Source organism: Pseudomonas sp. AC532, assembly GCF_979258965.1.
In genome coordinates this window covers 3,377,800-3,493,142 of the sequence record NZ_OZ409888.1, presented here as the reverse complement: position 1 = coordinate 3,493,142, position 115,343 = coordinate 3,377,800, and the positions used below count along the sequence as shown (strand labels likewise).

Annotated in this window: 94 protein-coding genes, 2 tRNA genes, 3 pseudogenes and 1 riboswitch (2 of these 100 only partly in view); of the genes and pseudogenes, 31 read left to right on the top strand and 68 right to left on the bottom strand. The window is 63.4% G+C overall.

Annotation, left to right across the window (positions count from 1 at the left end):
* A protein-coding gene (locus ACZ0AV_RS16345) for a YgiQ family radical SAM protein (protein ID WP_499151995.1) crosses the window boundary here: on the bottom strand, positions 1-724 show its 5' portion. The gene continues 1,604 nt to the left of window position 1, outside the view; only the first 724 of its 2,328 coding nucleotides appear in the window; the start codon lies at positions 722-724; its stop codon lies beyond the left edge, outside the window.
* Positions 725-974: 250 nt separating this feature from the next.
* Between ACZ0AV_RS16345 and ACZ0AV_RS16340 the strand changes: the two genes are divergently transcribed.
* Positions 975-2,786, top strand: a complete 1,812-nt coding sequence (locus ACZ0AV_RS16340) for a sensor domain-containing diguanylate cyclase (RefSeq protein ID WP_499153380.1) — start codon at positions 975-977, stop codon at positions 2,784-2,786.
* Between the two features lie 6 nt (positions 2,787-2,792).
* Here the strand turns inward: ACZ0AV_RS16340 and dnaB are convergent, their stop codons facing one another.
* From dnaB to rnr, 7 genes are all read right to left on the bottom strand, one after another.
* Positions 2,793-4,187, bottom strand: a complete 1,395-nt coding sequence (dnaB, locus tag ACZ0AV_RS16335; RefSeq protein WP_042553839.1) for a replicative DNA helicase — start codon at positions 4,185-4,187, stop codon at positions 2,793-2,795.
* Between the two features lie 115 nt (positions 4,188-4,302).
* Complete coding sequence (gene rplI / locus ACZ0AV_RS16330; protein WP_499151994.1) at positions 4,303-4,749, bottom strand: 50S ribosomal protein L9; 447 nt, start codon at positions 4,747-4,749, stop codon at positions 4,303-4,305.
* A gap of 22 nt (positions 4,750-4,771) precedes the next feature.
* Positions 4,772-5,659 (bottom strand): YybS family protein, encoded by an 888-nt coding sequence (locus ACZ0AV_RS16325; RefSeq protein ID WP_499151993.1) that lies wholly within the window; start codon positions 5,657-5,659, stop codon positions 4,772-4,774.
* 33 nt (positions 5,660-5,692) lie between these two features.
* On the bottom strand, positions 5,693-5,923 hold the full coding sequence (gene rpsR / locus ACZ0AV_RS16320) for a 30S ribosomal protein S18 (protein ID WP_003246847.1): 231 nt from the start codon (positions 5,921-5,923) through the stop codon (positions 5,693-5,695).
* A gap of 28 nt (positions 5,924-5,951) precedes the next feature.
* A complete protein-coding gene (gene rpsF, locus ACZ0AV_RS16315) occupies positions 5,952-6,374 on the bottom strand; it encodes a 30S ribosomal protein S6 (RefSeq protein ID WP_042553836.1) in 423 nt (140 codons plus the stop codon).
* Between the two features lie 203 nt (positions 6,375-6,577).
* Positions 6,578-7,327: a 23S rRNA (guanosine(2251)-2'-O)-methyltransferase RlmB gene (gene rlmB, locus ACZ0AV_RS16310; RefSeq protein WP_499151992.1), complete on the bottom strand. Its 750-nt coding sequence runs from the start codon at positions 7,325-7,327 to the stop codon at positions 6,578-6,580.
* Positions 7,324-9,819, bottom strand: coding sequence for a ribonuclease R (gene rnr / locus ACZ0AV_RS16305; protein WP_499151991.1), 2,496 nt, complete (start codon positions 9,817-9,819; stop codon positions 7,324-7,326). Before rnr ends, rlmB begins: the two co-directional genes overlap by 4 nt.
* 202 nt (positions 9,820-10,021) lie before the next feature.
* On the opposite strand from rnr, the gene ACZ0AV_RS16300 reads away from it, so the two are divergent.
* A tRNA-Leu gene (locus tag ACZ0AV_RS16300) sits at positions 10,022-10,108 on the top strand.
* A gap of 83 nt (positions 10,109-10,191) precedes the next feature.
* A tRNA-Leu gene (locus ACZ0AV_RS16295) sits at positions 10,192-10,278 on the top strand.
* An 85-nt stretch (positions 10,279-10,363) separates the two neighbouring features.
* Here the strand turns inward: ACZ0AV_RS16295 and ACZ0AV_RS16290 are convergent.
* The 13 genes and pseudogenes from ACZ0AV_RS16290 to ACZ0AV_RS16230 all read right to left on the bottom strand — a co-directional run bounded on the left by ACZ0AV_RS16290 (position 10,364) and on the right by ACZ0AV_RS16230 (position 25,522).
* Positions 10,364-11,248: a methyl-accepting chemotaxis protein gene (locus tag ACZ0AV_RS16290; RefSeq protein ID WP_499153379.1), complete on the bottom strand. Its 885-nt coding sequence runs from the start codon at positions 11,246-11,248 to the stop codon at positions 10,364-10,366.
* Positions 11,222-11,482 (bottom strand): annotated as a pseudogene (locus tag ACZ0AV_RS16285) (HAMP domain-containing protein); the annotation flags it as partial. The pseudogene ACZ0AV_RS16285 and the gene ACZ0AV_RS16290, both read right to left, overlap by 27 nt.
* Before the next feature lie 999 nt (positions 11,483-12,481).
* Positions 12,482-13,774, bottom strand: coding sequence for an adenylosuccinate synthase (locus ACZ0AV_RS16280; protein ID WP_499151990.1), 1,293 nt, complete (start codon positions 13,772-13,774; stop codon positions 12,482-12,484).
* 78 nt (positions 13,775-13,852) lie between these two features.
* Positions 13,853-15,037: an ATP phosphoribosyltransferase regulatory subunit gene (locus tag ACZ0AV_RS16275; protein ID WP_499151989.1), complete on the bottom strand. Its 1,185-nt coding sequence runs from the start codon at positions 15,035-15,037 to the stop codon at positions 13,853-13,855.
* Between the two features lie 345 nt (positions 15,038-15,382).
* Positions 15,383-16,252: a protease modulator HflC gene (gene hflC, locus ACZ0AV_RS16270; protein ID WP_499151988.1), complete on the bottom strand. Its 870-nt coding sequence runs from the start codon at positions 16,250-16,252 to the stop codon at positions 15,383-15,385.
* Entirely contained in the window at positions 16,252-17,445 is a 1,194-nt protein-coding gene (gene hflK / locus ACZ0AV_RS16265) for an FtsH protease activity modulator HflK (RefSeq protein WP_499151987.1), read from the bottom strand. Before hflK ends, hflC begins: the two co-directional genes overlap by 1 nt.
* Before the next feature lie 98 nt (positions 17,446-17,543).
* Positions 17,544-18,845, bottom strand: a complete 1,302-nt coding sequence (gene hflX, locus ACZ0AV_RS16260) for a ribosome rescue GTPase HflX (protein WP_499151986.1) — start codon at positions 18,843-18,845, stop codon at positions 17,544-17,546.
* A 14-nt stretch (positions 18,846-18,859) separates the two neighbouring features.
* Positions 18,860-19,120 (bottom strand): RNA chaperone Hfq, encoded by a 261-nt coding sequence (gene hfq / locus ACZ0AV_RS16255; protein WP_070885212.1) that lies wholly within the window; start codon positions 19,118-19,120, stop codon positions 18,860-18,862.
* A gap of 111 nt (positions 19,121-19,231) precedes the next feature.
* Positions 19,232-20,188: a tRNA (adenosine(37)-N6)-dimethylallyltransferase MiaA gene (gene miaA, locus ACZ0AV_RS16250; protein ID WP_499151985.1), complete on the bottom strand. Its 957-nt coding sequence runs from the start codon at positions 20,186-20,188 to the stop codon at positions 19,232-19,234.
* A 69-nt stretch (positions 20,189-20,257) separates the two neighbouring features.
* On the bottom strand, positions 20,258-22,132 hold the full coding sequence (gene mutL, locus ACZ0AV_RS16245) for a DNA mismatch repair endonuclease MutL (protein ID WP_499151984.1): 1,875 nt from the start codon (positions 22,130-22,132) through the stop codon (positions 20,258-20,260).
* Positions 22,129-23,559: an N-acetylmuramoyl-L-alanine amidase gene (locus ACZ0AV_RS16240; RefSeq protein ID WP_499153378.1), complete on the bottom strand. Its 1,431-nt coding sequence runs from the start codon at positions 23,557-23,559 to the stop codon at positions 22,129-22,131. The genes mutL and ACZ0AV_RS16240 overlap by 4 nt, the downstream gene beginning before the upstream one ends.
* A gap of 8 nt (positions 23,560-23,567) precedes the next feature.
* Positions 23,568-24,035 carry a tRNA (adenosine(37)-N6)-threonylcarbamoyltransferase complex ATPase subunit type 1 TsaE gene (gene tsaE / locus ACZ0AV_RS16235; RefSeq protein WP_499151983.1) on the bottom strand — a complete coding sequence of 156 codons (468 nt, stop codon included), beginning with the start codon at positions 24,033-24,035 and terminating at the stop codon, positions 23,568-23,570.
* Positions 24,023-25,522, bottom strand: coding sequence for an NAD(P)H-hydrate dehydratase (locus ACZ0AV_RS16230; protein WP_499151982.1), 1,500 nt, complete (start codon positions 25,520-25,522; stop codon positions 24,023-24,025). Before ACZ0AV_RS16230 ends, tsaE begins: the two co-directional genes overlap by 13 nt.
* 58 nt (positions 25,523-25,580) lie before the next feature.
* Between ACZ0AV_RS16230 and queG the strand changes: the two genes are divergently transcribed.
* Positions 25,581-26,678 carry a tRNA epoxyqueuosine(34) reductase QueG gene (gene queG, locus ACZ0AV_RS16225; RefSeq protein WP_499151981.1) on the top strand — a complete coding sequence of 366 codons (1,098 nt, stop codon included), beginning with the start codon at positions 25,581-25,583 and terminating at the stop codon, positions 26,676-26,678.
* 95 nt (positions 26,679-26,773) lie between these two features.
* Here queG and orn read toward each other — a convergent pair whose 3' ends face one another.
* The gene (gene orn, locus ACZ0AV_RS16220; protein ID WP_499151980.1) at positions 26,774-27,316 is read right to left on the bottom strand and encodes an oligoribonuclease; all 543 of its coding nucleotides are present in this window, start codon (positions 27,314-27,316) and stop codon (positions 26,774-26,776) included.
* Positions 27,317-27,441: 125 nt separating this feature from the next.
* The gene (locus ACZ0AV_RS16215) at positions 27,442-28,275 is read right to left on the bottom strand and encodes a class I SAM-dependent methyltransferase (protein WP_499151979.1); all 834 of its coding nucleotides are present in this window, start codon (positions 28,273-28,275) and stop codon (positions 27,442-27,444) included.
* 167 nt (positions 28,276-28,442) lie between these two features.
* Between ACZ0AV_RS16215 and rsgA the strand changes: the two genes are divergently transcribed.
* Complete coding sequence (gene rsgA, locus ACZ0AV_RS16210; RefSeq protein WP_499151978.1) at positions 28,443-29,474, top strand: small ribosomal subunit biogenesis GTPase RsgA; 1,032 nt, start codon at positions 28,443-28,445, stop codon at positions 29,472-29,474.
* Positions 29,475-29,550: 76 nt separating this feature from the next.
* On the opposite strand, the gene motB is transcribed toward rsgA, so the two are convergent.
* Both motB and motA read right to left on the bottom strand, forming a co-directional pair.
* Positions 29,551-30,564, bottom strand: a complete 1,014-nt coding sequence (gene motB / locus ACZ0AV_RS16205; RefSeq protein ID WP_499151977.1) for a flagellar motor protein MotB — start codon at positions 30,562-30,564, stop codon at positions 29,551-29,553.
* A gap of 5 nt (positions 30,565-30,569) precedes the next feature.
* On the bottom strand, positions 30,570-31,421 hold the full coding sequence (motA, locus tag ACZ0AV_RS16200) for a flagellar motor stator protein MotA (RefSeq protein WP_499151976.1): 852 nt from the start codon (positions 31,419-31,421) through the stop codon (positions 30,570-30,572).
* Between the two features lie 122 nt (positions 31,422-31,543).
* Between motA and ACZ0AV_RS16195 the strand changes: the two genes are divergently transcribed.
* From ACZ0AV_RS16195 to ACZ0AV_RS16175, 5 genes and pseudogenes are all read left to right on the top strand, one after another.
* The gene (locus ACZ0AV_RS16195) at positions 31,544-33,064 is read left to right on the top strand and encodes an HDOD domain-containing protein (protein ID WP_499151975.1); all 1,521 of its coding nucleotides are present in this window, start codon (positions 31,544-31,546) and stop codon (positions 33,062-33,064) included.
* 68 nt (positions 33,065-33,132) lie between these two features.
* Positions 33,133-33,947 (top strand): annotated as a pseudogene (locus tag ACZ0AV_RS16190) (rhodanese-like domain-containing protein).
* Positions 33,948-34,010: 63 nt separating this feature from the next.
* A complete protein-coding gene (gene asd / locus ACZ0AV_RS16185; protein ID WP_499151974.1) occupies positions 34,011-34,862 on the top strand; it encodes an archaetidylserine decarboxylase in 852 nt (283 codons plus the stop codon).
* A gap of 129 nt (positions 34,863-34,991) precedes the next feature.
* Positions 34,992-36,794: a cyclic-di-GMP receptor FimW-related protein gene (locus ACZ0AV_RS16180; RefSeq protein ID WP_499151973.1), complete on the top strand. Its 1,803-nt coding sequence runs from the start codon at positions 34,992-34,994 to the stop codon at positions 36,792-36,794.
* Positions 36,795-36,857: 63 nt separating this feature from the next.
* Positions 36,858-38,921, top strand: coding sequence for an EAL domain-containing response regulator (locus ACZ0AV_RS16175; RefSeq protein ID WP_499151972.1), 2,064 nt, complete (start codon positions 36,858-36,860; stop codon positions 38,919-38,921).
* Between the two features lie 36 nt (positions 38,922-38,957).
* On the opposite strand, the gene serB is transcribed toward ACZ0AV_RS16175, so the two are convergent.
* Positions 38,958-40,166 carry a phosphoserine phosphatase SerB gene (gene serB / locus ACZ0AV_RS16170; protein WP_499151971.1) on the bottom strand — a complete coding sequence of 403 codons (1,209 nt, stop codon included), beginning with the start codon at positions 40,164-40,166 and terminating at the stop codon, positions 38,958-38,960.
* Between the two features lie 180 nt (positions 40,167-40,346).
* On the opposite strand from serB, the gene ACZ0AV_RS16165 reads away from it, so the two are divergent.
* The gene (locus tag ACZ0AV_RS16165) at positions 40,347-41,867 is read left to right on the top strand and encodes a histidine kinase (RefSeq protein WP_499151970.1); all 1,521 of its coding nucleotides are present in this window, start codon (positions 40,347-40,349) and stop codon (positions 41,865-41,867) included.
* A 152-nt stretch (positions 41,868-42,019) separates the two neighbouring features.
* Here the strand turns inward: ACZ0AV_RS16165 and ACZ0AV_RS16160 are convergent, their stop codons facing one another.
* From ACZ0AV_RS16160 to ACZ0AV_RS16110, 11 genes and pseudogenes are all read right to left on the bottom strand, one after another.
* On the bottom strand, positions 42,020-42,235 hold the full coding sequence (locus ACZ0AV_RS16160) for a TOBE domain-containing protein (protein ID WP_013793202.1): 216 nt from the start codon (positions 42,233-42,235) through the stop codon (positions 42,020-42,022).
* Positions 42,236-42,287: 52 nt separating this feature from the next.
* Entirely contained in the window at positions 42,288-43,088 is an 801-nt protein-coding gene (gene ssuB, locus ACZ0AV_RS16155; RefSeq protein WP_499151969.1) for an aliphatic sulfonates ABC transporter ATP-binding protein, read from the bottom strand.
* On the bottom strand, positions 43,085-43,876 hold the full coding sequence (ssuC, locus tag ACZ0AV_RS16150) for an aliphatic sulfonate ABC transporter permease SsuC (RefSeq protein WP_499151968.1): 792 nt from the start codon (positions 43,874-43,876) through the stop codon (positions 43,085-43,087). The genes ssuB and ssuC overlap by 4 nt, the downstream gene beginning before the upstream one ends.
* 52 nt (positions 43,877-43,928) lie before the next feature.
* Positions 43,929-45,076 (bottom strand): annotated as a pseudogene (gene ssuD / locus ACZ0AV_RS16145) (FMNH2-dependent alkanesulfonate monooxygenase).
* A gap of 56 nt (positions 45,077-45,132) precedes the next feature.
* A complete protein-coding gene (locus ACZ0AV_RS16140) occupies positions 45,133-46,098 on the bottom strand; it encodes a sulfonate ABC transporter substrate-binding protein (protein ID WP_499151967.1) in 966 nt (321 codons plus the stop codon).
* Between the two features lie 102 nt (positions 46,099-46,200).
* Positions 46,201-46,788, bottom strand: a complete 588-nt coding sequence (gene ssuE / locus ACZ0AV_RS16135; protein WP_499151966.1) for an NADPH-dependent FMN reductase — start codon at positions 46,786-46,788, stop codon at positions 46,201-46,203.
* 9 nt (positions 46,789-46,797) lie between these two features.
* A complete protein-coding gene (locus ACZ0AV_RS16130; RefSeq protein ID WP_499151965.1) occupies positions 46,798-47,436 on the bottom strand; it encodes a peroxiredoxin in 639 nt (212 codons plus the stop codon).
* A 146-nt stretch (positions 47,437-47,582) separates the two neighbouring features.
* Complete coding sequence (locus ACZ0AV_RS16125) at positions 47,583-48,134, bottom strand: sugar O-acetyltransferase (RefSeq protein WP_499151964.1); 552 nt, start codon at positions 48,132-48,134, stop codon at positions 47,583-47,585.
* A gap of 63 nt (positions 48,135-48,197) precedes the next feature.
* A complete protein-coding gene (locus ACZ0AV_RS16120) occupies positions 48,198-48,878 on the bottom strand; it encodes a DMP19 family protein (protein ID WP_499151963.1) in 681 nt (226 codons plus the stop codon).
* Between the two features lie 252 nt (positions 48,879-49,130).
* Positions 49,131-50,489, bottom strand: a complete 1,359-nt coding sequence (locus tag ACZ0AV_RS16115; protein WP_499151962.1) for an OprD family porin — start codon at positions 50,487-50,489, stop codon at positions 49,131-49,133.
* A gap of 218 nt (positions 50,490-50,707) precedes the next feature.
* Positions 50,708-53,065 carry a DNA polymerase II gene (locus ACZ0AV_RS16110; protein WP_499151961.1) on the bottom strand — a complete coding sequence of 786 codons (2,358 nt, stop codon included), beginning with the start codon at positions 53,063-53,065 and terminating at the stop codon, positions 50,708-50,710.
* Positions 53,066-53,180: 115 nt separating this feature from the next.
* Between ACZ0AV_RS16110 and ACZ0AV_RS16105 the strand changes: the two genes are divergently transcribed.
* On the top strand, positions 53,181-53,813 hold the full coding sequence (locus tag ACZ0AV_RS16105) for a class I SAM-dependent methyltransferase (RefSeq protein WP_499151960.1): 633 nt from the start codon (positions 53,181-53,183) through the stop codon (positions 53,811-53,813).
* A 205-nt stretch (positions 53,814-54,018) separates the two neighbouring features.
* On the opposite strand, the gene ACZ0AV_RS16100 is transcribed toward ACZ0AV_RS16105, so the two are convergent.
* Positions 54,019-55,893: a potassium transporter Kup gene (locus ACZ0AV_RS16100; RefSeq protein WP_499151959.1), complete on the bottom strand. Its 1,875-nt coding sequence runs from the start codon at positions 55,891-55,893 to the stop codon at positions 54,019-54,021.
* Between the two features lie 166 nt (positions 55,894-56,059).
* Between ACZ0AV_RS16100 and ACZ0AV_RS16095 the strand changes: the two genes are divergently transcribed.
* The 8 genes from ACZ0AV_RS16095 to ACZ0AV_RS16060 all read left to right on the top strand — a co-directional run bounded on the left by ACZ0AV_RS16095 (position 56,060) and on the right by ACZ0AV_RS16060 (position 66,969).
* Entirely contained in the window at positions 56,060-57,592 is a 1,533-nt protein-coding gene (locus ACZ0AV_RS16095) for a sensor histidine kinase (RefSeq protein ID WP_499151958.1), read from the top strand.
* The gene (locus ACZ0AV_RS16090; protein ID WP_499151957.1) at positions 57,585-58,268 is read left to right on the top strand and encodes a response regulator; all 684 of its coding nucleotides are present in this window, start codon (positions 57,585-57,587) and stop codon (positions 58,266-58,268) included. The genes ACZ0AV_RS16095 and ACZ0AV_RS16090 overlap by 8 nt, the downstream gene beginning before the upstream one ends.
* A 192-nt stretch (positions 58,269-58,460) precedes the next feature.
* Positions 58,461-59,063, top strand: a complete 603-nt coding sequence (betI, locus tag ACZ0AV_RS16085) for a transcriptional regulator BetI (protein ID WP_499151956.1) — start codon at positions 58,461-58,463, stop codon at positions 59,061-59,063.
* A 346-nt stretch (positions 59,064-59,409) separates the two neighbouring features.
* The gene (betB, locus tag ACZ0AV_RS16080; protein WP_499151955.1) at positions 59,410-60,882 is read left to right on the top strand and encodes a betaine-aldehyde dehydrogenase; all 1,473 of its coding nucleotides are present in this window, start codon (positions 59,410-59,412) and stop codon (positions 60,880-60,882) included.
* Between the two features lie 120 nt (positions 60,883-61,002).
* The gene (betA, locus tag ACZ0AV_RS16075) at positions 61,003-62,712 is read left to right on the top strand and encodes a choline dehydrogenase (RefSeq protein ID WP_499151954.1); all 1,710 of its coding nucleotides are present in this window, start codon (positions 61,003-61,005) and stop codon (positions 62,710-62,712) included.
* Between the two features lie 109 nt (positions 62,713-62,821).
* Positions 62,822-64,240, top strand: coding sequence for a multidrug transporter subunit MdtD (gene mdtD, locus ACZ0AV_RS16070; protein ID WP_499151953.1), 1,419 nt, complete (start codon positions 62,822-62,824; stop codon positions 64,238-64,240).
* A 78-nt stretch (positions 64,241-64,318) separates the two neighbouring features.
* Entirely contained in the window at positions 64,319-65,698 is a 1,380-nt protein-coding gene (gene dbpA / locus ACZ0AV_RS16065) for an ATP-dependent RNA helicase DbpA (protein WP_499151952.1), read from the top strand.
* A gap of 35 nt (positions 65,699-65,733) precedes the next feature.
* A complete protein-coding gene (locus tag ACZ0AV_RS16060) occupies positions 65,734-66,969 on the top strand; it encodes a diguanylate cyclase domain-containing protein (protein WP_499151951.1) in 1,236 nt (411 codons plus the stop codon).
* Between the two features lie 6 nt (positions 66,970-66,975).
* Here the strand turns inward: ACZ0AV_RS16060 and ACZ0AV_RS16055 are convergent, their stop codons facing one another.
* A complete protein-coding gene (locus ACZ0AV_RS16055) occupies positions 66,976-67,707 on the bottom strand; it encodes a substrate-binding periplasmic protein (protein WP_499151950.1) in 732 nt (243 codons plus the stop codon).
* A gap of 297 nt (positions 67,708-68,004) precedes the next feature.
* Here ACZ0AV_RS16055 and ACZ0AV_RS16050 point away from each other — a divergent pair, with 297 nt between their 5' ends.
* Positions 68,005-69,189 (top strand): BaiN/RdsA family NAD(P)/FAD-dependent oxidoreductase, encoded by a 1,185-nt coding sequence (locus tag ACZ0AV_RS16050; protein WP_499151949.1) that lies wholly within the window; start codon positions 68,005-68,007, stop codon positions 69,187-69,189.
* Positions 69,190-69,252: 63 nt separating this feature from the next.
* On the opposite strand, the gene sstT is transcribed toward ACZ0AV_RS16050, so the two are convergent.
* Complete coding sequence (gene sstT / locus ACZ0AV_RS16045; protein ID WP_499151948.1) at positions 69,253-70,494, bottom strand: serine/threonine transporter SstT; 1,242 nt, start codon at positions 70,492-70,494, stop codon at positions 69,253-69,255.
* Between the two features lie 250 nt (positions 70,495-70,744).
* Positions 70,745-72,133, bottom strand: coding sequence for an L-serine ammonia-lyase (locus ACZ0AV_RS16040; protein ID WP_499151947.1), 1,389 nt, complete (start codon positions 72,131-72,133; stop codon positions 70,745-70,747).
* Between the two features lie 142 nt (positions 72,134-72,275).
* On the opposite strand from ACZ0AV_RS16040, the gene ACZ0AV_RS16035 reads away from it, so the two are divergent.
* Complete coding sequence (locus tag ACZ0AV_RS16035; protein WP_499151946.1) at positions 72,276-73,217, top strand: LysR family transcriptional regulator; 942 nt, start codon at positions 72,276-72,278, stop codon at positions 73,215-73,217.
* A 23-nt stretch (positions 73,218-73,240) separates the two neighbouring features.
* Here ACZ0AV_RS16035 and ACZ0AV_RS16030 read toward each other — a convergent pair whose 3' ends face one another.
* From ACZ0AV_RS16030 to ACZ0AV_RS15990, 9 genes are all read right to left on the bottom strand, one after another.
* A complete protein-coding gene (locus ACZ0AV_RS16030; protein ID WP_499151945.1) occupies positions 73,241-73,945 on the bottom strand; it encodes a PqiC family protein in 705 nt (234 codons plus the stop codon).
* 258 nt (positions 73,946-74,203) lie between these two features.
* Positions 74,204-76,459: a DNA topoisomerase IV subunit A gene (gene parC, locus ACZ0AV_RS16025; RefSeq protein ID WP_499151944.1), complete on the bottom strand. Its 2,256-nt coding sequence runs from the start codon at positions 76,457-76,459 to the stop codon at positions 74,204-74,206.
* A 7-nt stretch (positions 76,460-76,466) separates the two neighbouring features.
* On the bottom strand, positions 76,467-76,991 hold the full coding sequence (locus tag ACZ0AV_RS16020) for a retropepsin-like aspartic protease family protein (RefSeq protein WP_499151943.1): 525 nt from the start codon (positions 76,989-76,991) through the stop codon (positions 76,467-76,469).
* Entirely contained in the window at positions 76,988-77,974 is a 987-nt protein-coding gene (locus ACZ0AV_RS16015; protein WP_499151942.1) for an esterase-like activity of phytase family protein, read from the bottom strand. Before ACZ0AV_RS16015 ends, ACZ0AV_RS16020 begins: the two co-directional genes overlap by 4 nt.
* Positions 77,974-79,872 (bottom strand): DNA topoisomerase IV subunit B, encoded by a 1,899-nt coding sequence (gene parE, locus ACZ0AV_RS16010; RefSeq protein ID WP_499151941.1) that lies wholly within the window; start codon positions 79,870-79,872, stop codon positions 77,974-77,976. The genes ACZ0AV_RS16015 and parE overlap by 1 nt, the downstream gene beginning before the upstream one ends.
* A gap of 45 nt (positions 79,873-79,917) precedes the next feature.
* The gene (locus ACZ0AV_RS16005; protein ID WP_499151940.1) at positions 79,918-80,499 is read right to left on the bottom strand and encodes a YqiA/YcfP family alpha/beta fold hydrolase; all 582 of its coding nucleotides are present in this window, start codon (positions 80,497-80,499) and stop codon (positions 79,918-79,920) included.
* A 42-nt stretch (positions 80,500-80,541) separates the two neighbouring features.
* Positions 80,542-81,360 (bottom strand): 3',5'-cyclic-AMP phosphodiesterase, encoded by an 819-nt coding sequence (gene cpdA, locus ACZ0AV_RS16000; RefSeq protein WP_499151939.1) that lies wholly within the window; start codon positions 81,358-81,360, stop codon positions 80,542-80,544.
* Positions 81,361-81,477: 117 nt separating this feature from the next.
* On the bottom strand, positions 81,478-81,930 hold the full coding sequence (locus tag ACZ0AV_RS15995; protein WP_499151938.1) for a DUF1249 domain-containing protein: 453 nt from the start codon (positions 81,928-81,930) through the stop codon (positions 81,478-81,480).
* Complete coding sequence (locus ACZ0AV_RS15990) at positions 81,921-82,538, bottom strand: NUDIX domain-containing protein (RefSeq protein ID WP_499151937.1); 618 nt, start codon at positions 82,536-82,538, stop codon at positions 81,921-81,923. The genes ACZ0AV_RS15995 and ACZ0AV_RS15990 overlap by 10 nt, the downstream gene beginning before the upstream one ends.
* A gap of 170 nt (positions 82,539-82,708) precedes the next feature.
* Here ACZ0AV_RS15990 and ACZ0AV_RS15985 point away from each other — a divergent pair, with 170 nt between their 5' ends.
* Positions 82,709-83,467: an RsiV family protein gene (locus tag ACZ0AV_RS15985; protein ID WP_499151936.1), complete on the top strand. Its 759-nt coding sequence runs from the start codon at positions 82,709-82,711 to the stop codon at positions 83,465-83,467.
* Positions 83,468-83,511: 44 nt separating this feature from the next.
* On the opposite strand, the gene thiC is transcribed toward ACZ0AV_RS15985, so the two are convergent.
* On the bottom strand, positions 83,512-85,398 hold the full coding sequence (thiC, locus tag ACZ0AV_RS15980; protein ID WP_499151935.1) for a phosphomethylpyrimidine synthase ThiC: 1,887 nt from the start codon (positions 85,396-85,398) through the stop codon (positions 83,512-83,514).
* A gap of 305 nt (positions 85,399-85,703) precedes the next feature.
* Positions 85,704-85,810: riboswitch (TPP riboswitch) on the bottom strand.
* Between the two features lie 149 nt (positions 85,811-85,959).
* On the opposite strand from thiC, the gene ACZ0AV_RS15975 reads away from it, so the two are divergent.
* Positions 85,960-87,396, top strand: a complete 1,437-nt coding sequence (locus ACZ0AV_RS15975; RefSeq protein WP_499151934.1) for a TolC family outer membrane protein — start codon at positions 85,960-85,962, stop codon at positions 87,394-87,396.
* Between the two features lie 120 nt (positions 87,397-87,516).
* On the opposite strand, the gene waaA is transcribed toward ACZ0AV_RS15975, so the two are convergent.
* The gene (gene waaA, locus ACZ0AV_RS15970; RefSeq protein ID WP_499151933.1) at positions 87,517-88,800 is read right to left on the bottom strand and encodes a lipid IV(A) 3-deoxy-D-manno-octulosonic acid transferase; all 1,284 of its coding nucleotides are present in this window, start codon (positions 88,798-88,800) and stop codon (positions 87,517-87,519) included.
* 52 nt (positions 88,801-88,852) lie between these two features.
* Complete coding sequence (locus ACZ0AV_RS15965; protein ID WP_499151932.1) at positions 88,853-89,740, bottom strand: LysR family transcriptional regulator; 888 nt, start codon at positions 89,738-89,740, stop codon at positions 88,853-88,855.
* Between the two features lie 87 nt (positions 89,741-89,827).
* Here ACZ0AV_RS15965 and ACZ0AV_RS15960 point away from each other — a divergent pair, with 87 nt between their 5' ends.
* The 4 genes from ACZ0AV_RS15960 (at position 89,828) to ACZ0AV_RS15945 (ending at position 93,245) form a co-directional block, all read left to right on the top strand.
* Positions 89,828-90,160, top strand: a complete 333-nt coding sequence (locus ACZ0AV_RS15960; protein ID WP_131178148.1) for a DMT family transporter — start codon at positions 89,828-89,830, stop codon at positions 90,158-90,160.
* A 47-nt stretch (positions 90,161-90,207) separates the two neighbouring features.
* Positions 90,208-91,380 (top strand): NAD(P)/FAD-dependent oxidoreductase, encoded by a 1,173-nt coding sequence (locus ACZ0AV_RS15955; protein ID WP_499151931.1) that lies wholly within the window; start codon positions 90,208-90,210, stop codon positions 91,378-91,380.
* Positions 91,380-92,213, top strand: coding sequence for an aldo/keto reductase (locus ACZ0AV_RS15950; RefSeq protein ID WP_499151930.1), 834 nt, complete (start codon positions 91,380-91,382; stop codon positions 92,211-92,213). The genes ACZ0AV_RS15955 and ACZ0AV_RS15950 overlap by 1 nt, the downstream gene beginning before the upstream one ends.
* 69 nt (positions 92,214-92,282) lie before the next feature.
* Positions 92,283-93,245 carry a metal ABC transporter ATPase gene (locus ACZ0AV_RS15945; RefSeq protein ID WP_499151929.1) on the top strand — a complete coding sequence of 321 codons (963 nt, stop codon included), beginning with the start codon at positions 92,283-92,285 and terminating at the stop codon, positions 93,243-93,245.
* 225 nt (positions 93,246-93,470) lie between these two features.
* Here ACZ0AV_RS15945 and hldE read toward each other — a convergent pair whose 3' ends face one another.
* Entirely contained in the window at positions 93,471-94,892 is a 1,422-nt protein-coding gene (gene hldE, locus ACZ0AV_RS15940) for a bifunctional D-glycero-beta-D-manno-heptose-7-phosphate kinase/D-glycero-beta-D-manno-heptose 1-phosphate adenylyltransferase HldE (protein WP_499151928.1), read from the bottom strand.
* Between the two features lie 628 nt (positions 94,893-95,520).
* Between hldE and ACZ0AV_RS15935 the strand changes: the two genes are divergently transcribed.
* Entirely contained in the window at positions 95,521-96,705 is a 1,185-nt protein-coding gene (locus ACZ0AV_RS15935; RefSeq protein WP_499151927.1) for an O-antigen ligase family protein, read from the top strand.
* Entirely contained in the window at positions 96,702-97,367 is a 666-nt protein-coding gene (locus ACZ0AV_RS15930) for a lipopolysaccharide kinase InaA family protein (protein ID WP_499151926.1), read from the top strand. Before ACZ0AV_RS15935 ends, ACZ0AV_RS15930 begins: the two co-directional genes overlap by 4 nt.
* 120 nt (positions 97,368-97,487) lie before the next feature.
* On the opposite strand, the gene ACZ0AV_RS15925 is transcribed toward ACZ0AV_RS15930, so the two are convergent.
* From ACZ0AV_RS15925 to ACZ0AV_RS15900, 6 genes are all read right to left on the bottom strand, one after another.
* The gene (locus tag ACZ0AV_RS15925) at positions 97,488-98,372 is read right to left on the bottom strand and encodes a glycosyltransferase (RefSeq protein WP_499151925.1); all 885 of its coding nucleotides are present in this window, start codon (positions 98,370-98,372) and stop codon (positions 97,488-97,490) included.
* A complete protein-coding gene (locus ACZ0AV_RS15920) occupies positions 98,369-99,514 on the bottom strand; it encodes a glycosyltransferase (protein WP_499151924.1) in 1,146 nt (381 codons plus the stop codon). Before ACZ0AV_RS15920 ends, ACZ0AV_RS15925 begins: the two co-directional genes overlap by 4 nt.
* Positions 99,507-100,418: a glycosyltransferase family 2 protein gene (locus ACZ0AV_RS15915; RefSeq protein WP_499151923.1), complete on the bottom strand. Its 912-nt coding sequence runs from the start codon at positions 100,416-100,418 to the stop codon at positions 99,507-99,509. Before ACZ0AV_RS15915 ends, ACZ0AV_RS15920 begins: the two co-directional genes overlap by 8 nt.
* The gene (locus tag ACZ0AV_RS15910) at positions 100,411-101,469 is read right to left on the bottom strand and encodes a glycosyltransferase family 9 protein (protein ID WP_499151922.1); all 1,059 of its coding nucleotides are present in this window, start codon (positions 101,467-101,469) and stop codon (positions 100,411-100,413) included. The genes ACZ0AV_RS15915 and ACZ0AV_RS15910 overlap by 8 nt, the downstream gene beginning before the upstream one ends.
* Positions 101,470-101,907: 438 nt before the next feature.
* Positions 101,908-103,725 carry a lipid A export permease/ATP-binding protein MsbA gene (gene msbA, locus ACZ0AV_RS15905; RefSeq protein ID WP_499153377.1) on the bottom strand — a complete coding sequence of 606 codons (1,818 nt, stop codon included), beginning with the start codon at positions 103,723-103,725 and terminating at the stop codon, positions 101,908-101,910.
* A gap of 134 nt (positions 103,726-103,859) precedes the next feature.
* Positions 103,860-104,603, bottom strand: a complete 744-nt coding sequence (locus ACZ0AV_RS15900) for a lipopolysaccharide kinase InaA family protein (protein WP_499151921.1) — start codon at positions 104,601-104,603, stop codon at positions 103,860-103,862.
* A 105-nt stretch (positions 104,604-104,708) separates the two neighbouring features.
* Between ACZ0AV_RS15900 and ACZ0AV_RS15895 the strand changes: the two genes are divergently transcribed.
* Positions 104,709-105,947 carry a hypothetical protein gene (locus ACZ0AV_RS15895; RefSeq protein ID WP_499151920.1) on the top strand — a complete coding sequence of 413 codons (1,239 nt, stop codon included), beginning with the start codon at positions 104,709-104,711 and terminating at the stop codon, positions 105,945-105,947.
* On the opposite strand, the gene ACZ0AV_RS15890 is transcribed toward ACZ0AV_RS15895, so the two are convergent.
* The 8 genes from ACZ0AV_RS15890 to ACZ0AV_RS15855 form a co-directional block, all read right to left on the bottom strand.
* Positions 105,944-106,804, bottom strand: coding sequence for a glycosyltransferase (locus ACZ0AV_RS15890; protein ID WP_499151919.1), 861 nt, complete (start codon positions 106,802-106,804; stop codon positions 105,944-105,946). The two genes, ACZ0AV_RS15895 and ACZ0AV_RS15890, sit on opposite strands and share 4 nt — an antisense overlap.
* A 28-nt stretch (positions 106,805-106,832) precedes the next feature.
* The gene (locus tag ACZ0AV_RS15885; protein WP_499151918.1) at positions 106,833-107,633 is read right to left on the bottom strand and encodes a glycosyltransferase family 2 protein; all 801 of its coding nucleotides are present in this window, start codon (positions 107,631-107,633) and stop codon (positions 106,833-106,835) included.
* Positions 107,634-107,683: 50 nt separating this feature from the next.
* Positions 107,684-108,757 carry a CgeB family protein gene (locus ACZ0AV_RS15880; RefSeq protein ID WP_499151917.1) on the bottom strand — a complete coding sequence of 358 codons (1,074 nt, stop codon included), beginning with the start codon at positions 108,755-108,757 and terminating at the stop codon, positions 107,684-107,686.
* Positions 108,758-108,835: 78 nt separating this feature from the next.
* Complete coding sequence (locus ACZ0AV_RS15875; protein WP_499151916.1) at positions 108,836-109,753, bottom strand: glycosyltransferase family 2 protein; 918 nt, start codon at positions 109,751-109,753, stop codon at positions 108,836-108,838.
* A complete protein-coding gene (locus ACZ0AV_RS15870) occupies positions 109,741-110,874 on the bottom strand; it encodes a glycosyltransferase (RefSeq protein WP_499151915.1) in 1,134 nt (377 codons plus the stop codon). Before ACZ0AV_RS15870 ends, ACZ0AV_RS15875 begins: the two co-directional genes overlap by 13 nt.
* Before the next feature lie 306 nt (positions 110,875-111,180).
* The gene (locus ACZ0AV_RS15865; RefSeq protein WP_499151914.1) at positions 111,181-112,251 is read right to left on the bottom strand and encodes a polysaccharide pyruvyl transferase family protein; all 1,071 of its coding nucleotides are present in this window, start codon (positions 112,249-112,251) and stop codon (positions 111,181-111,183) included.
* A gap of 3 nt (positions 112,252-112,254) precedes the next feature.
* Positions 112,255-114,024 (bottom strand): carbamoyltransferase family protein, encoded by a 1,770-nt coding sequence (locus tag ACZ0AV_RS15860; RefSeq protein WP_499151913.1) that lies wholly within the window; start codon positions 114,022-114,024, stop codon positions 112,255-112,257.
* 78 nt (positions 114,025-114,102) lie between these two features.
* Positions 114,103-115,343, bottom strand: the 3' portion of a protein-coding gene (locus ACZ0AV_RS15855; protein WP_499151912.1) for a lipopolysaccharide kinase InaA family protein. 190 nt of this gene lie beyond the right edge of the window; only the last 1,241 of its 1,431 coding nucleotides appear in the window; its start codon lies off the right edge, out of view; the stop codon is at positions 114,103-114,105.

Sequence of the window (115,343 nt, the reverse complement as noted above, 5' to 3'; positions counted from 1 at the left end):
TCTTGCCCGGCCGGTCGATACGCGTGGAGTCGACCTCGTACCAGTCTTTCGGCGTGTCGCGGCGAATGAATGCGGTGCCGCGCACGTCGGTGATGTCTTCGATCTTCTGGCCGTAGGACAGGCGCTGGGCAACCTCGACGATGGCCCGCTCGGCGTTGCCGTAGAGCAGGATGTCGGCGCTGGCATCGATCAGGATCGAGTTGCGCACGCGGTCCTGCCAGTAGTCGTAGTGGGCGATGCGCCGCAACGACGCCTCGATGCCGCCAAGCACGATCGGCACGTGCTTGTACGCCTCCTTGCAGCGCTGGCTGTACACCAGGCTGGCACGATCCGGGCGCTTGCCGGCCAGGCCGCCTGGCGTGTAGGCGTCGTCGGAGCGGACCTTCTTGTCGGCGGTGTAGCGGTTGATCATCGAATCCATGTTGCCGGCCGCCACGCCAAAGAACAGGTTCGGCTCGCCGAGCTTCATGAAGTCGTCTTTGGACTGCCAGTTGGGCTGGGCGATGATGCCGACGCGAAAGCCCTGGGACTCCAGCAGCCGGCCAATGATCGCCATGCCGAACGAGGGGTGATCGACATAGGCATCACCGGTGACGATGATGATGTCGCAGGAATCCCAGCCGAGCTGATCCATCTCCTCCCTGCTCATCGGCAGGAACGGCGCCGGACCGAAACACTCGGCCCAGTATTTGGGATAGTCGAACAGCGGCTTGGCGGCTTGCATGGCGGTAACCGTTTTTGATCAGGAATTTCACGGGGCGCGGAATATAGCACAAATTTTAACCAAACCCGACTGTACCACTGGGGTAAAGCTGTAGCGCAGCGGACTATCCGACGGCATGCAAATGATTGCAGCGCAGTCATCAAATTCTCGCCGCCTCGGTATACTCTCACCGCACAACAACCTGGTCGTGCAACGTCCGCCAAGGAGTCCGCGCTTGCAGCGGCTAACCATCATCCTGATCTCGCTGTGGATGCTTTTCGGGCTGAGCCTCACCGCTCGGGCCGAGGCCATTACCCTGCACGCCGACAGCAGCGGCCTGGCGCTCAATCCGCAGGTGGAGCTGCTCGAGGACCCAGGTGCCCGCCTGAGCATCGACGACATGGCAGACCCTGCCGTGCAGCAGCGCTTCGTGGCGGCTCAGGGCAAGGCCAGCGTCGGCCAGAGCCCCAGCCCCTGGTGGATAAAGGTCACGTTGCAGGCCGGCGCAGCCGCACCAGCCCAGTGGTGGCTGGAAGTCGCGGCCGTCAGCCTGCTCGACCTGCAGCTGTTCCTGCCTGACGGCGAACAGGGCTGGAGCCAGCGCCGGTCGGGCGAAGCGGTGGCCTTCGACGAAGGCCGCGACCACGCCCACCGCCGGCTGCTGTTCCAGCTGCCGGCGCTTGGCGAGCAACCGCTGACCTTCTACCTGCGTAGCTATGACCCTGCGGGTAACTCCTTCCCGCTGAAGGTCTGGCAACTCAACGACCTGAACGAGCTGGCGGCCAACGAGAACCTCTGGCTGGGGGTGATCTACGGGGTAATCACCGCCCTGCTGCTGTACAACCTGTTCATCTTTCTCGCCCTGCGCGACTCGGCGTATTTCTGGTACGTGGTCACCACTACCGGCGCGCTGCTGATGATCCTCGGTATGACCGGTCACGGCTTCCAGTATCTGTGGCCGAATGGGGCGGTGCCGTTCTGGCTTGATCGCATCAGTCTGCCGGCGCTGTGGGGCTTCGGTGCCTGCCGCTTTACCCAGACCCTGCTGCATACGCGTCGCCACGTCCCCTGGGCTCATCATCTGCTGAGCGTCAGTTGCGCGCTGTATGGGGTCGCCGTGATCGCCGATGCGCTCGGTCACCGCGCGGTGGGCGCGTGGATCTTCGTGCTGCTGTCATTCACCGCCATTCCGTCTGCCATCTGGGCGTCGCTGGTGCGCTGGCGCCAGGGTTACTTTCCCGCCTGTCTGTACTTCTGCGGGTACGGCATGATCCTGGCCAGCATCAACCTGCTGCTGTTGCGCGCCACCGGCGTGATCCAGCCGGCCGCCTGGAGCACTTACGTGTTTCCGATTGCGGTGGCGGCCGAGTCGATCCTGTTCTCCTTCGCCCTGGCGTACCGCATCCAGCTACTGAAGAACCAGCGCGCAGAGGCGCTGCTACAGGCCGACCAGGAAAAAACCGCGCGCCTGGCACATGTGCAGGCCAGCGCCGACGAGCTGCAACTGGCCGTGGAAAAGCGCACCGCGGAACTGAAAGCGACCAATCTGCAGCTTTCCCAGCGCGAACTGGAGTTGCGCCACGCCGCCTTCCATGACTCGCTGACCGAGTTGCCCAATCGCCGTCACCTGATCGAGCAATGTGAGCGCGCGGTGCATGAGGCTCGTCAAACGGAGCAAAACCTGGCGCTGCTGCTGATCGATCTGGACCACTTCAAACCAATCAACGACCGCTACGGCCATGACGCCGGCGACCTGATGCTGCAGCACATCGGACGGCGCACGCGCGAGCACGTCAGGGCCAGCGACACGGTGGCGCGGCTCGGCGGTGACGAATTTGCCGTGCTGATCAGCGGGGCGGATGCACACGACTACGCGCATGACGTTGCCGAGCGCCTGCTTACCGAACTGGCCAGGCCGGTGGACTACACGGGCCAGGCGCTGACGGTGAGTATCAGCATCGGCGTGGCGTTCTATCCGCAGCATGCCGAACAGTTCGCCAGCCTGTACAAGGCGGCCGATCAGGCGCTCTACCAGGCCAAAGCGGCCGGGCGCTCGGGCACCGCGGTGTATGGCAGCGCGTAGCTCGGCTTATTCGTCTTCGAACTGGTAGCTGCCCGGCGCGAGGTTCTCGAAGCGCGAGTACTTACCGAGAAATGCCAGACGCGCCGTGCCCAGCGGGCCGTTACGCTGCTTGCCGATGATGATTTCGGCGACGCCCTTGTACTCGGTCTCGGGGTGATAGACCTCGTCGCGGTAGACGAACATGATGATATCGGCGTCCTGCTCGATCGCCCCGGATTCACGCAAGTCGGAGTTGATCGGGCGCTTGTTGGGCCGCTGCTCGAGGCCGCGATTGAGCTGCGAGAGCGCGATCACCGGGCAGTTGAATTCCTTGGCCAGCGCCTTGAGCGAGCGCGATATCTCGGAAATCTCGTTGACCCGGCTGTCGCCGCTCGAGCCGGGGATCTGCATCAATTGCAGGTAGTCGACCATGATCAGGCCGATCTCGCCGTGCTCGCGAGCCAGACGCCGGGAGCGTGCGCGCATCTCCGACGGCGAGATACCGGCCGTGTCGTCGATGAACAGCTTGCGGTCGTTGAGCAGGTTGACCGCCGAGGTCAGCCGCGGCCAGTCGTCATCATCCAGGCGGCCGGCACGCACCTTGGTCTGATCGATACGCCCGAGGGACGCGAGCATACGAATCACGATGGATTCCGAGGGCATTTCCAGGGAATACACGAGGATCGACTTGTCGCTGCGCATCAGCGCGTTTTCCACCAGGTTCATGGCGAACGTGGTCTTACCCATCGAAGGACGGCCGGCGACGATGATCAGGTCAGCCGGCTGCAGGCCGCTGGTCAGGTCATCCAGGTCGGAGAAACCGGTCGACAGGCCGGTGATCGCATCGCCGTTATTGAACAGCTCGTCGATACGGTCGATGGCCTTGACCAGAATGTCATTGATACCCACCGGCCCGCCGGTCTTCGGCCGCGCTTCGGCGATCTGGAAGATCAGCCGCTCGGCTTCATCAAGGATCTCTTCGCCGGTACGGCCTTCAGGCGCGTAGGCACTGTCGGCGATCTCGTTGCTGATACCGATCAGCTTGCGCAGCGTGGCGCGCTCACGAATGATCTGCGCGTAGGCCTTGATGTTGGCTACCGACGGCGTATTTTTCGCCAGCTCGCCCAGGTAGGCCATGCCCCCGACCTGAGACAATTGGCCTTCCTTGTCCAACTGCTCGGACAGGGTGACCACGTCGAACGGCTGGTTGCGCTCCGCCAGCTTGTGGATGGAGCGAAACACCAGGCGATGATCGTGACGGTAGAAATCGCCATCGGACACCTGGTCCAGCACCCGCTCCCACGCGTTATTGTCGAGCATCAACCCTCCAAGCACTGCCTGCTCGGCCTCGATCGAGTGCGGCGGCACCTTCAGGGCGGAGGTTTGCAGGTCGTACTGTTCGGTGATGCTGATGTCGTTCATGGGAGCCTGGAAAGAATACATGCGTTGAAAAACAAAAGGCACGGCATCGCTTTCGCAATGCCGTGCCCGATGTTAGCGGGAATGCACCTGAGTGCAAGCCCGCGCAGTAGCCCGATTAGGCAGCTACTACGATCACTTTGACGGTCGCTTCGACATCGCTGTGCAGGTGCACGGCTACGTCGTATTCGCCAACCTGGCGAATGGTACCGTTCGGCAGACGAACTTCAGCTTTGGCCACTTCAACGCCAGAGGCGGTCAGGGCGTCAGCGATGTCGTGGGTACCGATGGAACCGAACAGCTTGCCTTCATCGCCCGCAGTAGCGGTGATGGTGACTTCCAGCTCGGCCAGCTGAGCAGCACGGGATTCAGCCGAAGCTTTCTTCTCGGCAGCAGCTTTTTCCAGCTCGGCGCGACGTGCTTCGAAAGCAGCAACGTTGGCTTCGGTGGCAGCAGTGGCCTTGCCTTGCGGCAGCAGGAAGTTACGGCCGTAACCGGCTTTAACGTTCACTTTATCGCCCAGGTTGCCCAGGTTGGCGATTTTTTCCAGCAGGATGACTTCCATTTGGGTCTTACCTCTTAAACTTTTAACCTTCACCGTCCGTGGGGCCCGTACCGCTCTTGCGAGCCAGGCGCCCACGGAAATCAAACAGACTGTCAACAACGGCTAACAAACAGATCAGGTTCATCGCCACCAGCAACGCCACATACAACCCTATCGACCAGAAGCTAGACAGCTGCTTCATGGCAATCAGGCCGTGCCCAAGCGCCAGACCAGCCAGCATCAGGGGCAACATGCAGACCAGCGTAACCGCCCATCCTGCATCGCCGAGCAACGCCGGCGCCAGGAACACGCCGGCAATCAATGCCAACGCCAGCGGTACCGGCAAGCGGATCTGGCGAAACTCCTCTCCAAACCCGCCCGGGTTGTAAAGCGATGCCTGCCAGTAACGCGCCAGAGCTAGACACAGGACGCTGACCAGCACCATCCAAAACGTCATCAATCCGCTCAGGAACGGTACCAGCGAAGCCTGCTGCATGCTCTGGACCTGCTCGGCGCCGGGACCTCCAGCGGACTGAGCGGGCAATTCGGCCAATGCCTGTCGGAACACCTCGGCATAAGCCTCGAGAGTGCCGACAAGCGCCACATTCACCACCAGCGCAAACACCACGCCGAGGGGCACGCAGGCGATCAACACCCGGACCCAGGAACCGCTGCTGCGCAATACCTGCGCCAGCGCCAGCGTTCCCAGCAGCACCATCAGTACACTCGGCTCACCGAGGTACCAGATGACCATTGCTGGCAACACCGCCCAGACCAAAATGCCGAGCGCATCGCTCAACCCCCTGCGCAGCAGCACCAGGGCACCTGCAGCAGCACTCAACCAGAACAGCAGCGGCACGATGGCCGAACCCACCACCACCAGGGTGGCCTGCATACGGCCTCGCATCACGAATTCAGCTAGGGCACGCATGCGATCTATCTCTTATCCAGTCTGAGTCTGATCTCAGCGGCCGTGGCTGTCGGTGTAGGGCAGCAGGGCCAGGAAGCGGGCGCGCTTGATAGCGGTAGCCAGCTGACGCTGATAACGAGCCTTGGTACCGGTGATACGGCTAGGAACGATTTTGCCGGTTTCCGAGATGTAGGCTTTCAGGGTGTTGAGATCTTTGAAATCGATCTCTTTCACGTCTTCAGCGGTGAAACGGCAGAATTTACGACGACGGAAGAAACGTGCCATGGGATTGGCTCCTCAATAGATCCGGTGATTACTCGTCAGCGTTGTCGCTGTCGTTGTTGTCGCTGTCATCGCCGTCGTTGGACTCGGCGTTTTCAGGACGTTCACGACGCTCACGGCGCTCACTGCGGTTTTCTTCGGCCTTGAGCATCTCGGATTGGCCGGTAACGGCTTCTTCGCGACGGATGACCAGGTTACGGATCACGGCATCGTTGTAGCGGAAGTTGTCTTCCAGCTCGGCCAGGGCCTTGCCGCTGCACTCAACGTTCAGCATCACGTAGTGAGCCTTGTGAACGTTGTTGATGGCGTAGGCCAGTTGACGACGGCCCCAATCTTCCAGACGGTGGATTTTGCCGCCGTCTTCTTCGATCAGCTTGGTGTAACGCTCGACCATGCCGCCGACTTGCTCGCTCTGGTCCGGGTGAACCAGAAAGATGATTTCGTAATGACGCATGAATGCTCCTTACGGGTTGTAGCCTGCCGCGAAATGCGGTCAGGCAAGGAGTGAATGACACTGTTGACTTGCTGAAACGAAGGGGCGCGAACGCGCCTGCCGTGACGGCAAGGGGCGACATTCTAGAGAAGCCCCCTGGCGCACGCAAGGCGATTTGGCGATTTTTTGAACAGCTGATCGCCGGCATAATGCCGCCGATTGTTTCAGCCTTTGAGCGCACGCCGCTGGCGCAGCGCTTCGAACAGGCAGATGCCGGTGGCGACCGACACGTTGAGGCTGCTGACGCTGCCCGCCATCGGCAGCTTCACCAGGTAATCGCAATGCTCGCGCGTCAGGCGTCGCATGCCCTTGCCCTCGGCACCCATGATCAACACGGTCGGGCCGGTCATGTCCTGCTGGAACAGTTCCTGCTCGGCCTCGCCCGCCGTACCGACTACCCACAAGCCGCGCTGCTGGAGTTTTTCCAGGCTGCGCGCCAGGTTGGTCACGGCCACCAGCGGTATCACTTCGGCAGCACCGCAGGCCACCTTGCGCACCACCGGGGTCAACGTCGCGGATTTGTCCTTGGGCACGATCACCGCCAGCGCACCGGCCGCATCGGCAGTGCGCAGGCAGGCACCAAGGTTGTGCGGATCGGTCACGCCATCGAGCACCAGCAGCAGCGGCGGACCTTCGCAACGGTCGAGCAATTCCTCGAGCATCGCCTCACCCCACACCTGGCTGGGACTGACATCGGCCACCACACCCTGGTGCACGCCCTCGACCCAGGCGTCCATCTCGCGACGCTCGCACTGGCCAACGGCGACGCGCGCCTGCCCGGCGAGCTCCAGCAGCGGCTGAACGCGAGGGTCACTGCGGCCATCGGCCAGCCAGATCTGCTTCACCCGCTTGGGATGATGGCGCAACAGCGCTTCCACGGCATGCATGCCGTAGATCTTTTCCAGCTGGCTCATGACTTGGCCTTGCTCTTCGACGGCCCCTTGCGGTGGCGGCTCGGCGGCTTGCCACCCTTGTCACCCGCCTTGCCCGCGCCCTTGCCAGGCGACTTGGACTCGGCGAGCAGGGCCTTCTTCACGTCACGGCTTTTCTGCACGTCGGTATTACTGCCTGACGCACCACGTGAACCCTTGCCGCCACGGCTGTCTCTGCCGGCGTCACCGCGTTTGCGTGTCTGCGGCGTATCGTCGGCGCCCTGGGCCATTTCGAAATCGATCTTGCGCTCGTCCAGATCGACGCGCATGACCTTCACCGACACGCTGTCGCCAAGGCGGAAGTTACGTCCACTGCGCTCACCGGCGAGGCGATGATGCACCGGGTCGAAGTGGTAGTAATCGCCCGGCAGGGCGGTGACGTGCACCAGGCCTTCGACGTAGATGTCCTTGAGCTCGACGAACAGGCCGAAACCGGTCACGGCGGTGATCACGCCTGGGAAGGTTTCGCCAACGCGGTCCTTCATGAACTCGCACTTGAGCCAGTTGACCACGTCACGGGTGGCTTCATCGGCACGGCGCTCGGACATCGAGCACTGCTCGCCCAACTGCTCGAGAGCCGGCTCGTCGTACGGGTAGATGCGCGCCTTGGGCATGCTGACTGCGCCGGCACGCTGGACGTGCGGCGTGTCCTGCTTGGAGCGGATCACACTGCGAATGGCGCGGTGGATCAGCAAATCCGGGTAGCGACGAATCGGCGAGGTGAAGTGGGCATAGGCCTCGTAATTCAGGCCGAAGTGGCCCTGATTGTCGGCGCTGTACACCGCCTGGCTCAGCGAGCGCAGCATCACGGTCTGGATCAGGTGATAGTCCGGGCGGTCGCGGATGCTTTCCAGCAATGCCTGGTAATCCTTGGGCGACGGGCCATCCTTGGACTTGCCACGGTGCAGCGACAGCCCCAATTCGGTGAGGAATGCCTTGAGTTTTTCCAGGCGCTCCGGCGGCGGACCGTCGTGCACGCGATACAGCGCCGGAATGCCGTGCTTCTGCATGAACGCAGCGGTGGCCACGTTGGCCGCCAGCATGCATTCCTCGATCAGCTTGTGGGCGTCATTGCGCTGGGTTGGGCGGATCTCTGCGATCTTGCGGCCGGAACCGAAGATGATGCGGGTTTCCTGGGTTTCGAAATCGATCGCGCCACGCTCGTGGCGCGCCGCCAACAGCACCTGATAGAGCGAGTACAGCTGGTTGAGGTGCGGCAGCACCTCCTTGTATTCGCTGCGCAGTGCCTTGCCTTCGCTGCTCTTGGGCTGCTCGAGCATGGCGCTGACCTTGTTGTAGGTCAGCCGGGCGTGGGAGTGGATCACCGCTTCGTAGAACTTGTAGTCAGCCATCTTGCCGGTTTTGGAGATGGTGATCTCGCAGACCATGGCCAGGCGGTCGACTTGGGGGTTCAGCGAACACAGGCCGTTGGACAACTCTTCCGGCAGCATCGGAATGACGCGCTCCGGGAAGTACACCGAGTTGCCGCGCACCTGCGCCTCGGCATCCAGCGCCGAGCCGACCTTCACGTAATGCGATACGTCGGCAATAGCGACATACAGCTTCCAGCCGCCGGAGAACAGGCGCCAGTTGCTGCCATTCTTCTCGCAATAGACCGCATCGTCGAAGTCCCGCGCATCCTCACCGTCGATGGTGACGAAGGGGATGTGCCGCATGTCGACACGGTTTTCCTTGTCCTTTTCCTCGACTTCCGGCTTGAGCTTGCGCGCTTCCTTGACCACGGCGTCGGGCCACACGTGCGGGATGTCGTAGCTGCGCAGCGCCACGTCGATTTCCATGCCCGGCGCCATGTAGTTGCCGACCACTTCGGTCACGTCGCCCTGGGGCTGGAAGCGCGGCGTGGGCCAGTGGGTGATCGCCACTTCGACGAACTGCCCCTGCTTGGCGCCACCATTGCGGCCAGCGGTGACCAGCACTTCCTGCTGGATCTTCGGGTTGTCGGGAATCACGAAGCCGATACCGCTCTCTTCGTAATAACGCCCGACGATGGTCTCGTGACCCCGGGAGATCACCTCGACGATGGCGCCCTCGCGGCGGCCACGGCGGTCGAGGCCGGAGACCCGCGCCAGGGCACGGTCGCCATCGAACACCAGGCGCATCTGCGCCGGGCTGAGAAACAGATCATCGCTGCCATCATCCGGCACCAGGAAGCCGAAGCCGTCGCGGTGGCCGCTGACGCGACCGAGGATCAGGTCCAGCTTGTCGACCGGTGCATAAGTGCCACGACGGGTATAGATGAGTTGACCGTCACGCTCCATGGCGCGCAGTCGGCGACGCAGCGCCTCGGCCTGCTCTTCGGTGCTGAGCCCGAACTCGTCGAGCAGCTCCTCACGGTTGGCGGGCGAGCCGCGCTCAGCCAGATGCTGAAGAATCAGCTCGCGGCTGGGAATGGGGTTGTCATACTTTTCCGCTTCACGAGCGGCCTCGGGATCGAGGGATTGCCAATCGGCCATTAGAACCTGTTCACCTTATCTATTAGAGTCGGTTTTGCCATGTGTCTATTGAAGCGCGAAAGCGCCCTCCGGGTCAGCTTTCCACGCGAATAATTTTTCGCCGCCGGGGGTTTACAAGGTAAAAGCACGACCGTATAGTTCGCGCCCACAGCGTCGAGCAGACGTTGTAACACGGAATAGATGAGCAATCATCCGTTTCAGTGCCCAGGTGGCGGAATTGGTAGACGCGCTGGTTTCAGGTATCAGTGACCGCAAGGTCGTGGAAGTTCGAGTCTTCTCCTGGGCACCAAATTTCGTGAAGTAGCGTGATAACCTACTTTGCAAATAACGGACGTAATGATCCGTACCGGCAACGGTGAACATTACTGCAGTGCCCAGGTGGCGGAATTGGTAGACGCGCTGGTTTCAGGTATCAGTGACCGCAAGGTCGTGGAAGTTCGAGTCTTCTCCTGGGCACCATATTCAAAAAACCGAGCCAATGGCTCGGTTTTTTATTGCCTGCAGGAAACCGCACTCACCCGCCGGACAGGCAGGTGAGCACGCCTCAGACCTTGAACTGCCCGAGACTGGCCTTCAACTGTCCCGCCAGGCCGTCAAGCACCCGACCGCTGTTGGCCGTGGCCGCCACCGCCCCAGCCGCCAACTGGGCCTCGGCGAGGATGACCTCCACCCGCCCGCGCACCGCATCGGCACCCGCAGCCTGATGAGCTGCAGCCTGGGTCGCCGCATTGATCGCACCGTGCACGTCCTCGACCGATCGCTGTACAGCCTGCTGAATTCGCTCGCTTTCGCGTAACGCCGCCAGGCCTTGATCGGCCTGCTGGCCCGCCTGGCCGATCGCGCCGACCGCCTCGCGAGCCCCCTGCTGCAGGGCCACGATATGCGCCTGAATATCACCGGTCGATTGCTGGGTCTTGCTGGCCAGCGCACGCACTTCATCGGCCACCACCGCGAAGCCGCGTCCACTCTCACCGGCGCGCGCCGCCTCGATGGCCGCGTTCAGCGCCAGCAGGTTGGTCTGTTCGGCGATGGAGCGGATGACGGTCAGCACCACCTCGATCTGCTCGCTCTGCTGCGCCAGACGCTCGATCACCGCCGAGCCGGCCTCGACGCGCTGTACCAGCTCCTCGATGGAGCTGCCGACGCGGTTGGCGATGGTGGCGTTTTCCTGGGTCGCCTGGCGAATCGCCCCGACTCGCTGCAATGCCTCCTGCATGGCGCGACTCTCGGCCTGCGCTTCATTGGCCATCGCCGCCAAGGCCTGCAGGCTGGCCGCCACCTCGTCGCGCTGCCGCTTGGCCGCCGATTCGGCAGCGGCACTGCGCGCGGTCAGCGCACCGATTTCCTGGCCGGTACGCACGGCAACCTCGCCCGCCTCGCGGACGATGGGCTGCAACTTGGCGACGAAACGATTCACCGCCGACGCCATCTCCCCCACCTCGTCACGGCTGTCGATGTCGATACGCCGGGTCAGGTCCCCCTCGCCCGCCGCCAGGTCGTCCAGCGCACTGATCAGCGTTCGCAGACGCACCACCACGCGGCGGCCCAGCAGAATCGCCAGGGCCAGCAGCACACCCAAACCGACTACAGCCAGCCCCAGGCCGATGCGCCAGCGCAGGTTAGCGGCCGCTGCATCGACCGCGGCGCTGGTGTTGGCGGACATGCCCTGAGCCGCCTGCTGGGCTACTGCCAGGCGCGCCGACAAGGCACCGGCACTGGCGGTGGACGCGCCAGCCAGGCTATCGGCAACCAGTTGTCCGCCACTGGCCAGCAAGGCCTCGAAGCGCGAGTCGATGGCCGCCAGCTCGGCGTCGATGGCCGCCGTTGAAACGCCCATCAGCACCCTGCCGATCTCCACCCCGCTGGGGCTGATACCGGCCTCCACGAAATACACCGCCGAATCGCGCCTGGCGGCGTCGATCACCTTGTCCAGCGCCCGCTCGCCCGCGCCCTTCTCGAGCAGGCTCTTGACCTGCTCGTTCTGCCGATTGAGATAACGGGTCAGATGGTTGCCTTCGGCGTCGTCGTAGATGACGAACAGCACATTGGGGTTACGCTGTGCTCGCCGGGCGAACTCCGACAACGCAGGAATATCGGAATCCCACATGGCCCGCGGCGCGACAGCCGCCAACAACTGCGCCAGATCATTGGCGGAATCCCTCAGGCTCTTCTCCAGGCTGGCGCGCATCTGCACGCGCTCCTCGCCCAGGCGGCTGGACAACCCTGAAGAGAGGCTTTCGCGAGTGCGCACCGAAAGCGTTCCCAGGCTCGCGGAAACCTCGCGATTGGCCTGCTCCAACTCACTGGAAAGACGCCCGGCATCGCTGCTCAGCTGCCGCTCCAGATCGACCACCAGGCCGTCGACCGTGCTGCGGGTCAACGCCAGCACCACCAACACCTGGGCGAACAGCGCGACGCCCAGGGCAATGAAAACCGGCAGCAATAGACGACTGCGAAACAGCGACAGGACAGCGACCACGGGACATCCTCCGACCGCCAAAGGAGCGGCAACTTCAAGGCAGGATCAAAACGAAAGCAAAGCACGTGCCGAGTAGCGGCACATGGCCAGATTGCGCCCGCGTGCGAGGCCCGTCAAACGAAAACGGGCCGCCCAAGGGCGGCCCGCTTCATGACGCATGCACGGCTCGGGAGCCGTGGCCATTCAGGCGAAGGGGTGGCGCAGCACGATGGTCTCGTTGCGATCCGGCCCGGTGGAGATGATGTCGATCGGCGCACCGACCAGCTCTTCCACACGCTTGATGTAGGCGCGCGCATTGGCCGGCAGCTCTTCCAGGGTCTTGGCACCCAGGGTCGATTCGCTCCAGCCCGGCATTTCTTCGTACACCGGCTCCAGGCCGATGTAACTGTCGGCGTCGGTCGGCGCGTCGATGACAGCACCATTCTCGTTCTTGTAACCCACGCAGATGCGGATGGTTTCAAGGCCGTCGAGCACGTCCAGTTTGGTCAGGCACAGGCCCGAGATACTGTTGACGTCGATGGCGCGACGCAGGATCACGGCATCGAACCAGCCACAGCGACGTGCACGACCGGTGGTCGCGCCGAACTCGTGGCCACGCTTGGCCAGGAACGCACCAATGTCGTCGAACAGTTCCGTGGGGAACGGCCCGGAACCGACGCGGGTGGTGTAGGCCTTGGTGATGCCCAGGATGTAATCCAGGTACATCGGGCCGACGCCAGAACCGGTGGCGATGCCGCCCGCCGTGGTGTTAGAGCTGGTAACGTACGGGTAGGTGCCGTGGTCGATGTCGAGCAGCGAACCCTGGGCACCTTCGAACATGATGTCCTTGCCGGCGCGACGCAGGTTATGCAGTTCGGCGGTAACGTCGAGCATCATCGGCTTGAGCAGCTCAGCGTATTCCATGCACTCGTCGAGAGTGGTCTGGAAGTCGATGGCCGGCTCCTTGTAGTAATTCACCAGCTGGAAGTTGTGGTAGTCCAGCAGCTCGCCGAGCTTGGCCGCGAAGCGTTCACGGTGGAACAGGTCACCGATGCGCAGGCCGCGGCGCGCAACCTTGTCTTCGTAGGCCGGGCCGATGCCGCGACCGGTCGTCCCGATCTTCAGCTCGCCACGGGCTTTCTCGCGGGCCTGATCCAGAGCGACATGGTAGGACAGGATCAGCGGGCAGGACGGGCTGATACGCAGGCGCTCGCGCACCGGCACACCCTTCTCTTCCAGCTTGGTGATCTCGCGTAGCAGCGCGTCAGGCGCAACCACCACACCGTTGCCGATCAGGCATTGCACGCCTTCGCGCAGCACGCCCGAGGGAATCAGGTGCAGCACGGTTTTCTCACCGTCGATCACCAGGGTGTGGCCGGCATTGTGGCCACCCTGATAACGCACGACGGCGGCCGCGTGCTCGGTCAGCAGATCGACGATCTTGCCTTTGCCCTCATCACCCCACTGGGTGCCCAGGACTACGACATTCTTACCCATAACACTTGTCCTCTTCGCGCAAGCTTGAGCCGGTCGCGGCCGGCGAAAGTAATTCAGAATAGACGACCCGGTGGTCACTTAGCCGAGCGCCAGCACCTGCCAGCGACCGTCACGCAATAACAGCTGGCGATCACAGCCAACTTCGGCAGCGGCAGCCAGCTCCTGCCCGGGCAGCGCCTGCACCACGCGCTCGCCCTCGCCACGCAGACGACGCACCGCCTGCCACAGGTAAACGTCGTGGCTGTCGGGCGCCCAGATACCGGCCGGCTCTTCGCCAAGCGGCATATTACCCAGGCTCACCAGTGTCTTGAGGTCGGTGGAAAAGCCGGTAGCCGGGCGCGCCCGGCCGAAGTCGGCACCGATGTCGTCATAGCGGCCACCCTGGGCGATCGCCTGACCAACAGCCGGCACGAACGCGGCAAACACCACACCGGTGTGGTAGTGGTAACCGCGCAGTTCGCCGAGATCGAAATACAGCGGCAATTCCGGATAACGCAGCTCCAGCGCATCGGCGATGGCCACCAGGTCGTCCAGCGCCGCATGCACGTCCTCCGGCGCCTCGACCAGGCAGGCCTGCGCCAGGTCCAGCACGTCGCGACTACCACACAGCTCACCGAGCGCGCGCAGCATGCGCCGCAGAGCATCGGGCAAGGGCTCGGTCAGCGCATCGATTTCATCCATGGCCTTGCGCTGCAGGGCATCGAACAACTGCTGCTCGACCTCGCCCGACAACTCGGCGGCACGCGCCAGGCCGCGGTAGATACCGACATGCCCCAGATCCATGTGCACGTCCGGCACCTCGGCGAGCTCGAGGGTGTCGACCAGCAGGCTGATCACCTCGACGTCACTGGCCGGACTGGCGTCGCCGTACAGCTCGGCGCCCAGCTGGATCGGGCTGCGCGAGGTAGTCAGCGCACGCGGCTGCGCATGCAGCACGCTGCCGGCGTAGCACAGCCGGCTCGGCCCCTCACGACGCAGCGTGTGTGCATCGATGCGCGCCACTTGTGGCGTGATGTCGGCACGAAAGCCCATCTGCCGGCCGGACAGCGGATCGGTCACCTTGAAGGTGCGCAGATCCAGGTCCTGACCGGCACCGGTCAGGAGCGACTCCAGGTACTCGATATGAGGGGTTACCACGAATTCATAGCCCCAGCGCTGGAACAGATCCAGCACCTGACGGCGCGCGACTTCGATGCGCGCGGCTTCCGGGGGCAATACTTCTTCGATCCCATCTGGCAGCAGCCAGCGGTCTACGGTCGCCATTTCGCCATTTCCCTCTTGATTCGGGGGGCACAAGCCTTCAGTGAAGCGGATGGAAAGCCGAACGCGGCAACAGGCCGGTCAGCTCCAGAAACGGGCATCGAGACGATCATTGAATTGATTGCACGAAGCCCCCACGCCAGGGGCGCGGAAAGGGGCAAGGCCAAAAGCCTTGAAAGACAGAACGTAACGCTCAGTTCGTGCCGCATGATTCCCACAGGCGTAAAAAAGCCGGGATTTTCCCGGCTGCCGCATCATACCACGTGAAAAGCCTGACGCCACAAGCTTCAAGCGACAGGCGCGCACGGAGCGCCCCCTATCACTTGCAGCCTGCGGCTCAGAACGCCATCAGGGCTTGGACTTTTCCAGATAACGGAAGAAGTCGCTGCTCGGGTCCAGCACCAGCACATCGCGCTTGTCCGAGAAGCTTTCGCGGTAGGCGTTCAGGCTACGGTAGAAGGAATAGAACTCCTGATCCTGACCGTACGCCTCGGAGTAGATGGCAGCAGCCTGGGCATCACCCTGACCACGCAACTCCTCCGCCTGACGATAGGCCTCGGCAAGCAGCACGCGCTGCTGACGATCAGCGTCGGCACGAATACCTTCTGCCAGCTCCTTACCCTTGGCGCGATGCTCGCGGGCCTCACGCTCACGCTCCGAACTCATGCGATCGAAAACGCTGCGGTTGACTTCCTTGGGCAGGTCGATGGCCTTGACCCGCACATCCACCACCTCGATGCCCAGCTCACGCTGCGCAGCGCGGTTGAGCGACGCGGTCACGTCAGCCATCAGCGCATCACGCTCGCCAGAGACCGACTCGTGCAGGGTGCGCTTACCGAACTGGTCACGCAGCGACGCTTCGAGGCGACGGGAAAGACGCTCGTCGGCAATCTGCTTCATGCCCGAGGTCGCAGTGTAGTAACGCTCCGCATCCAGAACGCGCCACTTGGCATAGGCGTCGACCATCAGCGCCTTCTTTTCCAGGGTCAGAAAGCGCGAGTTGACGGTATCGAGTGTGAGCAGACGCGCATCGAACTTGCGCACCTGGTTCACGTACGGAATCTTCACGTGCAGGCCAGGCTGTACATCCGGCTCGACGATCCGACCGAACTGCAACAGCACCGCACGCTCGGTTTGCGACACGATATAGAAACTGCTCCAGGCGATCAGTGCCAGCACCACCCCTACGATCAGGGTCACCAGTGATTTATTGCTCATCAACGGCTCTCCCTTGTACGCAGGTCGCTCTGCCCGACATTGTTGCCTACGCGTGCGCCAAGATCCGCCGCACCAGCACCGGCACCGGCTGCGTTACCCGGAGCGCTGCTGCCACCACGACTGTCGATCATCTTGTCCAGCGGCAGATAAAGCAGGTTGTTCTGCCCCTTGTCGCCGGTTACCAGCACCTTGCTGGTGTTGCTCATCATCTGCTGCATGGTATCGAGATACAGACGCTCACGCGTGACCTCGGGGGCCTTGCGGTACTCGGCGACCAGGGCCGTGAAGCGGTTCGCCTCACCCTGGGCACGGGAGATCACCTCATCACGATAACCGCTGGCATCCTCGATCAGGCGCTGGGCCTGACCACGCGCTTCCGGCACCACGCCGTTGGCGTAGGTCTCGGCCTGGTTCTTCTCGCGCTGCTCGTCTTCACGGGCACGGATCACGTCATCGAACGCTTCCTGGACCTCGCGCGGCGCCGCGGCGCTCTGCAGGTTCACCTGGGTCACGGTGATACCGGTACGGTAGGTATCGAGGAATCGCTGCAGGCGCTCACGCACGTCACCAGCCATCTGCTCACGGCCTTCGGTCAGCACCTGGTCCATCTCGGTGGAGCCCACCACGTGGCGCACGGCACTGTCGGTCGCATGCTGCAGACTGGTTTCCGGCATGTCGACGTTCAGCACGAAGTCCTGCAGGTTGCTGATCCTGTACTGCACCGTCAGCGGCACTTCGATGATGTTTTCGTCTTCGGTCAACATCTGCCCCTGCTTGCTGTAAGCACGCTCGCGGGTAACGTTTTCCTGAAACTTGCGATCGATCGGCGGGAAATAGATGTTCAGCCCCGGGCCGACCGTCTCGTGGTATTTACCGAAACGCAGCACGACAGCCTGTTCCTGCTCATCGACCACATAGATAGCGTTGTACAGCCAAAAGGCGCCCACCACGGCCAGCGCAACGAACAGCAGGCCGAAACCGCCACCCTTGCCCCTGGAACCATTGTTGTCACTGCCGCGTTTATTGCCGCCACCGAACAAGCCATTGAGGCGGTCCTGCAGCTTGCGGAAGGCTTCGTCGAGATCCGGTGGTCCCTTGCGGTCACCGCCGCCACCGCCGCCGTTACCACGACGACCGCCGCCACCCCAGGGATCCTGATTGTTCGAATTGCCACCCGGCTCATTCCAAGCCATAGCGCTCTCCATACTGATAAAGCAAAGACGCGCCAAAGGGCGCGCCCACCAATGCTACAGAATGCCCGCATCCAGCGGCAAAATCACCGCCGCGGGCTTTATTGCAAAGTGTGTTGCTCGATGAATTCTAGCGGCTGGAGGCCTTCACGGCTGACCAATCGATTCAATTCGACGCGAGGAATGCGCACCTGCAGAAGGCTGCTGCCATCTTCGGCATAGGACTCCTGCTGCACGGCACCCAGTTCAAAGAATTGCGCTCGCAGGCGCGCCAACCGCTGCGGCAAGTGCAGGGTGGCGACGAACAGATCATCGCCCAGCAGCTCGGCAACCGCCTGCTTGAGCAGCTCCAGCCCGCGCCCATCACGGGCCGACAGCCACACCCGCTCTGGCCGCCCGTCAGCACTGCGCTGAATCTGCGGCTCGACACCTTCCAGCAGATCGAGCTTGTTGTAAACCTCGAGCACGGGCAGATCCTGTGCGCCGATCTCGCCCAGCACTGCCAGCACCTGCTCGATCTGCGCCGTACGCTCGGGCTCGTGAGCGTCGATAACGTGCAGCAGCAGATCCGAATTGCTCGATTCCTCGAGCGTGGCGCGGAACGCTTCGACCAGCTTGTGCGGCAGGTGGCGAATGAACCCCACGGTGTCGGCCAGCACCACCGGCCCGAGATCATCGAGCTGCAGGCGGCGCAGTGTTGGATCGAGGGTGGCGAACAGTTGATCGGCGGCGTAGACGTCGGACTCGGTCAGCGCATTGAACAGCGTCGACTTGCCAGCGTTGGTATAGCCGACCAGTGAAACCGAGGGGATGTCGGCACGCCGACGACCCCGGCGTGCCTGCTCACGCTGGCTGCGCACCTTCTCGAGTTTCTGCTTGATCTGGCGAATGCGCACCCGCAGCAGACGGCGGTCGGTTTCCAGCTGGGTTTCACCCGGACCGCGCAGACCGATACCCCCTTTCTGCCGCTCAAGGTGCGTCCAGCCGCGAACCAGGCGCGTGCTCATGTGATCGAGCTGAGCCAGCTCGACCTGCAACTTGCCTTCATGGGTACGCGCGCGCTGGGCGAAGATATCGAGAATCAGGCCCGTACGGTCCAACACGCGACACTCGAAAACTCGCTCGAGGTTGCGCTCCTGGCTGGGCGTAAGGACATGATTGAAGATGACCAGGTCGGCTTCGTGAGCCTTCACCTGATCGCGCAGCTCTTCCACCTTGCCGCTGCCGATAAGGAATTTCGCAGTGGGCCGGCTGTTCGGCACACTGTAAAACGCCACGGCATCGGCACCCGCGGAAAGCGCCAGCTCCTGAAACTCCTGGGGATCCTCGCTCGCCTCGGTGTTCTGGCTATCCAGATGAACCAGGATGGCCCGTTCACCCCCTTCATGGCGCTCGAAGAACAATGCAGCCCCCTGGGTTAGGCGTTGCCAGGCTCGGACTCGGCCTGATCGGATTCGGATGCACTGGGCAGACGAACCGGACGGCTCGGTACCACAGTGGAAATCGCATGCTTGTAGACCATCTGGCTGACGGTGTTCTTCAGCAGGATGACGAACTGGTCGAACGATTCGATCTGGCCCTGCAGCTTGATGCCGTTGACCAGGTAGATGGAAACCGGAACGCGTTCCTTACGCAGGGTATTGAGGTAAGGGTCTTGTAGCGAATGCCCTTTTGACATGTGCCGCACTCCTATGGATCGATAATTGGATAGTTTTTTGAAAGGGTTGCTTAACCAACAAAACGGCTCTGGCACGTCTTCCCCCAAGGATAGACGGCCTGCGGCAAGGTCTCAGCTCAATATGGAGACCGTCGCCAGGTATTTCAAGGCACGTGGCAGATTGTCGCAATCGTGGCTGTCCAGCCAATGCACATTTTCCCAACCACGCAACCAGGTGAACTGCCGCTTCGCCAGTTGACGAGTGGCAATGATACCGCGCTCACGCATCAGCGGCGCGCTCAGGCGCCCTTCCAGATGCTCCCAGACCTGCCGGTAGCCAACCGCCCTTATAGACGGCAACTCGGCATGCAGGTCACCTCGCCGATGCAGGCGTTCGACCTCGGCGACGAAGCCCTGTTCCAGCATGAGATCAAATCGCTGGGCGATTCGTTCGTGCAGAAGCTGGCGCTGGGCCGGCGCCACCGCCAGTTGCGCGACAGTATAGGGGAAACCTCCGGCCGCCGAGCTGGCTTGATTCTGCTGCAAACGCAATTCGCTCATGGTCATGCCGCTGACCCGAAAGACCTCCAGCGCGCGCACCAGCCGCTGTGGGTCGTTGCGGTGGATGCGTGCGGCCGACTGCGGGTCCACCCTGTGCAACTCCTCGTGCAACGCGCCCCAACCCTCGCTCATCCCCTGCGCCTCGAGTGCTGCCCGCACCTCGGCGTCGGCACCGGGCATGTCCGCCAGGCCGTCGAGCAGGGCCTTGAAATACAGCATCGTGCCGCCTACCAGCAGCGGAATGCGCCCACGCGCGGTGATGTCCGCCATGGCCGCCAGCGCATCGCGGCGAAACTCGGCCGCCGAATAGGCTTCGGCCGGGTCACGAATATCCACCAGGTGATGGGGAAACGCCTGCAACGTAGCCTTGTCCGGCTTGGCCGTACCGATATCCATGCCGCGATAGACCAGCGCGGAATCGACACTGACCAGCTCGCACGGCAACACGCGCGCCAGCGCCAGTGCCAGGTCGGTCTTGCCGGCGGCGGTCGGGCCCATCAGGAAGATGGCAGGAGCGAGGGAGGACATCGGCGGGACTCGAAAAACGGCGGCCCATTTTCGGGGCAAGGACCGCCGGCCGCAAGCCTGATGCGCCGGTTACTGGCCGCGCATGAACAATTTGTCCAGTTGGTCCATGCTCATCTGTGTCCAGGTCGGGCGGCCATGGTTGCATTGGCCGCTGCGCTCGGTTTGCTCCATGTCACGCAACAAGCCGTTCATCTCTGGCAGCGTGAGCCGGCGATTGGCGCGCACCGCACCGTGGCAGGCCATGGTGCCGAGCAACTCGTTGAGGTGCGCCTGGATGCGGTCGCTGGTGCCATATTCGAGCAGGTCTGCAAGCACGTCACTCACCAGGCGCGTTGCTTCTGCCTGTTTGAGCAGCGCGGGAATCTGCCGAATCGCCAGGGTTTCCGGCCCCAGCCTTTGCAGTTCAAAGCCGAGTTTCTGGAACCACTGGCCATGCTCCTCGGCACAATCCGCCTCGCGCTGGCTCACGGCGATGGACTCGGGCACCAGCAGCGGCTGGCCGCGCAGGCCCTCGCTGGCCATGGCGACCTTGAGGCGCTCGTACATGATGCGCTCGTGGGCTGCGTGCATGTCCACGACGATCAGCCCGTGGGCACTCTCGGCAAGGATGTAGATGCCTTTGAGCTGGGCGATGGCGTACCCGAGCGGCGGAATGTCGCCCTCGGCGGGCGGCATGGGGGCCTGCGCACCACCGGTCGGCATGGGCGCGAAGAACTCGCGATAGACCCCCTGGGCCTCGGCCGCCGGCAACGACGACTCGCTTCGCTGTCCCTGATAGCCCGCGCCGGGCGAACGCCAGACCGACTCGGCCGGCCGCTCCAGCACACTGGCCGCCAGGCCCATTTCACCCTGCGGCCCGAACTCCCCGGCAGCCTGCCCGGTGGGGCGCAACAGGGTTTCGACGGTAGCGGGCGTGGCCAGTTGGTCTTCCGGCCTCACCTCGCCCAGGGCGCGGTGCAAGGTGCCGTAGAGGAAATCGTGGACCATGCGCCCTTCGCGAAAGCGCACCTCATGCTTGGTCGGATGCACGTTGACGTCCACTGCCGTCGGGTCGATTTCCAGAAACAGCACGAATGTCGGGTGACGGCCGTTGAACAACACGTCGCGATAGGCCTGGCGCACTGCGTGGGCGACCAGCTTGTCGCGCACCATGCGGCCGTTGACGTAGAAATACTGCAGGTCCGCCTGGCTACGCGAGAAGGTCGGCAAACCGACCCAGCCCCACAGGTGAAGGCCGTTGCGCTCTATATCGATGGGCAGCGCCTGCTCGAGAAAACCTGCGCTGCACACCGAGGCGACCCGCCGCGCGCGACTGACGTCGTCATTGGCCTCGTGCAGCGTGAGGACGCTCTTGCCGTTGTGGCGCAGGTGGAAGGCCACGTCGAAACGGGCCAGCGCCAGGCGTTTGATCACTTCCTGCAGGTGATCGAATTCGGTCTTTTCGGCCTTGAGGAACTTGCGCCGCGCCGGCGTGTTGAAGAACAGGTCGCGCACCTCCACCGAGGTGCCGACAGGGTGAGCGGCGGGCTGCACGCGCGGCTGCATGTCACGGCCTTCGGTTTCCACCTGCCAGGCCTGGTCGGCATCGGCGGTTCGCGAGGTCAGGGTCAGGCGCGCCACCGAACTGATGGAGGCCAGCGCCTCGCCGCGAAAGCCCATGCTCATGACCTGCTCGAGATCCTCGAGCTCACGAATCTTGCTGGTAGCGTGGCGCGCCAGGGCCAGCGGCAGATCGTCGGCTGCGATGCCGCGACCGTCATCACGCACTCGCAACAGTTTGACGCCACCCTGCTCCACATCCACATCAACGCGCCTGGCACCGGAGTCCAGGCTGTTTTCGAGCAATTCCTTGATCACCGACGCGGGACGCTCTACCACTTCACCGGCGGCGATCTGGTTCGCCAACCGCGGGCTCAGCAGTTGGATACGGCCTGCTTCACTCATGGTTGCGCAGCCAGCGAGGTCGCGGGGATGTGCAGCGTCTGGCCGACCTTGATGACGTCGGATTTCAGCGAATTGGCCGACCGCAGTGTCGCCAGGCCGATCTGGTAACGCTGGGCAATCAGCGCCAGGCTCTCCCCGGACCTGACCACATGCTCACGCGCGCTCTGGGCGATCTTGCCGTTGTCACGCAGCCAGGCGATGTAGGTACCAGGCGGCGGGTTCTGCTCGAAGAACTGCTTGACGCCGGTGACGATAGAACGCGACAGGGTCTTCTGGTGCGCGGCGGTGAACAGCTTGCGCGCCTCGCTGGGATTGGAGATGAAGCCGGTTTCCACCAGGATCGAGGGGATGTCCGGCGACTTCAGCACCATGAAACCGGCCTGCTCGACACGGCGCTTGTGCAGCGGGGTGATCTGGCCCATCTGGCCAAGTACCTTCTGGCCGACGTTGAGGCTCGACGAAAGCGAGGCGGTCATCGACAAGTCCAGCAGCACGCCGGCGAGCATTCGGTCCTTGTCTTCGAGGCTGACATTGCCGGCCCCACCGATCAGGTCGGACTGGTTTTCCGCATCGGCCAGCCAGCGCGCGGTTTCCGAGGTGGCGCCTCGATCCGACAGCGCATACACCGATGCACCGAAGGCGGCGGCGCGAGGCGCGGCATCGGCGTGGATGGACACGAACAGATCGGCGCCCTTCTTGCGCGCGATCTCGGTGCGCTTGCGCAATGGGATGAAATAATCGCCCGTGCGTACCAACTCGCCGCGAAAGCCCTTCTCGGCGTTGATCTGGCGCTGCAACTCCTTGGCAATGGACAGCGTCACGTGCTTCTCGAACTGGCCCTTGACCGGCCCCAGGGCGCCCGGATCCTCACCGCCGTGACCGGCGTCGATAGCGATCACGATATCGCGCTTGCCACCGGGAACGGGCGCCAGCTTGGGTGGCGCCTGGGTTGGCGTGACCGGCACCGGCGGCGCGCTGGCCGTGGTGGTCGATGGCAAGCTTGGCGCAGCTCCGGACGGCTGATCGAACAGATCGACGACCAGACGGTGGCCGTACTGCTGATTGGGCGCCAGGGTAAAGCTCTTCGGCGTGACCTGGGACGACAGGTCGATGACCACGCGCAGGTCGTCAGGCGTACGCTGCGCCGAGCGCACTGACGTGATCGGTGTATTGCTCAGGGCCAGCTTGTCGAGCTCGGTGACCAGCTTGGCGCCGCTGATATCGATGACGATACGATCGGGCGCCGCCAGGGTGAAGACGCTGTGCTGCACCGGCCCGGACAGATCGAAGACCAGTCGAGTGTTGTCCGGCGCGCGCCACAGGCGAACGCTGCGCACATCTGACGCGGCCCATACGTCGGCTGCCATGACCGCCAACATCAGCCCGACCGCGATCAATCGCGCGCCTATGCGCATACCCGCCCCCAAATTCGTGTTCATGCTCCGGCAGCCAACACGGCACACCAGCTGTCACCCTTCGCGCCATGACTGCGAAGTAGCAGCGACCGGCCACCCGATCGCGGGGTAATGGTAATGGCCATGTCAGCCTTTGGCAAAACGCCTGCGCCGCGCTGCGGCCACTCGATGAGGCACAGCGCATCGCCTTCGAAGTAATCGCGAATACCGAGAAATTCCAATTCCTCTGGATCGACCAGTCGATAGAGGTCGAAATGGTAGGCGCGCACCGCGCCGATTTCGTAGGGCTCGACCAGGGTGAAGGTCGGGCTTTTGACCGCGCCCTGGTGCCCCAGGCCCCGCAGCATGCCGCGTGACAGCGTGGTCTTGCCTGCGCCCAGGTCGCCTTCGAGGAAAATCACCCCACGCCCAGCAGTGACCGAGGCAATGCGCGCGCCGAGCGCCAGCATGGCCTCTTCATCGGCGGCGAACAGTTCTATTTCGGACAAGCGGCTCGCTCCTGTAACAAATGGCGGATAGCGTCGCACAGATCGCTGGCCGCCAGACCATTTCCTTTCTCTGCCAGGTACTCGCCGGCGCCTGCATGCACCCACACGCCGAGGCAGGCGGCGTCCCAGGGCGGGCAGCCCTGGGCAATCAGCGCGCCGATCAGCCCGGCCAACACGTCGCCCAGACCGGCACCGGCCATGACCGGGTCGCCACGATCACAGACCCGCAAGCGGCCGCCCGGGTCGGCGACCAACGTGCCAGCACCTTTAAGCACCCAGATCACCTGGTAGCGCCGCGCCAGCGCCCTGGCGGCTGCCGGCCGGTCAGCCTGCAGCGCTCCGGTTGAAATGCCCAGCAGACGCGCCGCCTCGCCCGGATGCGGCGTGATCACGCTACCTGGCGCAATGCCAACCGCGCCTGCGGCGAGCAGGTTGAGGGCGTCGGCATCCCACACCTGGGCAGCAGACGACGCCGCAGCGGCCGACAGCAGGCTGCGCGCCCAGGCGCCTTGACCGAGACCCGGCCCCACGACCCAGACCGATACCTTGCCCGCCAGGTCGTGTAACTGGTTGGCTGAGGCAACGGCCAGGCTCATCACCTCCGGCAGTCGGGCCTGCGCGGCACCGATATGCTCGGCGCGAGTTGCCAGCGACACCATGCCGGCACCGCTACGCAACGCGCTTTGCGCTGAAAGCAGCGCGGCGCCGCCCGTGCCGTGGTCACCGCCCACTACCAGCAGGTGACCGAGCCGTCCCTTGTGGGTGGCCGGCTGGCGCTCAGGCACCCGCGGCAGCAGGGGGCCAGCCAGCCGCTCGGCGACCGCCTGCTGCTCGGCGACGATGGCCGGCTCGGCCTGCAGGTCGTCGAACACCAGGGCGCCAACATGATCGAGGGCCTGCCCGACCAGCAAACCGATCTTCAGGCCGATCAGGGTCACGGTGAGCTGCGCCTTCACTGCCACGCCCAATTCATGGCCGGTGTCGGCACAAATACCCGAAGGGATATCCACCGCCAGCACGGCGCAGCCACTGCGATTGATCCACTCGATCGCCGCAGCGTAAGGCTCGCGCACGGCGCCGGACAGCCCCGTACCCAGCAGCGCATCGACCAACACGCCTTGCGGCGTATGTTCCCGTTGCCAGGAACGCACATCGACCCCGGCGACCAGGGCTTCATCGCGTGCCCGGGCTGCGTCACCCTGCAGGCGCTGCGCCTCGCTCACGGCCAATACCCGAACCTGCCACCCCGCACGCAGCGCCAGTGCGGCCACCAGGTAACCGTCGCCCGCGTTGTTGCCGTGCCCGGCCAGCACGGTGAGCGCGCCGGCGTCCGGCCACTGACGCCGCAGGGCGCGCCAGATGGCGTGTGCAGCACGTTGCATGAGCGCGAAACCCGGCGTGCCGGCCGCGATCAGCCGGGCATCCAGCGCGCGCACCTGGGCACCGCAATAGAGGGCGGTGGGTAGATCGTCTGATGAATGCCACATGCCTGAGCTCCGATGTCTGGCAGAATTATACGCCGCTCACTGCAGATTCCCGCCCAGCATGACCAACGCCACCCCCGACCTCGCCCGCCTCGCCCAGTCCATCAAGGAGTGGGGCCGTGAGCTGGGCTTCCAGCAGGTGGGCATCAGCGGCCTGGAGCTGGGCGAACACGAGGCGCACCTGCAACGCTGGCTGGAAGCCGGTTACCAGGGCGAGATGGACTATATGGCCGCGCATGGCCGTAAACGTTCACATCCAGACGAGCTGGTGCCCGGCACGCTGCGGGTGGTGTCGCTGCGCATGGATTACCTGCCCGGCGACACGCAGATGGCCCAGCGCCTGCAAGAGCCGGAAAAAGCCTACGTGTCGCGTTATGCGCTGGGCCGTGATTACCACAAGCTGATCCGCAAACGCCTGCAACAACTGGCCGAACGTATCCAGCAGGCCATCGGGCCATTCGGCTACCGCGCCTTCGTCGACAGCGCGCCGGTGCTGGAAAAGGCCATCGCCGAACAGTCCGGCCTCGGCTGGATCGGCAAGAACACCCTGGTGCTCAACCGCAAGGCCGGCAGCTATTTCTTTCTCGGTGAACTGTTCGTCGACATCCCGCTGCCCGAAGACGCGCCCCATGCCAGCGAGCACTGCGGCCGCTGCAGCGCCTGCCTGGACGTATGCCCCACCGCTGCGTTCGTCGGCCCCTACCTGCTCGATGCGCGGCGCTGCATCTCCTACCTGACCATCGAGCTGAAGGGACCGATTCCTAAAGACTTGCGTGCACCGATCGGCAATCGCGTGTTCGGCTGCGACGACTGCCAGATGGTCTGCCCCTGGAACCGTTTCGCCAAGGCCACCGAGCAGAACGACTTCCAGCCGCGCCACAGCCTCGACAACGCGGAGCTGGCCGAGCTGTTTCGCTGGAGCGAGGAGGAGTTTCTCAGCCGCACCGAAGGCTCACCGCTGCGCCGCGCCGGCTACGAACGCTGGCTGCGCAACCTGGCGGTGGGCCTGGGCAATGCACCGTCGAGCATTCCGGTGCTGGAGGCGCTGGAGGCTCGCCGCGGCTATCCGTCGGAGCTGGTGCGCGAGCATGTGGAGTGGGCGCTGGAACAACATGCGAGGCGCGCTGGCAGCTTTAATCAGGAGCCCGGGTTAGCGTAGCGATACCCGGGACGGCGCAACTCCGGGCGTCCCGGTTACCTCTGTGGCCAATCGAGCGATACGCAGGACCGGCCTGGCAGTCGAGCGTTGTGGGCTCAGACCTTGAGCAGGTGCTGACGGTAATACTTGAGTTCGGCGATCGACTCGCGAATGTCGTCCAGCGCCTGGTGGCTGCCGGTTTTCAGGAAACCGTCCTTGACGCCCGGCGCCCAGCGTTCGGCGAGGATCTTCAGGGTCGAGACGTCCAGGTAGCGGTAGTGGAAGTAGGCTTCCAGCGTCGGCATGTATCGGTAGAGGAAGCGGCGGTCCTGGCCGATGCTGTTGCCGCAGATAGGCGACTTGCCCTTCGGCACCCACTTCTCCAGAAACGCGATGGTTTGCGCCTCGGCCTCTGCCTGGCCGATGCGGCTCTCGCGCACGCGCTGGGTCAACCCACTGGCACCATGGGTGCGGGTGTTCCACTCGTCCATGGCAGCCAGGCGCTCATCGCTCTGGTGCACGGCGATCACCGGCCCCTCGGCCAGCACGTTGAGCTCGGTATCGGTAACGATGGTGGCCATTTCGATGATCACGTCCGTCTCGGGATCGAGGCCGGTCATTTCCAGGTCGATCCAGATCAGGTTCTGTGGATTCTGCATGCTGCGCTCCTTTGTAGGGCCGCCATTCTAGCAGGCCATGGAAAAACATCGACGAGGCCGCCGGCGCAACACCGATGGGGCCGCCGGTGATACCGCAGGCCCCGGGCGCGCAGGCCAACCCGCCCTCAGCGCCGCGATGGCCGCACCGAGGGCTGTTCGACCGGCTGCGCGTCGATTTCCCAGAGCAGCAGGCGAGAGTCGCGCCAATCCTTCAGCGCCACCACGCGCTGCGGCGCTACGCCGGGGATTTCGAAGCTGTTGCTGATCAGCCAGGCACCGGCCGGCAATTCGGCGCGCGCCTTGGCCCACAGCGAGGGCATGGGCGCAGGAGACAGGAAGCAGTAGGCCACATCAATCACAGCCAGGTCGCTGCGCCAGAGGTTCTGGTAGCGAATCCGGCAATTGCGCCGGGCCAGGCTGCGCAGCCGTGCGATGACATAGGAAAGCGGAGCGGTTTCCACCCCGGTGAACTGCGCATCGGGAAACCGCCGCGCCAGCCATAACAATGTGCCCGCCGGCCCGCAGCCGAGGTCGACGAAGGTGAAGCGCCCGCCGCGCTCCTCCAGCAGTCGGGCCAATGCACGGCGGCTGCCGGCCCCGGTGAGGTACAAGGGCACGCGCTCACCGATGCTGTTCCAGTTGAGCAGCAGCAACAGCAGGAAACCGAGCAGGAACAACCAGGATGGCAACGGCGCGCCGCTGGCCAGCAGTAACCCCGGCACGAACACCAGGTTGAGCCAGAACCACCAGCGTGACAGACCCAGCCAGCGAGCCAGGCTGGCCGCCAGCAAGCCGTGCAGCAGACCGGCTGCCAGCAGGCTCGGCCGCCAGCCCGACAGCGTCGCGGCCGCCACGATCGTCAAGCCCATGCACAGGGTGACGGCCAACTGGATCAGCAAGGCCAGCAGGGCGGGGTAGCGTTCCCCCAGGCGGTGCAGGGTGCGATGAGGGGCAGCCATGTCCGTGAGGCTCGATGAAAGATGGACCGCCAGTCTAGGGGCTGTTGGCGTTTCACGCACGGCCCCATTGGCGGGCCGACGCCCCCCCGGCCGGCATCGGCAAATTGCCGCCCCTGGACATGCTAGACTCGCGTTCATTTTCAGCGCATCACACACTCGGAAGACCCATGGCCAAACGCCAACTCAACCGCCGGCAAAACTGGCGCATCGAAAAAATCCAGGGTGAGCGCGCCGCGCGTGCCGCCAAGCGCGAATCACGCGTGGTGGAAACCCTGGAGGGCGGCGACCTCGGCCCGGAACAGACCGGCCTGGTGATCGCTCACTTCGGCGTGCAGGTGGAGGTCGAGGCAACGGATGGCGAACTGGCGGGACAGGTATTCCGCTGCCACCTACGCGCCAACCTGCCCACCCTGGTGACCGGCGACCGGGTGGTGTGGCGCCCCGGCAACCAGGGTATCGGCGTGATCGTCGCGCAGTTGCCGCGCGACACCGAACTGTGCCGCCCGGACACTCGCGGCCAGCTGAAACCGGTGGCGGCCAACGTCGACCTGATCGTCATCGTCTTCGCGCCGCTGCCCGAGCCCCATGCCAACCTGATCGACCGCTATCTGGTTGCAGCCGAACACGCCGGCATTCGCCCCCTGCTGCTGCTCAATAAGGCAGACCTGATCGACGCGCAGAACGAAACGGCCCTTAACGCGCTGCTTGGCGTGTACCGCCAACTGGGTTACCCGCTGCTGGAAGTGTCTGCGCTGGAGGGTGACGGCATGGAGCAGCTCAAGCAGCAGCTGGACGGCAACATCAGCGTATTCGTCGGCCAGTCCGGCGTGGGCAAGTCGTCGCTGGTCAACAGCCTGCTGCCAGGTGTCGATACCCGGGTGGGACCGCTGTCCGAGCTGACCGGCAAAGGCACGCACACCACCACCACGGCGCGGCTGTTCCACTTTCCCGGTGGCGGCCAGTTGATCGATTCACCGGGTATTCGCGAGTTCGGCCTGGTGCACGTGAGCCGTGACGATGTGGAGGCCGGCTTCATCGAGTTCGCCGACCTGCTCGGCCATTGTCGCTTTCGCGACTGCAAGCATGACCGCGAGCCCGGCTGCGCGCTGCTCAAGGCGCTGGAGGATGGCCGCATTCAACCGCAACGGATGAACAGCTACCGGCATATTCTGGCCAGCCTGCCGGAATCGGAATACTGAGGAGCGGCGAGCGGCTGCCGCTTGCAGGAAGGGCGCCACTCAGGCGCCCGGATGTGCCGCGCAGCCGCCGGGCTGACTACTCCGTTGGCTGATCCATCTGCAGCGTGCCGTCCTCGAAGATGTTCAGCCGTTCGCGTACCTGCTCGCTGGACAGCGGCTCGCCAGCAGGCGCCGCACCGGCAGGTGCACCCGGCGCCGGATCGGGCAGCAGTTCGCCGCCGCTCTGCTCGCCTTCGATATCGCGCTGGGCCTTCTTGTTCAGCACCACGATGTCGATACGCCGGTTGACCGGGTTGAACGGGTCGTCGCGGTCGAACAGTGCCGACGACGCATAGCCGACCACCCGCGCTACCTGCGCATCCTCGTAGCCGGCAGCAATCAACACGCGCCGCGCCGCGTTGGCGCGGTTGGCCGACAGCTCCCAGTTGCCGAAGCCGCCCGCCCCGGCGAACGGCTTGGCATCGGTGTGGCCGCTGATGCTGATCTTGTTCGGCACAGCCTTGATGGTGTCGGTCAGGGCAAACAGGATGTCTTCGAAATAGGGCTGCAACTGCGCGCTGCCGAGGGCGAACATGGGCCGGTTTTCGGCATCGACGATCTGGATGCGCAGGCCGTCCTGAGTGATCTCGAAGAGGATCTGGTCCTTGAAGCGCTGCAGTTGCGGGTCCAGTTCGACCTTGTTCTGCAATTCCTGAAGCAGCAGCTCCAGGCGTTCGCGCTCCACCTCTGCGGCCTTGGCCTCGGCCTGTTCGGCGTCCAGCTCGGCGGGGTCTTTGGGATCGGTGTCGGCTTCGTCGCCCGGTGCTTCCTGGGGCTGCTCGTTGAGGGTGCGGTCCGGCGACGGCGTCGGTGAACCGCCAAGGTCGATCACATAGGGACTGGCACTCTCGGAAAAGCCGATGGGGTCCTTGAAGTAACCGGAGATCAACTTCTTCTGCTCGGGGGTGGCTGAGGACATCAGCCACATCACCATGAAAAAGGCCATCATCGCCGTAGCGAAGTCGGCAAAGGCGATTTTCCAGGCGCCACCGTGGTGGCCCCCGGCAACCTTCTTGACCCGCTTGACGATAATCGGCTGATTGTTTTCCATGGTGCTTAGCTCCCGCGCATCGCCTGTTCAAGCTCGCTGAAGCTTGGGCGGTGCGCCGGATAAAGCGTCTTGCGCGAAAACTCTACCGCCAGCGAAGGCGGCATGCCCGATGCCGAGGCAACCAGGCCGGCCTTGATGGCCTCATATACGTTCAATTCTTCCTTGGCGTCGTGTTCCAGGGCGGTGGACAACGGCCCGAAGAAGCCGTAAGAGGCGAGAATCCCGAGGAAGGTGCCGACCAGCGCAGTGCCGACCTTTTCACCGATCTGCGCGTTGTCCGCCTCGGCCAGGATCGACATGGTGATCACGATACCCAGTACCGCAGCCACGATACCCATGGCCGGCATGCCGTCGGCAACCTTGGCAACCGCATGGGCCGGGTGTTCGAGCTCCTCCTTGAGGCCCACCAGTTCCATGTCGAACAAGCCTTCCAGCTCGTGCGGCGCCATGTTGCCCGAAGACATGATGCGCAGGTAATCGCAGATGAACGCGACCATCCGCTCATCGCCCAGCACCGCCGGGTACTTGCTGAAGATAGGGCTGGCCGCCGGATCCTCGAGGTCGGCCTCGATGGCCATCATGCCTTCGCGGCGCGCCTTGTTGAGAATCTCGTAGAGCAGGCGCAGCACTTCCAGGTAATAGTCGTGGGTGAAGCGCGACTTGAACATCTTCAACGACTTCTTGAAAACGGTCATGAACATGCTGCCCGGGTTGGCCTGCAGGAACGCGCCCAGCGCAGCCCCGCCGATGATCAGCACCTCGAAGGGGTGCACCAGAGCCATGATCTTGCCGCCGGACGCGACAAAACCGCCGAGTACGCAGGCGAAGACAACGATGATGCCGATGATTTTGGCCATAAAAGAACTACGAAAGTGAGCAGAAAGAGAAAGGGCGCGCGAAACATCCCTTCTACTTATCGGAAGAGATGCGCGAGACTATAGTCAGTTAAGTCTAAAAAAAGCCATTTTGGCATATCCCCATGGTCGCAAGCACGCCGTTACCGCGCACCCTCGATGCCTGGCTCAAGCAGCTGGAGGGCCAGGCACTGCCCATCCCGACACTTCATCATCAGCAGGTGCGCCGCGCCCTGGGTGACAGCCGCCGTTCGTTACGCGAGATCGCCGACCTCATGCAGGGCAGCCCGGCACTGGCGCTGTGCGTGCTGCGCGAGGTCAATCGCAAGAGCAACGGCAGCCTGGGCGAAGCGGCGGAGAGCCTGGAAATCGCCCTCAATCGCCTGGGGCTCAAGCGCGCGGAAGAATTGCTGGCACGCATTCCGGCCAGGGCGCTCGAGGACATTCCCCGCCCGCTGCGGCAGATTCAGCTGATCAGCCAGCACGCCGCGCAGCAGGCCAACGGCCTGTTCGCTGCTCGCCTGGCACGCCTGTGGCAGGAGATCCACTGGGGCAGCCTGCTGTTTCTCTCACCGATATGGACGCTGGTGGCCGCCCACCCGCAGTTGTTCGACGCCTGGGAGCACCGCGTGCTGGTCAAGGGCGAGCCGCCCGCCCGGGTGGAGCGCGACCTGCTCGGCATCCCGCTGTTCGCGTTGTGCCTGGCACTGGCCGAACAGTGGCGGCTGCCGGCCTGGATCATTCAGGGCTATCAACTGCTGCTCAACGATCGGCGCCTGCTGGCCAAGGCCTTGCGCCTGGCGCGCCAGCACGATGATCCGCTGCGCCAGCAGCAGGAACTGGACGCCGACCCGACGCTGCAGCGCTGGCTCACCCAGCCGGCCAACAGCATCCTGCTGGCCAACGTACTGGCGGTTTCGGCACACAACGCCTGGGCCGGCAGCCACACGCGCCGCTGGCAGCGACTCAACAGCCTGTACCTGCAGATGCCGTTGCCGGAACTGCACCAGCACATCCACCAGAATGCCGCACAAAGCGCACGGCAACTGGACACCACGGGCCTCTGGCACCCTGCCGAAGCCTTGCTGTGGCCGTGGAATGCGCGGCACATCCAGCCTCCCGAGCCGGCATCGGCTCCGCCGCCTCCGGCTGCAGACTGGCGCGAGCTGTGCACCCGCCTGCTTGCCCAACCGAGCGTGTTCACCAACGTGCAGCAACTGACCCTGTGCGCGAGCCAGGCGCTCCAGGCGACCGGCCTGACCCGCCTGTTGCTGTTGCTTGCCGACCGCACCCACAGCCGCCTGCAGGTGCAGCAGCATGCCGGCGTCGAGGCCGCAGCCAGCGGCCTGAGCCTCGACCCGGCACAAAGTCAGGTGCTGCGCCGCCTGCTGGAAAAGCCGGCACAATTGCGCCTGAGCCCGGCCAACATCGCGCAATTCTCGGCCTTGTTGCCAGGCAACCTGAAAGCTCTGCTGCCCAGCGAACACCTGCTGATCCGCTCGCTGGCCAGCAACGAGCGCGTGGTGATGATCCTCTTTGCCGACATGCACGGCAGGCCGATCAGCGACACCGCGCTGCAGGCCTTTACCAAGACGGCACAATGCATCGAGCGCGCGCTGGACACGTTCAGCAAACGTAACCGCTGAGCGACGGCCCTTTTCCCGCGCCTTGCCTGCGCTACAATCCGGATCCCATTTCTGCCAACGAGGCCCGCATGACTGCCTTCGACGAATTGCCGCTGGTCATCGAGCCGGCGGATCTCGCTGCGCGACTGGAAGAGCCGCACCTGATTCTGGTCGACCTGAGCAGCAGCGCCCGCTATCAGGCCGGGCACATTCCTGGTGCTCGTTTCGTAGACAGCAAACGCACTCAACTGGGCCGCCCCCCGCCCCGGGCCTGCTGCCTGCACAGGCGGCGCTGGAGCAACTGTTCAGCGAACTGGGTCATCATGACGAGGCCGTCTACGTGGTCTATGACGACGAAGGTGGCGGCTGGGCCGGGCGTTTCATCTGGCTGCTGGATGTGATCGGCCACCGGCATTACCACTTCCTCAATGGCGGCCTGACCGCCTGGGAAGGGGAGCAGCGCCCGCTCAGCCAGGACCAGCCCGCCCCCCGGCACACCACGGTATCGCTGGTACTGAGCGATGAGCCGACCGCCAGCGTGGATTACCTGAAGTCGCGCCTGGGCGCCGATGACCTGGCCATCTGGGACGCTCGCTCGCTCGAGGAATACCGCGGCGAGAAGGTGCAGGCAGCCCGCGGCGGCCATATTCCCGGCGCCATCCATTTCGAGTGGACAACCGGCATGGACCCGCAGCGCGGGCTGCGCATCCGCGAGGATATCCAGCAGCAACTCGATGCGCTGGGCCTCACCGCCGACAAGGAAATCATCACCCATTGCCAGAGCCACCGCCGCTCCGGCTTCACCTACCTGGTCGCCAAGGCGCTGGGCTACCCGCGGGTCAAGGCCTATGCCGGCTCCTGGGGCGAATGGGGCAATCTTGCCGACACCCCCATCGAACATTGAGTGCGATCCGACTGTCCACTCTTACCCGCCCGGCATCGAACACCGGGCAGCCAAGGAAAAAAGATGAAAGAACGCCTGTTTATCCTCAGCCAGTACCTGACCCCGCATCACCTGCTGTCGCGCCTGATCGGCTGCGCGGCGGAGTGCCGGGCGCCCTGGTTCAAGAACCGCCTGATCACCTGGTTCGCCAAGCAGTACCAGGTCGACATGAGCGAGGCGCAGGTCGAAGACCCGACCGCGTATGAGCATTTCAACGCGTTCTTCACCCGCGCCCTGAAAGACGGTGCCCGACCGCTGGACAACCTGCCTGGCGCGGTGCTCTGCCCGGCCGACGGTGCCGTCAGCCAGCTCGGTCGCATCGAGCACGGCCGCATCTTCCAGGCCAAGGGCCACAGCTATAGCGTCACCGAGCTGCTGGGCGGCGACAGCGCGCGCGCCGCGCCCTTCATGGGCGGCGATTTCGCCACTGTCTACCTGTCGCCCAAGGACTACCACCGCGTGCACATGCCACTGGCAGGAACGTTGCGGGAAATGATCTACGTGCCTGGCCGCTTGTTCTCCGTCAACCAGACCACCGCGCAAAACGTGCCCGAGCTGTTCGCGCGCAACGAGCGCGTGGTCTGCCTGTTCGACACGGAACGGGGTCCGATGGCCGTGGTGCTGGTAGGTGCGATGATCGTCGCGTCCATCGAAACCGTCTGGGCCGGCCTGATTACGCCGCCCAAGCGCGAGCTGAAAACCGTTCGCTATGACGAAGCCGCGCGAGCGCCGATCAGCCTTGAAAAAGGCGCGGAGCTGGGCCGCTTCAAGCTCGGCTCCACCGCCATCGTGCTGTTCGGCCCCGAGCAGGTGCAATGGGCCGAAGAGCTGGGCGCCAACAGCCCGGTGCGCATGGGTCAGCTGCTGGGCAGTTGACCCCAGCCTGCGGCGCGCAGCCCTTGCCGTCAGCCTGCAAAGGCTGCGGCGATGGCAGGATGCTGCTAGAGTCGCCTGACCATTACCGAATGATTCGCTCGTACGCTGGCGCCGGAGTAACGAAGTTAGATGGATAAACAGAGTCCCCACCTATTGCTCCGCGTCCCGACGCCGACCAAGCAGGGCCTGACTTTCTGCGACGCCACGCCACGTGACCTGAAGCGCTGGATTGCCGGGCTACCAAAGGCCAATATCGGTGAAACGGCACGCCAGCTGTACCAGGCGCTGATCGAGCTCAACCAGTTGCTGACGCCTTCGGAAAACCGCCTGCAGTTACTCGAACTGCTGCGCCCCGAAGTCTATTTCGTTTGCCAGCACCTGGAGCGCCACTTCCTCAACCAGGCCATCGTGCTCGACGAGCGACCACGAAAGGTGGCCAACCTCTGCCAGGCCCTGCAGAACCACCTGGCCATTGGCTACAAACTGATCATTTCGCGCCTCGCCTCACAGCCCAACCGGGAGCGTAACCAGCTCCTCGGCACTTCGCTGCAACGCGCCGTGCACAGCCTCAACGGTCCCCTTATCCGCACCAGTCAGCTCTACTGCCCCGTGCCAGAAGGGTTGTGGCTGGAACTGCACCAGCTGTACCTGATCGCCCGCGGTCAGGATTTGCACAAGGTGGTCATACGCGATCCCCTTGCGCGTCACACCCAGGGCTTGAGCGTCGAGCAAAGCTACATCGTGGCACTGCTGCTCGGCTGCTCGCGCTGCAATCAGATGCGCCAGAGTGCCATCGCACGCCTGGCAGAAGCACTGGAACCGTGGAGCACGCTGGTCAACCTGCAGGCAGGCGGTCATCCGTCGAGCATTTTCGCCGTCGCGCCGCAACTCGATGGCCCGCCGCGCTACACCTCGCTGTTCCAGCCCAGCGAACTGCAGGGCGCCCTGGGTATCGACACCACGCCACTGGTCGAGGCCATCAAGGATCATCTGCAACGGCTTCCCGATGACCGCACGCCTGCGCGCCTGCAGGTGCCGGATGGCGCCAGCCTGGACATGCTGCAACACGCCGCGGCGAGCTGGGGCGACATTTCCGAGCGCACCTTCCAGCGCACCCAGGGTACTGGCAGCATGACGCTGTGCATCGGCATGAGCGCGCTCAACTACTACCTGGCCAATGGCCGCGCATTCAGCGAAATCCTCAAGCAGCCAGTAAACACCGCCGCCTCGTTCAAGCCGGTCAGCAGCGAGCCGGATATCTGGTCCAGCGCCCCGGATGCACGGCGCGGCAACGACTGGGAGCACGGCCTGCCGTTCGAGGAAATCGAATACCCCAAACCGGCCGCCGAACGCGAGCAGGCAGAATCGGGAGCGGGTGAAACCTACCCGACCCATGCCCTGCTGATCGTCAATCACAGTCCCGGCGGCTACTGCCTGTCGTGGCCCAAGGAAGTGCCCAGCCAGCTGCAGGCCGGCGAGCTTCTGGGTATCCGCGACAATCCGCAGCAGGGTTGGAGCGTTGCCGTGGTGCGCTGGATCCGGCAGGTGCGCGGTGGCGGCACGCAGATGGGCATCGAACTGATCGCCCCTCATGCCCAGCCCTGCGGCCTGCAATTGGTGCGCAAGGCCGAACAGAACAGCCATTACCTGCGCGCCCTGCTGCTGCCCGAGATCGCGGCCATTTCTCGCCCGGCCACGTTGATCACCCCGCGCCTGCCGTTCCAGGAAGGCAGCAAGGTGATGATCAACGTAAACGGCAAAGAACGTCGTGCGGTGCTGAGCCAGAAGCAGGCCAGCACCGGCAGTTTCAGCCAGTTCGAGTACCACGACCTGGAACAGAAAACCGCCGATCTCGCGACCTCCGTCACAGCCTCCGGAAGCCAGCGGCCGCCCGGAGAGGAAGACTTTGACTCACTCTGGAAGTCGCTGTAGATTGCCGGAAACCCTTAAGTTCCCGCCTCTTTCTGCTGTCTTATCGCAGATTCGACCTCGCTAATGGCCATCGAAAAGAAAACCATCCGCCTGCTGATTCTCGAAGACTCGCAGAACGAGGCCGAGCGTCTCGTCAGCCTGTTCCGCAATGCCGGCAATGCCACTCGCGTACACCGCCTGACTTCCAGCGAAGACCTGCTCGACGCCCTCAAGCACACCTGGGACCTGCTGATCTGCGCGCCCGCCAGCGACAGCCTGGAACCGCATGAAGCACTTGCCGCGATTCGTCGCCAGGGCAAGGACATCCCGGTGCTCCTGCTGCTCGCCGACAATGAGCCCGACAGCGTCACCGAAGCGCTTGCCCTTGGCGCCCATGATGCCATGCCCCAGGGCGAGGACGAGCGCCTGGTACTGGTCGCTCGCCGCGAGCTGGTCAACCTCGAGGAGCGGCGTGCCCGTCGCGCTGCCGAGGTGGCTCTGCGCGAGGCGGAGAAACGCTGCCAGCTGTTGCTGGACAGTTCGGTCGACGCCATCGCCTACGTGCACGACGGCATGCACATCTATGCCAACCGCGCCTACCTCGAGCTGTTCGGTTTCGACGACGCCGAAGAGCTCGAAGGCCTGCCGATGATCGACCTGATCGGCTGCGCCGACCACGCAGCCTTCAAGGACTTCCTGAAGAACCACCAGCACCTGGACAACAACGAACTGGCCTGCTCCGGCGTGCGTGCCGATGAGAGTACCTTTGCCGCGCGCATGACCCTGTCGCCGGCAGCATACGACGGCGAGCCGTGCATCCAGGTGGTGATCCGTGCGGAAAGCGCCAACGCCGAGCTGGAAGAGAAGCTGCGGGAAATCAGCAGCCTGGACCTGGTCACCGGCCTCTACAACCGCGCCCATTTCATCGAGCTGATGGACCATGCGGCGCACCGCGCGGTCAGCGACGAACAGCCAGCAAGCCTCGCCTACATCCGCGTCGACCGCTACGCCGCGCTGCTCGCCGAGATGGGCCTCGGGGCCATCGACCTGCTGCTCACCGACCTGGCCGCCCTGCTGCGCACCCACTTCCCGCCCGAGGCCCAGTTGGCGCGTTTCGGCGACGACGTGTTCGCCGTGCTGCAAACCGGCCTGTCGCCCCAGCAACAGCGTCCGCTACTCGAAGCCCTGCTGAAGAAGGCCGAAGGGCACCTGTTCGACATCAACGGGCGTACGGCGCAGACCACCCTGTCAATCGGCGTGGCGGGCCTCAACGAAACCACGCCAAAAGCCGGCGAGGTGATCGATCGGGCCCAGCGCTGCGCCGACCAGCTCGACGAGCCCGGCACCCTGAAACTGTTCGACCCTGCCGAGGAGCTGGCTGCCGCCGCCAGCCGCGGCAGCGTGGTAGCGATGGTTCAGCAGGCGCTGGAGCAGAACAGCTTCCGCCTGTTGTTCCAGCCGGTCATCAGCCTGCGCGGCGATGAACATGAGCACTACGAGGTGTTGCTGCGCCTGCTCAGCCCTACGGACCAGGAAGTACCCCCGGATGAATTCCTGGCCGTGGCCAGGGAAGCGGGCATGGGCGAGAAGATCGATCGCTGGGTGATCCTCAGCTCGATCAAACTGCTCGCCGACCATCGCTCCAAAGGGCACGCGACACGCCTGTTCGTGCACCTCTCCAGCGCCAGCCTGCAGGACCAGACCCTGCTGCCGTGGCTCAGCGTCGCCCTCAAGGCCGCGCGGCTGCCGTCCGATGCGCTGGTGTTCCAGTTCAGCGAGCCGGACGCCATCGCCTACCTGAAACAGGCCAGGGCGCTGGCCCAGGGGCTCAAGGACCTGCACTGCCATATCGGCCTGAGCCAGTTCGGCTGCGCGTTGAACCCGTTCAATACGCTGAGGCACCTGCCGGTAGATTTCGTCAAGGTCGACGGCTCCTTCACCAAGGACCTGAGCGATCCGGGCAATCAGGAAGCCTTGAAAACCATGCTCGCCAGCCTGCACAGCCAGGCCAAGCTGACCATCGTGCCGTTCGTGGAATCCGCCAGCGTGCTTGCCACGCTGTGGCAGGCAGGCACCAACTACATCCAGGGCTACTACCTGCAGGGCCCGAGCCAGTCGATGAACTACAACTTCTCGGCCGACGAGTAAGGCTCACGGGGCGCCAGCAGCGCCCCGTGCCGCGCCTTATTGACGACCGTCGCGGTCGCGAACACTCAGCAGATACAGCAGGCCATCGAGCCCCAGGGTAGAGATCGCCTGCCTGGCCGACTGCTTGACCAGCGGCTTGGCGCGAAAGGCCACGCCCAAGCCGGCGATGGCCAGCATCGGCAGGTCATTGGCACCATCACCCACAGCGATGGTCTGCTCGAGTTGCAAGCCTTCCTTGTGCGCCAGCTCGCGCAACAGATCCGCCTTGCGCTGGGCGTCGACGATCGGCTCCACGGCAACGCCGGTAACCTTGCCGTCGACTACCGCCAGCTCGTTGGCGAATACGTAATCGATGCCGAGCCTGGCCTGCACCTGCTTGGCGAAGTAGGTGAAGCCGCCAGACAGGATGGCCGTCTTGTAGCCCAGTCGCTTGAGCTCGGCGAACAGCCTCTCGGCGCCTTCGGTCAGGCGTAGCGATGCGCCGATCTCGTCCAGCACGCCAACGTCCAGGCCCTTGAGCAGCGCCAGGCGCTCCTTGAAGCTGGCGCGAAAATCCAGCTCGCCGCGCATGGCCCGCTCGGTGATCGCCGAGACCTGTTCACCGATACCAGCGGCCTTGGCCAGCTCATCGATCACCTCGGCTTCGATCAGCGTCGAGTCCATGTCGAACACTGCCAGGCGGCGATGGCGACGAAACAGCGAATCGCCTTGCAGGGCGATATCCACGTCCAGCTCGTCGGCCACGCGCAGGAACTCGCCACGCAGCGCCGCTACATCGCCGGGCTCGCCCGTTACCGAAAACTCGATGCACCCGTTGCCTGCCTGCCCGCTCAGGGCCACCGGCGCAGACAGCCGCTCGATACGCTCGATGTTCAGCCCCTGCCCGGCGGCGAGTGCGCTGACACGCTGCAACTGCTCGGCGGTGACCTTGCGGCTCAACAGCGTGACGACATGGCGCTCGCTGCCCTGCCCTGCGACCCAGCGCTGATAATCGGCTTCGGCTACCTGGGTGAACTGCACCTGCTGCTCCAGCTCCCGGGCAGCCAGCAGCACGCCCTCCGAGAGCGCAGCGCGGCGTGCACCGCCTGCAACCGCGACCAGTACGCCGAGCGTCGATACGCCATGAATGCTTGCCTGGCTGATATCGAGGATGTCCGCGCCAGCCTGGGCCAGGACGCCGGTAATGGCAGCCGTGAGGCCGGGCCGATCTTCACCGGTAATGTTGATCAGGACGATTTCGCGCAAGGCGTACTCCGGAGCTCGCAGGACAATGAACGGTCTGCCGAACGGTGATGTGCAGCAGGGCCGGTGAAAAAGCGCACATTCTAACCACTTTCAACGCCTCCCGGACACGCGCGGCGCTTTGCCCTGTGCGGGTCGGTCGTTATACTGCGGGCCACCTACAGTCAACGAGAGCCGAGCTCTGTGAACCGGCCCGCCCCCGTAAAACCCGATAACTTCTTCCTTCTGCTGTTCCGTGCACTGCGCCAACGTCGCGTGCCGCTGGCATTGCGCATCGTCAGTCACAGCCTGTTGCTGGTGGCCATGGCGCTGGTGATCTATGCGTGGGTGATCGGCATGCAGTTCAAGCAGGCCATGCAGCAGCAAGCCGAAGCGCTGGGCAGCAGCCTGATCATCCAGACGGCCGCCTCGGCCACCGAGCTGTTGGTGTCCAATGACATCCTCAGCCTCAACGTGCTGCTCAATAATCTGGTGAAGAATCCCCTGGTGGCCCACGCGGCCATCTACAGCGTGGACAACCGTATCCTCGCCGAAGCCGGCACGCGGCCAAGCAAGAGCATGCTCGGCGAGACCGAAGGCCTGTATTCGACGCCCATCACCTTTCAGGAAGTGATGGCCGGGCAATTGCGCATCAGCCTGGACATGCAGCAGTTCGAGCAACCGATGACCATCAGCCTGCAGAGCATGGGCATTCTGAGCCTGATCCTGCTGGCCCTGACCCTGTCGCTGAGCCTGCGCCTGGGCCGGCAGATATCCACGCCACTGATGCAGATGCGCGTGTGGCTGCGCGACCCGGACGATTACGCGCCAGGCGGCAACCGGCAGGACGAGATCGGCGATCTGGCGCGCCAGCTGCAGGCGCGTCTGGCTCCTGAAAAGCCCGAACCAGAGCCGGAGTTCGAGGACCTCGATGACCTGCGCGAAGCATTCCGCGACGACAGCGAACTCGAGCAGGACGACGAACGTGACGAAACGAACTTCGCGGTGCGTGACCTGCGCGACACGCGCTTCGACAGCGAGGACGACTACGACCCGCCGAGCCGCCGCCGTGACGAACTCGACGACGATGCCTTCGCCGACCTTTATGACGACGAGGACAGCCCGGCCAAGCCCGCCCCTGCCGCTCCGCCCGCCCCCCGCAAAAGCGCCGTGCTGGCCGTTCAGCTGGGCGCCCAGGAGCAACTGCGGCGTTTGCCGCGCACGCGTCTGATGGAGCTGCTGGAAAGCTATCGCAATTGCCTGGACAAGGCCGCGACGCTCTACAAGGCCGAGCTGCACACCCTCAACGATGGCAGCAGCCTGATGCTGTTCCACCACGACGGCAGCCAGGACGATTACCTGACCCATGCCATCTGCTGCGGTGAGCTGTTGCGTGCCCTTGGCCACGCCCTGCAGATCGAGGTGGCCGACAGCGGCATCACCCTGCACCTGCAATTGGGCCTGACCCTGGGTGAAGGCCTGCAAGGGCTGAGTCAGGGCGACCTGCTGCTCAGTGAAACCGCCCAGGATGCCCTGGCCCTCTCGCAGCACAGCCGCAACCTGCTGCTGGTCGAACGCCGCGTCGGTGAAGATGCCACCCTGCGCCAGCGGGCGCGCATCCGCGCCATCGCCAGCCCCGAAGGCGCCAGTTGCGTCGAGCGCTTGCTCGATCCGTACCCGGCGCTGCTCGAACGGCAGATGGCACGCCTGCGCGAAGAGCGCTAGCGATTCAGCAGAGATGAAAAGGCCGGCGCACATGCCGGCCTTTTTCGTGGGTCTGGCTCGAAGATATCCCGGTGAGCGCGCGCCATGCGCGCGTGGACTAGGCGTCCCCGCCCGCTCCCCCAAGGCTGATGGGGTCGATGGGGCAGCAGCGATCAGAGCTTGGCGATCGACACCTCGGTGGATTTGACGAAGGCAATCACTTCGCTGCCCACGCCCAGTTCCAGCTCACGCACGGAACGGGTGGTGATCACCGAGGTGACGATGCCGGCGGCGGTCTGCACGTCGATTTCCGACAGCACGTCGCCCTCGACGATTTCCTTGATGGTGCCCTTGAACTGGTTACGGACGTTGATGGCTTTGATGGTCATGGGTAAATCTCCAGGAGTGGTCAGGTGCCTCATGCGGGGCATGAGGTCGGGGTTAGAGCGCCCAGCGCAGCTGGGTCGGCAGGGGTGAAACCGGGTCGGGTTGCGCCGGCAGCGCGGGGATCTGCAACACACGATTGAGCACATCGGCCTCCAGGGCCGCCAGGTAGGCGGAGCCACGAGCCCGAGGGCGTGGCAGGTCCACCAGCAGGTCGAGGCCGATTTCGCCGTCCTCGATGAGGATTACCCGATCCGCCGTGGCCACCGCCTCGCTGACATCGTGGGTTACCAGCAGCACGGTAAAGCCGTGCGTCTGCCAGAGGCTTTCGATCAGTTGCTGCATCTCGATGCGAGTCAGCGCGTCGAGGGCGCCCAGGGGCTCGTCGAGCAGCAGCAGGCGCGGCTCGTGGATCAGCGCACGGGCCAGGGCGACGCGTTGTTTCTGGCCACCGGACAGGGCTGCGGGCCACTCGTTGGCGCGATCCGCCAGGCCCACCGCTTCCAGCACCTGCCGCGCCTTGGGCCGCCAGTCACCGGTGAGGCCGAGGCCGACGTTGTCGATCACCCGCTTCCAGGGCAGCAGGCGCGCCTCCTGGAACATCAGCCGGGTATCCTCGCGGCTCGCCACCAGCGGCCCGTTGCCCGCCAGCAGTTCACCGCCGGTGGGCTCATCGAGCCCGGCCAGCAGGCGTAGCAGCGTGCTCTTGCCGCAACCGCTGCGCCCGACCACGGCGACGAACTGCCCCGGCGGGATACGCAAGTCGATGTCCTTGAGTACCTGGCGCTCGCCAAAGGCTTTCTGAATACCGCGCAGGGTCAGCGGGGTGCCCCGCTTGAAGCTCTGTAATGCGCTCATTTGGCGGTTGCTCCCTGATAGGCCGGATGCCAGCGCAGCCAGGCTCGCTCCAGGCTGCGGGCCGCGACATCGGCCAGCTTGCCGAGCACGGCGTACAGCAGGATCGCCAGCACCACCACGTCGGTCTGCAGAAATTCCCGGGCGTTCATTGCCAGGTACCCGATGCCGGCGCTGGCGGAAATGGTCTCGGCGACGATCAGCGTCAACCACATCAGGCCGAGGGCAAAACGCACGCCGACCAGGATCGATGGCAGCGCGCCGGGCAGGATCACCTGACGGAACAACGCGAAACCGGACAAGCCATAGCTGCGCGCCATCTCCACCAGCGCCGGGTCGACGTTGCGGATGCCGTGGTAGGTGTTCAGGTAAATGGGAAACAGCGTGCCGAGGGCGACCAGGAAGATCTTCGCGCTCTCGTCGATGCCAAACCACAGGATCACCAGGGGAATCAGCGCCAGGTGCGGCACGTTACGGATCATCTGCACCGAGCTGTCGATCAGCCGCTCGCCCCAGGTCGACAAACCGGTGATGAAACCCAGCGCCAGGCCGATGCCGCCGCCAATGGCGAAACCAACCCCTGCGCGCCAGCCGCTGATCGCCAGGTGGGTCCAGATCTCGCCACTGGACAGCAGTTGCCAGCCGGCCTCGAATACCGCACTGGGCGCCGGCAGGATGCGTGTGGACAACAGCCCGAGGGTCACCGAACCCTGCCAGGCCACCAGCAACGCCACGGGCAGCACCCAGGGCGCCAGACGCAGGGCCAGGCTATTGAAAGATGTGTTGCTCATCGCCTACCTCGAATCTTCACGGAGTGGCCGGGCGTCCGCGCCCGGCCGTGTATCAACTGGCCGAAGCCGCTTTGGGCAGAATGTCGTTGGCGACCATTTCACCGAACGGGCTCACGTAATTCGCGCCTTCGGGCAGCGCGGGGCGATTCACCTCCAGGTGCGGGAACAGCAGTTCGGCAACCCGGTAGGACTCTTCGAGGTGTGGATAACCGGAAAAGATGAAGGTATCGATGCCCAGGGCAGCGTATTCCTTGACCCGCTCGGCGACCGTCGGGCCGTCGCCGACCAGCGCCGTACCGGCCCCCCCCGTACCAGGCCGACGCCAGCCCAGAGGTTGGGCGACACTTCCAGGTTGTCCTTGCTGCCGCCGTGCAGGGCAGCCATGCGTTGCTGGCCGACCGAGTCGAAGCGCGCCAGAGAGGCCTGGGCGCGAGCGATGGTGTCATCGTCGACATGAGCGATCAGCTTGTCGGCGGCTTTCCAGGCTTCTTCGTTGCTTTCGCGCACGATCACGTGCAGGCGAATGCCGAAGCGCACTTCGCGCCCCTGAGCGGCGGCCTTTTTGCGCACCGCAGCGATTTTCTCGGCCACCGCGGCCGGCGGCTCGCCCCAGGTCAGGTACAGTTCGACCTGCTCGGCAGCGAGATCCTGCGCGGCCTCGGACGAGCCACCGAAATACAACGGCGGGCGCGGCTGCTGAACCGGTGGGTAGAGGAGTTTGGCGCCTTTCACCTGAATGTGCTTGCCGTCGTAGTCGACCACCTCGCCTTCCAGCACTCGGCGCCAGATTCGGGTGAATTCGACGGAGGCCTCGTAGCGCTCGGCGTGCGACAGGTTCAAGCCGTCGCCGGCCAATTCGTCCGGGTCACCGCCGGTGACCAGGTTGAACAGCGCACGGCCACCGGACAGGCGATCCAGGGTCGCTGCCTGGCGCGCGGCCACGGTTGGCGAGATGATCCCCGGACGCAGCGCGACGAGAAATTTCAAACGCTGGGTCACCGGGATCAGCGAGGCGGCGACCAGCCAGGAGTCCTCGCAGGAACGGCCGGTGGGAATCAATACACCGCCGAAGCCAAGCCGGTCAGCCGCCTGGGCGATCTGTTGCAGGTAGCCATGGTCGACGGCGCGGGCTCCCTGCGAGGTGCCGAGGTAATGGCCGTCACCGTGGGTCGGCAGGAACCAGAAGATATTGAGGCTCATGGAGTGGTCTCCTAGGAAATCGCGATGGCCCCCGCCCAGAGCGCGGGGGCGGAAGTTTATTGCTGGGCGACCTTGGTTGCCGGCGCGTGCCAGATCACGTCGCTGATGTTCAGCTTCCTGGGGATCAGCTTGAGGTCGGTGAAGGTGTCGGCGATCTTCTGCTGGGCCTCGACCACCTGCGGGGTGATCAACTGTGCGCCATAGCTCTGCCGCTGTACCGCCAGGCGGGTGATCTCCGCCGACAGGCCGAGCAGCGGTGCGACCTGAGCGGTGGCCTCATCGTTATTCGCCTTGACCCACTCGCCGATGGCGCGGATTTCCTCGACCAGCGCCTCGATCACTTCCGGGTGCTGCTCGGCGTATGGCCGGGTTGCCAGGTAGAACTGGTGGTTGCTCACCAGACCCTTGCCGTCGACCAGCGTGCGGGCCTGCAATTGCTGCTCTGCAGCTGCCTGGAAGGGGTCCCAGATGACCCAGGCGTCGACGCTGCCGCGCTCGAACGCGGCGCGGGCATCGGCAGGCGGCAGGTACACCGGCTGGATGTCGCTGTACTTCAGGCCAGCCTCCTCCAGCGCACGTACCAACAGGTAGTGCACGTTGGAGCCCTTGTTCAAGGCAACTTTCTTGCCTTTGAGCTCGGCCACCGACTTGATCGGCGAATCCTTGGGCACCAGGATGGCTTCGCTGGTCGGCGCGGGCGGCTCATAGGCTACGTACAAGAGGTCCGCGCCAGCGGCCTGGGCGAACACGGGCGGGGTCTCGCCGGTGGTGCCGAAATCTATCGAGCCGACGTTCAGGCCTTCGAGCAACTGCGGCCCACCGGGAAACTCGGTCCATCTGACGTCGATGCCCTTGGCGGCCAGGCGTTTTTCCAGCGAACCGTTGGCCTTGAGCAGCACCAGGGTGCCGTACTTCTGGTAGCCGATACGCAGTGTCTCGGCTTGGGCTTGGGTAATGGCGCCGAAGGAAATGGCCGCGGCAAACAAGGCGACCAGACTCCGACGCAGGGTAATAGTGAGCATGGTGCTCTCCTCTGCATTGAGTGTGTGGCCACCTGCTGCCTCGTTGACGGGCTAGTAAGGTGGGGCGGCAGCGAACTGCCTGGAATGTAGGTGTGCGTTACTTCAAGCGCTCCAGCGCCCGCTGATCAGGCGGTCGTTCAACAGCCCTGGCTCGATCGGTTGTGGCCGGCGGTTGAGCGCCTGAAGCAGGTGGTGCAAAGCGTCATCCAGACGCTGCTCCAATACCGGCAACAGATCGGCGCCGCTGTCGGTATAAGCAATCTGGCCGTCATCGGCGAACACGCCTTGCAGCACTTCCTGCGCCTTGAGCGCGGACAGCACCGGCTTCAGGGCGTAGTCCACCGCCAGCATGTGGGCACTACTGCCGCCCGTGGCGATGGGCAGCACCACCTTGTGGTGCAGCGCACGCTCGGGCAGCACGTCGAGCAGGGTTTTCAGCGCCCCGGAAAAGGAGGCCTTGTACACCGGCGTCGCCACGATCAACCCATCGGCAGCCGCTACATGGGCCTGCAGCCCCTGAATGCGCGGGCTGTCGAAACGGGCGAAGAGCAGATCCTCGGCCTCGAAATCGCGGGCTTGATAGCTCACCACTTCGACACCCTGGGCCTGCAGCCACTGCCGCGCCCGGTCGAGCAACACAGTGGAACGCGATTTCAGACTCGGGCTACCGCCCAACAAAACCACCAACATGGGACGCCCTTACTTGTTCGGTTGCGGCGTGAGGCGCAAGTACGGTTTCACCGCGCGGTAGCCTTTGGGGAAGCGCTGCTTGATCTCGTCCTCGTCCTTGAGGGACGGCACGATCACCACCTCGTCGCCGTCCTGCCAGTTGGCTGGGGTGGCTACCTTGTGGCTGTCGGTGAGTTGCAGGGAGTCGACCACGCGCAAGATTTCGTTGAAGTTGCGCCCGGTGCTCGCCGGGTAGGTGATGCTCAGGCGCACCTTCTTGTTCGGGTCGATAACGAACAGCGAACGCACGGTCAGGGTGTCGTTGGCGTTCGGGTGAATGAGGTCGTAGAGCTCGGACACCTTGCGGTCGGCGTCGGCGAGGATCGGGAAGTTGACGGCGGTGTTCTGGGTTTCGTTGATATCGTCGATCCACTTGATGTGCGAATCGACCGGGTCGACGGACAGGGCAATGGCCTTGACGTTGCGCTTGGCGAATTCGTCCTTCAGCTTGGCAGTGAAACCCAGTTCGGTGGTGCACACCGGCGTGAAGTCCGCGGGGTGGGAAAACAGAATGCCCCACTGGCTGCCCAGCCACTCGTGGAAACGAATACGGCCTTCGCTGGAGTCCTGTTCGAAGTCGGGGGCGATGTCGCCCAGGCGAATGCTCATGCTGTGCTCCTCAGGTGAGTGGTTGCGTGGCAGCCACTATGCTCAGGAAGACAGAATATTAAAAAGAATAAATAATGATTTATTTATAACCAATCAATATTAAGGTCACTTCTTTTCAGCGCCTCGCCTCATCCGCCAGGTGGTTCTCAGCCCATCAAGCGTGCCGGGTTGCCCGCCACCCTGGCCGCTGCCGGCACGTCCCGCGTGACCACGCTGCCAGCGCCGATCAGCGCATCATCGCCTACCGTTACGCCCGGCAGGATCAGCGCCCCGGCGCCAATCCATACATTGCGGCCGATGCTCACCGGCCGGCCGAACTCGAGGCCGGAGGCGCGCTCGGCCGGGTCGCGGGGGTGATCGGCGGTAAGTATCTGCACGCCCGGGCCGATCTGCGTCTTGTCACCGATGCTCACCGCCACCACGTCGAGAATCACGCAGTTGAAGTTGATGAATACGCCGTCGCCCAGGCTGATGTTGAAGCCGTAATCGCAATGAAACGGCGAGCGCACCACCACGCCCTTGCCGACGGCCGCCAAGCGCTCGCCCAGCACCTGATTGCGCTCGGCCTGCGACAGCCCAAGGTTGCCGTTGTAGCGCGCCAGCCAGGCCATGGTGGCCGCGCTTTCGGCCTGCAGTTCGGGGTCACTGGCCAGGTACAGTTCGCCCGCCAGCATTTTGTATTTTTCACTGAGTGCCATGGCGCTGCTTCCTTCAGGTATGTGCAGTAAGGGAACCTGAAGTCACCCCGCGGGTTCCACCAATCAGGCCGAAAGGAAATGGCGCAGCGCCACCCACTGCAACTCCTCGATGCTGGCGGCCAACTGCTCGTCCACCTCGCAGAGCCGCGCGTTCTGCGCCTCGCTCAACCATTGCGGTATGTCCCACAGGGCAATTTCGGCCGGCTCGTCCTGCAGATGGGCGAACACCGCATAGAAGTCCTGCAGCAACTGCCGGGCTGGCTGCAGGCCGAGCAAGGCGAGCGCCGCCTGTGCGTAGGTGAAGGTTGGCATGCCCCAGTTGGCAAAGAACTGCAGCAGGCCACCGTTGTAATAGTCGGCCTGCAAACGCCACAACGCCACCAGATGGCGATCACCCAGGTCGATCGCCTCAAGCTCCCAGCCGGCCTCTTCCAGACGGCGCAAAGCCTGGTTCTGCAGATCGTCCCAGACCAGTTCGGGCGCATCCCAGCAACTGCCGCCCAGGTGCCGCCAACTGGCGGTGAACCCGAGGTTCTCCAGCCGATAATCCTGTCGCTGCTCGGCGGTCAGCCGGTCGAGCCGCAGGTAACCGCTCAGGATCAGGGGAAACACCTGGCCATTTCGCAGATGGAAGAACACCTGTTTTTCGTCGAAGCTCAGGTGGTCGATTGCCAGGCAAGCAAGTTCGGGGTAGCGATGACAGGGCATGGGATGGGTCACGAAAGAAAGGTCGAGGCCGACCATGCCAGACCCTGATCAGGCTGAACAGCGGGCGCACCCTGGAGATGGATCATGGAAATGCCTGGCTGCCCTGGCGGATCGATCGCAAGCAATAGCCAAACCGGCTTGGCCCGGAAAAGGATTTCACCACGCGCAAGGGGTGCGCGACCCGAGCGGTGAACCGCCGTCGCGCTGAGCGCCTGCGGTCGGCTGGCGGCGCAGGCGCGCTGGAACAAAAGGGGCAAGGGAAGCAGCGCTTCGCCCTGCCCATCAGCATTAAAGCAACGGCAGGCTGTAGCTGACGATCAGGCGGTTCTCATCGACGTCGGTGGCGTTGTTGCCACGCAGCGACGCGTTACGCCAGGAGAAGCCCAGACCTTTGAGCGAGCCCTGCTGAACGCTGTAATCGAGGCGCAAGTCGCGCTCCCACTCCTTGCGCTCACCATCGGCGGCATCGATGTTGTCGCCCTTCAGGTAGCTGACGACGGCCTTGAGGCCCGGCACGCCAACGGCGCCGAAGTCGTAACCGTACTCGGCCAGCCAGGTGCGCTCGCCGGCGCTGGCGAATTTGCCGATCTGCCTGTCGGTGATCAGGTAGGAGCTGGAGCCGTCGCCCTGGTTGAGGAACGGGAAGGCGCTGTCACCGGACACCTGCTGGTAACCCGCGCTCAACGCATGACCGCTCAGGCTGTAGGTGAACAGGGCGCTCCAGGTCTGGTTGTCGACTTCACCGGTGGTGATGCCAGCGCCTGCCGCGTTGCGACCGTAGTAACCCGTGCTGGTGTAGCCTTCGGCACGGCCGGCAGCGCTGCCGTTCTTGCCATCGGAGTTGCTGTCGAAGTAGCGCAGGTCGGTCTTCAGGTTACCGGCCGGCAGGGCCACGTTATGCACCAGGCCCAGGAAGTGCTGCTTGTAGAAGTCTTCCAGGTTGCCGTAGTAGTACTGGGCGGTCAGATCCTTGGTGATCTTGTAGTCGCCACCGGCGAAGTAGAACGTGTTGCTGTCGGCGATCGAGGTGCCGACGGGGGTGCCTGTCGGGCGTGCCGCACCGCCAATACGCAGGCCGATGTCATCGGTGGAGGAGCGGGTCTTGGTGTGTTCCAGCTGACCAGCCGTCAGGGTCAGGCCGTCGATCTCGTTGGAGATGATCTGGCCACCGCTGAACAGTTGTGGCAACAACCGACCATCGTTGAATGTCACGACGGGCAGCTTCGGCTGCAGGGTGCCGATGCGCAGCTCGGTTTTCGAGAGGCGAAATTTGGCGGTCGCACCGGCCTTGCTGTAATCGTTGACGGCGCTGCCGTCGCTTTCCAGCGGGAACAGCTGGCCTGGGGTGCGATCACGGCCCGCTTTGCTGCTCCTGCCGCCCGAATCCAGACGCAGGCCGTACAGGCCGATCACGTCCAGGCCAACGCCAACGGTGCCTTGGGTGAAACCGGACTGGTAGTTGAAGATGAAGCCCTGCCCCCATTCGTTGGCCTCGCCGTTGTTGTCGGCGGTGTTCTTGCTGTTCAGGTCGTAATAGAAATTGCGCAGATCGAGCTTGGCGCTGCTGTCTTCGATGAAGCCGGCAGCGCCGGCCTGTTGCGCGAGTGTGGCAACGGTGACGGCCAGGGCCAGGGTGGATTTGTTCATGGGTGATGCTCCAGGGCATAGGGTCGTAAGCTGGCTCGGCCAGACGGGTAAGCGCTTGTGTTGGCAAGTGCAACGCTATGCGATGGCGAATAAAACAAAAAAGAATAATTAATTACAAATAAATTACCTTTTGGAATATAGAATCTGATCGACAGAGGTGCCTGTTCGCCGTTTCGGCACCCGGCTGGGGCCGGGTCACGCCACAGCCGAAACGTGCATCAGAAAAGGTCCAACTGCCCACCGATCAGGGCACTGAAGTCGTCGTCCACGAACGGCAGGATGGCATCGGCCACCGGCTGCAGCTGCTTGGTCAGGTAATGGCCGTAGTCGATGGGCGCGCGGCGTAGCTCAAGGGGTTCCGGCCCCGCCACGCTCATCACGTAGCTGATCCAGCCGCCATTCTGGTATTGCCGCGGTCGCCCTTGCTCATCGTTGTGGGCGTCGGCCAGGCGCGCGGCCCGTACGTGAGGCGGCACGTTACGCAGGTAATCGTCGAGGCGCCGACGCAGGCGCTTGCGGTACACCAGCCGTTCGTCGAACTCGCCAGCCAGGGTGCGCTGCACATAGTCGCGCACGTAGTCCTGGTACGGCTGCCGCTGGAAGATGCGCAGGTACAACTCCTGCTGGAACTGCCGGGCCAGCGGCGACCAGTCACTGCGCACCGTCTCCAGGCCTTTGTAGACCATCTCCTCGCGGCCATCGGCCTGGCGGATCAGCCCGGCGTAGCGTTTCTTGCTGCCCTCCTCCATGCCGCGGATGGTAGGCATCAGAAAGCGGCTGAAATGGGTTTCGAACTGCAGCTCGAGCGCGCTCTGCAGACCGAACTCGGCCTGCAGATGCTCGCGCCACCAGGCATTGACGCGCTGCACCAGGCCACGGCCGATCCGCTCGGCATCCGCTTCGGCATGGGCGCTGTGCAGCCAGACGAAGGTGGAGTCGGTGTCGCCATAGATCACCGTATGCCCCTCGGCCTCGATCAGCTGGCGCGTGCGGCGCATCACCTCGTGGCCGCGCAGGGTGATGGAGGACGCTAGGCGCGTGTCGAAGAAGCGGCAACCGCTGGACCCCAGTACGCCGTAGAAGGCGTTCATGATGATCTTCAGCGCCTGAGACAACGGCGCATTGCCCGCACGCTTCGCTGCCTCGCGGCCCTGCCACACCCGCTCGACGATGGCCGGCAGGCAATGCCGGGTGCGAGAAAAGCGCGCGCCGCGAAAACCTGCCACCGACTGGGCATCGTCAGGCTCGCGCAGGCCCTCGATCAGCCCGACCGGGTCGATCAGAAAGGTGCGGATCAGCGACGGATACAGGCTCTTGTAATCGAGCACCAGCACCGACTCGTAGAGCCCCGGCCGCGAGTCCATGACGAAGCCGCCGGGGCTCGCTTCGGGTGGGCGCTCGCCCTGGTTGGGGGCGACGAAGCCCTGGCGGTGCATCAGCGGCATGTACAGGTGGCTGAACGCGGCCACCGAGCCGCCACTGCGGTCCACCGGCAGGCCGGTCACCGTGGCCCGTTCGAGGAGGAAGGTGAGCAGTTCGGTTCTGGCGAAGATGCGCGTCACCAGTTCGCAGTCCTTGAGGTTGTAGCGGGCCAGGGCCGGCTTGTCCTCGGCGAACATGCGGTTGATCTCGTCCATGCGCTGGTAAGGGTTGTCGATCGCCTTGCCCTCGCCGAGCAACTGCTGGGCGACACTTTCCAGGCTGAAGGACTGAAAGCTCCAGGTCGCCGAACGCAGCGCCTCGATGCCGTCGATGATCAGCCGCCCCGGCGCGCTGGCGAAGAAATGCTGCTTGGAGCCGTGCTCGCGCCAGCCCAGGGTTTCCCCTCCACGGCCTAGGCGCAGCGGCACCTGCAGGCGCTGGGCATGCTCGTGCAGCACGCGCAGGTCGAACTGCACGACGTTCCAGCCGATGATGGCGTCCGGATCATGACGCTCCAGCCAGCCGTTGAGCGCTTCCAGCAGTTGCGCGCGGCTATCGAGGTAGGCGAGATCGAAGTCGACGTCAGCGTCACGGTTCGGCGGCCCGAGCATGTACACCTGACGCTGGCCGCAGCCCTCCAGGGCGATGGAATACAGCTCGCCGCGGGCGGTGGTTTCGATATCCAGGGATACCAGCTTGAGCTGCGGACGATAGTCCGGCGCCGGCTTCAGTTGCGCATCGATCAGCACGCCGTCTGCGGCCGGCGTACCGCTGAACAGCACGGGAGCGGTGATGAAGCGCTCCATCAGGTAGCGCTCGGGCGGGCGGATATCGGCCTCGTAGACGTCCACCCCGCCCTGGCGCAAGGTCTGCTCGAGCTGGATCAACGGGCGCTGTTGGCGGCTGTAGAGGCCGAGCACCGGCCGTTGATGGAAGTCGCGCAGTTGCAGCGGGCGCAGCTCGATGTCCACGTCCTTGCCGATCAAGGCTTTGGCACGGTCGCGCTGCTCGGCCGGAATGAAGGCCACCGAGGTCTGTGGCGGCAGGCGAACCAGGCGCGGGCCGCTGTCGGTCGACAACCAGAATTCCACCTGGGTGCCAGCCGGCGTGTCGCGCCAATGCCGGGTCAGGACGAAGCCCTGCTGTAGATCCACCTGCCACCTCGACCGTTGTTGAGGGTGCGATGTTATCGCGCCTGATCGCGGCCCGCCCGCGCAAAGCCTGCGCAATGCGGTTAAATAGGCGCCCACGTTCCGCGACGAGGCAGCCATGCCACTCGACCCCGATCAGCTGCAACACATCACCACCCGCACGCTGGCCCATTACCAGGCCAGCGCCGAGGACTTTCGCGAGGGCACCCGCGACCATGACGTCAGCCAGAACATCGACGCGCTGCTGCGCCATACCCGTGGCACGGCACCGCTGAGCATCCTCGACTTCGGCTGTGGCCCGGGCCGTGACCTGCGCACCTTCGCAAGCCTCGGCCACCGCCCGGTGGGCATCGACGGATGCCCGCAGTTCGTCGCCATGGCACGCGCCGACAGCGGCTGCGAGGTCTGGCAACAGGATTTTCTCGCCCTGGATTTGCCTGCCGAGCACTTCGACGGCATTTTCGCCAATGCCGTGCTGTTTCACATCCCCAGTCAGGAACTGCCGCGCGTGCTGAAGGAGCTGCGGGCCAGCCTGAAGCCGGGCGGCGTGCTGTTCAGCTCCAACCCGCGGGGCGACAACCAGGAAGGCTGGAGCGGTGAACGTTACGGCGCCTGGCATGACCTGGAGAGCTGGCGTCAGCTGCTCGTGGCCGCCGGCTTCGACGAGCTGGAGCACTACTATCGCCCTGCCGGTCTGCCCCGCGAGCAGCAGCCCTGGCTGGCCAGCGTGTGGCGGCGCAGCCATACCTGACTCGGTGACCGATATAAGGCGGAAGCAGCCGTTCGGTGATTCATTGTGGGAACGGGCCATGCCCGTGATTATTCGCGGGCACGGCCCGCTCCCACAGTCGTAGGGTGGACGACGCCTCACCTACGCGGCCCGACCCGTCCACCGATCGCAATGGTGGATGAAAAAAGCGTCATCCACCCTACGTCTGCTTGCGCCTTTTCACAGTCTAAATCTCCACCTGCGTGCCCAGCTCGATCACCCGGTTCACCGGCAGGCGGAAGAAGCCCAGGGAGCTGCCGGCGTTCTTCTGCAACACCGCGAACAGCCGTTCGCGCCACATGGCCATGCCGATGCGTTCGGACGGGATCACCGTTTCCCGACTGAGGAAGTAGGTGGTGCGCATCGGCGGGCAATCCAGGCCCTTATCGTTCAACTGGGCCAGCGCCTGGGGAATGTCCGGTGCTTCGAGGAAACCGAAGCGCAGGCGCACGCGGTAGAAGCCCTGGTCATAGGCATCGAGTTCGAAGCGCTCGGCCAGCGGCACCCGAGGACGATCCTCGTAGAGCACGGTGAGCAGCATCACCCGTTCGTGCAGCACCTGGTTGTGCAGCAGGTTATGCAGCAACGCGTGAGGGACCACGTCCACCCGGCTGGTCAGGAACACTGCGGTGCCAGCCACGCGATGGGGTGGTTGCAGGGCGATGCTGGCGATGAAGTCACGCAGCACCAGGGCGTGCTCGTCGAGGCGTTCGAGCACCAGTTGGCGGCCACGCTTCCAGGTGGTCATCAGGCCGAACAGCAGGATGCCGACGATCATCGGCACCGCGCCACCGCCAAGGATCTTCGGCACGTTGGCCGCAAAGAAGATGCCGTCGACCAGCAGGAACAGCGCCAGCAACGGCACGGCCAGTATTTTCGGCCAGCGCCACAGCAGCAGGATCACCGCCGACACCAGCAAAGTGGTACACAACATGGTGCCGGTTACTGCCACGCCGTAGGCACCCGCCAGGCCGCTGGACGACTGGAAGCCGAGCACCAGCAACACCACGCCGATCAGCAGGAAGCCGTTGATCAACGGAATGTAGATCTGCCCCTGCTCGGCGCTGGAGGTGTGCAGGATCTGCATACGCGGCACGTAGCCAAGCTGGATCGCCTGACGGGTGACCGAGAACGCGCCGGTGATCACCGCCTGGGAGGCGATGATGGTAGCCAGGGTCGACAGGCCGATCAGCGGAATCAACGCCCAGGACGGCGCCAGCAGGTAGAAAGGATTGCGCACCGCCTCGGGGTCGCTGAGCAGCACCGCGCCCTGGCCGAAATAGTTGAGGATCAAGCCGGGAAAGGCCAGAAACAGCCAGGCGTGCACGATGGGCCGACGGCCGAAGTGGCCGAGGTCCGCATAGAGCGCCTCGGCCCCGGTGATGGTCAGCACCACGGCGCCCATCACCGTTACCCCGAGCAGCGGGTTGGCGATGAAGAACTGCAGCGCCCAGTAGGGGTTCAGCGCCAGCAACACCTCCGGCCGCTGCACGATGCCATGCACGCCCAGCGCACCGAGCACCACGAACCAGACCACCATCACTGGCCCGAACAGGTAACCGATGCGCGCGGTGCCGTGGCGCTGCAGCACGAACAGCGGCACCAGGATCAGCAACGCTACCGGCACCACCCAGTGATCGATGCCCTCGACCACCAGGCCGACCCCTTCGACCGCCGAGAGCACCGACACCGCCGGGGTGAGCATGCTATCGCCATAGAACAGCGCCGCGCCGAACAGCCCGAGCATGATCAGAACCGTGCGCAGCCGCGGATGGCTGGCAGCCGCGCGCTGGGCCAGGGCGGTGAGCGCCATGATGCCGCCTTCGCCGCCGTTGTCGGCGCGCAGGATGAACATCACGTACTTGACGGTGACCACCAGGGTCAGCGACCAGAAGATCAGCGACAGGATGCCCAGCACGCTGCCCTGCGAGAGGCCGACGCCATAATGGGGCGAAAAGATTTCCTTCAGCGCATAGAGTGGGCTGGTGCCGATATCGCCGTAGACGATGCCAACGGCGCCAACCAGGAGCGCGATGGGCGAGGTGCGAGTGGTGGTGCTCACGTTGCGAGGTATCCCTTGAGTGACGATGCGCCAGGTATACGCCTCGCCTGTGCCCTGATCAGCCTGGCAGCGCGTACTTTTACGCCTTCTTTACGCGCCGCCGCGCTTCTTTACGCCAACCTTGCACGGCGCCATGATCCGTTTACGCCCGCACCGGAAAACCCCCATGCCCATCGCAGCCGACCGCCTCCCAAGCCGACCGCTGGCGCCCGTGAATGACTACCTGCTGGCCGTGCTCGCGGCCTTGGCGGGTTCGCTGCTGGCGCTGGCTGTTTCGCGCTGGCTGGACCTGCCCAATATCTCCCTGGTGTTTCTCGCAGCGGTGCTGCTGGTGGCCGTGCGCAGCAGCGTCGGCCCGGCGCTGCTGTGCGCGCTGCTGTCGTTCGCCGCTTACGGTTTTTTCTTTCTGCCACCTACCTGGTCGGTGGTGGTGCACCGTGAGCAGGACGTGCTCACGCTGCTGTTCTTCCTGTTGATCGCCCTGCTGACCGGCAACCTGGCCGCGCGCCAGCGCCAGCAGTTTCGTGACCTGCAAATAGCCCAGCGGCAGACCGCAAGCCTGCTGACGTTCGCCGAGCGCCTGTCGAGCGCCCAGGACCAGCGTGACCTGCTCGCGGCCATGCGCAGCCAGTTGCAACTCCCCGCAGAGCGCCTTTGCATGCTCGGCAGAGACGCGCAAGGCAACTGGCAGGTGGCGGACGGCAGCCCTTTGCAGCTCAGTGAGCTGGAACGCATCAGCGCCGAACATGCCTGGCACCACCACCATCCGCGCGGCTACGACAGCCACAGCCTGACCCACCCACACTGGTGGTGGTGGCCGCTGCTGGACGGCGACCAGCCGCTGGCGCTGCTGGGCATGCGCACCGCCCTGGGCGACCCGCCAGCGGGCGAGCAGCGCCAGTTGATCCGCGTGCTGCTGCCCTTGCTGGCCCATGCCCTGGCCCGCGTGCAACTGGTCGAAGCGCTGGGCCACACGCGCCTGGAGCACGAAACCGAGCGGCTGCGCAGCGCGCTGCTCGCCTCGGTGTCCCATGACCTGCGCACACCGCTGACCGCCATGCGCGGCAATATCGAAACCCTGCAGCTGTTCATCGACACCCTGGACAAGGCGACCCGCGACGACCTGCTACAAAGCACGGCCACCGAAGCCTCGCGCCTGGACCGGTACATCCAGAACCTGCTGGACATGACCCGCCTCGGCCATGGCGGCCTGCATCTGGAGCGCGACTGGGTGGCTGCCGGCGACCTGCTAGCTGCCGCCGTGCAGCGCCTGCAGCCGGTATTGCAACGCCTGCAGGTGCGTATCGAAGTACCACCGGACATGCCATTGCTGTGGGTGCAGGGAGCCTTGATCGAGCAGGCGCTGGTCAACGTGCTGGATAACGCCGCACGCTTCTCGCCGGTCGGCGGCACCATCGACATCCGCCTCAGCCATGACAACGACCAGCTGTTCTTCACCATCCGCGATCAGGGCCCGGGCATTCCCGCCGCCGAGCAGCCGCACATATTCGACCTGTTCTATACCGCCGCCCGGGGTGATCGGGGCGGCCAGGGCACCGGCCTGGGCCTGGCGATCTGCATGGGCATGCTCAATGCCCATGGCGGCACCGCACGGGTTGATTCGTCACCGGGCCAGGGCACCACCCTGACCCTGCAACTTCCTCTGCAACAGCCCGACGAGGGTGGCCGCCATGAGTGATGCACGTATTTTGCTGGTCGACGACGAGGCGGCGATTCGCAAATTCCTGCGCATCGGCCTGCAGGCACACGGCTATCAGGTGCTGGAAGCCGACTGCGGGGAGGCCGCCCTTAGCCTCGCCGCCCTGGAACAACCGGACCTGGTGGTACTCGATCTCGGCCTGCCCGACATGGACGGCCAGCAGGTGCTGGCGCGGCTGCGCGAATGGTCGAGCGTACCGGTGCTGGTCCTGTCGGTGCGCGCCGGTGAAAAGGACAAGGTGCAGGCGCTCGACAACGGTGCCAACGACTACGTCAGCAAACCGTTCGGCGTGCAGGAATTCCTCGCCCGGGTACGCGCCCTGCTGCGCAGCCGGCCGGCCAGCGAAAAACCCGCTGCCGCCCTGGTCAGCGGCGCGCTGCGGGTCGACTTCGCCTTCCGCCGGGTCACCCTGGCTGACCAGGAAATAAGCCTGACCCGCAAGGAGTACGCCGTGCTCGAAACCCTGGCCAGGCACCCCGGCATGGTCGTCACCCAGCAGCAGTTGCTGCGTGATATCTGGGGCCCGACCCATATCGAGCACAGCCACTACCTGCGCATCGTCATCGCCCACGTGCGCCAGAAACTGGGGGACGATCCGGCAGCGCCGCGGCTCATCGTCACCGAGGCGGGGGTCGGCTACCGGCTGATCGCCTGAACCGGCCGGCCACACGCTGGCCGGGCAACGCCATCGCGCCGCAGTCACCCTGACGCTCTGGCATGGCGCACGGGCGAGACGGACGGTCGCGAAGGCTCTGCGGCGCGCCTCCAGCCCGCGTGATCCAGCACCGCGGCGACAACGGGATTGGCTCTGGTAGACTCGCTTCAACAGCCCAAGCCGGAGATACCGATGCCCAAGGTCGGAATGCAGCCGATCCGCCGCTCGCAACTGATCGCGGCCACCCTCGAAGCCGTCGACCAGGTAGGCATGAGCGATGCCAGCATTGCCTACATCGCCCGCCTCGCGGGGGTTTCGAACGGGATCATCAGCCACTATTTCCAGGACAAGAACGGCCTGCTCGAAGCCACCATGCGGCACCTGATGCAGGCATTGAGAGAGGCCGTGCACGCGCGCTACCGACAACTGCGCGAAGACACCCCGCAGGCACGCCTGCGCGCCATCATCGACGGCAACTTCGACGAAACCCAGGTCAGCGGGCCGGCGATGAAGACCTGGCTGGCGTTCTGGGCCAGCAGCATGCACCAGCCTTCGCTGCGGCGCCTGCAGCGGGTCAACGACCAGCGCCTGTATTCCAACCTGTGCGGCCAGTTCCGCCGCGTGCTGCCACAAGCACAGGCCCGCGCCGCCGCCCGCGGCATGGCCGCGCTGATCGACGGCCTGTGGTTGCGCGGCGCACTGTCCGGGGAAGGGTTCGACACCCGCCAGGCGGCGCAGATCGCCTACGACTACCTCGACCTGCAACTGGCCAAGGCCGGCGCCACGCCTCGCTGATCGTCTGCAAGCGCGCTCCTGAACGGCAGCCTCCGGCCAGCTAGGAGCGTCGACCTCGGCGCGATTCGATAACGGCCTTACCGCGCCATCGGCAATGCCCGCGGCGTTCGCCGCGAGGACGCGGCTTCTACAGGGCGGCACCCTTCCAGGCTCACCCCAACGCTGATTCACATGTCGTATTCGGCTCGTCTCTCGTCGTCCACAGGATTTTTATTGATTGATCGATCAATATAAATAAAGTAGGCTGTTTTTTAACCAATTCGGCTGATCCATCTCTTCATCTCTCTCATGCCGACTCATCCGCCAGGACTTTTACAGCGTCCTGGCCCGCTCAGGAGAACACCCCATGGCCCGATTCGAAGACCAGAAGCTCTACATAGGCGGCCGCTACGTCGACTCCAGCAGCGGCGCGACCCTGCAGAGCATCAACCCGGCCAATGGCGAAGTGCTCGCCAACATCCAGCGCGCCAGCCAGGACGATGTCGAGCGTGCCGTCGCCAGTGCCGAGCAGGGCCAGAAAGTCTGGGCGGCGATGACCGCCATGCAGCGTTCGCGCATCCTGCGCCGCGCCGTGGATATCCTCCGCGAGCGCAACGACGAACTGGCCGAGCTGGAAACCCTCGACACCGGCAAGCCGCTGAGCGAAACCCGCTACGTCGACATCGTCACCGGCGCCGACGTGCTCGAGTATTACGCCGGCCTGATCCCGGCCATCGAGGGTGAACAGATCCCCCTGCGCGACACCAGCTTCGTCTACACCCGGCGCGAGCCGCTGGGCGTGGTCGCCGGTATCGGTGCCTGGAACTACCCGATCCAGATCGCTCTGTGGAAATCCGCCCCGGCCCTGGCCGCGGGCAACGCGATGATCTTCAAGCCCAGCGAAGTCACTTCGCTGACCACCCTCAAACTGGCCGAGATCTACAGCGAAGCCGGATTGCCCGATGGCGTGTTCAACGTGCTGACCGGCACCGGCAGTGAAGTCGGCCAGTGGCTCACCGAACACCCGCGCATCGAGAAGATTTCCTTCACCGGCGGCACCGTCACCGGCAAGAAGGTCATGGCCAGCGCCTCCAGTTCGTCACTCAAGGAAGTGACCATGGAGCTGGGCGGCAAGTCGCCGCTGATCATCTTCGAAGACGCTGACCTGGACCGCGCCGCCGACATCGCGCTGATGGCCAACTTCTACAGTTCCGGCCAGGTGTGCACCAACGGCACCCGGGTGTTCGTGCCGCGCGCGCTGCAGGCACGCTTCGAGAGCAAGGTGCTGGAGCGCGTCAAGCGCATCCGCCTGGGCAGCCCGCAGGACGATCAGACCAACTTCGGCCCGCTGGTCAGCTTCGCTCACATGGAGCGCGTGCTGGGCTACATCGAGTCAGGCCGCCAGCAAGGCGCCCGCCTGCTGATCGGCGGCGAACGCGTGATCGAGGGCGACTACGCCAATGGCGCCTATGTGGCGCCAACCGTCTTCACCGATTGCACGGATGCCATGACCATCGTGCGCGAAGAAATCTTCGGCCCGGTAATGAGCATCCTCATCTACGACAGCGAGGAAGAAGTCATCCGCCGCGCCAACGACACCGACTACGGCCTGGCCGCCGGCATCGTCACCCGCGATCTGAATCGTGCGCATCGGGTCATCCACAAGCTGGAAGCCGGTATCTGCTGGATCAATTCCTGGGGTGAGTCCGCTGCCGAAATGCCGGTGGGCGGCTACAAGCAATCCGGCGTCGGCCGCGAGAACGGCCTGACCACGCTGGCCCATTACACGCGCATCAAATCCGTGCAGGTCGAACTCGGCGAATACGCCTCGGTGTTCTGAATGCGTTTGCCGAGCGGCGCCAACCGGCGCCCCGGCAGCACGGCTCAACCCGTTGCATGAGCCGGACAGAGGCCTGCGATCCGCATGGCCCAAGGCTCAGCCACCTACCAGGAGGCCACCATGTCCCACGAATTCGATTACATCATCGTCGGCGCCGGCTCTGCCGGTAACGTACTGGCGACGCGCCTGACCGAAGACGCCAGCGTCAGCGTCCTGCTGCTGGAAGCCGGCGGCCCGGACTATCGCCTCGATTTCCGTACCCAGATGCCCGCCGCCCTGGCCTTTCCGCTGCAGGGCCGGCGCTACAACTGGGCGTACGAAACCGAGCCCGAGCCTTACATGAACAACCGCCGCATGGAATGCGGGCGTGGCAAGGGCCTGGGCGGCTCGTCGCTGATCAACGGCATGTGCTACATCCGTGGCAACGCCATGGACTTCGACAACTGGGCCAAGCAGCCCGGCCTCGACGACTGGAGCTACCTGGACTGCCTGCCGTATTTCCGCAAGGCGGAAAGCCGCGATATCGGTGCCAACGACTACCACGGCGACAGCGGCCCGGTCAGCGTTACCACGCCCAAAGCCGATAACAACCCGCTGTTTCACGCCCTGGTCGAAGCCGGCGTGCAGGCCGGTTACCCGCGTACCGACGACCTTAACGGCTACCAGCAGGAAGGCTTCGGCCCGATGGACCGCACCGTGACCCCGGAAGGCCGCCGTGCCAGCACGGCGCGTGGTTACCTGGACCAGGCCCGCGAGCGTCCGAACCTGACCATCGTCACCCATGCGACCACCGACCGCATCCTGTTCGATGGCACGCGCGCCAGCGGCGTCAGCTATCTGGTCGGCAACGCCAACGATGCCACCGTGGCCACTGCCCGTCGGGAAGTGCTGCTGTGCGCCGGTGCCATCGCCTCGCCGCAAATTCTCCAGCGCTCCGGCGTCGGTCCCGGTGAGCTGTTGCGTGGCCTGGATATCGATGTGGTGCACGAGCTCCCCGGCGTAGGTGCCAACCTGCAGGATCACCTGGAGGTGTACGTGCAGTACGCCTGCACTCAGCCGGTGTCGTTGTACCCGGCCCTGAAGATGCTCAACCAGCCCGGGATCGGCGCCAAATGGCTGCTGGCCGGCGACGGCATCGGCGCCAGCAATCAATTCGAAGCCGGTGGTTTCATCCGCTCACGCGAGGGCTTCGAATGGCCAAACCTGCAGTACCACTTCCTGCCGGTAGCGATCAATTACAACGGCAGCAACGCGGTGAAGGAGCATGGCTTCCAGGCCCACGTTGGCTCGATGCGCTCACCAAGCCGTGGCCGCGTGCAGCTGAAATCCAAAGACCCGCGCCAGCACCCGAGCATCCTGTTCAACTACATGGCCCATGAGCAGGATTGGCAGGAGTTTCGCGACGGTATTCGCCTGACCCGCGAGATCATCAACCAGCCTGCCCTGGACCCCTACCGCGGTCGGGAGCTGAGCCCGGGCGCCCATGTGCAGACCGATGCCGAGCTTGATGCCTTCGTCCGGGAACACGCAGAAACCGCGTTCCACCCGTCCTGCTCATGCAAGATGGGGGAGGATGACATGGCGGTGGTCGATGGCGAGGGCCGCGTACACGGCCTGCAGGGCCTGCGCGTGGTGGATGCGTCGATCATGCCGGAGATCATCACCGGCAACCTCAATGCCACCACCATCATGATCGCCGAGAAGATCGCCGACCGTATCCGTGGCCGCGAGGCGCTGCCACGCAGCACCGCGCCTTACTATGTCGCCAATGGCGCGCCGGTACGCGGGGCGCCGCAGCGCAGCACCGAGGCGATGCGTTCGGCGTCCTGACGGACGCGGCAGCCCCTTGCGTGCCGATCGAGGCGCAAGGGGTGAGATCGACTGGCACATTCGCCTTGCCGATCGGTCAAACTGACCTACCACCTGCCGATAACCAACAATGACCACATCGCTCGACGCCCGCACTGCCCGCCTGCTGCCCTGGATCGTCGCCATCGCGTTCTTCATGCAGACCCTGGACGGCACCATCCTCAACACGGCCCTGCCGAGCATGGCCGCCGACCTGTCCGAAGACCCGCTGCGCATGCAGTCGGTGGTCATCGCCTACATGCTCACCGTAGCGCTGCTGATTCCCGCGTCCGGCTGGTTGGCGGACCGCTTCGGCACCCGGCACATCTTCTTCGGCGCCATCCTGCTATTCAGCTTCGGCTCGCTTTTGTGCGCGGTCTCGCAGTCGCTGAACATGCTGGTGATCGCACGCATCATCCAGGGTTTTGGCGGCGCGCTGATGATGCCGGTAGGCCGGCTGGTGGTACTGCGCGCCTACCCGCGCACCGAACTGGTACGCATCATGAGCTTCATCACCCTGCCCGGCCTGCTCGGCCCGCTGATCGGCCCGACCCTGGGCGGCTGGCTGGTGGAATACGCCAGCTGGCACTGGATATTCCTGCTCAACCTGCCCGTCGGTGCCGTCGGCTGCTGGGCGGCCTATCGCTTCATGCCGGAGCTGCGTGGCAGCGAGCGCACGCGTTTCGACCTGGCGGGTTTCCTGCTCTTCGGGGCCAGCATGCTGCTGATCACCATGGCCCTCGAAGGCCTGGGCGAGCTGCACCTGCCGCACATGCGCGTGGTGCTCCTGCTGCTCGGCGGTCTGGCGTGCCTGGCGGCCTACTGGCTGCGCGCCGGACGTACGGCCAATGCGCTGTTCCCACCGCGGCTGTTCAACACGCGCAGTTTCGCGGTGGGCATCTTCGGCAATATCTTCGCGCGCCTGGGCACCGGTGCCTTGCCGTTTCTTACCCCGCTGCTGCTGCAACTGGGCATGGGCTATTCCCCGGCCCAGGCCGGCATGAGCATGATTCCCCTGGCACTCGCCGCCATGGCCATGAAGCCTTTGGCCAAGCCACTGATCGACCGCCTCGGCTACCGGCGCATCCTGACCTTCAACACCGTACTGCTGGGGCTGCTGATCACCAGCATGGCGCTGGTCGACGGGCAGACCTCGCACCTGCAGTTGGCCATCCAGCTGAGCCTGATCGGCGCCTTCAACTCCCTGCAGTTCACGGCCATGAACACGGTAACCCTGATCGACGTGCCAGACAGTGACGCGAGCAGTGGCAACGGCCTGCTGTCAGTGGTGGTACAGCTGTCGATCAGCATGGGGATCGCCACGGGCGCCGCCTTGCTCAGCGGTTTCAGCCTGGACAGTCAGGCAGCGGCCGATGGCGTGCTGAGCGCCTTCCAGTCCACCTACCTGTGCATCGGCCTGCTGACGATCCTGGCTGCCGGGATATTCATGCAGTTGTCGGCGGATGACGGCCGCAGCGCCCGGCGGGTCAAGGTCGAGGTCGACGAGTAGGCACAGCGATAGGCGCAGGAGCGCGTCCTGCGCCTGCTACACTAGGCGCCTTCGACTGTTCGCTTTAGGCTCTTTACCGTGACCGCTACCGCTTTCTCTTCGCTTGCCCTGTCGCCCGCCATGCTGGCGAACCTCGAGTCCCTCGGTTACGCAGAGATGACGCCGATCCAGGCCCAGAGCCTGCCGGTCATGCTCAAGGGCATGGACCTGATCGCCCAGGCCAAGACCGGCAGCGGCAAGACCGCAGCCTTCGGCATCGGCCTGCTGGCCCCGCTCAACCCGCGCTACTTTGGCTGCCAGGCGCTGGTGTTGTGCCCGACCCGCGAGCTGGCCGATCAGGTCGCCAAGGAGCTGCGTCGCCTGGCCCGCGGCGAAGACAACATCAAGATCCTCACCCTCTGCGGTGGCGTGCCGTTCGGCCCGCAGATCGGCTCCCTGGAGCACGGCGCGCAGATTATCGTCGGCACGCCCGGGCGCGTGCAGCAGCACCTGTCCAAGGGCACGCTGAAGCTCGACGGTCTCAATACCCTGGTGCTCGACGAAGCCGACCGCATGCTCGACATGGGCTTCTACGACAGCATCGCCGACATCATCGGGCAGACCCCGGAGCGCCGCCAGACGCTGCTGTTTTCGGCCACCTACCCGGCCGGCATCAAGCAGTTGTCGGCGACCTTCATGCGCAACCCGCAGCAGGTCAAGGTCGAGGCCCTGCATGACGACAGCCAGATCGAACAGCGTTTCTACGAAATCGCGCCTGAAGAGCGCATGGACGCCGTGGTCAAACTGCTCAACAGCTACCGCCCGACATCCTGCGTGGCCTTCTGCTTCACCAAGCAACAATGCCAGGAAGTCGTCGATCACCTCACCGCCAAAGGTATCTCGGCCGCCGCCCTGCACGGCGACCTGGAGCAACGCGACCGTGATCAGGTATTGGCGATGTTCGCCAACCGCAGCCTGTCGGTATTGGTCGCCACCGATGTGGCCGCGCGCGGTCTGGATATCGACGCCCTGGACATGGTGATCAACGTCGAACTGGCGCGCGATTCGGAAATTCACATTCACCGCGTTGGCCGCACCGGCCGCGCAGGCGAGAAAGGCCTGGCGATGAGCCTGGTGGCCCCCGCCGAAGGTCATCGTGCCCAGGCCATCGAAACGCTGCAGAAGTCGCCACTCAACTGGCACCCGCTGAGCAGCTTGAAACATCAGGGCGGCGCGCCGCTGCAGCCGCTCATGATGACGCTGTGCATCGGCGCCGGGCGCAAGGACAAGCTGCGCCCCGGCGACATTCTCGGTGCCCTCACCGGTGAGGGCGGCATCCCTGGTGCGCAGGTCGGCAAGATTGCGATCTTCGACTTCCAGGCCTATGTAGCCGTCGAGCGCAGCCTGGCCGTGCAAGCGCTGAAGTGCCTCAGCGAAGGCAAGATCAAAGGCCGCTCGCTGCGCGTGCGCACGTTGTAGACTCAAGGTAACTGCAGATCCGCACAGGGGGTTCCGTGCGCAATATTCTGGTCATCGAAGACAGCCCGCTGGTACTGAAAATCCTCGACCATCTGTTCCGCCAGGAAGCGGATCTGCAACCGGTGTTCTGTGCCTCCCTGGCGGAAGCCGAGGTGATGCTGGAGACCTCGGCGGCGCTGTTCTTCGCCGCCATCGTCGACCTGCACCTGCCCGACGCGCCGGATGGCGAAAGCGTCGATCTGGTGATGCGCTATGCCCTGCCGTGCATCGTGCTCAGCGGTTCGTACAACGAAAAGCGCCGCGACGAGCTGCTGTTCAAGGGCGTGGTCGACTACGTGCTCAAGGAGAGCCAGCATTCCTACGAGTACGCCTTCCGCCTGCTGCACCGGCTGGAAAGCAACAGCCAGGTGAAGATCCTGGTTGCCGAGGACTCGGAAGCCACCCGCAACTTCATCCGCCATGTCCTGGCGCCCCACCGCTATCAGATCGTCGATGCCAGCGACGGCGAGGAAGCACTGCGCATCCTCAGGGAGCAACCGGACATCGACCTGCTGGTGGTCGACCACAGCATGCCCGGCATCAGCGGCTTCGAACTGGTCAAGTTGCTGCGCCAGAAGATGAAACGCCACGAGCTGATCATCCTCGGCCTGTCGGCCGACACCAAGGGCTCGCTCAGCGCCATGTTCATCAAGCACGGCGCCGACGATTTCCTGCGCAAACCCTTCTGCCCGGAAGAACTCAATTGCCGGGTGATCTCCACCCTGGAACGCCGCGACCTGATGCGCGCCCTGCAACAGGCCGCGCAGTTCGATGCGCTGACCGGGCTGAACAACCGGCGCGCCTTCTACGAGCAGGGCATTCAGCAGTTCCAGCTGGCCCAGCGCGGTGGCTACGGGCTGAGCGTGGCGATGCTCGACATGGACTTCTTCAAAAAGATCAACGACGAGCATGGCCACGCCAGTGGCGATGCGGCGCTGATCGCCTTTTCCCGCGCGCTGAGTACCGCGTTCCCGGATGCCCTGCTAGGCCGCCTGGGGGGTGAGGAGTTCGCCCTGGTCAGCCAGCAGAGTGCCGAACAGCTGAGCCAGGCGCTGGATCGCCTGCGTGAGCGTTGCGGCCAGCTCAAGTACGCGCTCGGTGCGCCGCCGCTGTCGTTCAGTGCAGGCGTCTACCATGGCGCGCCGGACGACCTGGAAAGCCTGCTGCACCTGGCCGACCAGCAGCTCTACGAGGCCAAGCGCCAGGGCCGCGCCCGCACCCGCTGGCAGTGACCTGCCTCAGAGGCCGTGGCGGGCCATGATCGCCGCATAGCTGCCGTCGGCGCGCATCGCCTCGATCGCCGCGTCGAAGCGCCTGGCTATCTCGGCATGGTCGCCGTGGCTGAGGCGAATGAGAATGCGCAGGCCGTTTTCGCTCAGGGGCCTGGGCAAAAACTCCAGCTCACCGGCAATATCCTTGAGCTGATGATTGAACAGATAGCGTGCGACGTATTCGTCTTCCACCGCCAGGCTCACCCGGCCATGGCGAACCATATGCGCGGCACTTTCGAAACTGCCGACATCGACCTTGCGCAAGCGCGGGTTGGTGCTGAAGGCCTCCGAGTAGGCATAGCCGCGCTGCACGGCAATCCGGTAGGGGTACAGGTCCGAGAGCTGGGTAAAAGGGATGGTGCTGCCCTTGCGCTGCACGAAGCGGATGCGGTTGATCAGGTAGGGCTCGGAGAACAGCCCGAACTCGGCCCGTTCGGCGCTGTACCAGGCATCCACCAGCACATCGTAGTCCGCCCGTTGCACGCCCCGCACGGCGCGTTGCCAGGGCACTTCGCGGTAATCACTGGTATAGCCGGCGCGGCTCAAGGCTGTGGTCACCAACTCCACTGCCACGCCATTGGCCGGCAGGCGCTGGTCGGTGAACGGCGGCCAGCGGTCGCCCACCAGCCGCAAATGCTCGGCGCCGACGCTCCACGGCAGCAACAACAGCGACAGATACCAGACGCGCCAGCTCTTCATGGTCAATAGATTCCGGACGCAAACGATGGGCCTGCTGCGTGCACCTCGACCGGTCAAGCAGGCGAGGTAACGGCAGCGCAGTGAGGGCGATCAGCTAGATAGTGCGACACCTGAGCATAATCCCTAGACCGTCCGCGGCAACGCCTGTTGGTAAAATTTTCCTGCGCGGTGCTCGCGCGCCGATAGCCGGGCAAGCGAATCCCGCGCCACCAGTTGCAGCCTGCCTTCAGGTAAACTGCGCCGTTTCGCGCCCGGCCACCGCAGGCCCTGGCGCCCAGCAGTCGCGAGGACATTGCCGTGCTTTCACCCCAGGTCGTGATCATCGGCGCCGGCGCCGCCGGTTTGATGTGCGCCATGAGCGCCGCCGCGCGTGGCCGTCGCGTACTGCTACTCGACCATGCCAACAAGGCCGGCAAGAAGATTCTCATGTCCGGCGGCGGGCGCTGCAACTTCACCAACCTGTACTGCGAGCCGGGCAATTTTCTGTCGCACAACCCGCACTTCTGCAAGTCGGCGCTGGCGCGTTTCACCCAGTGGGATTTCATCGCCCTGGTGGCCAAGCACGGCGTGCCCTATCACGAGAAAAAGCTCGGCCAGCTGTTCTGCGACAACAAATCCAGCGACATCCTCGCCATGCTGCTGGACGAATGCGAGCAGGCCGGCGTCGACCTGCGCCTGGATACCTCGGTGAGCGGCATCGAACGTGTCGAGCCGGGCTACCAGCTGGCCACCAGCCTGGGGCCGGTGCGCTGCGAATCGCTGGTGATCGCCACCGGCGGGCTATCGATTCCAACCCTGGGGGCGACCGGGTTCGGTTACCAGGTCGCGCGCCAGTTCGGCCACACCTTGCTGCCGACGCGCGCAGGCCTGGTGCCCTTCACGCTGACCGATCCGCAACTGAAAACCCTGTGCAGCGAACTGTCGGGCACCTCCGTAGAGGATTGCCGGGTCAGTTGCAACGGCCAGAGTTTCGTGGAAAACATCCTGTTCACCCACCGTGGCCTCAGCGGCCCGGCGATCCTGCAGATTTCCTCCTACTGGCAACCTGGCGACACCGTGAGCATCGACCTGCTACCGCACATCGAGCTGCCCGACTGGTTGCAGCAACAGCAGCGCGAGCGGCCCAACAGCGAGCTGAAGACCCTGCTTGGCGAACTGTTCACCAAGAAGATGGCCGGCCTGCTGGCCGAACACTGGTTCGCCTCCAAACCACTGAAACAGTACACCCCGGCAGAACTGAAGATGATTGCCGAACGCCTGGCGAACTGGCAACTGGTGCCCGCCGGCACCGAGGGCTATCGCACCGCGGAAGTCACCCTGGGCGGCATCGACACCCACGACGTGTCGTCGAAAACCATGGAGTCGCTGAAATCACCGGGGCTTTATTTCGTGGGCGAGGTGCTCGATGTCAGCGGCCACCTGGGCGGTTTCAACTTCCAGTGGGCCTGGGCATCGGGCTACGCGGCCGCGCAGTACGTCTAGCACGACCGGTTTGCCGCAATCAAAAACGCGCCCGGGGGCGCGTTTTTTCATGCCTGAGGAAGGTTACCCATCGACCCGCGAAGCCTGCGCCGCGCGCGTTTCGCCAGCGTAGGAAACCGCCGCGGTGAACAGCACGTCGGTGTGCGAATTCAGAGCAGTCTCGAAGGAATCCTGCACCACGCCGATGACGAAGCCGATGGCCACGACCTGCATGGCAATTTCGGTGTCGACACCAAACAGGCTGGTGGCCATGGGGATCAGCAGCAGCGAGCCACCGGCCACACCGGAAACACCGGCAGCAGCCAGCGACGACACCACACAGAGCAGCAGTGCGGTAGGCAGGTCGACCGGGATACCCAGGGTGTGGGTGGTGGCCAGCGCCATGACCGACACGGTGATCGCCGCGCCCGCCATGTTGATGGTGGCCCCCAGCGGAATGGTGATCGAGTAGGTGTCCTTGTCCAGCTTGAGTTTCTCGCACAACCGCAGGTTGACCGGAATGTTGGCCGCCGAGCTACGCGTGAAGAACGCCGTTACGGCACTTTCGCGCAGCACGGTGAACAGCAGCGGATAGGGGTTGCGCCGCATCCTGAGGTAGGCCAGCAGCGGGTTGACCACCAAGGTGACGATCAGCATGCAGCCCACCATCACCAGCAACAGCCGTGCATAGCCATACAGCGCCTCGAACCCCGACGCCGCCAGGGTGCTGGCCACCAGGCCGAAAATACCGATCGGCGCCTGCTCGATGACGAACCGCACGATGCGCGTGAAGGCGTCGGACATGTCGGCCAGCAGCACCCGCGTGGTTGGCGCGGCATGACGCAAGAACAGGCCCAGGGCGATGGCCCAGGCGAGGATGGCAATGTAGTTGGAGGTATTGAGCGCCTGAATCGGCCCAACGAAGATGCTGACCAGCAGGTTGTGCAGCACGTCGATGATGCTGCCCGGCGGATCCCCCGCGGCCGAACTGATGTCCAGCGACAGCGTGGTGGGGAACAGGAAGCTGGCGACCACTGCCAGGGCCGCTGCACAGAAGGTGCTGACCAGATACATCATCAGCACCGGGCGCACATGAGTGGGCTGGCCACTCTGATGAGCTGCCAGCGAAGACGTCACCAGCACCAGTACCAGCACCGGCGCGACCGCCTTCAGGGCGAGCACGAAGAGCTCCCCGAGCAGACCCACCTTCAACGCAGCAGAAGGAGCCACATAAGCGAGCAGAATGCCCAGCACCAGGCCAATGAAAATACGCAGCACCAGGCTGGTATTGGTATAAGCGGAGGCAATGCGTTTTAGCGTATTCATGTAATAGACACTGTCCAGAATTCTAGGCTTGACGGCATGCGGGGACAGGTCAGGCAGGGCATGAGCCACGCCAACCGGGCAGGTCACCCCCACGACATCCGGCGATTATAAGGGAGGCAAACAGGTTCGGCGCCACTCGGCTGGCTTCAGCGATCACAAGGGGAGTGCCACTGGTTATCGTTGTGGCGCCCGCAAGAGGCAGCGCGGCCAGCAGGGCCGCGCCCTGTGCGGTTTCAGAGCGGAAACCGCATCAGCACTCGATGATATTCACGGCCAGGCCGCCGCGGGCGGTTTCCTTGTACTTGGTCAGCATGTCCGCGCCGGTTTCACGCATGGTCTTGATCACCTTGTCGAGGCTGACGTGGTGCGAGCCGTCGCCATACAGCGCCATGCGCGCCGCATTGATGGCCTTGACCGAGGCGATCGCGTTGCGTTCGATGCAGGGGATCTGCACCAGGCCGCCGACCGGGTCGCAGGTCAGGCCCAGGTGGTGTTCCATGCCGATCTCCGCAGCGTTCTCGACCTGTTCCGGGGTGCCGCCCAGCACCGCGCACAGCGCACCGGCAGCCATGGAACAAGCCACGCCCACTTCACCCTGACAGCCCACTTCGGCACCGCTGATCGACGCGTTTTCCTTGTAGAGGATGCCGATGGCACCGGCAGTCAGCAGAAAGTCGATGATACCGCGCTCGGTGGAGCCGGAAATCGCGTTGGCATAGTAATGCAGCACTGCCGGGATGATACCCGCGGCGCCATTGGTCGGCGCGGTGACGACGCGACCACCGGCGGCGTTTTCTTCATTCACCGCCAGGGCCCAGAGGTTGACCCAGTCGAGCATGCGCAGCGGGTCTTCCCGATAGCTGCGCTGAAAACCGCCCAGCTTGCGTGACAGAATGGCAGCGCGGCGGCGCACCTTGAAGCCGCCGGGCAGGATGCCCTCGGTGCGACAGCCGCGATCCACACAGGCCTGCATCACCCGCCAGATGGCCAGCAGACCGCTGTCTATCTCTTCGTCACTGCGCCAGTGGCGCTCGTTGCGGCGCATTACCTCGGCGATGCCGATGCCGTGTTCGCGGGTCAGGCGCAGCAGGTCGGCACCGCTGCGAAACGGCAACGGCAGCGTGGTAGCATCGGGAGCGATAACCTTGTGCTTGGAGCCGTCGGCAAGAATCGCCTCACTGACCACGAAACCGCCACCCACCGAATAGTAGGTGGCTTCGTGCACTTGCAGGCCGGCCGCGTCGAACGCCGCGAAACGCAAGCCGTTGGCATGCAGCGGCAGTGCCTTGCGAATCATCTTCAGGTCGGTCTTTTCGTTGAACGCCACGCCATGCCCGCCCGGCAGGGTGATGCGTTTGTCGCTGCGAATGGCCTCGATGTAGCCGGCCACCTGCTCGACATCGACCGTATCCGGTTCGTGGCCGCTGAGCCCCAGCAGCACCGCCTTGTCACTGCCGTGGCCCTTGCCGGTGGCGCCCAGCGAGCCGTACAGCTCGGCCACCACGCGGGTGACGTTGGGCATATGCCCCTGGTTTTCCAGCGCATGGGTGAACAGCGCCGCCGCGCGCATGGGCCCGACGGTGTGTGAGCTCGAAGGGCCAATGCCCACTTTGAACAGGTCGAATACGCTAACGGCCATGGCAATGAATTCTTTTATGAGTGAAGACGGGTACCCGGTTACGCACCGTCGATGGGAAAAAATCTAAGCGCCAACTTCCGTTATGTATACTGATTTATTCTTACCCCAATGATTAGAAGATCTTACCTATGGAGCCCGTCCCATGGACCTGATCCGCCTGCGTACGCTGCGCGAACTCGCCCGCTGCGGCACCATGGCGGCTACTGCGGAGTTTCTGCACCTGACGCCTTCCGCCGTTTCCCAGCAGATCGCCCAGTTGGAGCGCGAAACCGACGTCGCGCTGATCGAGCGCCGGGGACGCGGCGTGGCGCTGACGCCAGCGGGCAGTCGGCTGGTGGCGCATGTGGAACGCATTCTGGTGATTCTCGACGAGGCGCGCTCGGAACTGGCGCAGATGCGCAGTGAAATCGCCGGAGAACTGCGGGTCGCGGCCTTCCCCTCGATTGCCGTGGCGCTGGTCGCGCCCATCGTGCGCAACCTGCGTGCGGTCTATCCGCGCCTGGAGGTGATCGTGGCCGATCTGGAGCCACAGGAAAGCCTCAGCGCGCTGAGCGCCTGGCAGATCGATGTGGCGGTGGTCGACGACCTGGCGGGCGCGGTCAAGTCGCGCCAGGAGCATTACGAGCTGATCCCGCTGACCGAAGACCGCCTGCACGTGCTGCTACCGGCAAACCACGCACTGGCGTCGCGCAGCACCCTGACCATTGCCGACCTGCAGGAAGAAGCCTGGGCGCTGGACTCCACCAACAGCTCGTTCGGCGAATTCATCGGCAACCTGTGTCGGCGCTCCGGTTTTGCGCCGCGCATCAACGCGCACTGCGCCGGATTCGAGATGGTCGCGGCGATGGTCGCATCCGGCAATTCGATCTCGGTGGTATCGGGGCTGCGCCTGGTCCGGCCGCTGGACAACGTCACGGCAGTGCGCCTGGCACCGGCCATTCAGCGCAAGATCTTCCTCGCCTACCGCAAGGGCGAGCGCAAGCATCCGGCGGTGACCGTGTTTCTCGACGAGGCAACCCGCACGGCTGCCGCACTGGAGGGCTATCAACGGCAGGAAACCACGGGCGAGCCAGGCAGCACCTGACTCGCCATGGGGCAGCGGCCGGCCTAGAAGCGGAATACTTCGGCGTCGATCCGGATCGGCTCGGCTACCGGCATTCTCGGCGGTTCCTGACGCGCGGCCGGAGCCGGCCGTTTGCGCCGTGGCTCCTCCGCCGCGATCGGCGCATTGCCGTGGGTCTTCACTGCGCTCGCCAACTGCTCGACCAACTGCTGCACCACCGCGCTCTGGGCACGGACCTGATCGGCCACGGCGCCCTGGTGCTTCTCCTCGAGATGCACGAGGCGGGTGTCGAGCAGTTGCCCGTCGCGGCCGACCAGGCGCCACTGCGCCTCGAGCACGGCGGGCTGGCGCGGGCCGGAATCCAGGCGTGTCACCGACAGCAACACCTGCACCTGGGCCTTGAAGCCCGGGTTGTCCGAGGCCAGCACCAGACGCTGACTGTTGATGCGCGCCGACAGCTGGCGCAATACCTGGCGGTCCAGATCAGTGGCCAGGCTGCCTGCCCAGCGGGCATTGCCGGCGGTGCTCAGGCTGCCGTCGTCCTGGCGTTGCAACAGCGCCTCGCGCTGCAGGTAATCGGCAACGGTGATCGGGCCCAGCAGAACGCTCATGCCGTCCTTGTCAGCGGTCTTGGTGGCGGCGCGGCCACCGTCGAGCTGATAGAGCGACACGGGCATGAAGTGCGAACAGCCGGTCAATGTCAGCAGACCGGCCAGGAGAAGCGTGATGGGAAGCCGCTTAACAATCATCAATGTCTTCCAGCTGGCAGCATCGCCAGCGACCATGGCTACAGGTAAAAGGGTCAAAAACAAAAAAGGTAAATCACCGCGCCGGCAACCTCCCGGCGAGGTGTAAAGATAATCCCTGTCCATATGCAATGCGCCTGCCACCGAGCGCCTTGACCCAAAAAGATGGCATACGGCCCACCGCCAGGTGAGCCTGCAAGGGGCGATATCATCCGCCAAACCGGCCTGCAACTCCAGTAGCAGGCCACTTGCCAGCAGGTCTTACTCGACCAGCAGACTGTCTACGCGTTGGAATCCACGCGGCAACTTATTGCCGCGGCGGCCGCGCTCGCCCTTGTAATGCTCGAGATCGTCGGCCTTCAGGGACAGGGTACGCTTGCCAGCCTGCAATACAAGCGTTGCGCCCTGCGGCAGCACCGCGAGGTCGGTCAGGTACTCCTCGCGGCTGGCCACCCGCTCACCGGGAATCCCGATGATCTTGTTGCCTTTGCCCTTGCCCAGTTGCGGCAGGTCGGCGACCTTGAACAGCAGCAGCCGGCCTTCGGTGGTGACAGCGGCCAGCCAGTCTTCCTCGCGATTGGCCAGTGCCCTTGGTGCCACTACCCGGGCGCCATTGGGCAGACTGAGCAGGGCCTTGCCGGCCTTGTTCTTGGCCTGCAGGTCTTCACCCTTGACCACGAAGCCGTAGCCGGCGTCAGAGGCGATCACATACAGGGCGTCATCCTCGGGCAGCAGCACGCACTCGAAGGAGGCGCCCGGCGGCGGCGTCAGACGACCGGTCAGCGGCTCGCCCTGACCACGCGCCGACGGCAGGGTGTGCGCGGCCAGCGAATAACTACGCCCGGTCGAGTCGATGAACACCGCGTACTGGTTGGAGCGCCCCGGCGCAGCCGTCTTGAAGCCATCGCCAGCCTTGTAGGACAGGCCGGTGGCGTCGATTTCATGGCCCTTGGCCGAGCGTACCCAGCCTTTCTCCGACAGCACCACGGTGATCTTTTCGTTCGGCAGCAGCTCGTGCTCTGACAACGCCTTGGCTTCGGCACGCTCGACGATCGGCGAACGGCGGTCATCGCCATATTTCTCGGCGTCTTCGATGATTTCCTTGCGCACCAGCTTCTTCAGCTTGGTTTCGCTACCGAGCAGGGCCAGCAGCTTGTCGCGCTCCTTGGCGAGCTCGTCCTGCTCGCCGCGAATCTGCATCTCTTCCAGGCGAGCCAGTTGCCGCAGGCGGGTTTCGAGGATGTACTCGGCCTGTATTTCGGTGAGGCCGAAGCGCTCCATCAGCACCGGCTTGGGCTGGTCCTCGGTACGAATGATGTGGATCACTTCGTCGAGGTTGAGGAAGGCGATCAACCGACCTTCCAACAGGTGCATGCGATGCTCGACCTTGTCCAGGCGGAACTGCAGGCGGCGGCGCACGGTGCCCACGCGATACTGCAGCCATTCGACCAGCAGGGTGCGCAGATCCTTGACCTGCGGCTTGCCGTCGAGACCGATGACGTTGGTGTTGACCCGATAGCTCGACTCCAGATCGGTCGTGGCGAACAGGTGTTGCATCAGGGCGTGGTGATCGACGCGACTGCCGGTCGGAATGATCACAATGCGGCACGGGTTCTCGTGGTCGGACTCATCACGCAAATCGGCGATCTGCGGCGCCTTCGACGGCTTGGCCTGCATCATCGCGGCAATTTGTTCCAGCACCTTGGCGCCAGACACCTGATGCGGCAACGCGGTGACCACGATGTCGCCGTCTTCAATGCTGTACACGGCGCGCATGCGCACCGAGCCGCGGCCGGTTTCATAGATCTTCAGCAGATCGGCGCGCGGCGTGATGATTTCCGCTTCGGTCGGGTAGTCCGGGCCCTGGATGTGTTCACAGAGCTGTTCGACCGTGGCCTTGGGCTCATCGAGCAAACGCACGCAGGCTGCGGCGACTTCGCGCAGGTTGTGCGGCGGCACGTCGGTGGCCATGCCCACAGCGATGCCGGTGGTGCCGTTGAGCAGGATGTTTGGCAGCCGCGCCGGCAACGTCGCCGGCTCGTTCAGGGTGCCGTCGAAGTTCGGCACCCAGTCCACCGTGCCCTGGCCGAGTTCGGTGAGCAGCACTTCGGAATAGCGCGACAGGCGTGCCTCGGTGTAACGCATGGCGGCGAAGGATTTGGGATCGTCCGGCGCACCCCAGTTGCCCTGGCCATCCACCAGCGTGTAGCGGTAGCTGAACGGCTGCGCCATCAACACCATGGCTTCGTAACAGGCCGAGTCGCCATGGGGGTGGAATTTACCGAGCACATCACCGACGGTACGCGCGGATTTCTTGTGCTTGGAGTCGGCGTCCAGGCCCAGCTCGCTCATCGCGTAGACGATGCGCCGCTGCACCGGCTTGAGGCCGTCGCCGATGTGCGGCAGCGCGCGATCCATGATCACGTACATCGAGTAGTTCAGGTAAGCCTGCTCGGTAAAGTCGGCAAGGGAGCGGCGTTCGACACCGTCCAGGCTCAGATCGAGGGTTTCGCTCATGCGTGCCTCATTGCAAGGTTGATTGGCGCAGCAACAAAGTGCCGTCGCGCTGACTGAATTCGAGTTGTTTCAAGGCGCTCATGCCCAGCAGGATTTCGTCGCCGTCCATGCCTGGTGCGATCAGCGCGGACACGTCATGCAGGACGATATCGCCCAGCGCCAGGCGCTCCAGGCGCGTGCGGTGCGCCGTGGCGCGGCCATTGGCGGTGCTGATCTGGACGGGCGCCCCCGGCTGCAGCCCAAGGCTGCGGGCGACCTGGCTGGGGATGGCGACCTGGGTGGCGCCGGTGTCGAGCAAAAAGGTCACCGGATCGCCGTTGATCTGCCCATCGACCAGGTAATGCCCGCCCGGGCTGCTGGCCAGACGCACCTCGACGTAATCGCTGCCGTGCACGGACTGTGGCTGGCGGTTGGGGTGGTTCTTGCCCTCCTCCCACTTGCCGAAGAAATGCGTGGCCAGCAACAACCCCGCGCCCCAGGCCAGCACGAGCATCACCCGCCCGGCACGCCGACCGGCGGTCTGCTGGCTCACCGCGGCGCACCCCAGCCACCGGCAGGCGCTGCGAAGCGCCAGACCACCGGGCGATCTTCGCCGTCAGCACGGGCATGCCCGCCGTTGTCGACGCCGACCCAGGCACCCTCGGCATCGACCCACAGCGCCTCGGCGACGCCATAGGTCAGCGGGTAGCGGCGCTCGTTGGTCAGCGCCTCGGCGGCAAACGACCAGCAGCGCTCGACGTCACCGCTTGCCGGCGTGCGCCGGCAGATACGATGGGCCTGACGCTCCAGGGTAAAGAGCTTTTCCTGGTGAAATGCCAGACCGGAGAAATCGACCGGCGCCAGCGAGCCGCCCAGCGCCTGCGGTGAGGCCTCCTGCCCGCCCTCGCTGAGCAGCACGCAGCCGCCCTCGCAGCGCCAGGTGGCACGCCGGTGGTGCACCACTACCAGGCCGCGCCGCTCTTTCTCGGCGGCCAGCCACAGCCGCTCGCCAAGCGGGTCGATGGCGATACCCTCGAACTGCGAGTTGAAGTGCAGCAGCATGCCGCTGGCCCGAGCCTGGCGCACCATTCCCGCAGGCAACGCCAGCCACTGCGCATCGGCAGCGGGCGGCACCTGCAGCACCGCCGCGCGGCTTTCGCTGACCAGGTAGCGATTGCCCTTGGCGTCACAGGTGATGCCTTCGAAATCCAGATGGCCGCCACGCACCAACCCGGATACCCAGGCGCGCATGCGCAGGCCCCAGGGCAGCGGCATCACCGGTGCGGGCGGGGCAACGAAGCGCTCGACCTCGGCTTGCCAGACGCCGGCAGAGGTATCGAGGCGGTACAGGCGATCATCGTCGCGGTCGGAAACCGCCCACAAGGCATCACCGCACCAGGCCAGACCGGACAGATTGCCTGCCGCCATGCCAGCCACCGGGTGTTCGCCCAGCAGCTCGAGTTCTTCGAGCACTGGCGCATCGGCGAATGCGGGCGCCACCGACGCCAGCAACAGGGCGCCGAGCAGGCGCCGCATCAGAGCAGCACCTCGGCCAGGTTGCCCTTGGACTCCAGCCAGGACTTGCGGTCGCCGGCGCGTTTCTTGGCCAGCAGCATGTCCATGATTTCACGGGTACCCTCGAAATCCTCGAGGGTCAGTTGCACCAGGCGCCGGGTATTGGGGTCCATGGTGGTTTCGCGCAACTGCGGCGGGTTCATCTCACCCAGGCCCTTGAAGCGGGTGACCTGCGGCTTGCCACGTTTCTTCTCGGCCACCAGGCGGTCGAGGATACCGTCGCGCTCCGGCTCGTCGAGGGCGTAATAGATTTCCTTGCCAAGGTCGATGCGATACAGGGGCGGCATGGCGACATACACGTGGCCGGCATCCACCAGCGGGCGGAAGTGCTGGACGAACAGGGCGCACAGCAGCGTGGCGATGTGCAGGCCGTCGGAGTCGGCATCGGCGAGGATGCAGATCTTGCCGTAGCGCAACTGGCTGAGGTCGCTGGAGCCGGGGTCCAGACCAACCGCCACGGCAATGTTGTGCACTTCCTGGCTGGCCAGCACTTCGCCGCCGTCCACTTCCCAGGTATTGAGGATCTTGCCGCGCAGCGGCAGGATCGCCTGGAATTCCTTGTCGCGAGCCTGCTTGGCGGAGCCGCCGGCGGAATCACCCTCGACCAGGAACAGCTCGCAGCGCATCGGGTTCTGGCCCGCGCAGTCGGCAAGCTTGCCGGGCAGCGCCGGCCCCTGGGTAATTTTCTTGCGCTCGACCTTCTTGCCGGCCTTGAGGCGGCGGCTGGCGTTGCTGATGGCCAGTTCGGCCAACTGCTGGCCGAACTCCGGATGAGCGTTGAGCCACAGGCTGAAGGCATCCTTGACCACCCCGGAAACGAACGCGGCCGCTTCCCGGGAGGACAGGCGCTCCTTGGTCTGCCCGGAGAATTGCGCGTCCTGCATCTTCATCGACAGCACGAAGGCGATGCGCTCCCAGACGTCTTCCGGGGCCAGCTTGACGCCACGCGGCAGCAGGTTGCGGAACTCGCAGAACTCGCGCATCGCATCCAGCAGGCCCTGGCGCAGGCCGTTCACATGGGTGCCGCCCTGGGCGGTGGGAATCAGGTTGACGTAGCTTTCCTGCACCGCGTCGCCGCCTTCCGGCAGCCATAGCAATGCCCAATCGACCGCTTCCTTGTTGCCGGCCAGGCTGCCGCAGAACGGCTCGTTAGGCAGACGCTCGTATTCACTGACCGCGTCGACCAGGTAGGAACGCAGGCCGTCCTGGTAAAGCCACTCGACCTGCTCGCCGCTGGCCTTGTCATGGAAGCTCACCGCGAGGCCGGGGCACAGCACGGCCTTGGCCTTGAGCACGTGCTTGAGGCGGCTGACGGAAAACTTGTGGGAATCGAAATACTTGGCGTCCGGCCAGAAATGCACGCTGGTGCCGGTGTTGCGCTTGCCAACCGTGCCGGTGACTTCCAGGTCGCTGGCCTTGAAACCGTCGGCGAAGGCCATGGCGTACTCGCTGCCATCACGTTTGACGCGCACTTCGACACGGGTCGACAGGGCGTTGACCACCGAGATGCCGACGCCGTGCAGGCCGCCGGAAAACTGGTAATTCTTGTTGGAGAACTTGCCGCCAGCATGCAGCTTGGTGAGGATCAGCTCGACGCCCGGCACGCCCTCTTCCGGGTGAATGTCCACCGGCATGCCGCGCCCGTCATCGCTGACTTCCAGGGAATTGTCCTCGTGGAGGATCACCTGAATGGAGCTGGCGTGGCCCGCCAGGGCTTCATCGACGCTGTTGTCGATGACCTCCTGGGCCAGGTGGTTGGGACGGCTGGTGTCGGTGTACATCCCCGGCCGCTTGCGCACCGGATCAAGGCCGGAAAGGACTTCGATGGCATCTGCGTTGTAGGCGTTTTGCTGGGCCATAGGTCTCTGAAATGCTCTGATTGAACGGGGTTCGGGCGCGGCCGGTCAGGACCCGGGCGCGATGCCGGCGAAGGCGAACAGCATGGGCAGGCGCTCGGCGAAACCCTGGAAACCATGGTCACCGCCAGCCTCGATGCGCAGCGCGCACTGCCGGTAGTACGCCTGTGCGTGACGGTAGTCGAGGGTTTCATCGGCGGTCTGCAGCCACACCTGATAGCGCGCGGGGTCCGCTGGTGGCGGTGTTTCGAGTTCCGCCAGGGCCGCCACGTGATCGGCTGTCAGGTCCCAGGTTTCGCCACTGTAATGGTTGCGTTGCGGACCGAGGTAACCGTCGAACAACCGGTGCGGGCACACCGCCGGGTTGATCAACAGCGCCTTGAGGCCATGCCGTTCGGCCAGGTGGGTCGCATAGTAGCCGCCCAGGGAGCTGCCGACCAGCACGGGGCGCCCGAGCTCGGAGATCAGCGCTTCGAGCTGGGCAATCGCCTGGCGGGGATGGTGATGCAGGGCCGGTACGCGCAGCTGGCGTTCCAGGCCCATGGCGGTCATGGCGGCGCTCAGCTGGCTGGCCTTGGTCGAGGCGGGCGAGCTGTTGAGGCCGTGGATATAAAGAATGCTGGTCATCATGATCGCAGGCTACTAGCGCCGCCCTGCAGGCCGCAAGCGCTGCTAATAACCGCCCACCGCGTAGTCGGGTTCGAAGACCAGCCCGCTGACCCGCGATATTTCGGTTTCCAGGCGGCCATCGGCATGCAGGCGCAGCCAGCGGTAGCCGGGGGCAGTGCTGTCGACCTGAAAATCCTCGCTGCCTGGAGTGAATTGCACGCAGGTCGAGGGCGAGGCGAGCAGGCGCACAGCGCTGCGCATCTCGTCGATGGTCTGGTGCACGTGGCCCCAGAGGACCGCCCGCGCCTGGGGGAAACGATCCATGACGGCGAACAGCGCGTCCCGGTTGCGCAAACCGATCGGCGCCATCCACTCGCTGCCGATATCCACCGGGTGGTGGTGCAGGCAGATCAAGTGATGCCGGTCCGGTGCCTCGCTCAGGGCACGCTCCAGCAGGGCCAGTTGCGGCTCCTGCAGGTAGCCGGGCACGGCACCGGGAATCGACGAGTCGAGCATGATCAGCCGCCAGTTGCCGATATCCACGATCGGCTCCAGCAGGTCGGTGCCCACGCAGGCCGCCTGCATGGCCGGCACGTCATCATGGTTGCCGGGAATCCAGCGCGCCGGCGTGCCCAGCACGGCGCTGAGTTCGAGAAAGCGCGCGTATGACGCCGGGCTGCCATCCTGGGACAGATCGCCGGTCGCCAGGACCATGTCGATAACCGGTTGCTCCTCGAGCACCAGATCGATCACCTGGCGAAGGCTGTCGGCGGTATCCATGCCCAGCAGCTTGCCGTCTGCGCCGGCAAACAGGTGGCTGTCGGTAAGCTGCACCAGCAGTACCGAGGAATCAGCAGGGGTGGACGCGGACGCACTCGACAAGGTGCTTCTCCCGGGAAGAACATCCGTAAATTATGGAAGGCTGGAGCGAGCTCGGTAAAGCCGAGAATAGGCACTGGTTCACAGAAAACCGAAGCTTTAGGCTGGCAAAAGGCTATTTCACATCAAAGGCTCGGTTTCGTGGCCACATGCCAGGCAGTGGCTTAGCCATTCGCCGAGAAAAACGTTGAGCTGGGTTTTCTCGTCCGGCTGGTGCATCGCCGCATTGGGGTAGGGGTAAATACCGCGAAAGCGCCGTGCACTCTGGGCACCCGTGACCTCGGCCATGCGCGCATCGTGATAAACACGCACTTCCAGTTGAGGCACCGGCAGCCACGGCAAACTGTGCTCCTGGCGCACCTGCACGGTAGAGGTGTACGGGCAGTTCTCCACCACCTCCAGCGCCAGCACGCCCAGTTGGCGCTCGCCCTGGCTGAGCGCCACGCGGCGCGCGCCCGAGGCTTCGCGCATGCCGGGCAGCAGGCGCATCAACCGTGCGTAATTGGCTTCGCAAGCGGCCTGCAGCTCGATCAGATCGACCCGGTAGCGCTCGCGCAGCAACTTCAGCCCCATAGCCCCCTTACCTCGGCGCGATTGAGCGCCAGCCATTGCAACGCGATGATGCTCGCTGCGTTATTGATCTTGCCGTCCTTGACGGCCTGCAGGGCATCCTCGAACGGCCATACCTGCACGCGAATGTCCTCGCCCTCTTCCTCCAGGCCATGAATGCCGCCCACGCCCGCACTGTCGCAACGGCCGAGGAACAGGTGCACGAACTCGTCGGAGCCACCGGGCGACGGGAAGTAACGGGTGATCGGCCACAGCGACGTCAACGTCAGCCCGGCTTCTTCCTCGGCTTCGCGCAGCGCGACCTCGTCGGGCTCCTCGTTCTTGTCGATCAGCCCGGCAACCAGCTCGACCAGCCACGGGTTGCTCGCCTTGTGCATCGCGCCGACGCGGAACTGTTCGATCAGCACCACGCTGTCGGTCACCGCATCGTAGGGCAGCACGCACACGGCATCATGGCGGATGAACAGCTCGCGCCTGAGCACCGGGCCCATTTCGCCAGAAAACTGCTGGTGACGCAGGTGAAAACGATCCAGGCGATAGAAACCGCGGAAGCACTCTTCACGCTCGATGATTTCCACCGCATCCGGGCCAGGCTTAAAGGTTTCGGTCATCTGCTGTTCTCTCGTTGAGGTGCACATTGAACGCATCCTAGGGGCTGTTTAGCCTCTCCCGCAAGCGATGCATCGAAAGCCTGGCCGATCCGCTGGTATTGGCGAATAATCGCGAACTCCCCTGCCGTCAGGCAGTCGAACGCCCGTCCTCTGCCAACGGCTTTTTCTGCATGAAATCAACCTCCATTGCCCGCCTCGGTGCCCTCCTCGGCCTGAGCCTGCTGCTCGGCGCCTGCCAGAGCCTGTCCGGTCCCGGCACGCCGCCAGCCCTTGCCACCAGCCATGAGCGCTGGGAGCACAAAGCACCAGGCTGCGCCGCTCAGGACTGCCCGCTGGTCAATATCGAATTGCAGCGCCCGGTCGACAACCCCGCGCTCAACGCCCGAATCGAATCGACCCTGCTCGGCCTGGTGGGTGCCGCCACGGGCACCCGGCCACAATCATTGGCCGATCACGAACGTGACTTCCTGGCCAATGGCAAACCCGGCTGGGTCAGTTATCTGCAAGCCAAGGTACTCGGCCAGCATGGCCGTCTGGTGGTGATCGAGCTGTCCAGCTACCACTTCATCGGCGGCGCCCACGGCGTGCCGGGTCGTACCTACCTGAACTACGACCGCGAGCTGAATCAGGTGCTGAGCCTGCAGGACATGCTGGTCCCCGGCGAGGAAGCCGCGTTCTGGCGGATCGCCCAGCGCGCCCACCAGGCCTGGCTGATCACCCAGGGCCATGGCGACGACGCCGAATACCGCCAGACCTGGCCGTTCGAGCGCACCCCGAACATCGCCCTGAACCGCGATGCAGTGATGCTCAAATACGATGTTGCGCGCCTGGCGCCCTATTCCGACGGCCACCCCGAAATCAAGATCCCCTACACCCAGCTGCAGGGCATCCTGCGCCCGGCCTACATGCCCGGCGCAGCGGCCCGCTGAGAGAGGGCGGGTGAATGGCAATCTGCCGTTCACCCTGCCGAGCGTCACACCTGCCGGTAGATCACCGAGCCTTCTTCCTTGAAGCGCTCGGCCTGCTCCTTGAAGCCGGCTTCGACCGCCTTGCTCTCATCGGACAGGCCGTTTTCCTTGGCGTATTCGCGCACCTCCTGGGTGATTTTCATCGAGCAGAACTTCGGCCCGCACATGGAGCAGAAATGCGCGACCTTGGCCGAGTCCTTCGGCAGCGTCTCGTCGTGGTACGAACGCGCGGTATCGGGATCCAGGCCGAGGTTGAACTGGTCTTCCCAGCGAAACTCGAAGCGCGCCTTGGAGAGCGCGTTGTCGCGAATCTGCGCGCCCGGGTGCCCCTTGGCCAGGTCTGCCGCATGGGCGGCGATCTTGTAGGTGATGATGCCGGTCTTCACGTCATCCTTGTTGGGCAGGCCCAGGTGCTCCTTGGGCGTGACGTAGCAGAGCATGGCGCAACCGAACCAGCCGATCATCGCCGCGCCGATGCCCGAGGTGATGTGGTCGTAACCCGGGGCGATGTCGGTGGTCAGCGGGCCGAGGGTGTAGAACGGCGCCTCGTCGCAGCATTCGAGCTGCTTGTCCATGTTCTCCTTGATCAGTTGCATGGGCACGTGGCCAGGGCCTTCGATCATGCACTGCACGTCATGCTTCCAGGCGATCTTGGTCAGCTCGCCGAGGGTTTCCAGCTCGCCGAACTGCGCGGCATCGTTGGCGTCGGCAATCGAGCCGGGGCGCAGGCCATCACCCAGCGAGAAGCTGACGTCATAGGCCTTCATGATTTCGCAGATGTCGTCGAAATGGGTGTAGAGGAAGTTCTCCTTGTGGTGCGCCAGGCACCACTTGGCCATGATCGAGCCGCCGCGGCTGACGATGCCGGTCACGCGCTTGGCGGTCAGCGGCACATAGCGCAGCAATACGCCGGCGTGGATGGTGAAGTAGTCCACGCCCTGCTCGGCCTGCTCGATCAGGGTGTCGCGAAACAGCTCCCAGGTCAGGTCTTCGGCCACGCCATTGACCTTCTCCAACGCCTGGTAGATCGGCACGGTACCGATCGGCACCGGCGAGTTGCGAATGATCCACTCGCGGGTTTCGTGGATATGCTTGCCGGTGGACAGGTCCATCACCGTATCCGAACCCCAGCGGATGCCCCAGGTCAGCTTGGCGACCTCCTCCTCGATGCTCGACCCCAGCGCCGAGTTGCCGATATTGCCGTTGATTTTCACCAGGAAGTTGCGGCCGATGATCATCGGCTCCAGCTCGGTGTGGTTGATGTTGGCAGGAATGATCGCGCGACCACGGGCCACTTCGTCGCGCACGAACTCGGCGGTGATTTCCTTGGGGATGCTGGCGCCGAAGCTGTTGCCGCCGTGCTGTTCCTTGAGCAGGCCCGCCGCGCGGTGCTCGGCGAGCTTCATGTTCTCGCGGATGGCGATGTATTCCATCTCCGGGGTGATGATGCCCTGGCGCGCGTAGTGCATCTGGCTGACGTTCTTGCCGGGTTTGGCGCGACGCGGGTTGCGCACGTGGGCGAAGCGCATCTTGGTCAACTCTTCATCGGCCAGGCGGCGCTGGCCGAATTCGGAGGACAGGCCGCCTAAGCGCTCGGTGTCGCCGCGGTCTTCGATCCACGCCGAGCGCACATCGGGCAGGCCCTTGCGCACATCGATGGTCACGCTCGGGTCGGTGTAGGGGCCGGAGGTGTCGTAGACGGTGACCGGCGCGTTGATCTCACCACCGAAGTCGGTGGGCGTCACATCCAGGCTGATCTCGCGCATCGGCACGCGGATATCCGGGCGCGAGCCCTGCACGTAGATTTTTTGCGAACGGGGAAAGGGCTGGATCGACTGCTGGTCGACCTGGGCGGACTCACTGAGATTCTGCTGTTGTTGTTTGCTGCTCATCGGCTGGCTCCTCGGCTTGATGTCGGAGCGAACCTGATGGACGTGATGAAGCAACGCCACGCCGTGGCAGTCTGAGCATGCTGGAGCCGTGAAGAGCGCCGGCATGATCGAACAGCCAGGGCGCGGGCGCACCACGAATGCGGTGCGGGGGTATCCACCGGGCAGATCGCTAAAAAACCAGCTGCCTTGTCATCGCGGCGTTGATAACGGTCTCAAAATGCTCATGTACAACGCGTACATTGCGCTTTTTCGCCCGTTTCTGCCTTGCGCTGACTGCCTCGCCTACGTTTTCAAACGATCTGTAGAGGCGGATACCTCTTGTTCCCTACGCAGGCCTTAACCTGATCAGGTTCAACGGGATCCGGAACTCTCCGATCTCAGCCTCTGCTTCGAGGCACCCCGACAAGAACTCGATCAGCATACGCACAGCGGCCAGCGGCAGCAATGAGCACAGGACCCGCAGGTCGGATAGTGACGCTGGCTTCGCCGGCGCAGCGTGCCTTGACCACCCCGGTGGCCCGGCATAGTCTCGCCTGCTACTGCCCCTCTAGGACCATCGACATGCTGCGCAGACTCTCCCTGGCCGTTGCCGTGACTGCCGCCTCAACCGCCACGGCCTGGGCAGACCCCGCGCCGCTGTCGGTGCGCACCGACCTGATGTCGGTGTACCAGGAGGCCGCCGCCAACAATGCCGACCTGGCCGCCGCCCGGGCCGATTTTCAGGCGCGCCGCGAGGGCGTGCCCCAGGCCCGCGCCGGCCTGCTGCCGAACCTGAGCGCCGGCGCTCAGGTGCAGGACACGCGCACCGTGCTGGAACGGCCGGCTGCCACCCTGTCACGCAGCGGCACCGTGTACCAGGCCAACCTCAGCCAGCCGCTGTTCCGGGCCGACCGCTGGTTCCAGCTACAGGCCGCCGAGGCGGTCAGCGAGCAGGCGGCGCTGGAGCTGTCGGCAACCGAGCAGAACCTGATCCTGCAAAGTGCCGAAGCCTACTTCTCGGTGCTGCGCGCCCAGGACAACCTAGCCTCGACCAAGGCAGAGGAAGCGGCCTTCAATCGCCAGCTGGATCAAGCCAACGAGCGTTTCGACGTCGGCCTGTCGGACAAGACAGACGTGCTCCAGGCCCAGGCCGGTTTCGACACGGCGCGGGCGAATCGCATCATTGCCCAGCGCCAGGTCGATGACGCCTTCGAGGCGCTGATCACCCTGACCAACCGCGAATACCGCAGCGTCGAAGGCATTCAGCACAGCCTGCCGATTCTCACCCCGATGCCCAACGACGCCACCGCCTGGGTCAACACCGCCGCGGCGCAGAACCTCAACCTGCAGGCCAGCAACTTTGCGGTCAATGCCGCCGAGGAAACCCTGCGCCAGCGCAAGGCCGGCCATGCACCGACCCTCGACGCGGTGGCCAGCTACCAACGCGGCGACAACGACAACCTGGGCTTCACCAACTCGGGCCGGCCCAACGAGCCGATCTACGGCAGCGACGTGTCGCAACGCAGCATTGGCCTGGAGCTGAATATCCCGCTGTACAGCGGCGGCCTGACCAGTTCTCAGGCCCGCGAAGCGTATCAGCGCCTCAGCCAGTCCGAGCAGCGCCGCGAAGGACTGCGCCGCGAGGTCGTGCAGAACACCCGCAACCTGTATCGCGCGGTGAATACCGATGTGGAAACCGTGCAGGCGCGCCGGCAGTCGATCATCTCTAACCAGAGCGCGCTGGAAGCCACGGAAATCGGCTACCAGGTCGGCACCCGCAACATCGTCGACGTACTCGATGCCCAGCGTCAGTTGTACAGCGCGGTGCGCAACTACAACGACGCCCGCTACGACTACATCCTCAACAACCTGCGCCTGAAACAGGCAGCCGGCACGCTCAGCCCGGCCGACCTCGAAGCCCTGGGCGCCTACCTGAAGCCGGACTACAACCCTGATCGCGACTTCCTGCCCACGGACCTGGCCAAGGCCGGCGAAGCGCGGCTGCAAGGCGAAGAGTAATCCGCGACCGGCGCCGCACAGGGTGGACGGGTGAGGCGTCTTTCACCCTGACACAGGCCGCAACCCGTAGCCTGGGTCGAGCGCAGCGACACCCAGGGAATTGGTGCTGGCACCTGCGCCCTAACCGATCAGCCGCCCCAGCCCATCCAATAGACGCTGCAAGGCGCCCTGATTAGCCTTCAAGACCGCCAACCCAGCCTCACGCATCGCCACAGCCCGCGCCGGCTCACCCAGCAGCGCCGCTACCTGCGCACCGAGCGCCTCGGCGTCAGCCACTTCGCAGAGCGCACCGCGTTCAAGCAACTGGGCCGTAATCTCCAGAAAATTGAAACGGTGCGGCCCCATGATGACTGGAAGCCCAAGCGCCGCCGGCTCCAGAGGGTTGTGCCCGCCGGCCTCGACCAGGCTGCCCCCGACGAAGGCGATATCGGCCAGCGCGTACAGAAACATCAACTCGCCCATGCTGTCGCCAAGCAGTACCTGTACTTCGCCACCAACGGCCGCGCCGGAGGAGCGCCGCACGACGCTCAGGCCCGCGTCACGCAACTGCGCGGCAGCGCTGTCGAAGCGCTCCAGATGCCGTGGTACCAGAATCAACAGGGCATCCGGGTGCGTGGCGAGCAGTTGCTGATGCGCCTGGATCACCAGCGCGTCTTCCCCCTCACGGGTACTGGCGGCGATCCACACGGGCCGCCGCTGCGCCTGCCACTGTTCGCGCAAGGCGCTGGCACGAGCCAGCACGTCGGCATCCACCTGCTGGTCGAACTTGATCGAGCCGGTCACCTCAACGGCAGTGGGCCGGGCACCAAGCGCGATGAACCGCTCGGCCTCCACCTGCGTCTGCACCGCGAGCAGGTTCAATTCGGCGAGCATCGGCGCGGTGAGCCTGGCAAAGCGCCCGTAGCCCCTGGCCGAGCGCGCGGACAACCGACCATTGGCCAGCGCCACCGGAATGCCCCGGCGGGCACATTGGTGGATGTAGTTGGGCCACAGCTCGGTCTCCATGATGACCGCCAGCCGGGGCTGCGCCTGTTTGAGAAAGCGCGCCGCGGCCCAGGGCAGGTCATAGGGCAGGTAGCAGTGCTGCACGCGACCGGCAAACTGCGCCCCGGGAAACAGTGCGCGAATGCGCTCGGAGCCGGTCGGAGTCATGCAGGTCAGGGTGATCGGCAGATCCGGGTAGCGCGCCAGCAGCTCGCGAACCAGCGGCGCCGCGGCGATGCTTTCGCCGACCGACACGGCGTGCACCCAGATGCCGCCCGGGCGCAGCGCTGGCAGGCCAACCGCGAAACGCTCGCCGATGCGCCGGGAGTATGCCGGCGCGCGCCAGGCACGCCAGAGCAGACGCAGGATGACGAGCGGCAGGCAGAGATGAAACAGCAGGGTATAGAGATGTCGGTTCATGGCGGCGAAGCTTAGGGCGGCGACCATTGCAGCACAAGAAGACGACGCACCATCAGGGCCCCAGCACGCGCAAACGCTCCGCCAGGTCATTGGCCAGCCATTGGGCGGCCGGGCCCAGCGCCTCATCACGCCGGAACACCAGCTCCACCGGCAGCGGCGGAGCGATCCAGTCACTGTCGAGCTCCACCAGGCGGCCCAGATACGCCGAGTACTGCGCCACATGCCGTGGCAGGCAGGCCCAGCCCAGGTCGCGCATCAACAGCTCGGCCATTACGTAGAAGCTGTCCGTGCGCCAGGCCGTCGGGCTGATCCGCTCGTTACCGGGGTAGTGGCTGTCCTGCAGGGTGATCAACAGTTGCCGGTGTTGGGCCAGCTTGCGCCGGTCGACGGAGCGGGCCTGCGCCAGTGGATGGCCAGCCCCACAGACCATCACCATGTCCACCATGCCCAGGCGCCGGCGCTCCAGTTCCGCCGGCATGCCCTCGTGATGAAACAGCAGGCCGAGGTCGGCGCGGCGTTCCAGCAGTTGCCGCGCCACCATGCCCTGCCCGCCGCTGGTCATCTGCAATTCGACCTGCGCAAAGGCCTGGGCCAGCGCTTCCAGGCTGGCGAGTACCGGCGGCATCGGCAGCGCCTCGTCCGACGCCAGGCGCAAACACACCTCCTCGCCTCGCGACAGCCCGAGCGCGCGGCCTTCCAGGCGCTCGGACTGGCGCAGCAACTCGCGTGCCTCTTCGAGCAGCGCCTGGCCGGCCTCGGTCAGGCGCGGCTGCCGGCCACTGCTGCGCTCGAACAATCGCACCGCAAGGTCGTCTTCCAGGGCGGCAATCGCGTGGCTGACCGCCGACTGCACGCGGCCAAGGCGCCGCGCCACTGCCGAGAAGGAGTTACCTTCTGCGACGGCGACGAATACCTCCAGTTGCTCAAGACTCCAGCGCATTACCTATCTCCACGGCAGATAGGTAATGAGTTTACCTAACTCATATGGCGCGTAAAATCGGCCGCCTATACCAGAGGAGTGCTGCCGATGAATGGTTATCTCTATCTCGCCCTGGCGATTGCCGCCGAAGTGGTCGCCACCACCTCCATGAAGGCGGTTGACGGCTTCAACAAACCCCTGCCCCTGCTGCTGGTGATCGTTGGTTACAGCATCGCCTTCTGGATGCTGATTCTGGTGGTACGTACCATCCCCGTGGGCATCGCCTACGCCATCTGGGCCGGGCTGGGCATCGTGCTGGTCAGCATCGCGGCGATGTTCGTCTACGGTCAGAAGCCTGACCTGCCCGCGGTGCTGGGCATGGGCCTGATCGTCAGTGGTGTGGTGGTGATCCAGCTGTTCTCCCGCGTCACCGGGCATTGAGCGCGACGGGTTATACTGCCCACCTGTTTTTCTGACGAGGCGCCCGCATGTCCCAAGCTCTGAGCACAGACGTCCTGATCGTCGGCGGCGGTGTCGCCGGCCTGTGGCTGAATGCGCGCCTGCGGGCCAAGGGCTACGCCACGCTGCTGATAGAGCGTGAAAGCCTGGGCGGCGGGCAGAGCGTCAAGTCCCAAGGGATCATCCATGGCGGCGCCAAATACGCCCTGCATGGTGCGCTGAGCGGCGCCTCCGAAGCCATCGCCGACATGCCGCGACGCTGGCGTGAAGCGCTCGATGGCAGCGGTGAACTGGACCTGTCTGGCGTGCGCCTGCTCTCGGACGCTCACTACCTCTGGTCGCCCGGCACCCTGGCCGGCAACCTCACCAGTTTCTTCGCCAGCAAGGCTGTGCGCGGCCGGGTCGATCAGGTCAAGGGCGAGCAATTGCCACCTGCGCTGCAACATCCGAAATTCAAGGGCAAGGTCTATCGCCTGGCGGAACTGGTGGTCGACGTGCCGAGCCTGATAGCCCGCCTGGCCGAACTGGCCGGTGACAGCCTGCTTGCCGCCGACGACATCCGGCCCCTGCACGAAAACGGGCAACTGGCTGGCCTGCGCGTCGATGGCCGAGAGATACGCGCCCAGCGCATCGTGCTCAGTGCGGGCCGTGGCAATGCTGACCTGCTGAGCAGCCTGAACATCGCCCAACCCAGCCAGCAACTGCGCCCGCTGCACATGGTGATGGTCAAGGGGCCGAGCCTGAAGCCGCTCTACGCCCACTGCCTGGGCGGCGGGCCCAAGCCGCGGATCACCGTCACCAGCCATCCGAGCGCTGATGGTGAGTGGGTCTGGTACCTGGGCGGTGACCTGGCCGAAGCGGATGGCGTAGCGCGTGACGAAGCGGCGCAGATCGACGCGGCGCGCAAGGAGCTCGGCCAGCTTTTGCCCTGGGTTGACCTCTCCAGCGCGCAGTTCGCCACCCTGCGGGTGGAGCGCGCCGAGCCGGCGCAAAGCGGCCTGGTTCGTCCGGACAACGCCTTTCTCAGCGATCAGGGCCCGCTGCTGGTTGGTTGGCCAACCAAATTGGCCCTGGCGCCGGACTTTGCCGATCGCGTGCTGAACAACCTCGAACGCGACGGCATCCGCCCTACCGATCACGCCACGGCGTCCGACCTGCCGCGCCCCGTCATTGGCCGCACCGCCTGGGAGACCGCCTTCTGATGCGCGACCTGCACAGCCTGCACCGCCCACTGGGCTCCACTGGCCTGCGTGTTTCGCCGCTGGGCCTGGGCACCGTCAAGCTCGGCCGCGACCAGGGCGTCAAATACCCCAACGGCTTTGCCATTCCCGATGATCAGCAGGCGCGACAGTTACTGGACCTGGCCCGCGAGCTGGGCATCAACTTGCTCGATACCGCTCCGGCCTATGGCATCAGCGAACAGCGCCTCGGGCCCCTGTTACGCGGCCGACGTCAGGACTGGGTGATCGTCAGCAAGGTTGGCGAGGAGTTCGACGGCGGGCTGTCGCACTTCGACTTTTCCAGCGCGCACACCCGTCGCTCGGTGCAACGCAGCCTGCAACGCCTGGAAACGGACTACATCGACCTCGTTCTCGTGCATTCCAATGGTGATGACGTGTCGATCCTGCGCGACGAAGGCGTCTATGACACCCTCGCTGAACTCAAGCAGGCCGGGCTGATTCGCGGGTTTGGCTTCTCCGGCAAGACCGTCGAAGGCGCCCTGCTGGCTCTGGAGCGCGGCGACTGCGCCATGGTGACCTACAACCTCGGCGAGCAGCATGAGCGGCCGGTATTGGACTATGCTGCCCGTCACGCCAAGGGCATCCTGATCAAGAAGGCTCTGGCCAGCGGCCACGTCTGCCTGGAGAGCGGCGTCGATCCGGTCCGGGCGAGTTTCGAACTGATCTTCGGCCACGCCGGGGTTGGCAGCGCCATCGTCGGCACGATCAACCCGCTGCACTTGGCACACAATGTTGCCGTGGCCGCTGAAGTGATTGCGGCCACCAACAGCGGTCACATAGCATCAGGAGAATGACGGATCGGCGTGCGCTGCACGCCGCCAATGCCGCTTATGCGGCCGACCCCGACGCAAGAAGGAGCCGACATGCCGCGCATCATTTCCCGTACAGACCCAGCCGTATTCAAGACCCTGCCACTGTTCGTCGAAGCCTCGCCCGACGGCATCGTCTACCAGAGCCTGGGCCGTCCGCTGAACTTCAGCGAGATGCTCCAACGCCGCAAACCCGTCGAGCTGACCGACAGCCAGCATTTCGCCGTCGAACTGGCCAACCTCGGCGTCTCCGTGCGCCTGACCCTGAACTGGCAGGGCAATGATTACTGGCTGCTGGTGCGCCAGCGCCGCCTCGACCGGGGCGACGTCGTGCTCAAGCTGATTTCCGGCTATGTACCGGCCCACGAACTCAACCTGCCGTTGCTGACCGCTCTCCAGGAGGTGGCCGAAGAATGCCTGCTGGAAACCAGTGAAGGCTGGCTGCACGGCCGCTTCGGCGACACCTGGCTGCCGGCGCCCTACGAGGGCGCGTTGAAGTACCGTGATGGCGTGCACTACCGGCTCAGTCCCCGCTCGGGAGCAGCACGCCCGGTGCAATGCGGCAACCTCACTCTACTGGAGCGCCCGCGCGCCTATGTGCACGTGCCGACCGCCTCGCTGCAGCTGGTTTATGACCTGCGCCTTGAGCTGCCCAGGGAAGCCAGGCAGCCGAGCTTGCTGCACGTGGACGAACACCTGGAGAACGGCAAGCTGGTCGCCCGCCTGGATCATGCTCGCCCGGACCTCTATCTGATCCCCCTGGAACAGGGCCGCCCTACTGCCCAACTGCTGACCTTGCGCCAGGGCCAACTGGTACCAGCCAGCACCCGCGGCCTGTGGCTGGCGGAAAGCTTTGCCCCACAGGATGGCTGGCTGGTGCGCGATGAGCGCATTCGCTGGCGCGATTGGCTGGCGCAGCAGAGCCTTGCACCAAAGGCCCACAAGGCAGGCCCCGGCACCGGCCGCGTGGGTACGGTGCTGGCGCCCAATGTGCGCCTGGACGCCGCGGCGGTCTGAGGGCGGCCGCGAGCCACCCCAATCATCAGGATTGCAGCCTGGAAAACCGCCGATTGGCTGATGCTCGCCTATTGTGTGTCGAGATGCGCCATGGCGGTTTTCCAAACCCATGCAAACCCCGCGCGTGTCGAGCGGACTATCCGCCCGCGGGCTCGGGTGCCTGTTGAGGCTGTTAACCCGCGCAGCGCACCGAGGCCTCGGCGCACGGCATGCTGGGCTATCGGCTTAACGGCTGCGGATCTTCTCGACGATGGCAGTGGTGGAGCTGTTCTCCACCAGCCCCAACACCCGTACCTCACCGCCGTAGGCCATCACGATGTCGGCGCCGACCACCTGGTGAATGCCGTAATCCCCACCCTTGACCAGCACGTCAGGCTGCACCTGCTTGAGCAGGCGCTCGGGCGTGTCCTCGCTGAAACTCACCACCCAATCCACGGCGCCCAGCCCTGCCAGTACCGCCATGCGGCGGTCCACGGCATTGATCGGACGCCCCGGACCTTTCAGCCGACTGACCGAGGCGTCGTCGTTGATGGCCACCACCAGCCGATCGCCCTGGGCGCGAGCCTGCTCCAGGTAGGTCACGTGGCCGGCGTGCAGAATGTCGAAGCACCCATTGGTGAACACGATCTTTTCGCCATGGGCGCGCGCATCCTCGGTGGCCTGCAGCAACTGCTCCAGGCTCAACACGCCGCGCTCCGAACCCTCTTCGCGCTGCACTGCGCGACGCAGTTCGGGGGTGCTGATTGCCGCGGTGCCCAGCTTGCCGACGACGATGCCCGCAGCGAGGTTGGCCAGGGCAACGGCCTGTGGCAGCTCCTCGCCGGCGGCGATGGAGGCCGCCAGTGTCGAAATGACCGTATCCCCGGCGCCGGTCACGTCGAACACCTCACGGGCACGGGCTGGCAGGTGCAAAGGGGCATGATCCGGGCGCAGCAGCGTCATGCCATGCTCACCGCGGGTAACCAGCAACGCGCCCAGATCGAGCTCGCGCATCAGGCGAGCACCCCGGCTGACCAGCTCGGTTTCGTCCTCGCAACGCCCCACGATCAGCTCGAACTCACTGAGGTTGGGCGTGATCAGACTGGCACCGCGGTAGATGGAGAAGTCCTTGCCTTTGGGGTCGGCCAGCACCGGAATGCCCCGCGCCCGCGCAGCCTTGATCAGCACCTGATGGTTCTGCAGGGCGCCCTTACCGTAGTCGGACAGCACCAGCACCTTGACCTGATCGAGCAACGCTTCGACCTGGCGCGCCAGCGCATCGGCGTCGGTATGGAACGGTTCTTCGAAGTCCATGCGCAGCAGTTGCTGATGGCGGCTCATCACTCGCAGCTTGACGATGGTCGGCTGGCTGTCGATACGCTGGAAGTAGGTTTTCACGCCAACGGCTTCCAGACTCTGGCGCAGGCTTTCTGCCGCCTCGTCCTGACCGGTGACGCCCACCAGCACGGCAGGCGCACCCAACGCCGCGATATTCAGCGCAACGTTGGCCGCACCACCCGGGCGATCCTCGATCTGTTCGACCTTGACCACCGGCACCGGAGCCTCAGGCGAAATACGCGAGGTAGCGCCGTGCCAATAACGATCAAGCATGACATCGCCCACGACGAGAACGGGGGCCTGATCGAAACGGGGCATGGATAACTTCATGCGGAAACTCCGGAATGCAAAATCGTCGCGGAGAATAGCACACTGACCATTGCCACTCCGCTGTGGGCCCTTGGTGAAACGCCCATTGACTCAGAGGGCCTACCCCAATAATAGCCCGTGCCGGCGTAACGCCTTGCAGAAGAACGCATCCTCGCCCGCCTGAAGTCAGCGGTGCGCCGCCAGGCACCCCTGAGTGGACGCAACCGCTTCCACAGGGCAGTGGTGTTTGAACGCCTGATTCTCGTCGACCAGCACTTAATCGCCGTGTGGGGAGTTCCATTGTGCTGACGCACATCGATCACCAGTTCAACTTGCCGGCTCCACAAGGCAGATCGGAATCATGGCTGGCAACTCGCCGCTCCTGCATATCCACCAGGAAAAAATCTGGACATCAGCCAACCTGCAAAGGAGCTGGAGTTAAAAGCGCAACTGATCTCTGCCTGATGGCGGTGCAACTGAAAGACCCAAAACTGGGTGGGCACGCCGGAGAGGCTTCAATAGCGCTGATGCCTACTCAGGAAAATGGATTACCGACAAAAAGCCGACAAGACTGGCACAGCATCCACTGCCAGTTGCGCAGTGATGCTTTAAGATAACGCCCTTTTTGTCGACACTCCGGGATCACCTCGTGCAGGTAACGAACTCACAAAAGAGCCCCATCCGCTCGCGGCTACATGATTTCGTCGTTGGCCGCTGGCTCGTATTGGGTTACTTGGTTTTGCTGACCGGCTTGTTTTGGGCCACTGGCGGCAGCCAATACACCAAGTTCTACTACGCCCTGTTTGCCGTGCCTGCGTTGCTAGCCATGGCGATGGCGCCTTGGCAGATGAGGCCTGTCTTACGTGAGCCGGTCTTGCTGACATTTCTGGCCTTCAGCGCCTGGTTGCTGCTCAGCCTGGCCTGGACTCAAGCCGACGATGGCGTCGGCAGCCTCGCCAAGCGCCCTCTCTACGTATTCATGCTGTTCGCGGGATGCGCACTGATAGCACTCAAAAGCGAAACCCTGCTGCTGAACACCTTGCGCGTCGGCGCGGGTATTGGCGCACTGGCAGCGCTCGTCAATGTCATCTGGTTCGTGTCGTACGCAACGCCAGGCGAGCGACTCGTCGGCAGTGGGGCCCTGCGCAATCCATTGCTGACCTCCCACCTGCTGGGTTTTCTGTGCACTTACTGGGTGGCAGCATGGCTATCGCGTAATGAGCGCCACGACTGGCTACCAATCCTCATGGCACTGCCTATTGTCGCCGCATTGCTCGCCACCGGCTCGAGAACGCCGTTGATGGGGCTGGCGCTTACCAGCGTCTGGATGTTGCTAATGAGCGGAAAACGCGCCTTGCTTCTGGTCGGCGGCCTAGTCACCGGCGCTGTCGCCGTCTACCTGGCTTACCCTGAGATACTGCTACAACGGGGGATGTCTTACCGCCCGGAGCTGTGGAGCGACGCCGTGCGTCAGGCCGGCCAGCACCTTTGGTTCGGGGCCGGTTACGAGAGCAAATTCGAATTCAACATTCCCGGCGTAGGCTATGCGCTGCATGACCCCCACAACGTCGAGCTTGCCGTACTTCTTGAGCTGGGACTGGTCGGTCTTGGCTTGTGGGCAGCCATGTACGCCCTGGCGCTCTCGCGCTGCCTACGCCTTCGGGCCGAACCACGCTTTCAGATCGCATCGGCGTTATTGGTCTATGGGCTTTGCGCCGGGCTGACCGAAGGCGGCAATTATCTTTCTCGCCCCAATGAGAGCTGGTTCCTGATATGGGTACCGCTGGCGCTGCTTTGCGCGCTTTCCATCCGCCACAGGCAGACGCCAACATGAAGCGCATCGAACCCGCCAAACTGGACGAACTGCTCAAGAGTGCCAAGACCATCGAAGAAGATGGCCTTGGCATCAAGGTCGCGCAACTCGAAGATGGCGATTTCCTGAAACTCTATCGGCGCAAACGACTGTTGTCGTCAGATCTGTGGGATTTGCCTGCGCAGCGTTTTGCGGACAATGCGAGAGGCTTGTTGCAACTGGGCATTACCGCGCCGCAGGTAGTCGAAGTCTTGCTGATCAGCGAACGCCGCCTTAGCGCGGTGCGCTATCAGCCATTACCTGGCGACACCCTGCGCAGCCACCTGCGCCAGGCAAACACCGAGACACGCGCCCGGGACGTGATGCGCTTTGGGGCATTTCTGGGCGAGCTGCACGAGTGCGGCGTGTACTTTCGTTCACTTCACCTCGGCAATGTATTGCGCATGCCCGATGGCGGATTCGGCCTGATCGATCTGTCGGACATGAAGCTTGAGCGCCGTGCGTTAGCGCCCTGGAAACGGCGCCGTAACTTGCAGCACATATTGCGCTATGCCGAAGATATTGGCTGGCTTACCGCACAGCATCTGCAGGATTGGATGGCTGGTTACGCCGAGAGCGTAAGCCCTCACAGCGCCGAACGCTTCAACCGCGACCTGAAAAAGTGGCTTGCGGCGACGCAGTGAGCAGAGCACCCCACCTGCAAAGGAGGCGCCTGGATACCAGCAGGGACGTTACCGGGCAAGCCACCAAATTGATGAAACCGTGGCCATCACAGCCCTACAAGGACAGTAAGGCGCCGCGCTTCATGCATCCCGCTTGAGCCAGTAACGCCACAGCCCCTTAAGCGTTTTGAGATTGCGCGAGCGCCATGGAATCTGCGCCAGCAGCTCACCTGCCAGCCCCCTGTCCTCGCTCGCCACCTTGGTGAACATCGCATTCAGGTAACGCAAACGAGTGGTTTCATAACCAGGATGCTGTTCAAAACGCTTGTAGATCGCAAGCTCGGTCTCGATCATCAACCGACGATTCTTGTAGGTGTTGCTGCCGTGCACGCGATACAAGGCTAGCGGCTCCTCCATTATGTCGATGTAGTACCCGGCATGCGCGATGCAAAGCTCTACATAATAATCCTCGATACGAATGGAAGGATCGAAACCTCCGACGCTCTCTAGCGCCTCCCGACGGAACAGCAGGGTTGGAGCGGGCGGCCCCGGCTTGCGGTCCATGAACAGATCGTCGAAGTCCAAACGCCGTGCCGGACGATAACGCTGTTTCTTTGCTGGTAGCGGCTGTCCATCGCCGTCGATCAGCACAATGCCGCCGGCACAGATGCCGGTTTCGGGATGCTGTTCCATCAGGGGAATCTGTAGCGCAAGACGTTCGGGAAGCATGACGTCATCCGACCCCAAAGGAGCGATATAACGGCCTGCGCTGCGGGTGATCATCTCATTGAGCGTGGTGCAGAGCCCCTTGTTCTCCCGAGCCAAGAAGTCGAATCCAAGTTCGACCTGCAGCCGCTGTATCACCGCAACGCTGTCGTCATGTGAGCCATCGTCGGTCACCAGCAACTCGATGTTGGGATAAGTCTGGGCATATACGCTTCGGATGCTGGCCTCAATGAAATCAGCATGGTTGTAGGAGGAAATCAGCACTGAAACCAATGGCAACTGGGAATGGGCCTGGGTCATGTTGGCAGGCCCTCGAGCAGCCGATCACCTTCAATGAGCGCACGGTACTTGTTACGGAAATCCTCGATATTGTGCTCACGTCGCAGATATTGGTAAGCATGCTCGCCAGCTGCTGCACGCGCAGCGTCGCTTTCGGCGAGGCTTGCACGCAATTGCTCGGTCAGCGCAGGCACATCCCCCGGCGCGAACGAACGCCCACCAGCCCCTTTCAGCAACGGGCGCATCGCCGGAATGTCGGATCCGAGCACCGTCAGACGGCCACACATACCCTCCAGCAATGCGAGGCCGAGTCCTTCTTGCAGCGACGGCATGACGAAGACGTCGAATGCCTTCACATACCGCATGGCATCCGGTCGCGTGCCACACAGATGCACACGTCCTTGCAACCCAAGCTCACCCACCAGCGCCGCAAGGTTATCGGCCTCACGGCCGCCACCAATAATTGCCAGGTTCACATTCGGATACTCGCCGCTCAGGGCGGCAAATGCGCGAATCAGGTGGACATGCCCCTTGATGGGCACCAACCGGCCTATGGCACCTATGATCAGCGCTCCAGAGGGCAGCTCTAACGCCTGTCGAGCCTCGCTGCGCGACAACTGCAGGGATTCGGCCAGGTCAATATCCAGGGCGTTGGTTATCGCCACCGTGTTGGCCTTGGTAAAGCCACAGCGCAAGGCAATCAGGTAGTCGGCCACGGCCGGCGACACGCCGACGAAGCGCCAACACTCGTCGATTGAGCGCCTCGCCTGCCAGCGCCGGTAAAAGCGGTCATATTCACCAAAGCCATGGGACACACCGATACAGCGCGGGATGCGCAAGGTCTTGTTGAGGTGCATGAACAGGTTGACGGTCTTGAAGCGGTGCAACAGCACCACATCGAAGCCCTCCTCCTTACAAAACGCCAACAAGCGCTTGCGTACCTTGAGCCGCAAGCCGCTCATGTCACTTTCAGAGAATTCGAAAAATACCTGCCGCCGGGCACCATGCTCGATACCCTGAGCTGGCCGACCTTCGAGATAAGCATTGACCACCTCAAAACGCTCAGGAGGCAACCCTGCCAGGATCTGCTCACCCAGATCCGAGTTCGTATCCGCCGCGTTGTATCGGGTTTGCAGTTGCAATACTTTCAAAGCCTTAGCCATAAGGACGTCCCATCCAGAGACGAAGCGCCTTCCTGGCATAGGAAAGCTTGAACAACACTCGCCAGTCACTGGCAACCGCCTGACAGTAAAACTGCTTTGCCGCCAGGATATCGCCAGCCAGGTAGGCACTGCGAAACAGAGATAAGCAACGCTGTTGATAAAACGGTGGACGCAACCCCTGCAGCTCAGCCGGCAGTCGTTCAAAAACCTCGTCGACCAACCCAACACCTCCCGCCAGGCTAGAGCCAAAATCATGACGAAGACTGTCGCTGTGCTTGTGAATCATCGCCAGCGGTTCGGGTAGAAGCGAAACCGGATAGGCCGCCAAAGTCTGCGCGAATACCGGAATATCTTCGGCATTGCGAAACCGCTCGGGGTAATTGCCAGCCTGGAAGATGGAGCGATGCATAACGCAAGCGCCATTGGAAATACTCAGCGTCTTGTCCAGCAGATAAGCACGAACGCGCAAAAGTTGCGTATCGGGAAGACACTCAGGGGAATGCCGGCGACGGCGCCCCTCCTGGTCAACCGACCAGTGGCCGCCGATAACCATGCGCGTCTGCTGATTGACGCAGAGGTGCGCCCGAATCAGCGAGAGGCTATCAGGCGCCATTTCGTCATCTGCATCCAGGAATATCAACCAGTCATGACGTGCCAATTCGATTCCAAGATTGCGAACGGAGGCCAACCCGCCATTATTTTTGCGCAGTGCCTTGAATCGTCCGGGAAACTCCGCGCTTAAAGCCTCGACGACCTCGGGGGTATTATCCGTCGATCCGTCATCGATGATCAGCAGTTCATCGTCCATATCCAGCTGGGGCATCACGGAGCGAACGGTTCGAGCCAGAGTAGAGGCGTAGTTATAGGCAGGAATGACAATGGTGATTGCTGCAGCACTACTCATTGCCGTTCACCTTAGTTTGCTGACACAAAGCCCGAAAAGCGCGAGAAACCCGATTGACGCTCATGAAAAAAGCCCAGTGATTGCGTAAAAAACTCAACGAAAAAGCCGGGCGTACCACCCGCCCCTGCCCCCACCCTGGCCGCCAGCAAAAACCATCGCTGCGCTTGCGATACAGCGTCAGTACCGGAACACCCAGAGCGGATGCCAAATGTCCCACGCCCGAGTCATTGCCGATCACATAACCCGACTCGTACAGGTAACCTGCGAGCGCCTTGACGTCGGGAAAGCGAGGCACCTCGAACTCAGGCTCAAAGACATGCAAGTAGTCACTGCGCTCCTTGGGCGACAGAACGAACTGTGGCTGATACCCAGCCAGCCGTAAACGACGAGCCAGCGCCAAGTACTTTTCAGCAGGCCAGTTCTTCTTCGCATTGTAGGAAAGCGGATGAAGCATTACGCGATGAGCATGTCGACGATGCTGAAGCGCTGGAGGCAGTCGCAGCCCAATATCGTCACAAGCCTCTGGCAGTCCCAATCGATCGCGACAGAACGCCACGGCCTGCTCGACCATGGTGGCTCGGTCATCAGGCAGGCAACGTAGCGCTCCCGCGGCTGCCACCAAGGGAGCCAGTAACCGCGACTTTTCCACGGGCAGTTTCGCCAAGGCCTCGGCGCCAGGCTGCTCAAGGAAACGAGAGTCCACACGCAGCGTACCGACGAAAACATAACGGCGAGCCAGTTGACCGACGTCGTCGCCATGGCGAGTAAGCATGCTTCCCAGATCGGATATAACCAGATCGAAATCGTCCAGGGCAACGAAGGTTTCCGCTGGTGCAGGAAGGGGGCGAACGTCGAACAACGGCAACCAGTCATCGAGGGCGCTGAAATGGTTGCTCAGCACCGTTACGTTATAGCCAGCCCTGGCAAGATTGGCCGCCAGAACCAGATAAATGCACCCGTCTCCCAGTCCCATCGAGGGAATGAGGGCGAGCCGGCAATCGGCCGGCAACGCCTCCATGCGAGCGCTAGCCTCTTTTACCGCTTCAGCCATCAGAACTCCTTCATGATCCAGATATCGTCCGTGTACGACACTGCAGAAGCGCGAAAACAAGCATGTTCAATTCCACAAGTGAGCGTCCGGAACGGCGCATGGCAGCACTGCCATTTCATGACGCTCTCCGACGCATTCACAACCCTCACGTTTCAAAGCTCCGCTAATGCTCAACATACCTGCATGGAGCCATCCTGGACGCAGGCCCGCACACAAGAGTCACCCCACTCAACTAAGATCGGAGCGATGATGGGCAATCCAGTGTGAATTTCACGTGAATTGCCAGGAGCAGGTAACCTTGACAGCAACTGAATGCAAAGTACGCAAAGCGCCCTGACATAAAGGGTCAGCGCAGTAGCCTCACCGCCGGGCGGATTGCAAGCTGAACACCAGCTCACCCGCTATCAACGACGCCCTGCAAAAACTGACGCAACTTTCTCAACTCGCTGGCTGATCACCGCTATCGCTACTCTCTTCATCGAGCCCCATTGCATGCAGGCGCGAATAGTAGCCATTGCTCGCCAGCAGCGACTCATGAGTACCTCGCTCGACGATACGCCCCTGATCCATCACGAGAATCAGATCCGCTTTCTCGATCGTGGACAGACGATGCGCGATAACCAGGGTTGTCCGCCCTTCCATTACCTTGTCCAAAGCAGCCTGAATATAGCGCTCCGACTCCGTGTCCAGCGCAGAGGTGGCTTCATCCAGAATCAGCAGCGGGGCACTCTTCAACAATGCCCTGGCGATGGCCAGACGCTGCCGTTGCCCGCCTGAAAGCATGACGCCGTTCTCACCCACGGTGGTATCGAACCCGCGCGGCAGCAGATCGATGAACTCACTGGCATACGCAGCGCGCGCGGCCCGCTCGACATCCTCACGTGGTACCTGCCGAAGATCGCCATAGGCAATATTGTTCAGCACGGTGTCATTGAATAGCGAGACCTGTTGCGTCACCAGTGCGATATGTTTCCTCAGATTTTCCACGCGGTAATCCTCTACCGGCGTCCCATCCAGAAGAATCTGCCCTTTTTCGTGCTGATAGAACCGTGGAATCAGGTTGGCCAATGTCGACTTGCCACTCCCGGAGCGGCCGACCAGGGCAACCATCTGCCCGGGCTCGACGGTGAAGCTGATGTCCTGCAAAACGGCCTTCTCGGTACCCGGATAAGTAAAGCTCAAGTGACTGACTTCCAGCGCCCCGGTTACCCGGTCTTTTTCCACAGTACCCTGATCCGGTTCAGGCTGTTCATCCAGTTGCTCGAATATGCTTTCCGCCCCAGCCAGCCCCTTCTGAATGGTTGAGCTGACTTCAGAAAGTTGACGTATCGGCTTGGGCAGCAGGCCCGCGGCGGTGATATAGGCCACCAGATCCCCGACGCTGGCGTCACCACGCAGGAACAGCACCAGAAACATGAGGAATGCCATCGCGGCATAGTTCACGAGCTGGAGGCTGGGGGTATAGATCGCACTGGTACGGGTCATCCGCAGCTGCTTGCGGGTGCTGTCCTCGCTCGCCTCGTGAAACCGTTCGCGCTCGTAGCGCTCGCCACCGAAACTGCGCACCACCCGATAATTCTGGATGGTTTCGGACGACACGTGTGTCAGCTCGCCCATGGCGCTCTGGATCTTTCGGCTCTGGCTGCGAAACTTCTTGCTGGCGCTTTTCACCATCAACGCGATCAGTGGAAGGATGGCCACCATGACCATGGTCAACTTCCAGTTCATCCACAGCAGGTAACCGAACAGGAATACTACAGTCAGCCCCTCGCGCACCATCACCTTGAGTGCGTCAGTGGCGGCACCAGTCACCGAGCCGACGTTGTAGGTGATACGGGAAATCAGGTAGCCGGTGGAGTGGTTGTCGAAATAGCGGTTGGGCAGGGTCAATAGATTGTTGAACAGCGCAATGCGCAAATCCTGAACAAGCCCCAGCGAGACCCGAGCCAGGTAATAGCCGCCCAGAAACGAGCCGATACCCTGCCATATGGTGATCAACAGCAACGCCAGCGGTACGCCGTAAAGCAGTTGCATGCTTCCCAGCAGCGGCAACTCGACCGCCCCGGCCTCCGGTGCAGCGAGCCCATCGACGAAGTATTTGAGCAGACCTGCCAGCATTGGCTGAGTAGACGCAAAAATGATGTAGCCCACCATGCTGACCCCGAACATCAGCCAGTAACGCCTCATGTAGCTCAGTAGCCGCATGTACAGCTTGAAGCTGGAGAGGGCGGGCGGATTAGTGCTTGGATCAGGCATGGGGTGATGGCTCTGGGGCGAAGCGCAGGATTGTACCATCAGGGACCCTGCAACCAAATCGGCATGGTCCGTGCTGCCCAGGCTGCTCTGCATAGCCCTCTACCACGGCCAGAGAAGCCTTGGCAGGAGCGGCGTCAATTCGTGTATCGAGCAACGCGCAGCTCTTGAGGTGGGCGCCAGCGTGTCGGTTTACGCACCACCTGGACACCTTGCAATACGTCGAGCAACGCGAGCGCATCGAAATGCGGCGTACCGGCTTCCTCGCAATAGGCACGCGCCACCTCGCCCAGATTCGACTCACCGAGCCCTAGATCAGCCAGCCGCAGCATGATCTTTTTGAAATCTTCTACTACGCCCTGCTGTGTGAAAACACCGGCGCGCTCGAAATCCAGCACATGGGCCTCATCTGAAATAAGAAAGTTGTACGGATTACAGTCGCCGTGAACGATGCCATGGGCATGCAGCCGGCCCAGCAGCGCCATCGACTGACATGCTCCGCGGTGTAACGCCTCGCCGCTCAAGGTAGCCAGTGGCACGCCCGGTAGGAAGCCGGTCAGCAGGACACTTTCGTGAAACCCTGGGCGGCGTGACTCGGCATACATGAGCGGCCTTGGGGCGGGGAAATCCAGCGTTTGCAGCCGCGCCAACAGCATCGCCTCGTTGTGCAGTGGAGAACGATAGGCCCTGCGTAGAATGCGCTTCCACCAAGGCTTCATCGATCGCCTGTAGCGCTTGACGAAGATTGCCTCATCCTCTGCGTGGATTTTTGCCACGGCCCGCCCAGGCGCGAACTCGATCAGCTCGTTGAAAAGCCTGAATAATGCCCTGATTTGTTTGCGCCCGAGACGCTCCTTCTGAAAAACTATCGTTTTGCCCATGCGGCGTCTCCTTGCGAAAGAGTCATCTTATGCAAGAAAAAACACGTGCGGGTTTTCGCCTCGGTTTTGTTGAGTACAGCGCGCTGCTGCCTCATAGGTCGGATCATGTACAGCCTCTACGTCAAAACAAAAGAAAATCTGAAGCGAGCCACTTATAACGGACAACGAATAGGCAATCCGGCTTGCGCGGTATTGATCCATCTGTTCTTCGATCAACGGCCCACCCTGAAAAAAATACGCAGAGCGATCAAGTTGATCCGCTTGACACCGCGTTACAGTTACCGCCATGCGCTGGTTGGCGACACCTATATCTGGCACTGCGACAGGGAGGACCAAACGCGTCTGGCGCTCGCTATCGGCAGCAGGCTGGCCAACGACCGCAAGCTGAGCATCAGCTATATACCCGCCATCAAGGAAGATGCCTATACGTCCCTGGATTGGTCGGCCATGCATGCAGCATTGAAAATAGCGCTCACCTGCAAGCAGTCCGTCCTGGAACGGTTTTATATATTCAGCGCACTTTGCTACACCATCAAACAGGTGAAAGCCATCGAGGAGTCGGGTGTCACCGAGCGCATAACCTCGCTGATCAGTTACAACAGCGCCAACATACCTGAATGCTTCCTCGTCCACGCATGTAGACAGCGAGGCATCAACACCTACTCGCTGCAACATGGTCTCTATCACCGCTACCGTAACGAATTCCCCATCGACATCATCAATTATGAAAATGTCACCGCGCAGACGCTACTGGTGTGGAGCGAGTTCTGCCGGGACGAAATAACCGCCTTTCATCAAGAACGTGGCCAAGCGCCCGATTTCGACATGCAGGTTGCGGGTTATATCAATCCCGTACAGATGCCACCTTTGACAAATGAGCCTGCAGCTTCGACCGGCCAGCACGTTCTTTGTCTACTGCCGGGCAAACGCTATGTCGCGGACAGTGTGAAACTGCTCAACGAACTGGCCAGATTGCCCAAGGACTACGCGCTGACGATCCGCCTACACCCCCTGCTTGTGGACAACCCCGCGCTTGTCGAAGCGCTGCCTGCCCGCGCGACTCTGGATCGCAGCCCTACCTTGGCGCACGCCCTGTCGACACGCCGGTATGCGCTCGCTGTAGGCTTCAATACCACCAGCCTGTTCGAAGCCACGCTGTTCGATGTCCCGTGCGCCCTTTACCGTGCTACAAGCCTGAACCTGCACGCTCAGAACCTGCCGTCGTTCACAAACGTCGACGAAATAGTCGCGCTGATCGGCTCGCCGACCGATGTTCGGGCACTGGCCGATCATGTGCTTGGCGCCTCGGTCTTTCGTTACTGTGAGATTACTCGCCAGGATTAACGCCACAGGAATTTCAACGCCAGCCGCCAGAGTGACGGGTAGCGCTGAATGTTCGCACTTCTAAGCCAACGCCAGCGGATCGCCGTCGGCAAGTGGGCACGCCTCAGCAAACGCAGCCAATAGCGCACAGCCAACGCCTCCTTGCGGCGGATTTGCGCAGGGCTCAGAGACGATTCAACCTGCCGCGGCAGCCGGCAAGGCGGACGCGCTGCATAGTCAAGCGCCTTAAGTGCCCAGGCCTCGCGGAAACTGCCGAGGGAAAAGTGCAGCAAGTCAATATCGAATGCCACGCCGACCTTCCCCACCAGGGCGACTCGCAAGCTGAAGTCGACGTCATAGAAATGAAATCCCTTCAGTCCTTCATCGAAGCGTACCGCGGCCCAGATCGAGCGCCTGACGAACATCCAGACACCATCCAGGGCTACCACGGGAATACAGTTTGCTGCACCGCACACATCCGGCCTGGCAAAGGCGTGTATGGCGTTGTCAGGCGAACCTCCATGATGAACGTTGAGGCACACATCCGCCTCGTCACCGCTGTGCCAACCGGAGGGTGTTCTTGCCTTGTAACGACTGCCGGCAAGACCAAGCAATGCCAGTTCGGCGTCGGCTGAGAAATGAGCGAGCGCGCGCAAGCCCCAGCCATCCTTCAGAAAGGCGACATCCTCGTGAACGAAGCAGATGAATTCATGACTCGCCTGGGATGCACCTTCGTTATAGACCTCGCATAGCCCGCGCCCCTCAACGCTATTGTCGATTGCAATCAATTCGTACTCGACGCCAATGGTCGATGCAATATTGAGGCTGACTGCACTTAGGCGGGCGGGCTGCACGCTGCAGATGACGATGGATATCACGGTCCGGGCCTTTGCAATGAAAAGCGAATCATTTGATCTTTTTCAATCCGAAATAGTAAAGCGGGAACTTGAGGTACAGCTTGATCTTCTTACGGGCCAGATAACCCCAACTCTTACCCTGCCATTTCTCCTCGAACGTGTATTTGGAGCGCTTGGTCATCAACCATTGCCGTGCCGACGTATGCGTGCTCAGCGTTCGGCTATCGAGGTGATCGACGACCGACGAGGTCACAAGAACATGCCCAAGGCCGTGGGACTGCAGCGTCAGCGCATAGTCGTTATCGGCGTACCAAAAATAGAACCGCTCATCCAGCTCACCGATGATGTCCAGGATCGAACGACGAAACACCAGACACCAGCCGGATATCTCACGCAGTACGCCGTAACCCGGGTAAATGCCGCTATGCAGAGCAAAACCGTTGCGCGGATGGTGCAAGGAACACACCGGACTGGCGCTGCTGATGCCTGGGTCACTGACGAACACCCGCAACAGCTCCGATGCCCAACCGGAGTGGAAGGAAAGATCGTTATTGCAGATAGCCACAAACGGCGCCACCCCCTCTCTGATCCCCAGGTTCATATAGGCGTGGTAGTTGAACGGTGTGTCGGGATACAGCGTTTCAACGCCTGGCTGCAGGTACGCCGGGCTAGCGGCATTTGACTCAAGTACCCAGATACGAAAGCGGATATTCGCAGGATCTTCCGAAGCAACCAGCGAATCAAGGCAATGCTCAGTCACCTGACGCAGGGCTTCATCCCTGGCGAAGCTGAGAATTACCACATCAAAACAAGCGGGCTGTTCAACCGCGCCCGCAACAGAATCAGTCATAAGAAAACATGATCTCAAGTAATAGGGGAGAAGTCCGACATCACATGCGGTCAGTCAATTGCGAGAATGTGCGCGACGCGATGCGCCCAGGTATGTTCCCGCATAAAGCGAGCCTGGCCATTTTTCGCGATGCGTACACGCTCTTCTGGATGAGCGAGGTAAAAGTTGACCTTGTCCTTCAGTTCAGCACCCGATCGAAACACTTCAATGTCCTCGCCGGGCGTAAACAGTGAAGCGATTTCTTCGCAATAATCGGTCAGCAGGAAACAACCAGCCGACACCGCCTCGAATATGCGCAGATTTACACCGGTCTCGGCACCGTAGAAATCCGATCGCGTGATGTTCAGCACGATTCGTGAGCTCTGCAACAGTACCTGCAGCTCCTCCCCCCAAACAGGGCGATCATCGACACACTGGCGTAGCGTCGAGGACATAAGCGGATAATTACGGCGCCAGCGATTCCCGCGAATGGAAAGCTGTTCTCGAATGTTTTCCAGCAGGAAAACCCGGCGCAGATCGGCACTGCCAACAAAGACTACATCGCGCTCCTTTTCAAGCCTCTGATCGGGCACTGCCACTGCCCCAAAGGGTAAATGCAGCGCTTGCAAGCCAAGTGTTTCCCGAAAAAAACGCGTCGTCGTTTCGGAAAAAGAAAACAGCTGGTCGTAGCGGGGCAACTCTTGCTCGATGAAATACAGAAACTCCCGGCGTTTGGAATAGAGGTTGCAGCTATCGGTATCGTAAAGAATGAAGCGAGCGCCGGCGCTGCGCACCATTTCGGCTACCTGACCGACGTCATAATGCTTGTAGAGAAAACCCACCACCACCACATGAGTGGGTGCTTCCGCCCGCAGCAAATGGCGCAACGGTTCCAGCGGCAAGCGTGGCAGATAGGAGAAGCCATCGCTATCGCGTGCCTTGTTACGCGCTTTGAAAACCGCCGAGGACAGTCCGTACCAGCGCCTGGGTTCCTGTTGCAAGGCGTCCCAGTAGATGGCCTGGCTCCCGGCCTGCCTGAACGCATCGAACAACTCCCGACCAAGCGGCACTCCACCTATACCATCAAGAATGAGGTACTTACGCCTACCTGCGGCAGGCGTATCGCCCTCTGGTATCTGCAACATGAATCGTCATCCTAAAGCAGTGCTACCGCGATACGGGATCGCCAAGCGGGCCTGTCAGCTAAAGTTTTCGCCAGCATCCTAACAAGGCTGCTCGTTACGCTGGCGCTTGAAAAGTAAATGCCGGAAGCGTTTCCAAAGCTGGCGATCCCATTGCCGCAAAGGCACCATCGTGACCAGGCTCCAGGCGAAACGCTTGTCGTGAGTGACCGCTGGCCCAAGTATCTTGGTTATCAACCGGGCCTTTCCCGACTCGTAAGCGGGATGCTCGCGGTACATATCCAGCAATTGCATGCCGTAGCGATACTCAGCCAGGTAATTACCGGAAAGACCGCGACCGTGCTTGCGATACAACGTAACCACATCGGGCAGCACATCGATGAAATAGCCCGCATGGGCGATCTTCAGCGTCATCTGAAAATCCTGCACACGCAATGCCGGGTCGTAACCACCGGCCGCCATCATCGCGTCACGCCTGTACATGACGAGATTGCCGCCGACCACCAAAGAGGCAGCGAGTGCCTGAGCGAAGTCGTAACGCCGTACTTGCCGAACCTTGTTCTTCTTGGGCAGAACCTGCCCTTGTTGATCAATCCGCACCGCCCGCCCACCGAGGCAACCCACCTCAGGATGCGCAACGAGGTAATCGGCCTGCAGCGCGAGGCGCCCGGCCACCATTACATCATCCGCGTCAAAGGTCGCCACGAGCTCACCTGTAGCCAACTCGAGCCCCTTGTTGAGCGCGGCGCTGACACCTTGATTGGCCTGACAGACAAATTCGACTCGACGGACATTCGAATACTGTTTCCAGCCCACCAGCGTTTCCTTGATACGCGCCGCACTGTCATCCGTCGAGCCGTCGTCGACCACAATCAATTCAATCGCGTCATGATCCTGCTGAAGAATGCTGAGCAGGGCCTCGCCAACGAAAGCGCCATAGTTGTAGCAAGGCACTATCACGCTTACCAGGGGAACCACCCCTCCGTTTACAGACGACACGCCGGCCATCCAGACAGAGCATTGAAAAACCGTGGAGCGACGGCAGCGTCGACAAAACAGTTTTCCAGGCGCGTACGCATCTCTTCGCGAAGCCGATCCAGCTCGACCTGTTTGGCACATGCGACCTTTTGCAGGCTGGCAGACAGTGCACGCCAGTCACCGAATGTAAACAACTGGCCCTCCTCGCCAACCACCTCACGTCCTCCGCCGCAGTCGCTGCACACTACGGGCAGCCCTGCGGCCATCGCTTCGAGCAAAACCATGCCAAAAGGCTCATGATCCGAACTCAGCGCAAATACGTCAAATGCCTTGAAATACCGACGGGCCAGAGGCACCTGCCCCAAGAAACGTACCTGCCCGCTGATCCCCAGGGAGTCGGCCAATGCCTTCAGCTCGGCCTCCAGCCGCCCCTTGCCCGCAATTGCCAACAGGCTAGTGTCAGGCAAGTTCGGCAAGGCGTCGGCGAATGCCCGAATCAGCGTTGCCTGGTCCTTGTCAGGGTGTAGCCGACCCACGTTGCCAATTACCCAGGCGTGCTCCGCAAGCCCGAGTGCTTCGCGAGCGGCCGCTCTCGTGAGCTGCTCTGACTGAACGGCCTGTAGGTCGATGCGGTTATAGAGAGTCTGTATGCGCTGCTCCGGCCAATCAGGCAGGCAGGCGCGTATATCATCACGTACGGCGTCGGACACTCCGAACAAATAAAGACGCTTGCGAAACAGCTTGGCGAATAGCTGGCGTGACCGCCGCTCATAATCGCCAAAAGCGTGATGAATGCCTATCACCGGGAGGCGCGTTCCAAGCAGCGCCACATAAGCTGGTTTGGAACGATGGGCGATGCACAATGCGAAATTGCGTTGCGACGCGATACGGCGAATAGCTTGAATCGCGCTGAGTTTAAGCCCCCTCAGAGCCTTGCTGCTGTAGCCAAGGAAGATGACTTCGTCAGAGGCTGATTGCCGCTCCACCTCCGGGTCATACTTACCAGTCAGGTAGACGGTCACTACCTTGTAAGGTGTATTCGCGAAAAGCACCGCATATTGGCGTGCGCAGTCGAGAAACGGTCCATCGTAGCCATGGCATATCTGGAGAACCCAGGCCTGACTCGTCTTATTAGTATCCATAGATCCTGACTCTATCCATCGTAACGGAACGCCCCGCAAACCAGAGCGCACGACAGTCAACCTCCAGACAGCTAACCGCAGAGCTCGGCACACCTGGGTAGTACCTGGTTAACTTTCATGCTGACATGACTTGAGAAGCCCGACATAAACGCCCGGTTCAATGTTTTCGATGAGCAGCAGTTGAGATGGAAAAGCTTAAAACTGAGGCTAGCAACCAGGCGCAGCGAAGCTGCAGGATTAGGTCGTCGCCTACCTGCAATATCGGATAATGAGTCGTCCTGTCAGCCCGCTTAGTCAGGCGACCTGTCAAGCGCGGCGAGTGCCTGCAATCTGGACTATTTCAGCGAACATCGCCTCTGACTGCTGGCGCGCCGTATGAAGAAATTGCTCGATGCCCTCACACTCGGACTCGCTGAAAGCCATTGCGCTTGCAAGTTTCACCGCAGTGTCATACGAGGGCTGCAGGCGCTCGCTCAATCCCACTTGGGCCAGCAAGGCCTCAATCTTGTGAGTATTGGACGGCAACGCATAAAAAGGAGTGCGTGTTACAAGGCAAAGCGTCACTAGGTGAAACCGCCCGGTAATAACCCCTTCAGAACGAGCCAGAAGACGGAGAAACCGGCCGGTCGATAAAACAGCGAAACGCCAGCGCAACTTGTCGATCCGTGAGGTTGGCAAGTCATTGGGGTATCGGCCGAAATAGCTGGCGGCGATACGCCGATACGCCTTCAGCCGCTTGCGCAAGTTTTTGCGAAAATAGAAGTCAAACCCCTTGCCAAGCTGCAAAGGCGCGAGGGTTCGAATGCTCACATAACGCAGTTGCCGATTGGCTTTTTTTGCTCGCCAGGCTTCACGCAGTCGCTCATTGATCACGCTGCCGTTGATCAACAGGCCGTGACGCGGGCCGCCAGTGGCCTTGTGTTGATAAGACAGCGTGAGATCGGGCACAAGCTCTGCAAGTACACCGGCCTCGGCCAGGGCATCCCTGCTCATTGTGTCGCGCACGAATATCTTGGTGAAACAGGGCGCATCTTCGTTCAGGCGGATATTATTCTGCCAAACCGAATTGATCAGAAAGCACGGCACTCCGTGCTCTTTGCAATACCGCGCCAAGGCCCCGTAGCGCAGTGCGAGCGGGGCATCGTCATGCATCGTGCCCTCGCCATTGACCACACACAGATCGGCATTGCGAATGTCGTTCTGCAAATCGGTATCGAGCTGCCAATCGTGATGCATCGGGCAGGCCCGCAGAATGTCCATGTGCGCCCGCCCTGCCAGCGCAAAAATCTGCTGCATCACCAGCTGACATCCGTGATGACCTTCCGAGGATGTATCGTTGAACAGCAACGCCTTTACGCGCACGCGGGCATCAGCCACGTCCTATGGCTCCTGGCCCAAGGCAGTATCGCGGCCGGGGGTCCCCTCCTTGACCACCAGTATGTCCTCCATGATCAGGTACTGCAGGTCCGAGCCGAAGAACATGTTCAGGGCATCAGTGGGCGAGCAGATCATCGGTTCGCCGCGACGGTTCAGCGAGGTGTTCAGCGACACGCCGTTGCCGGTGAGTTTTTCCAGTTCCAGCATGAGGTCGTACCAGCGCGGGTTGTATTCGCGCTTGAGCACCTGGGCGCGCGAGGTGCCGTCCTCATGGACCACTTCGCTGACGCGCGCCTTCCATTCATCATTGACCTCGAAGGTGAAGGTCATGAACGGGCTCGGGTGATCGACCTTGAGCATCTGTTCGGCGACGGTGTCGAGCATCGACGGGCAGAAGGGTCTCCAGCGCTCGCGGAATTTGATCTGCTCGTTGATACGGTCGGCCACACCGGGGATGCTTGGACAGCCGATAATCGAGCGACCGCCGAGGGCGCGCGGGCCGAATTCCATGCGGCCCTGGAACCAGGCCACCGGGTTGCCGTCGACCATGATCTGCGCGATGCGCTGCGGCGTGTCGTCGATCTTTTGCCATTTCGGCGCGTTCGGGTGTCGCGCGCAGGCGGCGATCACGTCTTCATTGCTGTAGGCGGGGCCGAGATACACGTGCTCCATCTTCTCTACCGGCACACCGCGCTTGTGGGACACGTAGGCCGCAGCACCAACCGAGGTGCCGGCGTCGCCCGAGGCGGGCTGGACGAACAGTTCCTTGACCTCGGGACGGGCGATGATCTTCTGGTTGAGCTTGACGTTCAGCGCGCAGCCGCCGGCAAAGGCGATCTTGCCGGTTTCGCGAACGATGTCGCCCAGGTAGTAATCCATCATTTCCAGCGCCAGCTTCTCGAACAGCGCCTGCATGCTGGCGGCATAGTGGATGTAGGGATCGTCGGCGATGTCGCCTTCGCGCTTGGGCCCCAGCCACTCGATCAGCTTGGGCGAGAAGTAGAAACCCTTGCCCTTTTCCTTGTAGCGACGCAGGCCGATGACGTTGGCGTAATCGGTGTTGATCACCAGTTCGCCATTCTCGAACTTGGCCAGACGGGAGAAATCGTACTTGCTGGCATCGCCATAGGGCGCCATGCCCATGACCTTGAACTCGCCGTCGAGCATCTCGAAACCGAGGAATTCGGTGACCGCGCCATACAGGCCGCCCAGGGAGTCCGGGTCGTAAAACTCCTTGATCTTGTGGATGCGGCCGTTCTCGCCATACCCGAAGAAGGTGGTGGCGTACTCGCCCTTGCCATCGATACCGAGGATGGCGGTTTTCTCGGTGAAGCCCGAGCAGTGGTAGGCGCTGGCGGCATGCGCCAGGTGGTGCTCGACCGGCTCGATCTTGACCTTCTTGGCGTCGAAGCCCAGTTGCTCCAGGCACCAGACGATTTTCTTGCGGTAGCGCTTGTAGCGGCGGTTACCCATCAGAATGGCGTCGAGGGCGCGATCCGGCGCATACCAGTAGCGCTTCGCATAATGCCAGCGCTCCTTGCCGAACAGGCTGATGGGCGCGAACGGAATCGCCACCACGTCGACGTCCGACGGCTTGATGCCGGCCTGCTCCAGGCAAAACTTCGCAGACTCGTACGGCATGCGGTTCTTCGCATGCTTGTCACGCACGAAGCGCTCTTCTTCGGCAGCCGCAATCAACTTGCCGTCGATGTACAGCGCGGCGGATGGGTCATGGCTGAGGGCGCCGGAAAGGCCAAGAATCGTCAATGCCACGGATAAAGCCTCTTTGTGCGCTTGCCGAACATCGACAACCGCGATTGTTTGGTTTCGCCAAACCCGCCTGCAGCGGGTTCAGGTGATGGTCGGTAAACGCCGGTCCAGCTCCCGATACAACGCGCTGCCCGCCGGCCAATTGCGCAACAGGCGCGCACGATCACGGGCATAAGCGGCCTCGAATGTGCCGGCGTTGCCGTGATGCTGCATGGCATCGAGGTCGATCAACGCCCAGCGGCCGGCCTGCCACAGGATATTGCTGCCTTTGAAGTCGCCATGGCTGATGCGCTCACGCAACAGGGCTGCAAACAGGGCATCCAGCGCCTGCAGATCGCCCTCGGGCGGCAACTCGTCGGCCGGGTAAGGCGCGAAACGAGCGATTATATCCACACCCGGCGTGTGTTCGGTAATCAGATAGGCCTGGCGGCGCAGCCACAGGGTGCGTCGCTCCAGCACGGCCAGGGGCTTGGGCGTGGCGATGCCGAGAAAATCCAGGCGGTTGCCTTCGCACCAGCTGTGCCAGGCTCGGCTAGCTCGCCAGAAACGCTTGAGCCAATGGCCGAAGCCCTTGATGTTGTAGCGCTTGATGACCAGCTGTCGTCCACCCTGCTCGACTCGCGCCACGGTGGACGAGCCACCCAGCTTGAGCGGCTGCCCTTTGGCAATCGCCGCATCGGGGTCGGCCAGCAACGGCGCCAGCAGAGCGTCATCCTGGCGCCGGACCACCTGCAGGCACGAGGCGCTGCGACTTACCCGAAACGCCGTGCACTCGCGCTCGATCTTGGCCATGAATGCCTGCATGCGGGCTGCGCGCGCCTTGCCGACGGCTTTCAGCAACGCTTCCAGCGGCAGGGCATGCTCGCCATTGACCAGCAGGTAGTGCACCAGCAGTTCTTCGATGAAACTGTCGATGGTGCCGGCAAATTGCGCGAAGAACAGTCCCAGGTTGGCCAATACCCTATCGCGCGCCAACGGCTGCCCGGGCGTTTGCGCACGAATGCCGCCGCCATCGATCAGGTACAGGCGGCCTTCCTGACGCAGCAGGTTGTCCAGGTGCAGGTCGTCCTGCCACAGGCCCTTGCGGTGCAGCTCGGCGATCACTGCCAGGGCCTCGCCCAGTATCTGCTGCTGGGCGTCGCTCAGCCAGGGCTGATCGGCCACCGCCTGCCAGTCGTCCGCCAGGCTGCGGGCGCTGTCGAGAAAGTCGAACAGCAGCCAGCCACCCGTGCCGGCCGTCGAGCCATGCTCAAGCAGCGCCGGCGTGCGCAGCCCCTGCTCCGCCAGCCATTCGGCGCCCTGTAACTCGCGGGCGTAATGAC

Excerpts from the sequence above, each read along its gene's own strand:
- ACZ0AV_RS16040 (WP_499151947.1), bottom strand. The coding sequence starts at position 72,133 with ATGGCCGTTAGCGTATTCGACCTGTTCAAAGTGGGCATTGGCCCTTCG.
- betB (WP_499151955.1), top strand. The coding sequence starts at position 59,410 with ATGGCCCGATTCGAAGACCAGAAGCTCTACATAGGCGGCCGCTACGTC.
- ACZ0AV_RS15885 (WP_499151918.1), bottom strand. The coding sequence starts at position 107,633 with ATGACTGATTCTGTTGCGGGCGCGGTTGAACAGCCCGCTTGTTTTGAT.
- hfq (WP_070885212.1), bottom strand. The coding sequence starts at position 19,120 with ATGTCAAAAGGGCATTCGCTACAAGACCCTTACCTCAATACCCTGCGT.
- sstT (WP_499151948.1), bottom strand. The coding sequence starts at position 70,494 with ATGAATACGCTAAAACGCATTGCCTCCGCTTATACCAATACCAGCCTG.
- rlmB (WP_499151992.1), bottom strand. The coding sequence starts at position 7,327 with ATGAGCCAGCTGGAAAAGATCTACGGCATGCATGCCGTGGAAGCGCTG.
- ACZ0AV_RS16125 (WP_499151964.1), bottom strand. The coding sequence starts at position 48,134 with ATGGCACTCAGTGAAAAATACAAAATGCTGGCGGGCGAACTGTACCTG.
- hldE (WP_499151928.1), bottom strand. The coding sequence starts at position 94,892 with ATGAAGTTATCCATGCCCCGTTTCGATCAGGCCCCCGTTCTCGTCGTG.
- motA (WP_499151976.1), bottom strand. The coding sequence starts at position 31,421 with ATGGCCAAAATCATCGGCATCATCGTTGTCTTCGCCTGCGTACTCGGC.
- rpsF (WP_042553836.1), bottom strand. The coding sequence starts at position 6,374 with ATGCGTCATTACGAAATCATCTTTCTGGTTCACCCGGACCAGAGCGAG.
- ACZ0AV_RS15910 (WP_499151922.1), bottom strand. The coding sequence starts at position 101,469 with ATGGCTGAAGCGGTAAAAGAGGCTAGCGCTCGCATGGAGGCGTTGCCG.
- ACZ0AV_RS16015 (WP_499151942.1), bottom strand. The coding sequence starts at position 77,974 with ATGCGGCGCCTGCTCGGCGCCCTGTTGCTGGCGTCGGTGGCGCCCGCA.
- orn (WP_499151980.1), bottom strand. The coding sequence starts at position 27,316 with ATGCAGAATCCACAGAACCTGATCTGGATCGACCTGGAAATGACCGGC.
- betI (WP_499151956.1), top strand. The coding sequence starts at position 58,461 with ATGCCCAAGGTCGGAATGCAGCCGATCCGCCGCTCGCAACTGATCGCG.
- ACZ0AV_RS16280 (WP_499151990.1), bottom strand. The coding sequence starts at position 13,774 with ATGGGTAAGAATGTCGTAGTCCTGGGCACCCAGTGGGGTGATGAGGGC.
- ACZ0AV_RS15880 (WP_499151917.1), bottom strand. The coding sequence starts at position 108,757 with ATGTTGCAGATACCAGAGGGCGATACGCCTGCCGCAGGTAGGCGTAAG.
- ACZ0AV_RS16005 (WP_499151940.1), bottom strand. The coding sequence starts at position 80,499 with ATGATGACCAGCATTCTTTATATCCACGGCCTCAACAGCTCGCCCGCC.
- ACZ0AV_RS16230 (WP_499151982.1), bottom strand. The coding sequence starts at position 25,522 with ATGTGGCATTCATCAGACGATCTACCCACCGCCCTCTATTGCGGTGCC.
- ACZ0AV_RS15950 (WP_499151930.1), top strand. The coding sequence starts at position 91,380 with ATGCGCGACCTGCACAGCCTGCACCGCCCACTGGGCTCCACTGGCCTG.
- mdtD (WP_499151953.1), top strand. The coding sequence starts at position 62,822 with ATGACCACATCGCTCGACGCCCGCACTGCCCGCCTGCTGCCCTGGATC.
- ACZ0AV_RS15930 (WP_499151926.1), top strand. The coding sequence starts at position 96,702 with ATGAAGCGCATCGAACCCGCCAAACTGGACGAACTGCTCAAGAGTGCC.
- ACZ0AV_RS16160 (WP_013793202.1), bottom strand. The coding sequence starts at position 42,235 with ATGACCATCAAAGCCATCAACGTCCGTAACCAGTTCAAGGGCACCATC.
- ACZ0AV_RS15895 (WP_499151920.1), top strand. The coding sequence starts at position 104,709 with ATGTACAGCCTCTACGTCAAAACAAAAGAAAATCTGAAGCGAGCCACT.
- dnaB (WP_042553839.1), bottom strand. The coding sequence starts at position 4,187 with ATGAACGACATCAGCATCACCGAACAGTACGACCTGCAAACCTCCGCC.
- ACZ0AV_RS16215 (WP_499151979.1), bottom strand. The coding sequence starts at position 28,275 with ATGGCTGCCCCTCATCGCACCCTGCACCGCCTGGGGGAACGCTACCCC.
- msbA (WP_499153377.1), bottom strand. The coding sequence starts at position 103,725 with ATGCCTGATCCAAGCACTAATCCGCCCGCCCTCTCCAGCTTCAAGCTG.
- miaA (WP_499151985.1), bottom strand. The coding sequence starts at position 20,188 with ATGTCCTCCCTCGCTCCTGCCATCTTCCTGATGGGCCCGACCGCCGCC.
- mutL (WP_499151984.1), bottom strand. The coding sequence starts at position 22,132 with ATGAGTGAAGCAGGCCGTATCCAACTGCTGAGCCCGCGGTTGGCGAAC.
- motB (WP_499151977.1), bottom strand. The coding sequence starts at position 30,564 with ATGGAAAACAATCAGCCGATTATCGTCAAGCGGGTCAAGAAGGTTGCC.
- ACZ0AV_RS16095 (WP_499151958.1), top strand. The coding sequence starts at position 56,060 with ATGCCCATCGCAGCCGACCGCCTCCCAAGCCGACCGCTGGCGCCCGTG.
- ssuC (WP_499151968.1), bottom strand. The coding sequence starts at position 43,876 with ATGAGCAACACATCTTTCAATAGCCTGGCCCTGCGTCTGGCGCCCTGG.
- ACZ0AV_RS15965 (WP_499151932.1), bottom strand. The coding sequence starts at position 89,740 with ATGCGCTGGAGTCTTGAGCAACTGGAGGTATTCGTCGCCGTCGCAGAA.
- rplI (WP_499151994.1), bottom strand. The coding sequence starts at position 4,749 with ATGGAAGTCATCCTGCTGGAAAAAATCGCCAACCTGGGCAACCTGGGC.
- parE (WP_499151941.1), bottom strand. The coding sequence starts at position 79,872 with ATGGCCCAGCAAAACGCCTACAACGCAGATGCCATCGAAGTCCTTTCC.
- ACZ0AV_RS16035 (WP_499151946.1), top strand. The coding sequence starts at position 72,276 with ATGGACCTGATCCGCCTGCGTACGCTGCGCGAACTCGCCCGCTGCGGC.
- ACZ0AV_RS16195 (WP_499151975.1), top strand. The coding sequence starts at position 31,544 with ATGGTCGCAAGCACGCCGTTACCGCGCACCCTCGATGCCTGGCTCAAG.
- ACZ0AV_RS15960 (WP_131178148.1), top strand. The coding sequence starts at position 89,828 with ATGAATGGTTATCTCTATCTCGCCCTGGCGATTGCCGCCGAAGTGGTC.
- hflK (WP_499151987.1), bottom strand. The coding sequence starts at position 17,445 with ATGGCTTGGAATGAGCCGGGTGGCAATTCGAACAATCAGGATCCCTGG.
- ACZ0AV_RS16175 (WP_499151972.1), top strand. The coding sequence starts at position 36,858 with ATGGCCATCGAAAAGAAAACCATCCGCCTGCTGATTCTCGAAGACTCG.
- ssuE (WP_499151966.1), bottom strand. The coding sequence starts at position 46,788 with ATGTTGGTGGTTTTGTTGGGCGGTAGCCCGAGTCTGAAATCGCGTTCC.
- ACZ0AV_RS16115 (WP_499151962.1), bottom strand. The coding sequence starts at position 50,489 with ATGAACAAATCCACCCTGGCCCTGGCCGTCACCGTTGCCACACTCGCG.
- ACZ0AV_RS16290 (WP_499153379.1), bottom strand. The coding sequence starts at position 11,248 with ATGGCGTCGGCGGTGAATCGTTTCGTCGCCAAGTTGCAGCCCATCGTC.
- ACZ0AV_RS15870 (WP_499151915.1), bottom strand. The coding sequence starts at position 110,874 with ATGGATACTAATAAGACGAGTCAGGCCTGGGTTCTCCAGATATGCCAT.
- ACZ0AV_RS16105 (WP_499151960.1), top strand. The coding sequence starts at position 53,181 with ATGCCACTCGACCCCGATCAGCTGCAACACATCACCACCCGCACGCTG.
- ACZ0AV_RS15945 (WP_499151929.1), top strand. The coding sequence starts at position 92,283 with ATGCCGCGCATCATTTCCCGTACAGACCCAGCCGTATTCAAGACCCTG.
- queG (WP_499151981.1), top strand. The coding sequence starts at position 25,581 with ATGACCAACGCCACCCCCGACCTCGCCCGCCTCGCCCAGTCCATCAAG.
- ssuB (WP_499151969.1), bottom strand. The coding sequence starts at position 43,088 with ATGAGCGCATTACAGAGCTTCAAGCGGGGCACCCCGCTGACCCTGCGC.
- ACZ0AV_RS15925 (WP_499151925.1), bottom strand. The coding sequence starts at position 98,372 with ATGACCCAGGCCCATTCCCAGTTGCCATTGGTTTCAGTGCTGATTTCC.
- thiC (WP_499151935.1), bottom strand. The coding sequence starts at position 85,398 with ATGAGCAGCAAACAACAACAGCAGAATCTCAGTGAGTCCGCCCAGGTC.
- ACZ0AV_RS16090 (WP_499151957.1), top strand. The coding sequence starts at position 57,585 with ATGAGTGATGCACGTATTTTGCTGGTCGACGACGAGGCGGCGATTCGC.
- ACZ0AV_RS15990 (WP_499151937.1), bottom strand. The coding sequence starts at position 82,538 with ATGACCGAAACCTTTAAGCCTGGCCCGGATGCGGTGGAAATCATCGAG.
- rnr (WP_499151991.1), bottom strand. The coding sequence starts at position 9,819 with ATGGCCGATTGGCAATCCCTCGATCCCGAGGCCGCTCGTGAAGCGGAA.
- ACZ0AV_RS16340 (WP_499153380.1), top strand. The coding sequence starts at position 975 with ATGCTTTTCGGGCTGAGCCTCACCGCTCGGGCCGAGGCCATTACCCTG.
- ACZ0AV_RS15955 (WP_499151931.1), top strand. The coding sequence starts at position 90,208 with ATGTCCCAAGCTCTGAGCACAGACGTCCTGATCGTCGGCGGCGGTGTC.
- ACZ0AV_RS15920 (WP_499151924.1), bottom strand. The coding sequence starts at position 99,514 with ATGGCTAAGGCTTTGAAAGTATTGCAACTGCAAACCCGATACAACGCG.
- ACZ0AV_RS15975 (WP_499151934.1), top strand. The coding sequence starts at position 85,960 with ATGCTGCGCAGACTCTCCCTGGCCGTTGCCGTGACTGCCGCCTCAACC.
- ACZ0AV_RS15900 (WP_499151921.1), bottom strand. The coding sequence starts at position 104,603 with ATGGGCAAAACGATAGTTTTTCAGAAGGAGCGTCTCGGGCGCAAACAA.
- ACZ0AV_RS16325 (WP_499151993.1), bottom strand. The coding sequence starts at position 5,659 with ATGCGTGCCCTAGCTGAATTCGTGATGCGAGGCCGTATGCAGGCCACC.
- ACZ0AV_RS15985 (WP_499151936.1), top strand. The coding sequence starts at position 82,709 with ATGAAATCAACCTCCATTGCCCGCCTCGGTGCCCTCCTCGGCCTGAGC.
- ACZ0AV_RS15995 (WP_499151938.1), bottom strand. The coding sequence starts at position 81,930 with ATGGGGCTGAAGTTGCTGCGCGAGCGCTACCGGGTCGATCTGATCGAG.
- ACZ0AV_RS16140 (WP_499151967.1), bottom strand. The coding sequence starts at position 46,098 with ATGCTCACTATTACCCTGCGTCGGAGTCTGGTCGCCTTGTTTGCCGCG.
- hflC (WP_499151988.1), bottom strand. The coding sequence starts at position 16,252 with ATGAGCAATAAATCACTGGTGACCCTGATCGTAGGGGTGGTGCTGGCA.
- ACZ0AV_RS16275 (WP_499151989.1), bottom strand. The coding sequence starts at position 15,037 with ATGGCGACCGTAGACCGCTGGCTGCTGCCAGATGGGATCGAAGAAGTA.
- asd (WP_499151974.1), top strand. The coding sequence starts at position 34,011 with ATGAAAGAACGCCTGTTTATCCTCAGCCAGTACCTGACCCCGCATCAC.
- betA (WP_499151954.1), top strand. The coding sequence starts at position 61,003 with ATGTCCCACGAATTCGATTACATCATCGTCGGCGCCGGCTCTGCCGGT.
- ACZ0AV_RS16180 (WP_499151973.1), top strand. The coding sequence starts at position 34,992 with ATGGATAAACAGAGTCCCCACCTATTGCTCCGCGTCCCGACGCCGACC.
- ACZ0AV_RS16130 (WP_499151965.1), bottom strand. The coding sequence starts at position 47,436 with ATGAGCATTCGCCTGGGCGACATCGCCCCCGACTTCGAACAGGACTCC.
- waaA (WP_499151933.1), bottom strand. The coding sequence starts at position 88,800 with ATGAACCGACATCTCTATACCCTGCTGTTTCATCTCTGCCTGCCGCTC.
- ACZ0AV_RS15915 (WP_499151923.1), bottom strand. The coding sequence starts at position 100,418 with ATGAGTAGTGCTGCAGCAATCACCATTGTCATTCCTGCCTATAACTAC.
- parC (WP_499151944.1), bottom strand. The coding sequence starts at position 76,459 with ATGAGCGAAACCCTCGATCTGAGCCTGGACGGTGTCGAACGCCGCTCC.
- ACZ0AV_RS16120 (WP_499151963.1), bottom strand. The coding sequence starts at position 48,878 with ATGGTCGGCCTCGACCTTTCTTTCGTGACCCATCCCATGCCCTGTCAT.
- rpsR (WP_003246847.1), bottom strand. The coding sequence starts at position 5,923 with ATGGCACGTTTCTTCCGTCGTCGTAAATTCTGCCGTTTCACCGCTGAA.
- ACZ0AV_RS16055 (WP_499151950.1), bottom strand. The coding sequence starts at position 67,707 with ATGAAGAGCTGGCGCGTCTGGTATCTGTCGCTGTTGTTGCTGCCGTGG.
- rsgA (WP_499151978.1), top strand. The coding sequence starts at position 28,443 with ATGGCCAAACGCCAACTCAACCGCCGGCAAAACTGGCGCATCGAAAAA.
- ACZ0AV_RS16030 (WP_499151945.1), bottom strand. The coding sequence starts at position 73,945 with ATGATTGTTAAGCGGCTTCCCATCACGCTTCTCCTGGCCGGTCTGCTG.